Source organism: Acinetobacter sp. CIP 53.82, assembly GCF_000369465.1.
Classification (GTDB): domain Bacteria; phylum Pseudomonadota; class Gammaproteobacteria; order Pseudomonadales; family Moraxellaceae; genus Acinetobacter; species Acinetobacter indicus.
Map to the genome: position 1 here is coordinate 737,012 of NZ_KB850045.1, position 115,343 is coordinate 852,354.

A 115,343-nucleotide genomic window follows, 5' to 3' on the forward strand; every position below is an offset into this window, starting at 1 on the left:
CCGCCTGGCTGGGTGAAAAACTGGCCCAGGCTTTGGGCGATGGTAGCCAGTTTGGTGTCAATATTCTCTGGTCACATGAAGGCGAAGGTCTGGAAACCGCAGGCGGGATTATTAACGCGCTGCCGCTACTCGGTAATGAGCCCTTTATTCTGGTCAATGGCGATGTCTGGACCACCATGGATTTTGCGCCATTATTGTCGGTACAGCTAGAGAATCAGCTGGCGCATCTGGTGCTGGTAGAGAATCCGGCACAGCATCCGCAAGGCGATTTCACCTTATCGGAACAAAAAGCCTATACCTTTGATCAGGAAAAATCCGGTGAAAATCTGACCTATAGCGGTATTGCCGTGATTGATCCGCAGATGTTCCAGGGCCTGGAAGGTGGCAAGCGTCCACTGGCACCGTTATTGAAACAGGCCATGCAGGATGAAAAAATTGCCGCCAGCAAATTGCAGGGTGTCTGGGTAGATGTTGGCACTCCTGAGCGATTAAATGCACTGGATCAACAAATTCAGCAAGGTGTGTACGCTTAAGTGCATATTCACTAAGCACTCGCTGCTGTGACTTGGCAGATAAATCGGTATACTTTCAGCTAACTTTTTCGAGACGTTCATTGTTTATGCATACGTTTTTTCAGGAACTCAAGCAGGGTAGTCAGGCCTTGGGTTTAGAGCTCAGCGATGAGACTTTAAATTTATTACTCCAATATCAAGATGCTTTGGTGCTATGGAACAAAGCGTATAACTTGACCGCAATTCGTGATCCGAAAGAAATGCTGGTCAAGCATTTGCTCGACAGCCTGAGTATTCTCAACGATTTACCTGCCGGCCGTTTGCTGGACATTGGTACCGGTGGCGGTATGCCGGGCATGATCATTGCCTTATGTCAGCCGGAACGTCAGTGCGTGTTGCTGGACTCGAATGGCAAAAAAATCCGTTTCTTGAAGCAGTTTATTGCCGATCTGAAACTGCAAAACGTGGTGGCGGTCCAAACCCGGGTCGAAAATGAAGACAGTATCCGCGAATTAGGCCAGTTTGATGTCATCACCAGTCGTGCCTTTGCTTCACTGACCGATTTTGTGGCGGCATCGAAACCGTTTATGCATGGACAGAGTATTATTGCTTCCATGAAAGGTCTGATTCCGGCCGCTGAAGTTGAAGCATTGAAAGATGAGTTCAGCTGTGAAATTATCGAGCTAAAAGTTCCACGTCTGGACGAACAGCGTCATCTACTTTTATTAAAACATATTTAATTCATTCTAAGGATTGGGGTTACCATGGCACAAATTATTGCGATTGCGAACCAGAAAGGTGGTGTCGGTAAAACTACAACCGCAGTAAATTTGGCAGCATCGTTAGCTGTTTTGAAAAAGCGCGTTTTACTTGTGGACATGGATTCACAGGGAAATGCCACGATGGGTTCTGGTATCCAAAAAAATGACCTTTTATATTCTATTACCGATGTGTTGCTGGGCGAAGTGCCAATTGAAACGGCTATTACCAAATCGGAAGTGGGTTATAAGGTTTTAGGTGCAAACCGTGATTTGTCTGGTGTGGAACTGGCTATTGCCGAGCAGGAAGGGCGCGAGTTTATTCTGCGTGATGCACTGGGCGAAATTGAAAAAAGTTTTGACTACATTATTGTCGATTGTGCGCCAAGCTTAAGCTTAATTACCGTGAATGCGCTGGCTGCGGTACAGGGCGTGATGATTCCAATGCAATGTGAATACTATGCGCTGGAAGGTCTGGCCGATTTAACCCAGACCATCGACCGGATTCAGCAGGCCTTAAACCCAGAGCTGGAAATTATTGGCGTGCTGCGAACCATGTACGATGCGCGTAATGCATTAACCCGTGATGTGTCTGAAGAGCTGCAGCAGTATTTTGGCAAAAAACTGTATGACACCGTGATTCCACGTAATGTGCGTCTGGCCGAAGCACCGGCGCATGGTTTGCCTGTAATTTATTTTGAGAAAAGTTCAAAGGGTGCAGTTGCTTACCTGAATCTGGCAGCTGAAATGTTAAAGAAAAGCAAAGTGAAAAAAGGAAGTAAAGCATGACCATAAAAAAACGCGGACTCGCCAAAGGTCGTGGTTTGGATGCCTTACTTGGGTCGATCCAGAAAGAAAAATTACAACTTGAAGCCCAGTCTTTGGATCATGGTCAGCTAAAACAGATTGATGTGCATTTATTAAAACGGGGTGAATATCAGCCACGCCGTTTTATCCATGAACAGGACTTACAGGAACTTGCCGCCTCGATTGAAAAACACGGGGTCATGCAACCGATTGTGATTCGTCCGATTGATGACGAACAGCATCCGTATGAAATTATTGCTGGTGAACGTCGCTGGCGTGCCGCACAGCTGGCGGGACTCACCGAAGTTCCGGCAATTGTCCGTGACCTGACCGATCAGGTGGCGATTGCACTGGCTTTAATTGAAAATATTCAGCGTCAGGATCTGAATCCGATTGATCAGGCCATGGCCTTGCAGCGCTTCCATGACGAGTTTGGTCTGAGCCATCAGGAAATTGCCGACACCGTCGGTAAGGCACGAACTACGGTCAGTAACCTGTTGCGTTTGTTGACTTTAACTGAAGAAGTTAAAGACCTGATGCAGCAAGGGCTGCTGGATATGGGCCATGCGCGCGCCATTTTGACCTTAAAAGCTAAAGATCAGCTGAAAGTGGCTGAACTGGTGATTGAAAAGAGTTTGTCGGTCCGTCAGACCGAACAGCTGGTGCGTGACTGGAGCGCACCAAAAACAGAAAAACCAAAAGCAGAACCGGCACCGGATATTCAGCAACTGACACAACGTCTGTCAGAGCGTTTCAGTGCTAATGTCAAAATTGATCATAACAAGCAGGGTAAGGGGAAGCTGGTGATCAGCTATCACTCCTTAGAAGAACTAGATGGTATTTTAAATATCTGCTTGGCTGATTAATTTTTATTGTAGATTTATTGGGGAAAATCGAATGTGGGAATTGGTAAAAGCAGGCGGCTGGCTGATGCTGCCGTTACTGCTGTGCTCTGTGTTTACGCTGGCCATCAGTATTGAGCGTTTTTTACGTCTTAAGCGTGCCGGTGTGGTGCCGAAAGCCTTGCAATTACAAACCGGACAGCCGGTGCAAGGCGTGTTACAGCAGTTGCAGCAATCGGAAAATTTACAGCACAGTACTTTGGGCCGAATCTTTATGGCTGGTGCGCAAAATAAACACCAGTCTGAACAGTTTGCGCGTGCGCAGATGGAAGCGACAGCCTCTCAGGAAATTGGCTATCTGGAAAAAAATATTAATTTCCTCGGGACTTTAAGTGCTGTGGCGCCGTTGCTGGGCTTATTGGGGACCGTTCTGGGGATTATTGAATCTTTCCTGATGATTGATATCAGTTCAAGCAATCCGACTTTAATGATTCCGGGGATTTCCAAAGCACTGATTACCACCGCAGCGGGTATGCTGATTGCAGTGCCGGCTTTATTTGCTTACCGTTATTTCCAGCGTCTGGTACAGGAATATGTGGCCGAGCTGGAACAGCAGGCGACATTGTTTCATGCTGCGCTGTTTCATCAAACCCAGATTGTTGATGAAGACATTAAAAAAGCAGGCTAAGGTGACTTATGAAATTCAAACGCTCGCAAGTGGAAGATATTCATATTAACCTGACACCAATGATTGACTGTTTGCTGTTTATTCTGGTGTTCCTGTTACTGTCCACCAGTTTTAACCAGTTTAGCCGGATGAACCTGACCTTGCCGGAAGCGCAAGGGGTGCCACCGAAAGCCTATGACCAGAAAGTCGAGGTGGTGGTCGATGCTTCCGGGCATTATTCGGTCAACGGGCAGGCGCTTTCCAGCAAGGAAGTTGCTGATTTAAATACAGCAATTAAACAAATTTCCAATGATCGACGTGATTTAATGTTTATCATTGCGGCAGACGCGAAAGCTTCTCATCAGGATGTGATTCGTGTCATGGATGTTGCGGGACAACTGGGTTTCGTCAACATTAACATCAGTACGAAAGTACCAACTCGAGGCTATTAGTGAATCCGGATTATAAAGTCTACCTGCGTCTACTCGGTTATTTAAAACCTTTCTGGGGAATCGCGATTCTGGTTGTGGTGGGTTTTGCCATCAATGCGGCGACTGAGGTATCAGTGGCCAAGTTGCTGGAAAAAATTATTACGGCAATTCAGGAAAAAGACTACACCTTCACCCACCTGTTTCCTTTTCTGGTGGTGTTGCTGATGTTTTTCCGTGGTGTCGGCCTGTTTCTGGGCGGCTACTATACCGCGGTCATTTCACGTAATCTGGTGTTTAATGTGCGCCAGGAAGTATTTGCCAAATTGCTGCGCTTACCGTCGCAGTATTATCTGGACAATACCAGTGGCCACATTACTGCCAAAATCATGTATAACGTGGAGCAGCTGACAGCGGCTTCCACCGAATCTTTGCGTACCTTGCTGCAACAGGGTTTAATTACCATCGCCTTGCTTGGTTACCTGTTTTATAGCAACTGGCGTTTGACCATCTGTATCCTGATTTTTGCCCCGCTGATTGGCCTGTTAATCCGGAAAGCCGCCAAGCGTATGCGTAAGCTGTCAATTCAGGTGCAGGATACCATGGGTGATGTGAACCACGTGGTGCAGGAAACTGTAAACGGCAATCTGGTGGTGAAAGGTTTTGCCGGTCATCAATACGAGCAGGAACGCTTTAAACAGAACTCACTGGAAAACTTGCGCCGTGGCCTGAAAATGGTAGCTGTGCAGCAGCTAAACAGCCCGGTGGTACAGTTGATCATGTCGATTGCACTCTCCATCGTGATCTGGATTGCGCTGCGCCCGGAAATTTTACGTGACACCTCAGCTGGTGAATTTGTGGCCTATATTACTGCCGCTGGTATGCTGAGCAAGCCAATTAAAGCGCTAACCGATATCAACGAAAAACTGCAACGCGGTATGGCGGCGGCGCATTCAGTATTTGAACTGCTGGATATGCCGGAAGAAAAAAATACTGGTACCTTAACTCCAGCCTTAAAAGGCAATATTGAATTTGATCAGGCCAATCTGGTCTATGCCGATGGCCATCATGCCATTCATGACTTTAGCCTGAATGTTAAAGCCGGTGAAACCGTGGCACTGGTCGGACGTTCAGGGGCGGGCAAAAGCTCACTGGTTAATTTGCTGGTGCGTTTTCAGGAATTATCTTCAGGCCAGATCAAGCTGGATGGGCTGGATATTCATCAGATTGAACTGAATAGCCTGCGTACCCAAATTGCCATGGTCAATCAGCAGGTGGTGCTGTTTAACCGTACCGTGCGTGAAAATATTGCGTATGGTCAGCTGGAAGGTGCGTCGGATGAAGAGATCATCGCGGCGGCCAAAGCGGCGTATGCGCATGATTTTATTATGGCCTTACCACAAGGTTATGACACACCACTCGGTGCGCAGGGTTTAAACCTGTCCGGTGGTCAGCGTCAGCGTATCGCGATTGCCCGTGCCATTTTGAAAAATGCGCCGATCCTGATTTTGGATGAGGCGACCAGTGCATTAGACAATGAATCTGAATACTTTATTCAACGTGCTTTTGATGCAGCGATGCAGAATCGTACCACCATTGTCATTGCACACCGTTTATCTACAATTGAAAATGCCGACCGTATTGTGGTGATGGATCAGGGGCGTATTATTGAGCAGGGTACCCATCAGGAATTGTTAAACAAGCAGGGTGCTTATTATCAATTGCATCAGCGCAATTTCGAGGAATAATCAGCCATGTCATTTGCACAATTCATTCAGGACGCTTGGAATAAGCAAGCCAAATGGTTGGTTGTGCTACGGCCATTGGCGCTATTATATCGTGGTGGCAGTGTGCTGAATCAGAAGCTGTATGCTTCGGGGATGAAAGCAGCCTATACCGCACCAGTGCCGGTGATGGTGATTGGCAACATTACCGTAGGCGGTAGCGGTAAAACACCGCTGCTGATTCATCTGGTCAATTATCTGCATAGCCTGAATGTGCGTGTTGGGGTAATTAGCCGTGGTTATGGCGGCAAAGGGCCATTCCCGGCCTATGTTGATTTTGAATCGACGCCAGATATGGTCGGCGATGAACCCTGTCTGATTGTACAATCTACCGGTGCGCCAATGGCGGTCGGTGCCAATCGTCAGCAGAGTATTGAATTACTGCTGTCCAGACATGAACTGGACCTGATTATCAGTGATGATGGTTTGCAACATCTGGCGCTCAATCGCCAATTGGAATGGATTGTGCTGGACAATAACCGCGGTCTGGGCAATGAAAAAATTCTGCCTGAAGGTTATTTGCGAGAGCCGAAAAGCCGCCTGAATACGGCAACCGTGATTGAACATGCGGCACAGCCAAGTTCAGCGCTGAATATGCATCTGGAAGTGGCTGAGCCTTATTTACTTAATGCCATAGAGAGCAAGGTGTTTAATCCGCAAGAGGCTTTTTATGCTGTGGTCGGGATTGGTTTCCCGCAGCGCTTTTACCGCACTTTAGAGTCGATGGGCATCCAGCAATTCCAGTGCCACGAATTTCCAGATCATCATGATTATGAAATTGATGACTTGCAGTTTGAAGATCATCAACCGATTATTACCACCGAAAAAGATGCGGTGAAAATTTTGCCCTTGCTGAAACAGTATCCTGATTTTAACCGGGAAATCTGGGTGGTGCCGGTTGAAGCGGTATTGTCACCTGCTTGTTATCAGGTTTTGCATCAACAGTTAGCGCAGCTGGGTTTGACCCTGAATGAAGGACAGTTATGAAACACATCGTTATTCCTGCACGTTTTGCCAGTTCACGCTTACCGGGTAAGCCCTTACTTGAAATTCATGGCCGTCCCATGATTTTACGGGTGGTGGATCAGGCCAAAAAAGTTGAAGGTTTTGATGACTTATGTGTGGCGACAGATGATGTGCGTATTGCCGATGTCTGCCGCATTGAAGGGGTGGATGTGGTCTTGACTTCAGCAGATCATCCTTCCGGGACTGACCGTTTAAGTGAAGTAACGCGGATTAAAGGCTGGGCCAGTGATGACATTATTGTTAATGTACAAGGCGATGAACCTTTGTTGCCTGCGCAGCTGGTGAAACAGGTGGCGCAGCTCTTGGTTGATCAGCCAGGCTGTTCGATGTCGACACTGTGCGAACCAATTCATGCACTGGACGAGTTCCAGCGTGACAGCATTGTCAAAGTGGTGATGTCCAAGCACAATCAGGCTTTGTATTTTAGCCGTGCGACCATTCCTTATGATCGTGACGGGGCGAAAGATGCCGTGCCGCAATTGCATGATCAGGCTTATCGTCATTTGGGCCTGTATGCCTACCGGGTAAAACTGCTACAGGAATATGTGACCTGGGAGATGGGTCTGCTGGAGCGTCTGGAAAGTCTGGAGCAGCTGCGGGTGCTGGAAAATGATCATCGGATTGCGATTGCCGTGGCTGAAGCCAATTTACCACCGGGTGTCGATACCCAAGAAGATCTGGATCGCCTGAATGCGCTTGATCTTGCATATTTTGAATCGTAGAGCTGGCCATGCAGAATGAAGTGACTGCGCAGATTTATCCCTGGCAGCAAACGGTTTGGGATACATTAACAGGCAGATTTCCCCAGTTGGGCCATGGACTGCTGTTCTATGGCAAAAAAGGCTGTGGCAAAGAAGCTTTTGCGCAGCAGTTTCTGGCCTGGATTTTGTGCCAGCATCGTCATGAGCGCAATCTGCCGTGTGGTGAGTGCGGCAGTTGTCAATGGTTAAAATCAGATACGCATCCGAATTATGTTTATGTCACGATCGATGAAGAGAATAAAAAACAAAACGCGAAAATTAAGATCGAGAAGATCCGTGATTTATTACCATTTGTGCAACAAACCGTAGATGGCTGGCGGGTCATTGTGATTGAGCCGGCAGAAGCCTTGAATATTGCTTCTGCCAATGCCTTGCTAAAAACACTGGAAGAACCGGGCGAGCGGGTGGTGATTATCCTGCTGGCTGATCATTATTTGAAGTTGCCTGCAACCATTCGCAGCCGTTTACAGCATTTTGCCCTCGACCGGATTGCTCCGGAACTGGCCCATGATTTTTTAAGCCAACACTTGCCCGAAAGCAGCGAGCAGCAAAAACAGCTGCTGATGAACCTGTCCAATCAGATGCCACTGCAAGCTATTCAGGTGGCTGAACAGGACTGGTTCTTTAAGCGCGCTGACTTTGTGCAGGACTGGCAAAAATTGGTCAGTCAGAAAAATATGCCGATGGCAATTGCGACCAAGTGGAATAAAGAGCTGAGTTTTAGTGAATTTGGTCAGATGTTTGAATACTTGTTGTCAGATTTGATTTGTGTCAAGCTAAATCAACCAGTGAAAAACATCGACCTGACACTGAGTGCGCTGGCCGAGCAGTATTCGCTGGAAGCATTATTCGATATTTATAGTGATATACAACAATCAAAACAGATGACAGAGCAGAATGTTCAAAGCAATCTGATTCTTGATCAGCTGTGTATAAAATTGATGAATCTTTAAGGGGAAACAGTATGCAGCCACGTATGGGCGGAATTATCCAGGCCAATATTCCAGATCTAGAAACGCTTTATTTAAGTTATATGCCCTATGTAGTCGATGGGGGACTGTTTATTCCTTCCAAGCAACCGGTGCAGATGGGCGAAGAAATCTTTGTACTGGCCACTTTGCCGGAACAATCACAAAAAATTCCACTGACCGGTAAAGTAATCTGGATTTCACAAAAACAGAATGGGGTGAAATTACAGGGCTTTGGTATTCAGCTTAGTGGTGAAAAGGGTCTGTATTACAAAGCAGAAGCAGAAAGACTACTGGCAGGACTTAAGTCTTCAAATCGAAACAGTTACACTATGTAGTCTATTCTAAGCTGTTGTAGGAAACGCCTGTGTTTGTAGATACGCATTGTCATTTAACCATGCTCGATTTAACTCCGTATGATGGAAATCTGGATCTGGCATTGGCGCAGGCGCGAGAAGCCGGCGTATCTAAATTTATGAGTATTTCGGTCGATCTGGACGACCATATCGAACTGGCAAAAATTGCCGCACGCCATGCAGATGTCGGTTATACCGTGGGTGTGCATCCTTGTGAAGATGCGGCCACTATGGCGCGTGCCACCACTGACTATCTGGTCGAGCTGGCACAACCGGAAAAAGTCTGGGCGCTGGGGGAAACCGGGCTGGATTATTATCACAGTACCGATTTTATTGCCGAGCAGAAAGACTGTTTTGCCCGCCATATTCATGCCTCGCAAATCGTAAAAAAACCGGTGGTGGTACATACCCGTTCAGCCAAGCATGATACGGTTGATATTATCCGCGCGGAAAAATCAACCCATGGGATTTTGCACTGTTTTACTGAAGATTGGGAAACCGCCAAAGCGGTACTGGACTGCGGTTACTATGTCTCTTTCTCGGGTATTGTGTCTTTTAAAAATGCCCAGGATTTACGGGATGTGGCCAAGCAGGTGCCACTAGATCGTGTCCTGATTGAAACCGATTCACCGTATCTGGCACCAATGCCATATCGTGGTAAATCAAATGAACCAAAATATGTCCCATATGTAGCCAAAGCCCTGAGTGATGTATATGATAAATCACTGGAAGAGATGGCTTTCATAACCATGCAGAATTTTGAAAACCTCTTGAACCAAAAGTAAAAATCTAGGATTTTTAAAACTGACCGATAAGTGCATAAGAGAGAGTTCATAGGGTGAAGATGGATCGTCAGGCTCAATTTCGAGCAAGAGAAACCTTAATTTTTCAAGTGGCAGAGCAATTGCTATTAGAAAATGGTGAAGCAGGGATGACGCTTGATGCCTTGGCCGCAGAATTGGATCTGGCCAAAGGTACGCTTTATAAACATTTCCAGAGTAAAGACGAGCTGTACATGTTGCTGATTATTCGTAATGAGAACATGCTGCTTGAAATGATCAAGGATGCTGAGAAAAAGTTTCCTGAACATTTGGCCTTCTTTATGCTGCATCACCTGCATCATCCGGAGCGTACGGTACTGTTCCATCAAATTGAAGAGCGCCTGTCGACTACAGGTATGGGCATCAACCATCTGTTTAACGAGCTGTATCAGGTGCGTAAACAGCGCCTGCGTCTGATTATTCGCATGACCGAGCATTATTTGGAATCAATTCAGAGCAAAATGTCGGTGCGTGATTATCTGGCTTCTATCTGGTCCTTGACGCACGGTGCGGCGGCAATTTTAAACTCCAGTTTCTACCAGCGTTACCTGGGTTCACGCGATACCTTACGCGTGGCCTATATTGATCAAGCGCTGGCCTTGCCGAAACAAGTTCAACATCTCGAACAGATCACCTAAACCTCATGACTAGATCGCATCATTTCTCATCTGTTCGTGGTTTTACACTCATTGAATTGATGGTGGTGATTGTGATCATGGCCATTGCTGCCTCACTGGTGCTGATGAATATCGGCGGGGTGGATCAGCGCAGTGCTATGCAGGCACGTGAAATGTTTTTAATGGATGTGAAAAAGCTGCAACGCGAAGCAGATGATCAGTCGCGTGTGCTGGCCCTAAATGTGCAAAATGCCAGCGATGTGTCACCATTTCGTTATGAAGTTCTGGAATATTTGCCAGCAACCACCGCTACCGACAGTTCAAGTGTCATGCTCAGTCAAACCGCGACCCGCTGGCAAAAATATGCCGAATTTGAGATGCAAAGTTTGCCCGATGGGGTGAGCTTTCAGATTCAGCCTTTACAACACGGATTTGAGAATGCGCAGAATGCCGCCTTGCTGCAAGGCGATGCCCCGAAACTGATCTGGCTGGGTAATGGTGAAGTCAAGCCGGTTCGAATTCAGTTTTATTTCGAGCAGCGTCCGGTTGGGGCTGAAATAGAAATTGATCATCTGGGTAAGATCGTGAATGAAGAATAAATTATTTTCAGCGTTCTCGCCTGATCTGCAAAAACTAGACCGGCTTTCCAGCTGTTCAACATCCGCGTACCGATTACGAGCACATCCGCATCAGACCCGATTCAAACGTATTGCCGGTTTTACCTTATTAGAAGTGATGGTGGCACTGGCGATTTTCGCTACAGCTGCCATGGCACTGACCCAAGTGGCCATGCAATATACCCAGTCAACCTCTCATGCCATTTTAAGAACCAAAGCGCAGTTTGTGGCCTTAAACGAACAGGCTCTAATGGAAATCCAGCAGGACTGGCTGACGGGTACGCAATCAAAACAGGTCACCCAGCAAGGTGAAAACTGGCAAATTGATAAAAGTGCACAGCCCACCATTAGCCCGAATGTGCAGCGGGTAGAAGTGCAGGTCAGCTTATTTAACCCCGATACCGGCCAGGCGGAAGCTGGCATCACCCATTTGGTGTTTTTTAATCATGGGGTGGCGCAATGATTAAGGCTAAACGCGGATTTACCCTGGTCGAACTGCTGGTGGCCATTGCCATCTTTGCGGTGCTGTCTGCCTTGGGTTGGAAAGTATTTGATTATCTGGTCAAGGTCAAAGACCGTAACCAGTGGCATGAACAGCAGTTAGAAGGATTGCAGGGTGCCTATCATCAAATTTTACGTGACAGCATTCAGATTGTGCCGCTGACCGCCAACATCAATAATGATATTCAGCCAGCTTTGGTATTACAAAACGGCCGTTTTAATTTTAGCAAGACCGGTGTGACCGATCCTTTGCAGCAGGGCATTGCGCCCACTGAACGGATTGAATATCAGTACCGGGCCGACGAACAAAAACTGTATCGTCTGAAATATGCCAATTTGCATCAGTCCGGGCAGGATCAGCCGGTTTCCAGCGTGTTATTGGGCGATGTTAGCCAATTTCAGGTCAGTGTGCTGAATCCGCAGGAACTGAGTAACTGGCCAGACAGCAGTATTGACTTAAATGATGATCAACAAAAACGTAAACTGCCAAAAGGCATTAAAATAAATTTAACCGTACAAGATGTACAATATGAATGGATTTTTAGCCTGTTAAATACCGACTTCCTGAAATCAGACAATAAAACCACATCATAAGACAGGCAGTGAATGGGGCAATGGGACAGAACATGAAGCAGCAACAGGGTATTGCGCTAATCACCATTTTAATGATGGTGGCATTGGCTACCATTTTGGCGGCGACCATTGCCAAACGTCAGGCCTATACCGCAGAAAGTACCGCTTATTTAATGCGGCAGAACCAGTCCTTGCTCTATGCCAAAAGTGCCGAAGCCTTCTTTGCCGAATTACTCAAAGATGATGCTGAAAATGCTGCCGAGGTCGATCATTTGCAAGAAAACTGGGCCCAGCCAATGCCAGCTTTTCCTGTCGAAGATGGTTTTGTGTCGGGTGTGTTGAGTGATGAATCGGGGAAATTCAATTTAAATGCCTTGCTGAATGACAATGGTGGTGTCAATGAAAATGCCAAACTGTATTTTGAACGGCTGCTGGTGCGTGTTGGCTTGCCTGCCCAAATCAGTGAAGCGGTAATTGACTGGCAAGATGCCGATGATTTACCCATCGGGCCGATGGGTGCCGAGAGTAGCTATTATCAGGGCCTACCTAATGGTTATTTACCTTCAAATTCCCTGTTTTATAGTGTCGAAGAACTGAAACAGGTACGCGGCTTTGAAGAAGGTCAATATCAGCTGTTACTGCCTTATGTCAGTGCTTTGCCGAACCGCAGTACCAGTATCAACATCAATACGGCACCGGCTTTGGTGCTGGCCAGTATTGATGACAAGCTGGATGTGAACCAGATTCAGCAGGTGCTGGAACAGCGCCAGGCCAATCTGGAGCATTTTGCCAATACGCAGGAACTGTGGGAGCTGGATGCCTTTAAACAGGTGGATGCCGCCCTGAAAGCTCAGGTCGGTGCTTTACTGGGGGTACAGTCCAATTACTTTAAGGCAAAAATTGAAGTGATGCTGAGTGAACGCAAACGCCAGTTTAGCAGTGATCTGGTGCGCGATAAAAAAACGGTTTATGTGGCCTATCGCAGCATGGCACCATTTTAAAACACAGCCTTTCAGCGCAATTTTCACTGTGCATAAAGCGAGATAGGTTTTAGCTATCAAGTTAAACAGCAAATTTAATGCTTATTCCTTTAATTTTGCTTTATAATTAATAGTCGATTCACAAATAATCTGGCCTGATCGGGACACATGTTAATTCGTAAGTTATTTAAGTTTGAAAATGCTCATATTGTGCGTAACTGCACTTCAGACCGCTGTAAACGTTCAATACACGGCCATAGCTATAAAGTTGAGCTGTTACTTAAGGCAACGAAATTAGATCATGGTCAAATGGTCTATGATTTTGGCTTGCTAAAAGGTGTGATTAAAGAAATTTTTGATTCTTTCGATCATGCGATCTGTTTCTGGCAACAGGACAATCCGGATTATATTCAGGCCTGCCAAAACTTCAGTGCACGCTGGGTCTCTTTACCAGTATCGCCATCTGCCGAGCAGTTTTCCCGTATTTTCTTCTTTCTGGCGCAGCAGGTGCTGGCCTCAACCATCACCCAGAATGGTGAAGGTGATGTTGAAGTCTATTCGGTAATTGTGCATGAAACCGATACCGGTTATGCGCAAAGCTTTTTAGAAGATATTGAAAACGAACAAATGGGACGGCTTGCCCTGGATCAGATCGAGTTTTCAGCGCAGGTGCGCGCGGAATGGTCAGATCCCGAGATGTATGAAAAATTGAAACAGGGTATTAAATTCCAAAACCCAAGCGTAGATTTACAGGTTAAACTCTAATACACACATCCTGACATGGATATAAAGGATTTAATACAGGTATGTCTTTAACTGAACAGCAACACGCGAAACTGGAGAAGGTTCAGTTAGATGCGAGCTGGAAATATGCCCTGAGCGATTTTTTGCTGGGTGAGAAAATGGATGCCTTAAAAGCATTCCTACTCGAAGAAAAACAAGCCAATAAAGTGATTTATCCACCAAGTGGCTTAATTTTTAATGCACTAAATACCACGCCGCTAGAGCAGGTCAAAGTCGTTATTCTGGGCCAAGATCCTTATCATGGTCCGAATCAGGCACATGGCCTGAGCTTTTCTGTGCAGAGAGGGGTTGCATTACCGCCATCTTTACGTAATATTTTCCATGAGTTACATACCGACTTGGGGCTAGATATTCCCAAGCATGGCGATTTAACCCGTTGGGCGGAACAGGGTGTGCTGCTGTTAAACAGTGTCCTGACTGTTGAGGCTGCACAGCCAACATCGCATCAGAAGCGGGGCTGGGAAGAATTTACAGATCATGTGATTGATGTCTTAAATGAACAGCGTGAGCATATTGTGTTCATTTTATGGGGTGCCTATGCACAGCGTAAGGGACAACGCATTGATCCGAATAAACACTTAATCTTGAAAGCCGCACATCCGTCGCCGCTGGCGGCAAACCGTGGTGGTTTTTTTGGATGTAAAGTGTTTTCAAAAACAAATAATTACCTGAAACAACATGGCATTGAGCCTATAGACTGGCAGCTGGACGCATGACACAAACTCCCGTATTGAAACAGTATCATCCCGATTTAATTGTTGAAGAAGCACAAAATGGCTGGCGTATTGTTCGTTTGAACCGCCCAAAGTCATTACATGCACTGGATGAATCTATCGTGACTGCTTTACTGGAAGTCTTTCAGGACTTTCATACGGATGAGCAGGTGAAAGCCATTTGGCTTGACTCTACTACACCAAAAGCCTTCTGTGCCGGCGGAGATGTGCGCAAACTGCGTCAACTGGTGATTAATGACGAAGTTGAGGCCGCCAATAAATTCTTTGAACAGGAATATGCGCTGGATTTGTTGCTGCATAACTATGCCAAGCCGGTGCTGGTCTGGGGTGAAGGTTATGTGATGGGTGGTGGTCTTGGTCTGTTTATGGCAGCACCATTCCGTCTGGTAACCCCACATTCACGTCTGGCAATGCCGGAAATTAATATTGGTCTTTATCCGGATGTAGGTGCATCGCGCTTTCTGGCAGATCGGGGTGCTATTGGTCTGTTCACTGGTTTAACCGGTTCGATTATGACTGCCGCCGGCGCTTACGGAATTGGCTGGGCCACACATATCTGCGATGTCGCACGTGATGTGGTGTTGGACCGGATGATTAATATTGACTGGGATCATTATCCGGCCGGTGATTTCCGTGCTATTGATGACACTTTGAACAGTATGCATCGTCCGGTTGGACCAGGACCATTACAGAATTCATTGGATGTAATTCATAGCGTGTGTCGTGGTGTCAACTTTGAACATGACTATGAAGCAATTGTCGGTTTAAGTGATGCGCGTAGCGACTGGCTGCGTCAGGCCAGTGAAAACCTGCAAAAAGGTTCACTGACAACTGCAGCCCTAAGCTGGTTATTATGGCAATGGGGCAAACAGGTGCATTCATGGAATGAAGTGTTTGAACTGGAAACCCAGATTTCGGCCTGGAAAATCAATCACCCTGACTTTGTTGAGGGTGTGCGTGCCCGTCTGGTCGATAAGGATTTATCTCCAGAGTGGAAGCAGGGCGCTGATCGCAGCCTGAAAGGTATTCTGGCCGATGATCCACCGGTGACTTCAATTCAAAGCTGGAATGACCTCCTGAAACGTCATGGTGTTATCAGCTGATTTATGTCTGATGTAGAAGTTTATTCTGATGAATACTGGATGCAGCATGCTTTTGAGCAGGCTGCATTAGCGGCCTCGCAGGGAGAAATTCCTGTCGGGGCAATTTTAGTCAGTCAGAACCAGATTATTGGGTCGGGCTATAATGCGCCCATTTCCCTGAATGATCCTACCGCGCATGCTGAAATTCTGGCCATTCGTCAAGCCTGTATTCACATTGAAAATTATCGCTTGCCGGAAGATACCACGCTTTATGTTACGCTTGAGCCGTGTACTATGTGTGTGGGTGCGCTGATTCATGCCCGAGTAAAACGGGTAGTCTTTGGCACCACCGAGCCGAAAGCCGGTTCTCTGGTCAGTGCACGCCAATTGCTGGACAGTGGCTATTATAATCATCTGTTTGAGTTTGAAGCGGGTTGTTTACAAGCCCAATGTGCAGCCCAGCTGAGTGATTTTTTCAAGCTGCGTCGTGAGCAGAAAAGACAGCAAAAATTACAACAAAAGTCCTTAAATGATCAGAATCTTTAAAGCATTTTCCTCTACACTAAGCCGTGTATGTGATTGAATCCCTTTAGGAACAATAAAATGAACGCTATTCAAATTAAAAAAGAATTTAATGCGCCTGTAGCACAGGTATTTGAATTAATGTCGAAACATGCCACCTATAACACCGCTTTTGCACCTTTACAGGTTAAGCGTGTCAAGGATTCCGCTGATCCTGAACGCCCGGATGGTGTGGGTTCAGTGCGCCGGATGGGTTTTGGCCCGGTTAAGCCTTTGCAGGAGCAGATTACGGTGCTCGAGCCAAATCAAAGGATTGAATATAAAATTATTAAAAATCCGTTGGTGAAACATCATTTGGGCATGATTGAATTTGAGCCTGTGGCGGAAGATAAAACCCTGGTGACCTACCGGATTGAGCTACAGGCACGCGCGCCTTTTGTTAGTAAACTCATTCTTGCCCAGTTGAAAACTGCAATTAAAATCGGTTTAAGTAAACTGGCGAAATCTGTATAAAAATCTGTAAATATGTCTGGAAACGCAATGACAGTTCAAATTATTACCATTGATGGGCCAAGTGGCTCAGGTAAAGGTACGCTTGCCGCCAAACTGGCTGCACATTATCAATTTCACTTGCTGGACTCAGGCGCGTTGTATCGTCTGCTTGGGCTGTCATTGCATAAGGCAGATTTGCTGGAAAGTCTGAGTAGCGAACTGAGCAAATGCATCGAAATTGCAACAAATTTAGACATCAAATTTCAGAGCACGGCAACCGGCACTCAGGTTATGCTGGATGGTGAAGATGTCAGTCAGACCATTCGTACCGAACGTGTCGGAGAATATGCTTCAAAAGTCGCAGCAATTCCGGAACTTAGAACGGCATTGTTGGCCCGTCAGCGTGCTTTTGCCCAGGTGCCGGGGCTGGTAGCCGATGGTCGTGACATGGCCACCTCCATTTTTCCTGAAGCACAAGCCAAAATTTATCTGACTGCATCGGCAGAGTCGCGCGCGCAAAGACGTGTAAAACAGTTGCAGGGTATGGGGCTGGATGCTAAAATAAACGACATTTTAGCTAATATCGAAGCTCGCGACAAACGAGATATGGAGCGCGAAGTTGCTCCACTCAAGCCAGCGGTTGATGCTTACATCATTGACAGTTCAGATTTGAACATCGATGAAGTCTTTCAACTGATGACACGTTATGTCGACCAGCAATTAGCAAACTAAATTTATTCAGCGAATGCATAGCTTGATCAGTTTTATACGGACTATGTAAACGCTTAACTAAACCGGCCTTGTCTGATCCAAGACCGCTGACTTTATCGGAAATATCATGACCGAATCTTTTGCAGCCCTCTTTGAAGAAAGCGAATTAAACCTCAACGTTGAAAAGGGTGCTGTCATCCAAGGCGTTGTAGTAAGCATCGACTCTGATTGGGTAACAGTTGACACTGGCCTTAAATCTGAAGGTATTGTTGACCGTGCTGAATTCTTAAATGAACAACGTGAACTTGAAGTTCAAGTTGGTGATACTGTTGATGTTGTTGTTGAAGCTCTCGACAACGGTATGGGTCAAACAGTTTTATCACGTGAAAAAGCGAAACGTGCTGAAACTTGGACTAAACTTGAAAAAATCTTTGAAGACGGCGAAATCGTTACTGGTGTTATCTCTGGTAAAGTTAAAGGCGGTTTCACTGTTGACATCGGTCCAGTTCGTGCGTTCTTACCAGGTTCTTTGGTAGACACTCGTCCTATCCGTGACACAACTCACCTTGAAGGTAAAGAGTTAGAATTCAAAGTTATCAAGCTTGACGCTAAACGTAACAACGTTGTTGTTTCTCGTCGTGCTGTTATGGAAGCTGAATCTTCAGCTGACCGTGAAGCGCTTCTTGCTCAGCTTGAAGAAGGTCAAACAGTTACAGGTACGATCAAGAACCTTACTGATTACGGCGCGTTCGTTGACCTTGGCGGTATCGATGGTCTTCTTCACATCACTGACATGGCTTGGAAACGTATCAAGCACCCATCAGAAGTTGTTGAAGTTGGTCAAGAAGTTACTGTTAAAGTACTTAAGTTTGACAAAGAACGTAACCGCGTATCTTTAGGCCTGAAACAATTAGGCGAAGATCCATGGTTAGCGATCATGAGCCGTTATCCTAAAGGTTCTATCGTTAAAGCTCGCGTAACTAACTTAACTGACTACGGTTGCTTCGCTGAAATCGCTGAAGGCGTTGAAGGCTTAGTACACGTTTCAGAAATGGACCACACCAACAAAAACATCCACCCATCTAAAGTTGTTCAGATCGGTGACGAAGTTGACGTTATGGTTCTTGAAGTTGATGAAGAGCGTCGTCGTATTTCTCTTGGTATCAAACAAACTCGTGCTAACCCATGGGAAGAGTTTGCTAAGAACCACGACAAAGGTGAAAAAGTTTCAGGTACAATCAAGTCAATCACTGACTTCGGTATCTTCATTGGTTTACCAGGCGGTATCGATGGTCTAGTTCACTTGTCTGACATCTCTTGGAACGAACAAGGCGAAGAAGCGATTCGTCGTTACAAGAAAGGTGACACTGTTGAAGCGGTTATCCTGTCTGTAGATGCTGAAGGCAACCGTATCAGCCTTGGTATCAAGCAATTGAACAGCGATCCATTCAACGATTTCTTAGCTGCTAACGAACGCGGTGCGCTGGTTAAAGGTACTGTAACTGCTGTTGACGCGAAAGGCGCGACTGTTAAGTTGGCTGACGAAGTTGAAGCAACTCTGAAAGCATCTGAAATCAACCGCGACCGCGTTGAAGATGCAACTAAGTTCTTAGAAGTTGGTCAAGAAGTTGAAGCGAAAATCATCAACGTTGACCGTAAGTCTCGCTCTATCAACTTGTCTATCAAAGCGAAAGACGAAGCTGAAGAGAAAGAAGCAGTAGCTAACTTACGTCAAGCAACAGCTTCTCAAGACAATGGTCCTAAGACTATTGGTGATCTGATCAAAGCTCAGATGAACCACTAAGTAGCCGTGGAAAAGTATGATTAATGTAATTTAACTCTTACTTTTTACACAAATACTGTAAACGGTAGCGTAGTATTAACTTATTGCGCTACCGTTTTGTATTTAAACAGGTTATTATCGGTTTTAAGTTAAAGTAGCTTGATAATTAAAGAGGTCGCAGATGACTACTGAAGCACTTAATAAGTCTGACTTAATAGAGCGAATTTCCCTAAAAAATCCACATTTAGCGGAACCTTTAGTTGAAGAAGCTGTTAAGATTATGATTGATCAAATGATTGAATCACTGTCTGCAGATAACCGAATTGAAATTCGTGGATTTGGTAGCTTTGCATTACATCATCGTGAGCCACGTGTAGGTCGTAACCCGAAAACGGGCAAGTCAGTTAAAGTGGCGGCAAAAGCGGTACCTCATTTCAAACCAGGTAAAGCATTGCGCGATGCAGTGAACGCATCTGCAGAGAAATAATTAATTTATATCCTGAGGTGTGTTTATGCGTTACGTCTTAGTCGCATTATTGATTGTACTGTTTGGCTATTCATTGGCTCTGGTTTTACAAAATGGGACCGAGCTGTCGGTTGACCTTTTGTTCACTCAAGTTCCAGCCATGCGTTTGGGGTTATTGTTATTACTGACCCTGGCACTGGGTGTTGTTGTTGGACTTTTACTGGGTGTGCAGATTTTCCGCGTATTCCAGACCAGCTGGGAAATCAAGCGACTGCGTAAAGATATTGACCATCTGCGCAAAGAGCAAATTCATACGGCACAGTTGGCAGCGGCTGAGGCGGCTGCAAATACACGCCATGAAAAAACAGTGGTAGATATTCATCCGAATGATCGTTCATCTACACCTTTATAGCGGGCGCTTGAATAAAGTTGAATGGCTTTATTCAGGGTCTGCAACTTGAAATATTTAACGCTTAAGAGCTGATCTCTTAAGCGTTTTTTTATACAGCCATGTTTTGAAATGCTTAGTTTGATCTATAAGGTTTTATAAATAAGCAGCTTAATTTAACTGCTTTGCTTATATTCAATAAAATTCACTTGGTTGCCAGATTTGAAATTCGTATAATGCTTTAATTTTGTCAGTTTTAAGGGTCTTCTCATGAGTATTATCGTTGCTTTAGATGCAAAAAGTCATTACGACGCAATGACAATTGCCGAGCAGCTAGACCCAGCCTTATGTCGGGTCAAGGTCGGTAAAGAGCTGTTTACCCATGAAGGGCCAGCAGTGGTCAAAGCACTGCAAGATAAAGGCTTTGAAGTTTTTCTGGATTTGAAATTCCACGATATTCCTAATACCACGGCTCAGGCTGTATGTGCGGCAGCAGACTTAGGGGTGTGGATGGTGAATGTGCATGCCTCTGGCGGCCGAAAAATGATGGAAACCTGTGTAGAGCGCTTAAAAGCAGGGAATTACAACACCCAGCTTATTGCGGTGACTGTTCTGACCTCAATGGGTCGTGAAGATTTACGTGATATCGGTTTAGATATTGAGCCATTTGAACAGGTGAAGCGTTTAGCCGCCTTAACCAAAGACAGCGGTTTAGATGGCGTAGTTTGTTCAGCGCAAGAAGCCAAGATGCTACGTGAAAGCTTGGGTCAAGAATTTGCTCTGGTAACGCCGGGGATTCGCCCTGAAGGTTCAGCTGCAGATGACCAGAAGCGTATCGTCACGCCTAAACAGGCGATGATGGATGGTTCAACACATCTGGTGATTGGTCGCCCAATTACCAAGGCGGAACATCCTCGTCAAATGCTTAAAGATATTCTAGCGACGTTGTAATCTCCCTAACCCCCCCTTTTCCAAAGGGGGACTCCTCCCTTTGTAAAGGGAGGTTGGAAGAGGTTAAATCTAAATCACTGCCAGAATACTGACCACGATAGGTGCCAATACTGACAACACAAAACCACTGACCATGGCATGAGGAATAAAGTCATTGCCACAGGCCTGTTTCACCATTGGTAAGGTCACATCCATCGCTGTAGCGCCGGCAGAAGAAATGGCCGCACGCGGATAACGCCAACCAATCAGATACATCAGCACAATCGCAAAGATTTCGCGGAATAAATCATTCATCAGGGCAATACTGCCCAGTTCAGCTGTACGCAGTTCACTAATTACAATCCCGCTCATGGAATAAAAGCCATAGCCTTGCGACAGCATGATCAGATCTTTTAGGGAAATGTGTGATAGCCAGAATAAGCAGAACAGCGCCCCTAAAATCGAGCCAACAATACAGCCCACTGGCACCAGCAGGATGTTCCAGTTTAACCAGGAGTGGTCAAGTGGCGTACGTGCGAGATCAAAACCAATCATTAGCATAAAGACCAGTAATAAATGCCAGGTACTAATATGTAAATTGAGCTGCCAATATTCACTGCCCAGATAAAGCAGATAACCAGCGGCTAAAGCAATGAAGGCATAACTGATATTGAGTAAGGATTGTAGTACCAGACTGAAGGATACGCGTCCTTGGCTGGGCTGAAAACCGGCCCATTTAAACAGGCCATAACAGCAGGCGAAAGCGCCGAGACTGGTGCTAAATGAAATCAGCATTGCGCTGGTTAAAATACGTTCCGGTTGAGGGATTTGGTTTAAAGTCTGGGCAAATTCAAGTGAAATGGCGATCAGTAGAATATAGCTGAAATAAGGTAACAGTTTCAGCATAAGCTGTTGCAGCCAGCGGGGAAACCGGGCTGCAAAGGCATAGCCGAGATAGAGACAAAATAGTAGCTGGAAAATAAGCCAAAAGGATTGCATCTATACTCGCCTAAAATCAATTCCTGCTTATTATGCCTGAATTAGCTGGCCAGCTGTTGTTTTGCACGTTTATTCAGTAAGCGATAATCAGCCGGATTCACTTTCTGGGTTTTTAACCAGTATTTCCAGGTATAGGTCGGCCAGAGGGCAAAGTTTTTACCGCCATCTTGCTGATACCAGCTGACACAACCGGATTGCCAGATGGTCCCGGCCAGCATCTCCTGAACATAACGGTTATAGTCATCATGAACCTGATCTTTAATGACTATGGCATCGGTCTGGGTACGTTCGACCAGCTTGATCATCTGCAAAATATAGTCAACCTGTGCCTCAATCATAAACACCACTGAATTATGTGCCAGTACGGTATTGGGACCTAGCAGCTGGAACAGGTTGGGAAAGCCTTTGGTGCAAATGCCATAATAACTTTCGGCGCCATCTTTCCAGGCCTGTTTCAGCTCCACGCCATGTTCACCGACACAATCAAACGATTTCAGATAAATGCGCGGATCGGTAATAAAACCGGTGCCATAAATCAGACAATCAATTGGGCGTTCTTTGCCATCTTTGGTGATGATGCTGTGTTCAGTCAGCTCCTGAATGGCATCAGTCACCAGTTCGACATTGGTGCGATTAAAGGTCGGATAATATTTATTGGAGACCAGAATACGTTTACAACCCATAATATAGTCAGGAATCAGCTTGGCGGCGATGCGTTTGTCCTTGACCTGATATTTTAAAAAGGCTTCGGCCAGTTTCTGGGTATATTTCATTACCCCTGGTTTTACAATCGGCACCACGCGGGATTCATTGGACCAGTACAGGCGGGCGCGGTGCAGTTTTCTAAACCAGTCAAACTTTTTAAACAGCTTTTTTTCAAGCTGGCTATAGAGTCGTTCATCGCGTGGAATCACCCAGGCGGCGGTACGCTGAAACACATACAGCTGTCTGGTTTGCGGGGCAATTTCCGGAATATATTGAATGGCACTGCCGCCGGTACCAATTGAGGCGACATTTTTACCGTTTAAGTCGTATTGATGATCCCACTGCGATGAATGAAAGACCTTGCCTTTAAATTTTTCGATCCCTGGAATATGTGGAATTTGCGGCACATGCAAGGGTCCGGAGGCAAATACCACGTATTGGGCAATTAGCTTGCGCTGCTGATTGAGCTCTAAATGCCATTCGCAGTCCTGTTCCTGATAATGCGCAGACAGGACTTCAGTCTGAAACTGGCAATAATCTCTGAGCTGGAACTGATCGGTCAGGCCCTGAATATAGGCAAAAATCTCTGGCGCTTCGGCATAGCGTTTTGACCAGTCGGTTTTGGGCGCAAATGACAGGGAATACATATGCGATTGCACATCACAGGCCGCACCCGGATACTGGTTTTCCCGCCAGGTACCACCAACCTCATTGGCTTTTTCCAGAATAATAAAATCGGTCATCTGTTGCTGCAGCAGGCGAATGGCCATCGCCAAGCCACCAAAACCGGCACCAATAATGGCAATTTTAGTTTTTTGAACGGCATGATTTGTAGAAAAATCATGATTTGACAATGCATCATGCATAGTTGTATATCCTTTTCTTTTTATTTCTATGATTAGCATATAAGCGGGTCAGTGCAGATGCCATGATAGCACTGACAAAAAAATTGATATTTTCGGCAATTTAAAAATAGTGAATGATATAGTAAAACAGATACACAGACGTGACTCAAGCGCCCCTATGAAACGATCCATTCTCGGTCTCATGTACTTAATTCAAGGTATGCGAAATGCCGGAATTGATGTGGACGAGCGTTTGCAAAGTATCGGGCTGCATGCAGATGCACTGGATGCCAGTTCGGTGATTCATCCGCGACTGGAACTGGATATTCTGAAGATTATTGGCGCCGGGGTGCGACCTGAGCAGGGTATTTTTATTGGTCAGCATTATGCACTGGCCGGTTATGGTCCCTTGCTGATGTTACTGGTGACTTCTGACACCATTGCAACCGCGATTGAAAAAGGCATTCAGTATCAGGGGTTGACTCATCTGACTGGGCAGCTAAAGCTGAAACATGAGGCAGATCGGGTGGCGCTGCAATATCTGCCGAATGATCTGGATAGTGATTTGGGCATGCTGCGGGCACAATGTGAAATTTCCGGAACTTTCAAGTTTATTCAGGATCTTTACAAGATGATGAGCCTGAATGTGCCGCAAATCCGTATTGAACTGCCGTTTGCACGGCCAGATCAGGCGCAGGCCCTGGCGGCTTATCATGGCTATTATGGTCATGACTTGTGTTTTGGTCATGACCATGCAGCGTTCTGGTTCGAGCAGTCGGTGCTGGAAGTGAAAATTCCATCCGCCGATTCAATTACCTTTAAGACCTTTGAAGAAAAGTGTATTGAAGAGCTGCGGCGCTTAAAACTGGAAGATCAGGCACCGACCTTGGTGCAGCGAGTCAAAGATTATCTGGAATTGCAGCAGGGCGTGATGCCGACCATGGCAGAAACCGCGCAGGCCTTACAGATTCCAGAGCGTACCTTGCGTCATCAGTTGCAGCAGCTGAACACCAGTTATAAACAGATTCGTGAAGATTTAATCAAAGACAAGGCATTGAGATTAATTGAATATCAAGCTTATTCAATTGAAATGATTGCAGAGTTACTGGGTTATTCAGAACCTGCCGCTTTTAATCATGCCTTTAAACGCTGGTTTGGACAAAGTCCGCGCCAGTATGGGAAATAGCCTAAGCATTTTAAACCCAAAGTGGTATATTGTGCGGCGGTTATCTTCGTTATCATTTATTAACCCCAAAAGTACTGAATAATATGTCTGACTTCAACTCATCCCACAACACAGCATATACTCCATTGTCTCCGGCAGAACGCTATGCACAGGCGTTGGCGTCGGGGCAGTTCATGCCAGATGAAGCACAGGCCGAAGCGGTACACGAGCTGGATCGGGTGTGGCAAGAGTTAATTCAGCGTTATAAAGCCTCGAAAAAGGCCTTTCGCCGTTTTCGTCGTCAGACATCTCCGCGCGGTGTGTATATGTGGGGCGGGGTTGGACGCGGTAAAACCTGGCTGATGGACCAGTTCTATGAATCAATTCCGTTTCGCCGCAAAATCCGTATGCACTTCCATCACTTTATGCAGCATGTGCATCGTGAACTGAACAAACTGTCAGGGCAGCGTAATCCGCTCGATACAGTGGCTGACCAGATTTATAAAGATGCGGTGATCATCTGTTTTGATGAATTCTTTGTATCTAACGTGACTGATGCCATGATTCTCAGCGACCTGTTCCAGAAGCTGTTTAATCGCGGTATTACTTTAGTGGCCACCTCAAACATCGCGCCAGATGGCCTGTATAAAAACGGTATTCACCGTGACCGCTTTATTCCCACCATTGAAATGGTGAAAAAGAACTGTGCCATTTTAAATGTTGATGCCGGAGTAGATTACCGTTTACGCGTGTTAAAGCAGGCACAACTGTTTAAATCCCCATTGACACATGATCATAATGTCTGGATGGCGCAACGTTTTGATGCACTGACTCATACCCAAACCCATTCGGATGAGCCCATTACCATCAACAACCGTTTAATTGAAACGGTGGCGCATACTGAAGATGTGCTGTGGTGTGAATTCTCGGAAATGTGCCTGAAACCGCGTAGCCCGGCTGACTATATTGAAATTGCTAACCTGTACAATACCGTGCTGGTCAGCAATGTGCCGCATTTAACCGATTATCTGGCCGATGGTACACGCCGTTTTATTTATCTGGTCGATGAGTTTTATGATCGTGGTGTAAAACTGCTATTAACCTCTGAAGATTCGATTATTGAACTGTATCAAGGTGAAAAACTGGCCTTTGAAATTGAACGGACGCGTTCACGTTTGCTGGAAATGCAGTCAGATGATTATTTACATGCAGCGCATCGTCAGATTTCAGCTGCGGGTGCATCGACTGAAGCATCTTAATACTGAATTCGACATATTTAAAAAGCGTCCAACCGGGCGCTTTTTTTGTAGCAAAAAATCTTTGCTGCTTTTATCGACATTTTGTTCAATTCATGGCTTAATCTTGGCTAATAATAAAACCCGGAAGGGCTGAAGTGCCGAATTTTCTTTACAATTCTGAACTTAAGTCTAATTCCGACATTTCAAAAACTTTATACACTGTAGGTTATATATTTCGCTTAATGATAATGTCACATCCTAAGATTATTTTATTTTTAAATAGCAACATTTATTTAATAAAAAATGATCACTATTTAGCAATGTGATAATACTATTCAGCCAAATATAAATCGGTATACTAGAATCTCTTGTATAAAAAGTAGCAATATCAGGAAAGACAATGACTGCACGTATTCAAAAAGGCAAGTTAGCGATTGCTAAAGAACTTTACGATTTCATCGAAAATGAAGCATTACCAGGTTCTGGTTTAGACAGTGACACCTACTGGAAAAACTTTGAGCAAGTCGTTGTCGACCTTACGCCTAAGAACAAGGCATTGCTTGCCAAACGTGATGATCTGCAAGCGAAGATTGACGAATGGCATCGCAATAACACATTTGAACTAGAAGCTTACAAAGCCTTCTTGTCTGAAATTGGCTACTTATTACCAGAAGTAGAAGATTTTCAAATTACGACTGAAAATGTAGATGAAGAAATTGCATTACTGGCAGGCCCACAGTTAGTTGTCCCTGTACGTAATGCGCGTTACTGCCTGAACGCAGCCAATGCACGTTGGGGTTCTCTATATGACGCACTATACGGCTTTGACGTAATCTCTGAAGAAGATGGCGCAGAAAAAGGCAAAGGCTATAACCCGAAACGTGGTGAGAAAGTTATCGCATTCGCGAAAAACTTCCTGGATGAAACTTTCCCGTTGGCGCAAGGTTCACACGCAGATGCAACAAAATATGCGGTTGAAGGTAATGCACTGGTTGTTAGCCTGAAAGATGGCTCAACTACGACTGTTGCAGATGCTGCTAAATTTGTCGGTTATAATGGCGAAGCGGCTGCACCAACTGAAGTTGTGCTGAAAAATAACGGCCTGCATGTCATCATCCAGATTGATGCCAACAGCCCAATTGGCCAAACTGATGCTGCTGGTGTTAAAGACGTAGTTCTTGAAGCTGCAGTAACAACAATCCAAGACTTGGAAGACTCTGTTGCAGCGGTTGATGCTGAAGAAAAAGTAGAAGGCTACCGTAACTGGTTAGGCCTGATGAAAGGTACACTGGAAGAGTCGATTGAGAAAAATGGTAAAACCATTACCCGTAAACTCAATGCTGACCGTACCTTCAAAAATGTTGAAGGCGGTGAAACCAAGGTTCATGGCCGTTCATTGATGCTACTTCGTAACGTAGGTCACTTGATGACTAACCCGGCGATTCTGGTCGATGGCGAAGAAATTTATGAAGGCATCATGGATGCATTGGTAACACCTCTGCTTACTGTGGCTGACATCCGTGGTGAAAACACGATCAAGAACTCGCGTAAAGGTTCAATGTACATCGTGAAGCCAAAAATGCATGGTCCAGAAGAAGTGGCATTTGCAGTTGAACTATTCGAGCGTGCTGAACAGGCGCTGGGCTTACCTGCGAAGACTTTAAAAATTGGTATCATGGATGAAGAACGTCGTACTTCTGTGAACCTGAAGAACTGTATTGCACAGGCGAAAGACCGTACCATCTTCATTAACACAGGTTTCATGGACCGTACTGGTGACGAAATCCATACCTTCATGGAAGCGGGTCCATTCGTTCGTAAAGGCGAAATCAAAGGCCAAAAATGGTTCCCAGCGTACGAAAACCGTAACGTGATGGTCGGTCTGCAAACCGGTTTACGTGGTAAAGCACAGATTGGTAAAGGCATGTGGCCTAAACCAGACATGCTGCTAGACATGTACAAAACCAAGACTGAACATCCAGAAGCGGGCGCAAGCTGTGCATGGGTTCCATCACCAACAGGTGCAGTGGTTCACGCGATTCACTACCATCAAATTAATGTCGCGAACCGTCAGCAAGAACTGCTTGCGACTGAAGCGCTGCCATTAGATGACCTGTTAACGCCACCACTGGCAACAGACACCAACTGGTCTGACGAAGAGAAACTGAAAGAGCTTGAAAATAACTGTCAGGGTATCCTAGGTTATGTGGTTCGTTGGGTTGACCTGGGTGTGGGCTGTTCGAAAGTTCCAGACATCAACGATGTTGGCCTTATGGAAGACCGCGCAACTTTACGTATTTCTTCTCAGCACGTTGCTAACTGGTTACGTCACGGTATCGTCACGCGTGCACAGGTTGAAGAAGTGATGCAACGTATGGCGAAAATTGTGGATGAGCAAAATGCCAACGATCCACTGTACACGCCAATGGCAGCAGACTTTGCCAACAACGTTGCATTCCAGGCAGCGTCTGACCTGATCTTCAAAGGTGGCGAGCAGCCAGCAGGTTATACCGAGCCGCTATTGCACGCAGCACGTTTAAAATTAAAAGGCTATACAGGTGACTAATCCTGAATTTGCCTGATCTAAAAAAGCCTTCTTCGGAAGGCTTTTTTTATGGCAATAATTACACACCGAACAGCACTAGAACTTTCTGTGCAGACCTTTTAGAGTGAAGGAAATCATTAAAATCTGGAAGATGTTATGGGCGCGTATCAATTTCTTGATCAACAGTTTATTGCCGGTGAATGGATCAAGGGCACTTCAACCCGAATCCTGGACAATCTGAATCCTTATACCCAAGAAAGCATTTTGAAATTACAAGGTGCCAGTATTGTCGATGTCGACAGTGCCTATGCGGCGGCTTTGGCGTATGCCGCAAAGTGGGCAGACAGTTCAGCCGAAGCACGAAAAAACCTGCTGCTGCGCGTAATTGAGATTATTCAGGCGCGTCGGGAGGAAATTATTGACTGGCTGATTCAGGAATCGGGCAGTACCCGTTTAAAAGCCAATATTGAAGTCGATGCAGCAATAGGCATTTTAAAAGAAAGCTCGACTTTCCCGGAGCGCATGTTAACTCAGGAACTACAATCTCCCGATCCGACCCGTCAAAGCTATGCGGTACGTAAACCGCTGGGTGTGGTGGCGGTAATTAGCCCATGGAATTTTCCTTTTCATTTAAGTATGCGTTCGGTGGCTGCAGCACTGGCGCTGGGCAACACTGTGGTACTGAAACCGGCCAGTGATACGCCAATTACCGGTGGCCTGCTACTGGCGAAACTGTTTGAAGAAGGCGGTGCACCAGTGGGCAGCCTCAGTGTGCTGGCGGGTGCAGGTAGTGAAATTGGTGATTATTTTGTTGAACATGAAGTGCCGAAACTGATTTCCTTTACTGGTTCTACCGAAGTGGGCAAGCGCGTAGGGCAATTGGCAGTGGGTAGCCCGAATTTAAAACGGCTGGCGCTGGAGCTGGGCGGAAACGCACCTTTGGTGGTGCTGGATGATGCCGATCTGGACTTGGCGGTAGAACTGGCGGTGATGGGGCGCTTTTTGCATCAGGGTCAGATTTGTATGAGTACCAATCGCATTATTGTCGATGCAAAAGTGCATGACAGTTTTGTCGGTAAACTGGTTGAACGCAGTAAAAGCATTCCTTTTGGTGATCCAAATGAAGATACTACAGTGATTGGCCCAATTATTAACCGCGATCAGGTGCAGAAGATTCAGCATATTATCCAGCAAGGACAAGAGGCTGGCGCGACGCTGGTACTGCAAGGTGCCACGCGCGGTCATGTGATTCCACCGCATATTTTTATTGATGTTGACCCGGCGTCGAGTCTGGCGCAAGAAGAAAGTTTTGGGCCGGTACTGCCGGTGATTAAAGCGCAAAATGAAGCTGAAGCACTGATGCTGGCCAATGCCACACGTTTTGGCTTATCCAGTGCAGTCTGTAGCGCCAATATTGAACGTGCCAAAGCCTTTGCCTTAAAAATTGACGCTGGGATGACGCATATCAATGCCATTACCGTGGCGGATTATCCGAATGCGCCTTTTGGTGGCGAGAAAAATTCCGGTCTGGGGCGTTTTAATGGTCAATGGGTCTTAGAAGAGTTTTGTCGCACCCACTGGTTAACGCTACCTAGTTAAAGCGTAGGCGCAACTTAACCGCCTGAAGGCGTATAATAGAGCTGTCTAAACTGAGCAGCCATATTTCCATGTGTGCCAACTTTAAACCGCTTACGCCACAACAGCGACAGGATTTAAATCTCCCGGATATTCCTTTTGAATATGAAGATGAGGTCTATCCGGGTTATCACTTGCCTTTACTGTTCAAATCTGAACAGGGACTGGAATGGCGTAAGGTGATGTTTGGTCTGGTGCCGAAGTGGGCGGAAGATAAGAGTATTGCCCATAAAACCTATAATGCCCGTAATGAAACCCTGTTACAGAAACCCAGCTTTCAGGAAGCGGTGCTGAAACGCAAGTTTGGGGTCATTCCGGTAACGGAGTTTTATGAATCCAAATATATTGACAATAAACCGCAGCGCTGGGGCGTGCGCCGTAAAGATGGGCAGGCGTTTTATATTGCGGCTTTATATGAAATTTGCAAAATTCAGGATGAGATTATTCGTTCCTGCACCATGATTACCATGGACGCGATCGACCACCCAATGATGAAAGACTTTCATGAACCGGGCAATGTAAAACGTTCGGTGATTGTGATTCCACATGCACGTTTGCAGGAATGGCTTGGTCAAACTCAGCCGGATATTCAGCGTTTTGTCGAAGGTTTTCCGGTTGAAGAATTTGAATGCTCGCATGTGCCAAAAATAAAAATCGAAAAAGTTAGTCCCCAACTGAACTTTTTCGATTCTTTGTCATAAGCAGTGTGTAGAATGCTGGATGATTAACGCGATAAGTTATTAAAAATATGACGCAAACTGTCCATCATTTTTTCAATCTGTAGCGGGGTTAAACCTTCAAAGGACTGTTCCAGTACTACACCGGTCAGATCATTGATTTTTTCGGTCATGGCATGGCCCTGATCGGTCAGAATAACCCGGGTGATGCGCGCATCATCTTCACAGGAGTAGGTCTCCACCAGGCCTTCTTCTTTCAGGCGATAGACAATTTTGGTGGTGGTCGACATCTTTGATACCACCATGTCTGACAGGTCGGAAACGCTGGCATTCGGTTTGGCTTTTAGCGCAATCAGAATGCGGCGGCGTGAGTTATCCAGCCCATATTTCTTGAGTGCATGATCGACATTTAACACATATTGAGCATGGACTTGGGTTACCCAGTAATAAGGAAACTGCTCAATATTGAAGTCTTCAGTAGAAGGCAGAAATTTGGAATATTTCTTGGTCATTTAGTTATTCCTTGCATTTTTAATTGTATTTGTGTGAAATCCCATCACATTTTATTTGAAATGTCATATGCTTAGCAAGTTGTTTTAATCGTATTCGTCAATAAAAGGCTGAGGCAAAGCGTTTTTATCAGGAGATCAGTCGGCTTGGGCCGGGATAGTTAGGGAGAGATCATCCCTATTTTAGTCCTGATAAATGGTCATAATCTTCTGTGTAAACTTCAGTATTTCATCTTAAAGATGCGTATTTTTAAAGTGGTTTAGATGAGTAATGAGGATGAAGGTTTTATCCAGCAATCATTCTGCCCAAAACACCCCAAGGTCTTGTCTCCTAAAAAACAACCAATTTCACTTGATCTTAATTGGCTGTTTTTTTCTGCTTGAAATAGCAACTGATAGAGCGTGACACCTCTCTCGCGCAGTACTTTGATAAACGTATATTTGTTGTATTGTCATATATTTTTATTCGTTATTTTTTGCATGAAAATGATCATGATGATGATGTTAAGAGTGAAGCATTGAGGTTAGGGACTTGCATATCTTTCTTCAGGATTTACTTTCAAACCGTTTAAGTAAAAGTAACAAATTGAAAACTGGGCTACATTTATCTCAATACTAGAAATTTGAGTCTTTTAGATAGAAAAATAATATCTTGGAATTTATTTTTTAATAAAATAATAAAAATCAAATATTTATATTTAAGTTGTGAAATCTAGCCCCGATTTTTGCTCTGATTGCAGTCATTTATCTCTCTTTGGAAGTTTTAATAAAACCTGAAATTTAATTACAAACTTGTACTTTTTTTAAGCAGAAAACTTGGCTTAATTTAACCAATACAGGAATTTACCAAAAAAATTCCGAAAAAATGATTACAAAAATAGAAGATTATGCATAATATTTTTATCTACAGTTGAAAAGGTTAAATTTATGGATCCGTCGCCGGGCCCAGGTCTACATTTCGAATTACACGCTAACCCTATCGGAGAGATGAACTAATGGAGTTTTTATTAGATCCGGGAATTTGGGTTGGTTTAATAACACTTATTATTTTAGAAATTGTTCTAGGTATTGATAACCTAGTCTTTATTGCCATTCTGGCAGAAAAATTACCTCCTGAGCAGCGTGATAAAGCCCGTGTGATTGGCTTGTCTTTGGCTTTGCTCATGCGTTTGGGGTTATTATTCGCAATCTCTTGGTTAGTCACCTTGACTCAACCGCTTATTTCGATATTTGATTTAACATTCTCAGGGCGGGATTTGATTCTCCTGTTCGGTGGTTTGTTCTTGGTCTATAAGGCCGTGACCGAATTGCACGAGAAGATGGAAGGCAAGCCGGAAGTTAAAGTGACCACCAATGTGGTTTATGCCAGCTTCACCGCAGTGGTTGCCCAGATCGTAATCCTGGATGCCGTATTCTCTTTAGACTCTGTTATTACCGCAATTGGTATGGTCGACAACATCTATGTGATGATGGCCGCCATGATTGTAGCAATGGCGGTCATGTTACTGGCGTCTAAACCGCTAACAGCCTTTGTTAACCGTCATCCAACCGTGGTAATCCTGTGTTTAAGCTTCCTGCTGTTGATTGGTATCAGTCTGATTGCAGAAGGTTTTGGTTTCCACATTCCGAAAGGTTATATCTATTCAGGTATTGGTGTAGCCATTGCCATTGAAGCCTTTAACCAGTTTGGTCAGCGTAATGCGGCAAAACATGAAGCGAAAATTCCACTGCGTCACCGTACTGCAGATTCGATTCTGAAGTTAATGGGCGGTCGTATTGAAACTACGGACATGCATTCAAGTGAAGCACAAGAAACCTTTGCGCATGAAGAGCGTTATATGATTGGCGGCGTATTAACGCTGGCAGAACGTTCGGTTGCGTCGATTATGACGCCGCGTAACCAGATTTCCTGGGTGAACATTGAAGATACACCAGAACAGATTCGTGAGCAGGTATTGTCGGTACCGCACAGTTTATTCCCGGTGTGTCGTGGTAGCCTCGACAAAGTTATCAGTATTGTTCGTGCCAAAGAGCTACTGGATGTGCTGGATGATGAAGAAGCCTTTAAGGCGCTGGTGAAACGTCACCGTCCAATTTACATTTTTGAAAAAATGAAAGTCATTGATGCGATCAATACTTTGCGTACTTCAAAAGGTTCATTGGTATTGGTGAGTGACGAGTTTGGTAATGTGCAAGGTCTGATTTCGCCGCTGGATGTGTTTGAAGCGATTGCCGGTGAGTTCCCGGATGCCGATGAACAGCCAGATTTAATCCGTGTTAACGAGACCACCTGGAAAGCGACCGGTATGCTGGACGTTTATCAGCTTGAGCTGGAACTGGGTATGCTGGATCTGGTGGAAGAAGATGCAGGCTATATTAGTGTTGCCGGCTTAATCTTGGATAAAACCCAGGGCGATGTACAAGTCGGTACGCATCTGGACTATCAGGGCGTACACTTTGAAGTCACCGAGCTGGAAGGTAACCGCATTAAAACCGTGATGATTACCTACGCTTAATTGCCAAAAGTTGGTAAATCAAAAAAGCCTCACTGATGTGGGGCTTTTTCTGTTCTGGTGTTTATTTAAAGCTCATCTTTTTTCAAGAGAGTTGCAGTTTTAGATACGCAGTTCAGCTGCAATCACCGGCCACAGGTTCTGGTGAGAGCGTTTAAACATCAGCATATGACCAATTGCTTTATGGCCATACTGCTGCGGTTTTAGCTCAATCATTCGGGTAGCAGCATTAGGATAGAGGCGCAGTAAATCTTTGACGTTGGCTTCGGTGGCAATTTCATCATCGGAACTCCAGAGCACGCTCATCGGGCTGCGGATGTCAGCATGAAAATCTTCAAATACGCTTTTGCCAATGGCATTGATTACATAACCGGGTTTGCCACAAAACTCTGCCCATTGCCGGGCCACATTTTTCGGTAAATTTTCGCCCATACCAATGGCCTGGGTTGGGCCATATCCATGGGTAATGCGGGCGATCGGGAAAATGACCTGAAACATCAGTGGCGCCAGTAATTTGGTGCGACCCTTAAGACCTTTGACATGACCAGTCGAACCCGATACCGCCACAACTTTAGCCACCTTGGCATGATTGGGACAAATTCCCAGCAGCTGGCCGCCAGCACTATGTCCCAATAAAATCACCTGTTCGGCCTGGCTGAGTTGCAATACATGCTCGATACCGGCTGCAATATCCAGTTGACCCCAATCGACAATACTGGCTTGCGAGTGCTTTAATTTCCCTTGTAAAGAGCCGCCAATACCGCGAAAATCAAAGCTGAGCACGTCATAACCTTGCTGGCTTAACCACTCGGCAAAAGGATGATAAAACCCTTGAGTAATACCGGTGGCGGGACAAATTAGGACAGGGTAAGGCTGCTTTTCAGCCTGATGGGTGTAGAAGCGCCCACTCAGCTGATAGCCATCTGCGCAGGTAATATGGACGGGGTCAAACGAAGTCATAGGATGAACATTAAAAAAAGTGAATGACTCTAATGTAAAGGAGTTTGCTGTGAATGCAGTTGCAATCTCTGACTTCGGGGTCATGCGGACAGGCAATTCAAATAAGGACAAAACGAAATGAATGCAATGGATCTTGATGTCGCGGTGAAAGGGGCGATTCTGGCCAGCGGTATATTTTTATGGGTGGGGATGCTGACCGGGGTGTGGAAATACTGGCAGATTCGGCATTCACCACAGGCGCGTGCTCATTATTATGTCGATATTGCGCATCGTAGCAGTTTGCTCTATGCGCCAGCCAGTCTGATTCTGGCAGCCATGGCTTATTTTTCGGTGTGGTCCACGGAACTGAATTTGCTACTGGTGGCAATTAACCTGTTTTTCTTTGCTTTTTCGATTTTGAGCTATGCATTGCATGGTTATTTAAAGGACACCACCAATCAGTTTAAAACTCCGCATCAGTTGGGCAAATGGCATCTGCCGAAAAGCTTAATGAGTCTGGCGATGTTGCTGCTGGTGTTGGGTGAAGTGCTGGCCACCTTGCTACTGGTGGTGGGTGCGGGATTATATTTATGGGCTTAAGTGAGTGTTGCCAAGACGTGTAAAAGGCTATTTTTCTGATTCTGAGCAGATGGATGAATGCTCATCCATCTGGGTGGGTTAAAGATTATGAATTGTGCTGATCGATGGGAGCCGGCTGTCGATATTTTTCATCGACCACAGCCCAAATATAGAAGGCGATACAGACGATTAGTGCGTACATAAAGTATGCCGGTTTCAGGTTGCCCTGAATCAATCCTTGAAAGACCAGCGTCAGCAGCAGCGCAAAGGTGGTGCTGAGGAAAGTCACTAAATTGTTATTTGCCTTCAGAGCGTTAATGAAGACTTGCTTATTGAAATGTAATGATAACATCTCCATCCCTCCTGTATTTTGATCAAAAACAGACTATTTTGATCGGATTAGTTTGTTTAGTTGTACTGCGAATTGCTGTGTATTTCAAGCGCCTATCGCAATATTTTGAAAGAACATAGTGTGTATAAATAAATGCTCGAATTCAGTTCATTTATTTACGGAATATTAGGGCATCACTGTAAAGAAGTGAGTAAAGATGTAGCATTATTTATGCCAGCTTAACAATAGGGCAGCTATTAGGCTTTGGTAGAAGTCATGCAAACAGAGGGAAAAGGACAGCATTGCGCTGAATTGAAGGGTTTCAGAAGATGAGGAGAAGCGAAAGTGGATGAGCTTACTTCAATTGACCTGGAAGTTGAGCAAGATTGAGCTAAACCGGACTGAAAGAAAGTGACACAATAAGAGTCAGTTTGGGTAAAACTTGACCATTATTGAGCAATTTAAAATCGGGTTTGGGTAAAACCGGACTTTAACGACTCGGGTTAAGGCTTAGTGTTTAACCTTGTCGATCACAATACAAATCAGCAGCACAATAGCAGAGGGAATCAGCCAGGCCAGGTTTTGTGCGCTTAACGGTAAGTTCAGTAAAGCTTCTGGTAAAAAGCCATCTAGCCCTGCCACTTTTAAGCCATCAATTACGCCAAAGAATAAGGCTACTGCGGTGACCGGACGAATTACACGCGCTGGAGAATGGAAGTTTTTCCAGAAAAAGCCCAGTAAGATCACTACAATCGCAGGCGGATAAATCGCACTTAATACCGGCACTGAGAGTGCAATCAGTTTGGTCAGACCGAGGTTGGAAATCACCAGTGAGAAACCGACTAAGACAAATACCCAAGTACGATACCTAATGCGGGTAATTTGCGAGAAGTATTCTGCACAGGCACAGGTCAGGCCAATCGCGGTTACCATACAGGCAATGAAAATCATGGCACTTAAGAACAGGGAACCTAAGTCACCAAAAGCATGTTGCACATAGGCATGCAGGATCACTGCGCCATTGGCTGCATTCGGTGCTACTTCATGACTGCCCAAGCCCAGTTTGAACAGGCTTAAATACACCAGGGTTAAACCGATACCAGAGATCAGTCCGGCAATCATGGCGTATTTGGTCATCAGCTTTTTATCGCTGACCCCACGCGAACGCATGGCATTAATAATCACAATACCAAATACCAAGGCACCCAGGGTATCCATGGTTAAATAACCATTGACGAAACCTTCCGAGACTGGACTGTTGATATAGTTATTAATGGCTGGCGGAATATGACCCGCGGGAATGAACGTTGCTGCAACACCCAGAATAATTAACGATAAAATTTTCAGGGGCGACAGGAAATAACCCACCGTATCCAGAATCTTGTTGGGATACAGCGCAACAATGGTCACCACAATAAAGTAGATCAGACTGTAAATCAGCAAGCTGCTCGGGGCTGCACCAAAATAAGAGGAGAAACCAATTTCATAAGAAACGGTTGCGGTACGGGGAATGGCAAATAAAGGGCCTACCGCTAAATAACACACCACGGTCAAAATCAGGCTGGCTGCTTTGCCCAGTGGCGAACTTAAAAGCTGGATCGAACCTTCTACACGAGACAGGGCAATAATGGTCAACACCGGCAAGCCCACGGCTGTAAATAAAAAGCCGAAAGCTGCTAACCAAACGTGTTCACCTGCCTGCTGTGCAACAATAGGCGGAAAGATAATATTGCCGGCACCGATAAATAGTGCAAAGGTCATTAAACCTAAGGCAATAATATCCCGTGTACGTAAACTCGTCATAAGGGAGATAGATCGGTTAAACAAAAGAAAGCGATTCTAGAACATGGCAACTGCTTTGGCTAATTTATTTTATAAATCTTATGAATTATTTTTATATCTTGGCTTGGGAAATTGATCGGGTTGTCAAAAATTAGTGAAACTATATTGTTGATTTAATTTTTAAAAGATGAAAACTGTTAAATATCAAAAGATAAATTTGAAAAAACAGTCAATAAATATAAAGGTTTTTAATTGTTGAATATTTAAGCAGTAGTGGGTTTGTGGCAGATGGAACCGCTTGTGATCAAACAAAAGTCACTGAAAAGGACTATACTAAGCAAATGTTTCATAGGGGATTTTAAGCATGAGAGCGTCTGCCGTATCGATTAAAACCGAGCAGGATTTAGAAAAACTGCGTATTTCAGGTCGTTTGGCTGCTCAGGTTTTGGCGATGATCGGGGAGCATATCAAGCCGGGCGTGACCACTGAATATTTAGATGACCTGTGTCACGACTATATTGTCAATACCTTGCAGGTGATTCCGGCCAATGTTAGCTATTGCGGCTATACCAAAACAACCTGTATTTCACCGAATGAGGTGGTTTGTCATGGTATTCCATCTGCGTCAGTTGTGCTTCAAGATGGTGATATTATCAATATTGATGTGGCGGTGATTAAAGACGGCTACTACGGCGATACCAGCCGCATGTATTACGTTGGGACAATCAAGCCGGAAGCGAAAAGACTGGTCGAAACCACCTATGCGGCAATGGTCGCAGGGATTCATGCGGTGAAACCGGGTGCGACTTTAGGCGATGTTGGTCATGCAATTCAAACTGTCGCGCAGCAGGCCGGCTATAAAGTGGTGCGTGAATATTGCGGGCATGGTATTGGTAAAATTTATCATGAACAGCCAAGTGTACTGCACTATGGCCAGCCGGGTCAGGGGCTACAACTCAAGCCAGGTATGGTGTTCACGATTGAACCGATGGTTAATGCCGGCGGCTCCAGAGTCAAAGAGCTCAATGATGGCTGGACCGTCGTGACCACCGATAAATCACTTTCTGCACAGTGGGAACATATGATTGCCGTGACTGAAACCGGCTTTGAAGTGCTGTCGCCGTGGCCGGAAGGTACTGGAGAATACCCGGAAATCTAGCTATAAAACGGCTTATTTATACTTTAAAAGTATTAAGTGATATAAATTAGCTATTTGTTAATGCTGTCTTTTGTACATATTATGTATTTATAGATTCTTGCTGTAGTTTCTAGTTTTTATAGCTTATCCATCCCTGGATAAGCTTTTTTTTTTGCCTGAAATTTGAGTTGGCTTTAACGCTGTGACAGTTTTTCCACCAGAAAATCAATAAACACCCGTACTGCCGGTAACAGGCCGCGACGGGATGGATACACGGCATGAAAAACCCCGTGCGGCGCACGCCAGTTTGGTAGCACGCGTACCAGTTCGCCTGACTGAATATAGGGTTCCACAATATTGTCCGGGAGCAGGGCAATCCCACAGTCCTGACGGGCCAGTTGTGCCTGTAGCATCAGATCCGAACCCATTACGGTCGGGTTGACTTTAATTTTCTTCTGCCGCTGATGTTCATCATAGACCACAATATGCTGATCGACATGATCATCAGCCATACTGAGAATATGATGCTTGACCAGATCTTCCGGCTGTTTCAGGTCGCCGTGCTGGTTTAAATAGGCCTGACTGGCAAAGAGATGCTGTTCAATGGTTTCAAAGGTACGAATCACCAGATTCGGGTCATCATCCAGATTGCTACGCACCCGCAAGGCCAGATCAATCCCTTCATTAATCAGATCGACCCGGCGGTTACTGACCAGAAGCTGGACTTTAATTTCCGGATAGGTCTTTAAAAATTCCGGCAGAATTCTGGACATTTCATTCTGGGCAATGGAGACCGGCAGGCTAACTTTAATCAGGCCGCGCGGCTGAATACTCAGATGATCAACCAGATCATGCGCTGCCTGTGCTGCATTGGCCATCACCTGTGCATGTCGATACACGTTCATGCCAATATCGGTTACGGCAAAATGGCGGGAATTGCGCTGAATCAGGCGCACGCCCAAACGTTTTTCCAGATTGTGCACACGGCGGCTCAGTTTGGATTTGGGGATATCGGTTGCACGTTCTGCGGCGCTAAAACCGCCATGCTCAACCACCTGGGCAAAGCAGTAAAAATCATCGAGGTCCGAAAGCATGTGTAGTTATTCCATTTATGCAACGATAAGCAGATTAAATTATGATTGTTCTGGGCTGTCAATTTGATTTATGCGGTTTTTGCAGCGTCTCTTTTCGCCATTGTGATGTGTGGCGAGCTTAAGTTATGGCTACAAATCCTTTACACTAAGGATAAAGTCCATGAGATGATCAATACATGTCTTATCAACTGATTCAACAGCCCGATGCCGATGCCAACGTGATTTGTCCTTGCTGCCAGCAGGCGATTATTGACTGGTCACAAGAGCAGTATATTCAGCCCTGTGAGCATACGCTGTTTGTGGCGCTGGATTTGGGTTTTGAATATATTGCCGATGTATTTGAAGCAACCATGGCGCGTAGTGTCGATGAAATTCACGCACATGATGATCAGCTCAATATGTTTCAGGAACTGACCACAGCCAGCTTTCCGCATTATCTGATCATTCGCACTGATTTGGGTGTGCAGGATTTATCGCGTTATATCGGCATTGCTGTACCAGAATCCAATTAAAAAAAATAAGCTCCATAAGGAGCTTATTTTTATCATAAAGATCAGGCTGGTTTAGCCTTCAATTTCTTCCTCGACATCATCATCAGCACTGTCCATGCCCAGTTCTTTCAGCTTGCGGGTCAGGGTATTACGTCCCCAGCCCAGCAGTTCAGCGGCATGGCGTTTGCGGCCACGGGTCTGTTGCAGCGCGGCATTAATCAGGGTGCGTTCAAACATCGGTGTGGCGATGTCCAGAATTTTCATTTCGCCGTTTTTCAGTTTCTGTACGGCCCATTGACCCAGCAGCTCATCCCAGTGATGGATCGAGACGCGGTCTAAATGCAGATTGGACGGTACATCGCCTGATTTTTCAATTGGAATCTGTTTCAGTTCCGAAGGTAAATCTTCCGGATAGACTTCACGGCCGGTAATCATGACGGTTAACCAGCGGCAGGTGTTTTCCAGTTGACGCACGTTCCCTTGCCAAGGTAATTGCTGCATATATTCCTGGGTTTCCGGACGCAAGATTTTCGGACTCACGCCTAACTCTTTACCGGCACGCGCCAGGAAGTGCTGCGCCAGCATTGGAATATCTTCACTGCGATGCGCCAGTTTTGGAATATGAATCCGGATCACGTTCAGACGGTGATACAAGTCTTCACGGAAACGGCCTTCGTGTACCAGCTTTTCCAGGTCTTGGTGCGTTGCTGCAACAATACGCACATCTACCTTCACCGGAATATGGCCACCGACACGGTAGAATTCACCATCGGCTAAAACACGTAATAAACGGGTCTGGGTTTCAAACGGCATATCACCAATTTCATCCAGGAACAAGGTGCCGCCATTGGCCTGTTCAAAACGGCCCTGACGCTGGGTGTTGGCGCCGGTAAAGGCACCTTTTTCATGACCAAATAATTCGGTTTCAATCAGGTCTTTCGGAATGGCGGCCATGTTGAGCGCAATAAACGGTTTGCTGCTACGCGGTGAATGGCGATGCAGGGCATGTGCCACCAGTTCTTTACCGGTACCCGATTCACCATTAATCAGTACGGTAATATGCGATTGTGATAAACGGCCAATGGCACGGAATACTTCCTGCATTGCCGGTGATTCACCAATAATTTCGGTCGACTGAATGGGCTGTGCGGTTTTGGCTGATTCCTGTTGCTGTAATTTGGTGATATGCAAAATGGCACGATTGACCAGCGCCAGCGCTTCATCAATATCAAACGGTTTTGGCAAATATTCAAAGGCACCAGTTTGATAGCTCGACACTGCAGATTCCAGATCCGAATGTGCAGTCATGATAATCACCGGTAAATCTGGATAGCTGGCTTTGACTTTACCGAGGAAGGTCAGGCCATCAATACCCGGCATACGGATATCGGTCAGAATTACATCCGGTGCATCGACACCCAGTTGCTCCAGGGCAGATTGGGCTTCTTCAAAACTGGTAACGTCAAAGCCTTCTTCCTTGAAGGTTTTTTCCAGTACCCAGCGCATGGCACGATCATCATCAATTACCCAAATTTTATTTCGCGACATGGTTAGACTCCCAAGGTATATATAAGCTAAATATTGTTTTTCCTGGAACAGATTGGCACTCAATCATTCCGTTGTGTTGATGCATAATATTCTGTGCGATGCTCAGGCCCAGTCCGGTGCCTTTGGCGCGCGCCGTAACCAGCGGATAGAACACCGATTCAATAATTTCTTCCGGCACACCGGGGCCGTTGTCTTCAATATCAACCCGCACCACCGAGCGATGAATCACGCCATTAATGGTGACCAGGCGCTGAATACGGGTTCTTAAAATCAGTTCGGGTTGATGTTCTACAAAGAACTCCTTGTTTTCCATCATGGCCTGTACCGCATTGACGCTAATATTCAGCATGACCTGAATCAGCTGGTCACGATCCGCCATCACTTCCGGTAACGACAGGTCATAATCCCGGATGATTTTGACTTTTTTCTTGGTCTGGTTGGCAATTAGCGAGCGCACGCGTTCCAATGGTTCATGAATATTGACCAGTTCGTAACTCGGTAACTGACGTGAACCGAGCATGGTGTCGGCCAGATTTCTGAGCCGATCGACTTCATTAATAATAATGTCGGTAAACTCTGCATATTGAGAGTCATTCAGACTGCGCGCCAGTAGCTGGGTTGCACCGCGAATGCCGGCCAGCGGGTTTTTAATTTCATGCGCCACGCCGCGCACCAGCTGCCGCGCCACCTGATGCTGCTGAATCAGGTTTTCTTCTTTGGAAATTTTCAGCATCCGGTCAATCGGATTCAGTTCAATCAGCAATAAAGGATGATAGCTTTTGCCCGCATTCAGCTGCGAAGCGGTGTAATCGACATGAATGTCTTTAAAGTTGACATTAATGGTAGCTTCACGGCGGGTATAAGGCTGTCCGGTGCTTAAAGTATTTTGTAGTGCTTCGTAGGTATTAAATTCATCGGTCGGGAGATGCAGTAAATTCATTACCGGCTGTCCGGCAGCACGTAATAAACTGATATCAAACAGCGCCTCACAAGAGGAATTGAGGTAAAAAATATTCAGGTTGCTGTCAACCAGTAAAATGGCAGTGGTCAAATTGTCCACTAAAAGGCGATAGTCGATAGCCGGGCTTTGATCCATTAGCGGTGGCATCCTGTATTAAAATAGCGCAATGGCATCTTCATAAAGCAATAGGTTTCTGAATTAAGAACGTTAATGATGCAAATTAAGCAAAATGCACGCCAACTTTGTTCAAATTCCTGTAAATCAAGCCAATTTATGAGAAAAATGCGCTGAAATGGACGGGTTGATTCAGGTATAGCGGATAACGCCAGTGCTGTAAACCAAAAGTGAATCAAAATGGTGCAATATTGTGTATAAGCCCGCTTTAGTGGTTGTATTTTGGTGCATTATGCAAAGAGTGGGCTATTTCTCTATTTTTATGGCCAGAAAAGTCATACAATACGCGCATTCTAGTGGAGCGCAGATTCATGAAGTCCCCCAAAGTCGGTTTTGTTTCTTTAGGTTGTCCTAAGGCATTGGTAGATTCTGAACGAATTTTAACTCAGTTAAAGACTGAAGGTTATGATGTCGCATCGGATTATGACGGTGCTGATTTAGTCGTGGTTAACACCTGTGGTTTTATTGAATCTGCAGTACAAGAGTCTTTAGACGCCATTGGCGAAGCCATGAATGCCAATGGTCGCGTCATTGTGACTGGCTGTTTAGGTAAAGACGAAGACAAGATTCGTCAAATGCATCCGAATGTCTTAAAAGTGACTGGTGCAGCAGCCTATGAAGAAGTTATGGATGCCGTGCATCAGTATGTGCCGGAGCCACCAAAGCACAATCCGTTTATTGATCTGGTGCCAGAACAGGGGATCCGTTTAACCCCGAAACATTATGCTTACCTGAAAATATCAGAAGGCTGTAACCACCGTTGTACTTTTTGTATCATCCCGAGCATGCGTGGTGATTTGGTCTCCCGTCCGGTCGGTTCTGTTCTGGAAGAAGCCGCAGCGCTGAAACGTGCTGGTGTAAAAGAAGTCCTGGTCATTTCTCAAGATACCTCAGCTTATGGTGTGGATACCAAATACAAACTGGATTTCTGGAACGGCCAGCCGGTTAAAACCAAATTCTATGACATGTGTGAAGCCCTGGGCCAGTTGGGTATCTGGGTCCGTTTGCATTATGTCTATCCTTATCCGCACGTCGATGCTGTGATTGACCTGATGGCGCAAGGTAAAATCTTGCCGTATCTGGATATTCCATTCCAGCATGCCAGTCCGAAAATCCTGAAACTGATGAAACGTCCGGCGCACAGTGAAAATACACTAGAGCGCTTAAATGTATGGCGTGAAAAATGTCCGGATCTGGTGATTCGTTCCACCTTCGTGGTTGGCTTCCCGGGTGAAACCGAAGAAGACTTCCAGATGTTACTGGACTGGTTGAAAGAAGCGCAGCTGGATCGTGTCGGTTGCTTCACCTATTCACCAGTAGAAGGTGCAACTGCGAATGATCTACCAGATCATGTGCCGGAAGAAATCAAGCAGGAACGTTATGAACGTTTCATGCAGGTGCAGCAGGAAATTTCAGCTGCAAAACTGCAAAAACGCATTGGTCAGACCATGACTGTGCTGGTGGATGATCTGGAAGAAGAATTCCCGGTTGCCGTTGCGCGTTCTTATGCAGATGCACCTGAAATTGATGGTAACGTGTTTGTTGAAGATATCGACAAGTCAAAAATTAAAGCAGGCGATTTGCTTGAAGTCGAAATTACCGATGCAGATGAATACGATTTATTTGCCAAGCTGATTGCGATCAAATCTGCTTAAGTACTGATATACAGAAAAAATTTAAATAAAATACTTTGGAGTTTGATGATGTTGGATTCTAAAAAGCCACGTTATGAACGTATTTTGCTGAAGCTTTCAGGCGAGGCACTGGCGGGTAATAAGGATATGGGGATTGATGCCCAAATCCTTGATCAGATGTCTTTGGCAATTGCGCACCTAGTCGGTCTGGGTGTGCAAGTGGGTATCGTGGTTGGTGGCGGTAACCTGTACCGTGGCAGCCAGTTACAAAAAGACGGTCTGGTCGGTCGTGTGACTGGTGACCAGATGGGTATGCTGGCGACTGTGATGAACGGTCTGGCCATGCGTGATGCTTTAGTACGCCGTAACATTAAAACACGTCTGCTTTCAGCACTACCAATTGGTACCGTTGTAGAATCTTATTCAAGCCGTGATGCAATTCGCCACCTAACTCAAGGTGAAGTGTGCGTATTCGTTGCCGGTACAGGTAACCCGTTCTTTACCACAGATACGGCAGCCTGCTTGCGTGGTATTGAAATTGAAGCCAATCTGATTCTGAAAGCCACCAAGGTAGATGGCGTTTATAACAAAGATCCAAGCAAATACGAAGATGCGGTGAAATATGACACCCTGACGTTCGATCAGGTGTTAGATGAAAAGCTCGGCGTGATGGATTTAACCGCAATCTGCTTATGTCGTGACCACAATGTACCGTTACAGGTATTTGATATGAATAAAGCCGGTGCTTTACTTTCAGTGGTTATGGGTGAAAAAGAAGGAACTCACGTTACGAACTAATGTACGTGGGCCTGAAAGCTCTTTATACTACACGCTATTTTAGTAATTACATCTTTAAGAATTAAGTAAGGAAGATCATATGATTAACGATCTTAAAAAAGACAGCGAACAGCGTATGCAAAAGACTCTGGAGTCTTTGGAGCAAGGTTTTGCCAAAGTTCGTACCGGCCGTGCCCATCCATCAATCTTAAACGGTGTGATGGTTCCTTACTATGGCTCAGATGTGCCGTTAAACCAGGTGGCGAACGTGGGTGTTGAAGATTCACGTACTCTAATCGTACAGCCATTTGAACGTACCATGGTGTCTGCAATTGACAAGGCGATTCGTGAGTCTGACCTCGGTCTGAACCCGATTACCGCTGATTCGATTCGTGTGCCGCTACCAGCTTTAACCGAAGAAACCCGTAAAGACATGCAGAAAGTTGCGCGTTCTGAAGCGGAAAATGCCAAAGTGGCGATTCGTAACATCCGTCGTGACGTCTTGGGCGATATCAAAGCATTGTTGAAAGAAAAAGAAATTTCTGAAGATGATGAACGTCGTGCAGGTGATGATATCCAGAAAATCACCGACAAATATGTTGCTGAAGTCGACAAGCGTTTGGCTGCTAAAGAAGCTGAGTTGATGAAGGTCTAATTGTCGATGACCACATCTGAAGACTGTCAGACGCTTCCAAAACATGTTGCCATCATCATGGATGGCAACAACCGTTTTGCCAAGAAAAATCAATTGCAAAAAGGCGACGGTCACCGTGAAGGTAAAAATATTCTAGATCCGATTGTTGACTATTGTCGCAGCAAACACATTCAGGCACTCACCGTTTTTGCATTTTCAAGTGAAAACTGGAATCGTCCGCAATATGAAGTTGATTTACTCATGCAATTGCTGGAAGACACGATTCATGAGCAAATGCCGCGCATGGAAAAATACCAGATTGCCTTGCGTTTTATTGGTGATCGCAGCCGTTTATCCCCACATCTACGTGACTTGATGTTGCATGCTGAACAAAGGACTGCTAAGTTCAGTAGCATGACTTTAACCATTGCCATCAGTTATGGTGGCATGTGGGATATGGCAGAAGCAGCCAAACAGATTGCGGCTGATGTGCTGGCCAATAAAGTCGCGCTGGAACAGATTGATAGCACGCTGTTCGGTCAATATGTGTGCCTGGGCGATTTACCGCCTGTGGACCTGTTGATTCGTACGGGTGGTGATTATCGGCTGTCCAATTTCTTGCTTTGGCAGGCCGCGTATGCCGAACTGTACTTTACTCCGACCTTGTGGCCAGAGTTTAGTGTGGAAGAGCTGGATGATGCGTTTCATGTGTTTGCAGGACGCGAACGTCGCTTTGGAAAAACTTCAGAGCAAATCCAACAAGAGAAACTTGAGAATTAATACATGTTAGAGCGGATAATTACCGCATTGGTATTGGTCGCTGTGGTGCTGAGCTGTATGTTTGCAACTCAGTCCCATTATCCAATGTTTGTGCTGATGATTTTTGCAGCAGGGGTTGCGGGCTATGAGTGGTTCAAACTCATGCCAAGAACAACAAAATATGTCAGCAAGCCCATGGCTTGGGGTTATGGTCTGGTGACCGCCGCTCTTTCCGCGCTTGCTTTATATTTTAGTGATATTGCGTTATTGCTGTGGTCAGCCTCGATTTTAACCTGGCTGCTCAGCCTGTATTGGGTGAAATCCTATCCTGAATATGATGGCTGGTACAATCCAAGCCTGAACTTTATTGGCTTTGTGCTCATTTCTGCCGCCGTGACTGCCATTTATGTGGTCTGGACCCATTCACCGTGGTGGCTGATGTATCTGTTCCTGCTGGTTTGGGGTGCAGATTCTGGCGCTTATTTTGTCGGACGCAAGTTTGGTAAAAAGAAACTGGCACCACATGTCAGTCCAAACAAATCGGTGGAAGGTTTATATGGTGGCGTGTTTACCGCCATCCTGATTGTGCTGTTTGTAGAAATTGTCTATCTGGACTTAAGCCTGACCCAACATATTTTATTCCTGATTCTGTCCATGATAACCGTGTTTAGTTCGGTACTGGGCGATCTGTTTGAATCCATGATCAAACGCCGTGCCGGAATTAAAGACTCTGGTCGTATTCTGCCAGGACATGGTGGAGTGCTGGACCGCATTGACTCCTTGCTCGCAGCGGCTCCAATCTTTGCTGCAAGCATGTATGTACTGAAACTTATTGGCGTAGATTTATAGATGTTACAAGCTGTTTGTATATTGGGTGTTACAGGTTCAATTGGTCAAAGCACCTTAAAAATACTGCAACAACATCCTGAAAAATATTCGGTATATGCCGTAACGGCTCACAGTCGTATTGCTGAGCTGGTTGAAATATGCAAACAGTTTCATCCCAAAGTGGCCGTGGTACCTGCTGCACAGGTCGATTCCTTAAGACAGCTGTTACAGCAGGCCAATCTTGCCGATATTGAAATCCTCTGTGATGAAGCTGGTTTAATAGCTGTGGCTTCACATCCTGAAGTGGATGTGGTGATGGCGGCAATTGTTGGTGCCGCAGGTTTAATGCCAACGTTGGCCGCAGTGCAGGCCGGTAAGCGCGTGCTACTGGCCAATAAAGAAGCTCTGGTGATGTCCGGTGACCTGATGATGCAGGCAGCGCGTGATCATGGCGCTTTATTATTGCCGGTCGATTCCGAACACAATGCAATTTTCCAGTGCCTGCCGCAAAACTATTTTGAGGTCGAGCGTAATGGTCAACCAAAACTGGGTGTGCAGCAGATTCTGCTGACCGCATCGGGTGGGCCATTTTTAAATCATAGTCTGGAACAGTTACACAGTGTGACCCCGGCGCAAGCCTGTAAACATCCCAATTGGTCTATGGGTCAAAAAATTTCCGTCGATTCCGCCACCCTGATGAACAAGGGTCTGGAGCTGATTGAAGCCTGCCATTTGTTCGCAGTAAAAGAACAATTTGTTACAGTGGTGGTGCATCCACAGAGTATTATTCACTCCATGGTTCAATATGTCGATGGAACAACTTTGGCGCAAATGGGTAATCCGGATATGTGTACGCCAATTGCGCATGCGTTGGCTTGGCCGGAACGTCTGCAGACGCATGTTCCGCCGCTGGATTTATTTATCCATTCACAGCTGAATTTTCAGGCACCGGACACCACGCGTTTCCCGGCCTTAAAGCTGGCACGTCAAGCCATGCAGGCAGGTGGTATTGCACCGACCTTGCTAAATGCGGCCAATGAAATTGCAGTGGCATCTTTCTTGCAAAACCAGCTTGGGTTTACCCAGATTCCAGAAATTGTTGAACAGACCCTGAATCATCTGGCCAATCGCGCCGCAGATTCAATTGAAACCATTCTTCAGGCAGACCAGAATGCCCGTGCTTTTGCACAGCAGTGTGTGATTCAGACAGGAAGCTAAGACATGAGTGCCTTATTTATTATTGTTGCGGCCATTCTTTTGTTGGGGCCGTTAATTGCAATTCATGAATTTGGGCACTACTTTGTTGCACGCAAACTGGGGGTCAAAGTCCTGGTTTATTCTATTGGTTTTGGCCCGACAGTGCTGAAATGGACCTCGAAGAAATCCGGTATTCAATATCAGCTCTCGGCTTTGCCTTTGGGCGGCTATGTCAAAATGCTGGATGAACGTGAGGGCAATGTGGCAGAAGAAGATCTGCCTTTTGCTTTTAACCGTCAGCATCCGTGGAAACGGATCGCGATTGTCGCGGCAGGTCCTTTAATTAATCTGGTTTTTGCGATTGTACTGTTCTGGATTCTGTTTTTACCGTCTCAGGAACAGCTGAATACCCGTGTTGGGAAAGTCTTGCCACAAACGCCTGCGGCTGAAGTGAATATGCAGCCGGGTGACCGGATTACCGCAGTCGATGGTACCCAGGTTAGCACCTGGGAAAAACTGAATTTTGCGCTGGTGGATCGTGCCGGTGAAACAGGTACCATTCATATTCAGGCCAACCGCGATGGTCAGCCACAAAACTTTCAATTACCGATTCAAGATTTCTTGAAAGATCAATCTCAGTCACCACTTGAGGTGCTGGGCTTTACGCCATATCGTCCGAATATTCCAGCAGTGGTCAGCAAACTGAGTGAAGATGGCGCTGCCATTCGTCAAGGGATGAAAGAAGGTGACCAGATTTTAGCGATTGACGGTGTTGTCATGAAAGACTGGTATGATGTGGTACAAGTGGTACAGGCATCGCCAGAGAAACTGTTAAAGATTGACGTATTGCGTCAAGATCAGCGGATACAGCTGGAAATTATGCCGCAGGCCAAACGCGACAATATGGGCAACACCACCGGTATGTTAGGTGTACAAAGTGACCCTGGAAAAATAACAATTCCTGAAGAATATAAACAAACCATTCAATATAGTCCTACAGAAGCCTTAATGATGGCGGTCGATAAAACCGGTCAAATCTCCTCGATGATTTTGAACTCCATCGTCAAAATGGTGCGTGGTCTGATTGGTTTAGATAATCTGTCTGGCCCGATTACTATTGCCAAGGTGGCAGGACAAAGCGCTGAAATGGGCTGGCAAACTTTTATTTCGTTTATGGCCCTAATGAGTGTAAGCTTGGGTATTCTAAATTTACTGCCAATTCCAATGCTGGATGGTGGACATTTGGTTTATTATTTTATAGAACTAATTCGTGGTAAACCTGTTTCTGAACAAATACAATTGGTTGGTTTTAAAATTGGTATGGTATTGCTCGGTAGCATGATGCTTCTGGCATTATTTAATGATTTTATGCGTTTATAACAACGTGGATAGGCAATAAATTTAACATTGGAAAAGACTGGCATGCAGCACACACATTTATTTATGCCTCTGGCACTGGTTAGTGCTATGGCAGCAGTACAACAAGTATATGCAGCAGATGAATTTATCGTAAGAGATATACAAATTGACGGACTTGTTCGTTTAACGCCAGCCAATGTTTATGGAATGATTCCTGTAAATAGTGGTGATCGTGTCAACGATGCCACCATTGCAAATGCAATTCGCAGCCTGTATGCCACAGGTTTATTCGATGATATTAAAGCTGCCCAGCAAGGTGATACCTTGGTGTTTCAGGTGGTGGAACGTCCGATCATTTCGAAAGTCGAATTTAAAGGCAATAAATTAATTCCAAAAGAAGCCCTTGAAGAAGGCTTAAAGAAAATGGGCGTGGCTGAAGGTGAAGTGCTGAAAAAGTCTGCTTTGCAAACACTAGAATCGGAACTTGAACAGCAATACATGCAGCAAGGCCGTTATGATGCCGATGTCAAAGTCATTACCACAGCACGTCCGAATAACCGTGTCGACCTGACCATCGAGTTTATTGAAGGTAAAGCGGCCAAAGTTTTTGATATTAATATCATTGGCAATACTGTCTTTAAAGACAGTGAAATTAAACAGGCCTTTGCAGTCAAAGAAAGTGGCTGGGCGTCTGTGATTTCACGTAATGACCGTTATGCGCGTGAGAAAATGGCAGCAAGCTTGGAAGCTTTACGTGCGCTGTATTTAAACCGTGGTTATATCAACTTTAATATCAATAACTCCAGCCTGAACTTAAGTGAAGACAAGCAGCACATCTTCATTGAAGTGTCGATTGATGAAGGTGAGCAGTTCAAATTTGGTCAAACCAAATTCCTGGGTGATGCTTTATATGCACCAGAAGAATTAAAAGCGCTGCAAATCTATAAAGATGGTGAAACCTATTCGCAAGAAAAGGTTAATGCGGTTAAACAGCTGCTGCTTCGCAAGTATGGTAATGCCGGTTATTACTATGCAGAAGTGAATGTGGTACCGCAAATTAATGAAGAAACCAAACAGGTTGATCTGAACTATTACATCAATCCGGGCCAGCAAGTCACCGTACGCCGGATTAACTTCAGTGGTAACACCAAAACTGCCGATGAAGTGCTACGTCGTGAAATGCGCCAGATGGAAGGTGCATTGGCCAGTAACGAAAAAATTGATCTGTCTAAAGTCCGTTTAGAGCGTACCGGCTTCTTTAAAACTGTGGATATTAAACCGGTACGTGTTCCAAATGTACCGGATCAGGTCGACCTTAACATTGCGGTAGAAGAACAGCATTCAGGTACCAGTACCTTGGCGGTGGGTTTCTCGCAAAGTGGCGGTGTAACTTTCCAGGCCGGTTTAAGCCAGACCAACTTCCTGGGTACCGGTAATGCCGTGTCGATTGACTTGTCGCGTTCTGAAACACAGGACTACTATAACCTAAGCGTAACCGATCCGTACTTTACCATTGATGGTGTGCGTCGCGGTTATAATATGTACTACCGTAAAACCAAACTGGATGATGACTATAACGTTAACAACTATGTGACCGACAGTTTTGGTGGCGGAATTAACTTTGGTTATCCAATTGATGAAAACCAGAGTATTAGTGCGGGCTTAAATATTGATCAGACAGAAGTGACAACCGGTCCTTATGTGTCGACTTATGTTCGTGATTATCTACTTGCAAATGGTGGAAGAACAACCCAAAGTGAACCATATTGCTTAGATGCTAATATTGAGGTTGGAGAAGAGTGTCAAAATTGGTCTGATCCTAAAGGGACTGAATTTAAGGGAGATTTCTTAACTTATAATTTAAGTTTGGGTTGGTCATATAATACCCTTAACCGTCCAATTTTCCCAACAACGGGGATGTCGCATCGGGTGAATGCAGAAATTGCCTTGCCGGGCAGTGATGTGGAATATCAAAAAGTCACTTATGATGCACAGGCCTATTATCCGCTGGGTAAAGATTTTGTATTACGCGGCTATGGTAAATTGGGCTATGGTAATGATTTACCATTCTATAAAAACTATTATGCCGGTGGTTATGGCTCGGTACGTGGTTATGATAACAGTACACTCGGTCCAAAATACGATGGTGTATATTTCAGCGATAGAGGACAAAAAGATCCATCCCCAGAAGAAGTGGGTGGTAATGCTTTAGTACAGTTCGGTACTGAACTGGCTTTGCCGGTACCATTTAAAGGGGACTGGGCACGTCAGGTTCGTCCGGTGATTTTTGCTGAAGGTGCACAAGTCTTTGATACTCAGTGTGATGTTCAAGCCACGGATGCAGGCCGTCAATACTGTAAAGATAATTACGGCTTTGACTTCGGTGAAATGCGTTATAGCGTCGGTGTCGGCTTTACCTGGATTACCATGATTGGCCCATTGTCCTTAAGTTATGCATATCCGCTGAATGAAAAACCAGGTGATGAAACCAAGAATATCCAGTTTGAAATTGGTCGTACGTTCTAAGTACGGTCTGTTCATGGATGCTTGAAATAGGGATAGATCAAGATGAAGAAGATACAACTGGCGGTTTTAGGTTTCACACTGTCCTGTGCCGCAGCGGCACAGGCGGCAGGTTATGGTGTGGTCAGCTTAGAGCGTGTGGTTGAAAGCAGCAGCTATTTAAAACAGCAAAATAGTGCATTGCAACAATCGCTTAAACCTCAAACCACTAAACTTGAACAGCTGGGTAAAGAGCTGGAAAATTTGCAGCAACGTGCCCAGCAGTCAGCGAACTTATCTGAAGCCGATAAGCAAAAATTATCGGTGCAGTATCAGGCCAAGTTAAAAGAATTTAATACTTTACAGCAAGGTTTGCAGACCAAAGTGCAGGCTGATCTGCAAAAAATGAATGACAATTTTGAGCAGCGCATCAAGCAGGCAGCAGAACAATTGCGTAAAGAAAATAATTTAGATGTGGTTTTGAACAAAAACTCAGCACTTGCCTATGACCCTAAGTATGATTTAACTGATAAAATGATTCAAAAGGTTAATGCAATCAAGTAATCAATGAGTTATCAACATTATCGCTTAGAAGAACTTGCTCGTCTGGTCCAGGGCGAGCTGGTCGGTCAGGCCGATTTAGGTTTCCAGGGTTTAGCGAGCCTGGAGCTTGCTGAACCGCAGCACATTGCTTTTGTCAATGCTGACAAGTATGTGGAGCAGGCAAAAGTGTCTAAAGCGGGTGCTTTAATTGTCACGCCCGAGTTACAGCAGCAGCTTGATACGCATCAGAACTTTATTGTGGTGGCAAATCCGTATCTGGCGTTTGCGATTTTAACCCATGTCTTTGAGCGTAAGCACACCCAAACGGGTATTGAAAGTACCGCACAAATTCATCCCTCAGCGATCATTTCTGAAAGTGCTTATATTGGCCATTATGTGGTGGTGGGTGAGAATTGTGTGGTGGGTGATAAAACCATTATCCAGTCGCACAGCAAAATTGATGATTTTGTTGAAATTGGTAAAGAATGTTTTATTGATTCGCATGTCACCATTACCGGCGAAGCCAAAATTGCTGATCGGGTCCGCATTCATGCCAATACCGTGATTGGGAGTGAAGGCTTTGGTTTTGCTCCGTATCAGGGCAAATGGCACCGTATTGCACAGTTAGGTTCAGTACAGATTGGTAATGATGTACGAATTGGTTCGAATTGTAGTATTGACCGCGGTGCGCTGGATGACACAATTTTGGAACATGGTGTCATAATTGATAACCTTGTGCAAATCGCCCATAACGTGAAAGTAGGGGCCAATACTGCTATCGCTGCAAAATGCGGTATTGCCGGCAGTACCATCATTGGCAAAAACTGTATTCTGGCAGGCGCATGTGGGGTCTCTGGTCATCTTTCTATTGCCGACAATGTGACTTTAACCGGAATGTCAATGGTCACAAAGAGTATTTCTGAACCAGGAACCTATTCTTCGGGCACCGGTGCATTACCAAATGCGCAATGGAAACGCGCGGTGATTCGCTTCAGACAATTAGCAGATGTGCCATTGACCCAATTGCAGAAAAGACTCGATCATATGCAGACTCAAATTGAGTCCCTTGAATCAACTTTAAAATTGCGTAAATAATTATGATGACTGAGTCGAATACCCCAACATTTACGAAACCTGAATTGCCAATGCATATTCAAACCATCCGTGAATATTTGCCACATCGTTATCCATTCTTATTGGTAGATCGAATCGTTGATGTAACTGACAACGGGATTGTGGGTTATAAGAACGTTTCGATTAATGAAGAGTTTTTACAAGGACATTTCCCTGAATATCCAATTATGCCAGGGGTGTTGATTGTAGAAGCGCTGGCACAGGTTTCAGGCGTGCTTGGCTTTATTATGAATAATCAGAAACCGACTGCGGGTGCATTATTCCTATTTGCCGGTGCCGAAAAAGTTAGATTTAAAAAACAAGTGGTTGCAGGCGACCAACTTGTATTAAAATCTGAATTAGTAATGCAGAAACGTGGTATTTACAAATATAATTGTATCGCCACGGTCGATGGCATTGTTGCAGCAACCGCGGAAATTATGATTTCGCATCAGAAAACAGAGCAAGCATGAGCAATAACCCCCTCATTCACCCCACCGCTATAATTGACTCATCTGCAGTCATTGCGCCTGATGTGCAAATTGGACCTTATAGTATTATTGGTCCGAATGTCAGCATTGGTGCGGGTACAAAGCTGCATTCACACGTGGTGGTGGGTGGCTATACCCGTATTGGTGAGCATAATGAGATTTTCCAGTTCGCAAGTATCGGCGAAGTCTGTCAGGACCTGAAGTACCAAGGTGAGGAAACCTGGCTGGAAATTGGTGACTATAACCTGATTCGTGAACATTCCAGCTTGCATCGCGGGACGGTTCAGGACAAAGGTATCACCAAAATTGGTAGCCACAACCTGTTGATGGTCAATACACATATTGCACACGACTGTATCGTGGGTGATCATAATATTTTTGCCAATAATGTTGGTGTCGCAGGGCACGTGCATGTCGGTGATTATGTGGTGGTGGGTGGAAACTCGGGTATTCATCAATTCTGTAAAATTGACTCTTACAGCATGATTGGTGGCGCATCTTTAATTCTGAAAGATGTTCCGGCCTATGTAATGGTTTCGGGTAATCCTGCGCATGCTTTTGCTATGAATATTGAAGGTATGCGTCGTAAAGGCTGGTCGAAAAATGTGATTCAAGGATTACGGGACGCCTTTAAACTGATTTACAAATCAGGATTAACCACTGAAGAAGCCATTCAGAAAATCCGTGCAGAGATTCTGCCAGAAGTGCCGGAAGCACAGCGTTTAATTGATTCACTAGAACAGTCTAAACGCGGGATTGTACGCTAACACGCTGTTTGAAGCTGATTCAAAAAACTGCTCCAATTGGGGCAGTTTTTTTATATCCAGATTTTGAGGTTTCTTGAACATCAGATACAAATTTCTACTCGTGCTTGGCCCGGATTTTGCTCATATTCAAGCTATACAATAAAAATTATTGCGGGAGAGCGGCACTTGGTGCTCGCCGAAGGAGCAACGACCCCGGAAACTCTCAGGCAAAAGGACCGTAATAATTCAAAAATCTGGAGAGAAGCACGCGCAGTGCTCACCGAAGGGGATGGTTGGGCTGAACATCAGTTCAATCGAAGCTCTCAGGTACCCTGACAGATGGGGCATCACGTCTGGAACAGCTGTTCCAAGGAGCGTTTTATGCCGCATGTTGTTGTCATTGGTGCAGGAATTACCGGGGTCACTTCAGCCTATGAGCTGATGCGTTTGGGCTATCAAGTCACGGTGATTGACCGGCATTTATACCCGGCGATGGAAACATCGTATGCCAATGGTGGCCAGTTATCAGCCAGTAATGCAGAAGTCTGGAATCAGAAAGCCACTGTACTGAAAGGCCTAAAATGGATGTCGCAAAAGTCGGCGCCGCTCTTATTAAATCCTGCATTTGATCTGCATAAGTATGGCTGGCTGATCGAGTTCTTAAGCAATATTCGCCATTATGAACACAATACCCAGGAAACAGTGCGCCTGGCACTTCTGGCACGCAAACGTTTATTTGAAATTGCAGAACAGGAACAGATTGATTTCAATTTGGAAAAACGTGGAATTTTGCATTTTTATCATAATAAAGCGGATTTTGACTTTGCAATTCGGGTCAATGATTTGCTCTGTCAGGGCGGGCTGGAGCGTTATCAGGTCAGTCTGGATGAAATCCGACAGATTGAACCAAGTCTAACTGGGCAATATTATGCAGGTTTTTACTGCCCGGGAGATGCCACCGGCGACATTCATAAATTCACGGTGGGGCTGGCTCAAGTCACCATGCAGCAGGGTGTACGTTATATTTTCGGCCGGGATGTTCAGGATATTCAGCTAGACGCCCAGCAGGTACAGCTGAGTTATCGGCCAGCCATTGAAGATCCGCTGGCAGATCAGCCGATGGTGGAAACCTTACATGCCGATGCCGTGCTGATTTGCGGCGGTGTGGGGAGCTATCAATTGGCGCGACAGGTAGGTGATCGGGTCAATGTTTATCCGGTCAAAGGCTATTCCATTACCGTCAATTTACAGGATGAACAGAGCCAAAAGCAGGCACCTTGGGTCAGTCTGCTAGATGAAAGTGCCAAAATTGTGACCTCACGTTTAGGCACAGATCGGCTGCGGATTGCCGGAACGGCCGAATTTAATGGTTATAATCGCGATATTCGCCATGACCGGATTCAGCCACTGGTGCGCTGGGTGCAGCGGAATTTTGATATTTCAACCGAAAGCGTGGTGCCGTGGGCAGGTTTACGTCCGATGATGCCAAATATGATGCCGGTGATTCGGCAGGGCCAGCATCCACGGGTATTTTATAATACTGGCCATGGGCATCTGGGCTGGACCTTATCTGCGGCGACAGCATTGATGATTAGTCAGGAAATTGCGCAGCATTATCCGGTGACCGGGTAATGAGAACATTCAGTTAAGCTCTGTTTTAAAGTAACAGGGCTTTAGGAGAGATGCTGATCATCTGCCGGGTTCTGGCAAAATAAATCCATCAAAATAACGCAAATCGCTGTCAATTCAACGGGCTATTTGGCTTATACTCAGGCTTTAAATAAAATATCTTTTTGCTTTAAGATTTTGAACTGCCATTAAAAAAATGGATTGAGATGCTGCCGTCCTGGGCAGACCGCGATATGTATGGATAAACGATGGCAAATATAATTCTGGTTGCGCTATTTCCTTTAATCTTTCTGATTGCGTTGGGCTATGTACTCAAGCGCTTTAGGTTTTTAGAAGATAAATTCTGGCACGGTGCAGAAAAGCTCAACTACTATCTGCTGTTCCCGGTGATGCTGTTTTTGGGCCTGGCGCATGCTGAAATTCAGGCCAGCGAAATTCGCCACATGATGCTGGGAGCGGGTCTGACCCTGCTGATTGCGGTTTGTCTGTTATATATCCTCAAGGCGCTGTATGGCACTGCAGCGGCACGTTTTGGCGTGTATATGCAGGGCATGGTGCGTTTTAATACCTATATCGGTCTGGCGCTGTCGGCGTCTTTGTTTTATCAGCAAGGTATGGCGCTGTTTGCTATTCTGCTGGTGTTTTGCATTCCTCTGGTCAATATTCTCTCGGTTTTGGCTCTGACCAATTCAGAAGGGATGCGCTTGCAATCCATCCTGTTATCATTGTTGAAAAATCCCTTGATTTTAGGCTGTATTGCAGGCGGGGTGTTTAATCTGCTGAATTTACGCTTATGGATTGGCTTTGAAAATTATTTAAAACAGATTGCCATTTCCAGTTTGCCATTGGGCTTGATGTGTATTGGTGCAGCATTACAGTTTCAGGGGCTGCGTAAAGATCTGCGGACCTTGTTATTAAACACTTTTGGACGGCTGTTGTTGATGCCAATGATTGCGTTGGCGACCTGTCTGGCACTGAATCTGCCGGCACTGCATACCCAGATTCTGGTGATGTTTTTTGCCTTACCGACGGCCTCATCGGCCTATATTCTGACCAAAGTTTTAGGTGGAGATAGCCAGCTGATGGCCAGCGTGATTAGTCTGCAGACTGTGTGTGCTGCATTTAGTTTGCCGTTGATTTTGTGGTGGGTGATGTAAAGCGCTGTCAGGTTTTAATCATACAGACGATAAATACCGCTAAAACGCTCGCAGCCTTTTTGTTCAGTACGCACCGCTAAATAAGCCTTCTGAAAGTCGAGCTGGTAATTGCAGTCATGTTCATTGTCAATAATATGCTGCTTTTGCTGCGGTGAGGTATAAGCCAGTAAGGAAATGGTTTGGGTGTCTAGCTTGTTGTTTGGACTGCGATAGGCCACACCTTCAATTTTAATACTGTCTTTATTCAGTTGATGAATCTGCAAATGTACCGGCTGCTTGGCCAGTTGTCCCTGTTCAAATTTCAGATAATGCTGGGTCATGCTCTGGTTCATCGAGCTAAAGAAATTTAACTGATCCAGACGCGCTTCAAACTGCTGTTTAAAACACTCGGTCGTTTTACACTGCTGCGCACGTTTAAACCAGAGCTGATGGGTATCTTGCAGAATACGCAGCGGTGCATCAGTCACCAGAAAAGCTGTTAGAAACTGATCATTGAGCTGCTCACGAATCTCCTGTAAATCAGCATGGCAGATTTTATTGAAAGCAGGCGTATTGGCCTGCTCGCAATTGATTTTCTGTGCATGCGACAGCGGGGTGCCCGCGGCGCCCAAAAACAACAGGGTTCCAATGATTTTTATAAGATTCATCTCGGTTTTCAACAGCATGATCGCTTATACTTTCATTAGCTTGCGTAAGCTAACTATAGCGAAAGAGAAACTGTGAATACAAGATTTCAATCGTTTATTTCTGAAGGAGTTGAATATGGTTGCACAAATACGAATTGGGCAGGGAATAGACGTACATGCCTTTGAAGAAGGCGATTTTGTGACATTGGCCGGGGTTAAAATTCCACATACCCATGCTCTGAAAGCCCACTCAGATGGGGATGTGATTTTGCATGCGCTATGCGATGCCTTATTGGGTGCATTGGCGCTGGGCGATATTGGACAGCATTTTCCCGACACCGATCCTGAATTTAAAGGCGCTGACAGTCGGGTATTGCTGAAGCATGTCTATCAGCTAATTTTAGATCGCGGTTATCTGCTGAATAATGCCGACATTACCGTGGCCTGTGAACGCCCGAAACTGGCCAAGCACAATCTGGAAATGCGCCAGAGCATAGCCGATGTGCTGGATGTGGATGTGACTCAAATCAGCATTAAAGCCACCACCACGGAAAAATTAGGCTTTACCGGCCGTCAGGAAGGAATTCTGGCTACAGCTACGGTGTTAATTTGTCACGCAAAGTGATCGGTTTTCATTAAGGAAATTTGCAGTTCCTGGGTTGCTTTACGGCCCTGAAGTTGTAAGGCAACAGCGTGAATCAGACCGGTCCAGGTTTCATTCGGCTCCCAGATCAGGTGCAACATTTCCTGCGCGGTAGGCATGTCCATATTCATATAATACTGACGATACAAATACATCAGGCTGCTGACATGCTGATTGGTACCGCAATGCAACCACACCATCTGATCCTGCACCAGATGATCAATCAGGTCTAAAACCAGCAGACATTGGGCGTCAGATGGAGTTTCCCAAGAAATCGGTAATTGTACATAGTTCAGGCCCAGTTCTAGACAGATTTTATCTTCATTGGCTAGATGCTGCTCGGCATCACTCAGTGCGACATTAACCACAGTGGTAATGCCATATTCTTTAATCTGACGTAACTGTTCCGCATTCGGCTGGCCGGATGTGTACAGGTGTTCATGCACAAACTGAAAGTGATCAATTTGGCTTAAAGCGGTTTCAATTTCATTCATCAGATAAAATTTCCTGCAACTGAAATGGAAACGCCATCTTGACGATGGCGTTTTTGAGTCAGTTTTAGCGGCTGGCTAAAACCTCTTTCAATGCTTCATGCATCTCAAGCAGGGATTTTTCAGTGGTTTCCCAGTCGATGCATCCATCGGTAACAGACTTACCATACTCCAAATCGCAAAGATTTGCAGGAATATCTTGACGACCGCCTTTCAAATGACTTTCGACCATAATCCCGACAATTGATTTATTGCCATCTAAAATCTGTTCGGTGATGTTTTTTAAGACCAGTGGTTGCAGGTACGGGTCTTTGTTGGAGTTGGCATGACTGGTGTCAATCATGATTTTGGTGCTGACTTTGGCTTTAATTAGCGCTGCTTCTGCATCGGCGACTGAACCGGCATCATAGTTTGGCTTGCCATTACCACCACGCAATACCACGTGCGCATAGTTGTTACCGCTGGTACGAATTACCGACACCTGACCATGTTCGTTCAGCCCCAGGAAGCTGTGACCATGTTTTACAGACTGCATTGCGTTGGTCGCAACAGTTAAGCCGCCATCGGTACCATTTTTAAAGCCAACCGGTGAAGACAGGCCAGAAGACATTTCACGGTGAGTCTGACTTTCTGTGGTACGCGCACCAATCGCTGACCAGGAAATCAGATCCTGATAATACTGTGGAGAGTTCGGGTCCAGTGCTTCAGTGGCACAAGGCAGACCTTTTTCATTCAGTTCCAGCAGCAGTTTACGGCCAATACGCAGACCTTTTTCAATATTGAAAGAGTCATTCATGTCCGGGTCGTTAATCAGACCTTTCCAGCCCACGGTCGTACGCGGTTTTTCAAAGTACACCCGCATTACGATGTATAAGGTATCTTTTACTTTTTCGCTCAGCACTTTCAGGCGGTCTGCATAATCATGTGCTGCCACAGGATCATGAATCGAGCAAGGCCCAATGACCACAAACAGACGTTTGTCTTTACCATCAAGAATATTGCGGATGGTTTCACGACCTTTCAGTACGGTGTGATAAGCAGAGTCAGTCAGTGGAAGTTCTGCTTTGAGTTCAGCAGGGGTCACAAGTGGCTGGATGCTTTTAATATTCACATCATCGATATCTGAAGGTGTAATAGGGTTAGACTGTAAAGTGTTCATTGCCGTCACTGGTTTAATCGTATACAAGATTGTTTAATAGCCTGAATATAACACGAATATAGCAGCCTATTGTTATAAAAAAGATCAATAGATTACTGAAAAAAAAGTGATGAATCGCAGAGATAAATTAAACTGGCGATGTTTTTTCAGCGCTCACCACCATCGCCGCTTCAACTGGTTGTGCCGGTTTGGATTTGACCGGGTTCAGCATAAAGTTCACCCCAAGCGCGAACAGGGTAATGCCCAGCACTTTACGGATAATTTTTTCAGGCAGGCGTGAGCTGACTAAAGTACCGACCACAATTGCCGGAATAGAACCGACCAGTAACCACATCAGCAGTTCAAAATCGACATTGCCCGAGGTCATGTGACCCATACCGGCGACAAAGGTCAATAAGACTGCGTGGACCACATCGGAGCCGATAATGCGGATCATTGGCAAGTTCGGGAACATTAGCACCAGCGCCATAATGCCGAAGGCACCTGCACCCACCGAAGATAGGGTGACGAACACACCCAGGACAATTCCCATCACCACAATCATCGCGCGCTTGTTGGTGGCCTTCAGGTCGACCTTTTCCAGGTCTTGAGTCATATCTGGCAATTCATGTTTGCGATATTTGTTGAAAAATTTTTCAATCTGGCTGCGGAAAATAATAGATATGCCGGTTAGGGTCAGCATAAAGCCCAAGACCATGGTCAGCACAGCTTTATAATGCGTGGACTGGCTTAAATAGTTGTCGAGTACCCAATGCGTTGCAAAAGACGCCGGGATACTGCCGACAGACAGCCAGATCACAATTGGCCAGACGATATTCATTTTTTTGGCATGGACCACTGAACCACAGAATTTGGAAATTGCGGCATAGAGCAGATCGGTACCAATGGCAATGTGCGGTTCAATCTTAAACAGGCTGATTAAAATCGGGGTCATTAACGAACCACCGCCTACACCGGTCACACCTACACAGAAGCCAACCAAAACACCTGCCAAAATAAACTCAACTGCACCAAACATGAGGATATGCCATACATCAAAAAACGTGCTTATCTTATGACTTTTGGATATAAGTCGTTGGCATGATTAATGATTTGCTTATTCTAAAAAATGCTAAAGATGAGAAAAAGATCAACATTTATAGTGAAACAGCGTGGAGTAGATCTATCTGAAATCTGCTGGATTTAAAGCTGAAAAAAAGGGGATTTTTTAGTAAAAAGATCAGGATGTGCAGGGCCGAATAGACGGATTTTGTGATGATAGCGCAGCAAAATGGAAAGATAAAAAGATTAAAAATAGCAGGAAATTTCACTTTAAAATTATTATTTGTGTATTCAGTGTCATTACATAGGGATGACATGTGTTGGGGTTTTGGATTTTATTTGATCAATCTTTCAGCATGATAAAAAGCAGTTAATGGTCATGAAACTGCAAGTCAGGTGGAATAGAGTGAGATAAAGCGGTGAAAGCGTGATAAATGAATGGGCCCAGCACAGCATCATCAATCAAACCTGATAGTCATGCTGTATAAAAAAAAAGCAGTTAAAATATAGAAAAACCTGAATTTTTTCTCAGCTCAAGACAAACAGTCGTTACAGTCACTTCAAGCAGAATATGTTAAAATTCCACGCAGCAATTGAAGGAGCAAGGTCTTGCAAAAACGAAAACTGAAAATAGGCATTGTGGTGGGAGAAGTTTCTGGGGATACCTTGGGTGCCAGACTGATCCGCCGTTTTCGTGAGCAAGGCATTGAGGCTGAATTTGAAGGTATTGGCGGCCCGCAAATGATTGCTGAAGGCTTTAAAAGCTATTATCCGATGGATATTTTGTCGGTCATGGGCATTGTTGAAGTCTTAAAAGACATTAAAAAGCTGTTTGCCGTGCGTGATGGACTGGTTGAACAGTGGAGCAAGGAGCCGGTCGATGTTTTTATTGGGATTGATGCGCCGGATTTTAACCTGCGTTTATCGAAAAGCCTGAAGCAGAAAAGTCCAAGCATTAAAACCGTGCAGTATGTCAGTCCTTCGGTCTGGGCATGGCGTCAGGGCCGTGTCCACGGCATTAAAGCCAATATTGATCTGGTGCTGTGTTTATTTCCATTTGAAAAAGCCTTTTATCAAAAATGGCAGGTTCCGGCTGCCTTTGTCGGGCATCCATTAGCGAGTCAGTTGCCTGTCGATAATAATCTGGCCGATGCCAAACTGGAACTGGGGCTGGAAGCTTCGCAAAAGCATATTGCCTTATTGCCCGGTAGTCGTCGTGGTGAAATTGAGCGTTTAGGGCCATTGGTTCTGGCAGCCGCTGAAATTCTGGCTGCCAAATATCAAAACTATCACTTCTTAATTCCCGCCATTAACGATGCGCGTAAACAGCAGATTGAAAGTTTATTACAGCATTGTGCTGCTGATCTGAGATCACGGGTTAGTCTGCTGGAAAATACCGATACAGAATCAAAAATTGGCCGTCAGGTCATGAATGCAGCGGATATTGTTGCGCTGGCTTCAGGTACTGCAACGTTGGAAGCGATGTTATTGCATCGTCCAATGGTGACTTTTTATAAGCTCAACCGGATTACCTACTGGATTGCCAAACTGCTGGTTAAAATTCCGTATTACTCGCTACCGAATATTATTGCCGGCAAAAAAGTCATTGAAGAGCTGATTCAAGAAGAGGCTACACCAGAGCGTCTGGCGCATGAAATTGAAAAGCTGATGCATATTGAAGCTGCACAAATTCAGGTGATGCAGCATCGTACCATGCATAAACAGCTGCTATCCGGCAATTGTGAAGACCCGGTAGAGGCGATTCTGGCTATTTTATAAGAGCCTGCTGAAACTGCTGCCGGTACTGGCTTGGGGTCAGGGCAAACTGTTTTTTAAAAGTCTGGCTAAAGGCGGTTTCAGAAGAATAGCCAACTTTATAGGCAATTTGCTGGATTGAGAGCTGGCCATGACGTAAATATTGAGCCGCCAGTCTTAAGCGATGTTGCTGTAAATAGGCCAGTGGCGATTCACCAACAATCTGGGCAAACAGATTGGCAAATTTTGAGCGCGACATGCAGCATTGTTCGGCCAGGGTTTCGACGGTCCAGCTTTTTTCCGGTTGTCCATGAATGGCGGTTAAAGCATTGGACAGTTCCGGATGGGTCAGGGCACTGAGCCAGTTATTAGAATCATTCAGCTGGGCAATATAATCACGCACACATTCAATAAATAAAATACTGATCAGATGATCAAGAATTTTATCGCGGCCGGGCCGGATCTGATGGCTTTCTACTGCCAGAAACTGTAAGCCAATTTGCAACCATTCCGGCGCAGTGCTGCTCATAATATGATGAATATGCATATAGTCCGGCAAGGCATTTAACAGCGGCTTGGCCATAATGCTGTCCATTGTGCCGTGCATGGCTAAAATAAATGATTTTTCACCGGATGCTTCACCAAATTCGATGGTCTGCTGGCGTTTCTGCTGAAACAGGTCACTAATATCCAGGGCATCTAGCCAGTCCAGTTGTGCGCTGCTTTTACCCACATGACTAGAGCCGGAAGGAATTAGCACAATATCACCGGCCTGCGCATAGACCTGACGCTGGGTCGATAATTCCAGATGTAATTCACCACTTAGTACCACATAGGCAATAATGGCGCTGTGATCCTGATATTGAAATGCCCAGTTTCCCTGTGGATTCAAATAGATAAATTCAGATTTGTTGAGATGAATATCATCAAAAATTTTACTTAAAGCATCCATACCGGGTTGATATCTTCTTATTTCGAGCTTAGCTATTTGGTCATTAAGCCTGAATTTATCGTGTGATGAAAGGCCAATTTCAGGCAATGTGGGCCAAAGACGTTTACATAGCTTTTTTGGACGTTTGCAACTGTTCTCTGTGGCTTGTTTGCTGAAATATATAGATAAGTTAAGCAGGATGGAAGTGCAGGCAATGAATGCTCCGCTACAGCTCACAGAACAACAACAGCAATTTTTACTTGGAAAATCCGGTCTGGCTTTAGATAAAAAACGTTATTTATGGCTGATTAGCCCATTTTTACCGGTTTTGGGTATTGGGATTCTGGCCGGTTACCAGTTTGCACCGAAACCATTTAAAACTGTATTTGCCCTAGGTGGACCACTGTTAATTCATGTGATTATTCCCAGCATTGATACTCTGGTTGGTAAAGATGAGCACAATCCAAGCCCGGAAGAGGTCAAGCTCTTGGAGCAGGACCCGTATTATTCCCGTCTGGTAAAAAGTTTTATTCCTTTGCAGTATATCGCCAATATTTATGCGGCCTATCTGGTCTCACGTAAAGAGACTTCGCTGCTGGATAAAATTTTTCTGGGTGCGTCGATGGGACTGGTTAATGGGGTGGCGATTAATACTGCACATGAACTGAGCCATAAATCCTCCAAACTGGAGCATTATCTGTCGCATCTGGCGCTGGTGCCGTCGGGTTATAACCATTTCCGGATTGAACATCCGTATGGGCATCATAAACGCGCTGCAACCCCAGAAGATCCGGCGTCTTCCCGTATGGGCGAAACCTTTTATGAGTTCTGGCCACGTACGGTGAAAGGCTCGTTTAAATCGGCAATTGAAATTGAAACCCAGCGTTTAAAACGCAAAGGCAAGAATTTCTGGTCCAAAGACAATGAATTGCTACAAGGTTGGGGCATGAGTGCGCTGTTTCATGCCGGAATGCTAGCCAGCTTTGGGAAAGGCATTGTGCCGTATTTAAGCACGCAGGCCTTTTATGCCATCAGCCTGTTTGAACTGGTCAATTATATTGAGCATTATGGCTTGCTTCGACAAAAAGATGCGCAGGGCAAATATGAGCGTACCCAGCCGGAACATAGCTGGAACAACAATAATATTGTCACCAATCTGTTTTTATATCAGTTACAGCGTCATTCTGATCATCATGCCTATCCGACCCGTCCATTTCAGGCCTTGCGACATTTTGATGAAGCGCCTGAATTGCCAAACGGTTATGCCAGTATGTTGCTGCCGGCGCTGATTCCACCGCTATGGTTTAAAATGATGGATAAACGCGTGTTCAAGCATTATAAAGGTGATTTAAACAAAGCCAATATCCAGCCGAAACGCCGTTTAAGCCTGTTTAAAAAGTTTGGCCTGAAAGCCGATTAATTGCATAAAAATCCATTCGACTGTTTTAGTCAGCCCTATGGTGAGTAGGGCTTTTTTGTACGCAGGCGGTTGATGTTACCCAGATTCATGTTCATTTAACGCTCTTTTCCATCCAGATTTCACAGGCATGACTATGACCGGTCTGGCCTTGTGGGGCAGACAAATGTACAAAACCGAGCTTTTCATAGAGTTTCACTGCCTGCCACAGTGATGCTGTGGTTTCCAGATAGCAGGACTGAAAACCGGCCTGCTGGGCAAAGTCAAAAGCGTGTTCCAGAATCTGTTTGGCAAATCCGTAGCCACGTACTGCTGGCCGAAAATACATTTTCTGGATTTCCAGGCGGCTTGGATCACCCTGCAAAGGCGCAGCACCGCCACCACCAAAAATGTCGCCTTGATTATTGGTAACGACCCAATACTGTGCGTGTGGCTGTGAATACACCGCATATAAATCATCGACCGCATCATCGGCCACGGCAAAACCGGATTCCGGCGCCAGTCCAAATTCTTTGGAAACCTCACGAATAATACGGGCCAGTGCAGGATTATCTTGGGCTTGAATCGGGCGTAAAAAATACATAAGCGCAGTGCTAAAAGATAAAGAGATGAATTTTATCACTAAATATTCATCTCTTGAGCAGATTTGAGGCACATCTATTGGACTTTAAATGTCGCTTGATGCTGTACTCGGTATCTTATTTAAGTTCACTGGAACTTTTGCCCAGTTCACGTCGGGCAATAATCAGTTGCTGAATTTGCTGGGTGCCTTCAAAAATATCCAGGATTTTGGAATCGCGCGCCCATTTTTCCAGCAGTTCATCTTCGTTATAGCCCACAGCGGCGGCCAGTTCTACACACTTCAGGGTAATTTCATTCCCGACACGGCCAGCTTTGGCTTTGGCAATTGAGGCTTCTTTGGAATTAGGCTGCTTGTTATCGGCCATCCAGGCAGCTTTAAGCATTAATAAACGCGCTGCTTCCCATTCGGCTTCCATGCGATAAATCTGCGCGGCTATCTGGGAGCTGTGTAAATAGGTGGTCTGATAATGCTCATCCAGCTCGTGTTTAAAAATCTGCTTGATCCGTTCCAGGGATGCTTTTGCACAGCCAATGGCCATGGCCGCGACCAAAGGACGGGTGTTGTCAAAGGTTTCCATCACCCCGGCAAAGCCTTTGGAGACATCAATCTCGGCATTGCCAAGCAGGTTGCTGGCTGGCACCCGGCAATCGACAAAGCTGATGGCTGCAGTATCGGAGGCTTTAATCCCGAGTTTATGCTCCAATCGCTCTACGGTCATGCCGGGCGTGCCTTTCGGCACCACAAAAGACTTGATGGCAGCACGGCCGAGCTTTTTATCCAGTGTGGCCCAGACCACCACGGCATCGGCGCGTTCACCCGAGGTCACAAAGATTTTCTCGCCATTCAGGATATAATCATCGCCATCTGCGACCGCTGTGGTGCGAATTGCCGCTGAATCGGAGCCGCAGCCGGGTTCGGTAATGGCCATGGCGGCCCAGGTGCCGTGAAAACGCTGTAACTGCTCGTCATTGGCCACCGCAGCAATGGCGGAGTTCCCCAGACCCTGACGCGGCATACTCAGCAGCAGGCCGGTATCGCCATAACACATTTCGACAATACTTAAAGCGGTGGACATATTGACGCCATTTTTATTGCCACTGGCGGTATCGCCACGTTTATTCACCGCAGCGCCGGCGTTCATGCCATCGCCACCTGCATTCATGCCATCGACCACTGAGGCCAGCATATCCAGTTCTTTCGGGTAGGCATGTTCCGCCTTATCATATTTACGTGAAATTGGACGCAGGACATTCAGGGCAACCTCATGTGCCTGATCAATCAGCAGTTTAAATTTTTTCGGGTTCTGTAAATTCATGGGCTGTTCCTTATTTTTATGGTTATTTAGGCATGCAGGCCAGACTGGACAATCGCGGTCGCGCGCAGATCACGATACCAGCGCTCGACCGGATGTTCTTTGGTAAAGCCGTGACCGCCCAGAATCTGCACGCCATTTGTGCCAATTTGCATGGATTTTTCTGCACATAACAAGCGTGCCAGATAGGCTTCCCGATGAAAGTCCTGTCCAGCTTCGGCCAGACTGGCAGCATTCAGCACTAGCATGCGCATCGCATCAATTTCAATCGCCATATCGGCAATCATAAAAGCCACACTTTGACGATGTGAGATGGGCTCGCCAAAGGCCGTGCGCTGGTTGGCATAGTCAATACAATAGGCTTTCACGGCTTCGCAGCACCCAACCGCCATGGCACACCAGACTAAATTACCCAAATCAATAAAAGCACTATAGTCAAAATCATCATCGCCCAGACGTTCGGCTGGGGTATGCTGAAAACTGAGGGTGACTGTTTCTGTGGCCTTCAGCCCCATTGCCGGGCTTTTTTGTGCACGAATGCTGCTGTCGCGTTTCACCACAAATACTTCTGGCTGGCCATTGAATTCAGCACTTACCAGATACAAGTCCGCCGTTTCACCCAGCATTACCAGAGTTTTTTCACCCTGAATCCAGTACTGGCCCTGGCTAAAAGTGGCTTGTGTATTTAAACGCAGCGGATCAAAAGCCGGTGTAGCTTCCTGCACGGCAAAGCTGGCGCGCAGTTCCGAATCTTCTGCAAAACTGGTCAGATAACGTGACTGGATGCTTTCAGAACCCCAGCGGGTCAGGGCATTGATTACCCCAAAGGTCGACAATAAACCTGCGGTCAGGCTGAAATCACCCCGGGCCAAATGCTCGGCCATCAGAATATTAGTGACAATATTCTGCTCGCTGGCCACGCCACCCAAAGCCTCCGGCAGTGCATAATCATTCAGGCCCAAATCCTGACTGTGTCGCCATAACACTTCGGGAAACTGTTCCAGATGATCCGCCTGATGCGCCAGTGGATAAAGCACCTCTGTGGCAAACTGCTGCATGGTATCTACCGTCATTTGCTGTTCTTCGCTCAGGCTTAAATCAAACAGGGATTTTTGCTGATGGGGTAAACGCTGTCTGGGTACATCATCGTGCTTTTGAAAAGCTTTCTGGGTCACGCTTAAGGTTTTAAAGCCGGCTTTGGCCCCCTGATATAAAGATTTTTCTACAAATTTACGCAGTTTGAGCTGGTCTAAAACCTCGCTGCTGGCAAGCCGAGTGAGCAGCGACAGTCCAAATCCTTGGGCCTTGTTTACCATATTGGTCATTGTTGTTGTTCCATCATGCGGGTGATTATTTTTATGCTGACACGCGGCTGTTTAAAAAACCATGTCAGAACTGACATACTCAATTGTCAAAGATAAACGGTTGTTGCAAGATGAAACAGGAATCTAAATAGTTGCTTCTGTTTATATTTTTAATTTTCGGAAAGAGCGGGGAAGGGAGAGGATTGACCCGAATGACATTAGCTGCATTCGGGTCGGGTGTGGCTTTACTGGAATTTTTTGATCATGTCGCGCACATTGGTTTTGGCATCAATCACGGTCATAAAGGTATAAGCCCCAATAAATTTACGGCTAATAAACATAAACTCTTTCGGCGGAACACTGAAATAACGTGAAGCCATGGATTTAGAGGCCTGTTGCATCACCCGGCTATGCAGCTGGCTTTTTTTCCAGTCATAACGATGCTGATCATCCATCACACCGGCTGGTAAATCCGGGTTGTTTTCAGGACTGCTAAAGGCTTCGGTGGCCAGTAAAAAGACTTTGGCCATATCCGGCTTAATGCTTTGCGGAATGGAGTCAAAAAACTCATAACCGGTCATGGCTTTCACCATCATCTCCGCGTCATGCTGATAGCCGGCCTGAATCAGGTTACGTGCGACCGAGAGCAGGTTGTCATCAAACTGGCGAATGGCACCGAAATCCAGCAGCACAATTTTATCCTGTACATCTGCGCCATTGCCCAGACGTACTAAATAGTTACCGAAGTTTGGGTCGGTCTGCATTTCGCCCCATTCAAAAATTTCCCGCACTGCCACTTCTAAAGAGGCTTCACCAAGCAGGTTACGACGTTCTTGTGGTAAAGACAGCATCACCGGACTGTTGATTGGTACGCCACGTTCAAAGGTCATGCACAGCACCTGATCGGTACAGTAATCTTCAATAATGGTTGGAACGATATAGCGCGGGTCCTGCTTTAAACGCTCGGCAAAACGGCGTGTGGTGGCTGCCTCAATCCGATAATTGACCTCGCGGTGCATCATTTCGCGGACTTCATCAAACCACTGATCAAATTCGCGGGTTTGCGGCACCATGCGGGTCAGTTTCAGCATGTTTTTAAACAGACTCATATCCGAATCAATGGCATCGGCCACACCCGGATACTGGATTTTTAATACCAGTTCCATACCATCAGATTTACGGGTGGCGCGGTGTACCTGAGCCAAAGAGGCGGTACCTAAAGGCTCATGGTCAATGGTGAGATCATTAAGTTTGGAACCTAACTGGTCCTGTAACTGGGTTTTAATCGCAGGCCAGGCCAGGGCAACAGTCTGGTTATTCAGGGTATTCAGGGCTTGGGTGATTTCTTCAGGCAGGAAATGTTCGCCGTAAAGCGCCATCATCTGGCCAATTTTAACGATAGAGCCTTTCAGTTTGCCAATTTCTGCGACCAGATAATCGGCCTGTTCTTTCATGGCTTTTTTGCGTTTCTTTTCTTTTTCTTCTTCACTGGAAAAGATTGAACCGGCGCTGGAGGCGGCCCAACGTGTCCCGGCCAGCAACGATGCCTTCGCGATCGATAAGCGTCGATCCATAGAGGAAGTTTTCAATTGTTTAAGCTTATCGTTCTGATCTGACATGTAAATTTAATCCTTCAATCAGCAATTCGCAGAAAGGTCATAGTTTAACGAATATTAACGGGTCTTAACGTATTAAAAAAGTTCAAGTTGCTGAATGTCGAGTTAAGTTTTGCATTCTCTATGAAATAGCCTAAGCAAAATCTATAAAGATGCAATTTCGCTCACTCACATCCGGAATTTAATCTTGAGGGTACTTTTTTGTTGCAGCATCTGCTTGTTTTCATCAATGTATTTTAAAATCAGGCTTTGTACCGATTCATGCAGAAAACCATGCGCATAGCCTTTGACAATAATAATGCTGGGCAGGTTAAAGAACAGATATTTGGCATCATCCAAAGTCGCATCCTGAAAAATGCCGCGTTCCACCAGCATCTGCTGTAAAAACTGTTTTTCCTGCAAGACACGCGGTGAATCGTTGTCATTCCAGTAGTTTTGACGCATGGCCAGCAGGTTATTGTGTTTGTAACTCATATCAACAGGTTCACGGGAGTCTCATAGTCAATATAAGGTCTATTTTTGCAGATTCAATCGCAAAATGGCAGGAAATTGTGAAGATCTGGAAATTCTATCCTGTTCATCGCTATAGGTTTTTTGCTTGAAGTTCAGTAATATGCTTTACATAAATTAAAACAAAGATGATCGCTGTGTTTGGCAGCAAGGGGAATATGATGCGTTTAGCATTCATCGGGGGAATGGCCTGGGCGCTGCTGGCGGGTTCGGCCTATGCGCAGGAAAGTTATTCAAAACAGTATATTCAATGTAGCAATCATGCTTATGGGCAAACATCGGTCTTGCAAAAATGTGTCAATAAAGAACTGAAACAGCAGCAAAAACGCTTAAAGAAAAGCTATAAGTCTTACTATCGGGCCAGTGGGGCACATCAGGCCAATATTGCCCAGCAACATGCGCTGTGGGAGCAGCGTTTAAAGCAGCAATGCTATCGGGGCATGAACGGTGATGTTGCCAAATTGCAGCAATCGCGTTGTACGCTGGCACAGGTGATTGATCAGGCCAATTATTATCAGAGCAAATTTATTGCCCGTTAATCCTGTACTTACCATTTCAGGGCTTTATTCCAAATCTGGCTAAGGCCGTGAAAGTTGAGATCAATTTATCAGATTGAAATCCGGCTTTTACGCACAGAGACATTATAAAAGCGCACAAAACAAGGTATCATAAGGCGTTTTAAAAAATTGACTCTGGAGAGACCTTAGGTGGATCGACCGACTATTAGCCCTGAACATTTGCAGGAAGCCGCTGAAACATTAGTCACCATTCGTGATTTTATCCGTTTTGGTGTAACAGCATTACGTCAATATGATGCACATCTAGGTCAAGGTACAGAAGATTATTTTGCTGAAAGTTCCGCGTTGGTATTACAAACCCTGTCGCTGGACTGGAATGCCGATGCAGAAATTCTGGATGCCAAATTACTGCCGAGCGAAAAGCAGGAATTTTTAAGTCTGCTGGAGCGTCGTATTAATGAACGCACGCCAACCTCTTATCTGCTCAATCTGGCCTATTTCTATGGCAAGCCGTTTTATGTCGATGAGCGTGTACTGATTCCACGTTCGCCAATTGCTGAACTTATCGAAAACCGTTTTGCGCCATATTGTCTGGATGAAAATGGCCAGATGGGTGAAGCCAATAATAACTTGCCAGCCAACCCAAATCCGCAAATGCCACGTCGTATTCTGGATATGTGTACCGGTTCAGGCTGTATCGCAATTGCATTGGCTTATGCTTTCCCGGATGCAGAAGTGGATGCGACCGATATTTCTAAAGATGCTTTAGAAGTTGCGGCCATTAACACCGAACATCACAACATGCAGTATCAGGTGGCGCTGCTTGAGTCGGATTTGTTCTCTAAAATTCCAGCAGAAAATCAGTATGATCTGATTGTATCGAATCCACCATATGTCGATGCCGAAGACATGGCCGACCTGCCAGATGAATTCCGTCATGAGCCAGAGCTGGCGTTGGCTGCCGGTCAGGATGGTCTGGACTTGGTGCGTAAAATACTGGCCCAAGCCGCAGACTATTTAACCGAAGATGGTCTGATTGTGATTGAAGTCGGTAACTCTGAATGGGCCATGAAACAGAACTTTAATACCGTCGATTTCCACTGGCTACAATTCCAGAAAGGTGGTTCAGGCATTTTTGCCCTAACCGCAGCACAGTGCCGTCAATACCGCGATTTATTCATTCAATCTGTTAATTCATAAAGGAGTCGTTGCACATGGCAGGTAATAGTATTGGACAACTCTTCCGTGTCACGACTTGTGGTGAATCGCATGGTGTAGGCCTGATGGCCATTGTTGATGGTGTACCGCCGGGCCTGGAACTGACTGAAGCCGATTTACAGCACGATTTGGACCGCCGTAAGCCGGGGACTTCCAAATTTGCAACCCAGCGTAAAGAGCCGGATCAGGTTGAAATTATTTCTGGGGTATTTGAGGGTAAAACCACAGGTACCCCAATTGGCTTGCTGATTCGCAATACCGACCAGAAATCCAAGGATTATGGCAACATTGCCCAGACTTTCCGTCCGGGTCATGCCGACTACACCTATACCCAAAAATACGGTTTCCGTGATTATCGTGGTGGTGGTCGTTCCAGTGCCCGTGAAACCGCGATGCGTGTTGCTGCCGGTGCGATTGCTAAAAAATATCTGGCAGAAAAATTCGGGATTCTGATTCGCGGTCATGTGACCCAGATTGGCACCGAAAAAGCGGAAAAGCTGGACTGGAATGAAGTGCCGAATAACCCGTTTTTCTGTGGCGATGCCGATGCTGTGCCACGTTTTGAAGCGCTGGTCACTTCACTGCGTGAACAAGGCACCAGCTGTGGCGCCAAACTGGAAATTCTGGCCGAAAAAGTGCCTGTGGGCTGGGGCGAGCCGGTATTTGACCGTTTAGATGCCGATATTGCCCATGCCATGATGTCGATTAACGCGGTTAAAGGCGTAGAAATTGGTGATGGTTTTGCCGTGGCGGAACAGTTCGGTCATGAAACCCGTGATGAACTGACCACACAAGGCTTCCTGGCCAATCATGCTGGCGGTATTTTGGGTGGTATTTCCAGTGGTCAAACCATTCGTGTGGCGATTGCGCTTAAACCAACGGCGTCTATTACCACACCGGGTAAAACCATTACCATTGACCGTGAAGATACCGATGTACTGACCAAAGGCCGTCACGATCCATGTGTGGGTGTGCGTGCTGCACCAATTGCGGAAGCGATGCTGGCGATTGTGCTGATGGATCATTTCTTACGTCACCGTGCACAAAATGCCGATGTGGTGGCGCCATTTGCACCGATTGAGCTTTAATTATCCCAGATTAAAGAAGCCGGACTGAATGTCCGGCTTTTTTTATGGCGATAGGTTGTATCCGTTTGAAATTTCCTAAGAAAATACCACGATCAATGAGATAAATACAGAAGTTGATTGAGCTTGAATCTAAATATTGGTTGGTTTATCACCACCTTAAATTAAGCATCCATATAGACATCAATTCAGATATAAATAAAAAGCGGGGTTGGATAAAAATAGATTTTAATTTTTAAAAGAGATCGGGCTGATCTTTTTTAAAGGATGTGGGAAATCATCTTGTGATGAAATTGTGCTGATCCCATTTTGTATCAGAATGGATCTCCCAGAAATTAAAAAGCTCCCCGAAGGGAGCTTGTTTCATCAAGAAAAGAACCAGGTGTAATAGCCCCAGATCATTAATGGCCAGGCCACAAATGGACTAAACAGCCATTTCCACAGCCAGAAACGTGGGACAAAACCAACACCATGGATAAATCCGCCGGAAATGCCAATCATTATATACATCATGGCACTGTGGCTGTAATTGCCATCGGCATCCAACATGGCAGCTGGATGAAGTAATAACACGGCTGCCAATGGAAAGGCCAATAAGCAAGAAATGACCATCGCAAGTTTATTCGGTTTTTTTTCGATTACTGGAGTTTCCATTACAACCTCTGTCATGACTTATTCCTCATCCAGGTCTTGATGATGCTCGATATAGAGCGCACTCAGTACACCTGCAAAACAGGCCATCAAAATACCGAGAATCCAAGCAAAATACCACATAATCTTTACTCCTTTAGCGCATAGCCTTAGTACAGGCTATGCGAATTCTCTTTGATGTGTTTGTTGGTAATCACGCCCCACATCTTGTAGTAACACCAAGTGGTGTACAGCAAAATGATTGGCACAAAGATACAGGCTGCAACGGTCATTACCGTTAAGGTATTTTGACTAGATACCGCATCCCACATGGTTAAGCTAGATACAGGATCTATGCTCGATGGCATCAGGAATGGGAACAGGGCAAAACCTGCAGTCAGAATCGCACCTGTTACTGCCAGTGCAGAACCAGTGAAGCTTAAACCTGCTTTACCTTTAGAGGCTGCCAGAATCACAATGATACCGCCTAGAATACCCATAATTGGCGCAATCATGGTGATCGGGTAAGCCGAGTAGTTGTTCATCCAGCCCGGGTTGGCATTGGTCATCACTTCTTTGGCTAACGGGTTTGCAGCGCTACCGGTGTCATATGGTGTAACCAGGGTATAACCTTGGATGCCACCGAAGTATAACCATGCACCTGCCAGCAGGAAGCAGACCAGGAACACGATACCGCTGATTTTGGTGGCTTTGGCAGAACGCTCGCGTAAAGCACCATCGGTACGTAACATTAACCATGCACCACCATGCGCACATAGCATGGCCAGACTCACGATACCGCAGACCAAAGCAAACGGGTTAAGCAGGGCAAAGAAGCTGCCGGTGTAGTTGGATCGTACAGTCTCATCCAGTTCAAAAGGTACACCCAAGAACATGTTACCGAACGCTACGCCAAATACCAGCGCAGGTACTGCACCACCGATACATAGACCCCAGTCCCAGGCAGTACGCCATTTAGTGTTTTCCAGCTTGGAGCGGTAGTCAAAGCCGACCGGACGCAGGAATAGCGCAAACAGGACTAAAAGCAGCGCCCAGTACATGCCCGAGAAGGCAGTTGCATACACCATTGGCCATGCAGCAAATAGTGCACCACCAGCAGTAATGAACCAGACCTGGTTACCGTCCCAGTGTGGGGCAATCGTATTGATTGCCGCACGACGTTCTTCATCATTTTTTCCAACGAATGGCATGATCGCCATAGAGCCCATATCGAAACCATCGGTGAGGGCGAAACCGATGAGCAGTACGCCCACCAGTACCCACCAGATGATTTTGAGTAATTCATATTCGATCATGCTTGAGTCTCCTCAGATGCTTTTTTGGCAGCTTCCAATTTTTCGAAATGGTATTTGCCGGTATGTAACGAGCTTGGACCAAGACGAGAGAATTTAATCATCAGGTACATTTCAATGATCAGCAGTACGGTATAGAAAGATGCTAATGCAATGATTGAACCCCATACATCGCCAGTACTTAAGCTAGATGCAGAGAGATATGTTGGTAGAACTTCACCAATAGTCCAAGGTTGACGACCTACTTCAGCCACATACCAGCCAGTTTGCGCAGCAATCCATGGTAGTGGTAGGGCAATCAGGGCGAATTTTAATAACCAAGGTTTGTTTTCTGCATTACGTTTTGCTACAGCCAGTGTTGCCAGAACGAACAGGAGTAGCATTAAGAAGCCAGAAGCCACCATGGCACGGAAGGCCCAGAACAAGCTTGGAACGTGCGGAATAGTGTCTGCTGCAGCAAGTTTGATTTGCTCATCAGTCGCATCTACCACGTTTGGAGTATATTTTTTCAGTAACAGGCCATAACCCAGGTCTTTTTGAGATTCATCAAAGGCCGCTTTGAGTTCTGGTGAGGTGTCACCTGCACGCAGTTGTTCAAGTTGCTGATAAGCCACCATACCGTTACGGATACGTACTTCATGCTGGGCAATCAGGTCTTTGATCCCGGTCACTTCTTCAGTGGTTGAACGTGTGGCAATCAGACCCATCACATACGGAATTTTAATCGCGTAATCGGTAGTCTGAGTTTCCTGATTTGGAATACCAAACAGGGTAAATGCAGCCGGTGCCGGGTGAGTTTCCCATTCCGCTTCAATCGCAGCCAGTTTGGTTTTTTGGACATCGCCCAGTTCATAACCAGATTCATCACCCAGTAAAATTACAGACAGGGTAGATGCCAGACCGAAGATAGCCGCAATCGCGAAAGAACGACGCGCAAATGGCAAGTCACGTTTTTTCAGCAGGTAGTAGCTCGAAATCGCCAGAACGAAAATCGCACCTGTAACATAACCGGCAGAAACGGTATGGACGAATTTAACCTGTGCCACCGGGTTGAAAATTAGCGCACCGAAATCAATCATTTCCATACGCATGGTTTCATAGTTAAACGCAGAACCGACCGGGTTTTGCATCCAGCCGTTAGCCACCAGAATCCACAGCGCCGACATGTTTGAGCCCAAGGCCACTAGCCAGGTTACACACAAGTGCTGTACCTTGGACAGACGATCCCAGCCGAAGAAGAACAGACCAATAAAGGTCGATTCAAGGAAGAAAGCCATCAAGCCTTCAATGGCCAGCGGAGCACCAAAAATATCACCCACGTAGTGCGAATAATACGCCCAGTTTGTACCGAACTGGAACTCCATGGTCAGGCCGGTAGTTACCCCTAAAGCAAAGTTAATACCGAACAGTTTTCCCCAGAATTTGGTCATGTCCTTATAAATTTCTTTGCCGGAAATCACATAGGTGGTTTCCATAATGGCCAGAATAAAAGCAAGACCAAGTGTCAGTGGAACAAAAATAAAATGATACATCGCGGTCATTGCGAACTGGAACCGCGAGAGATCGACCACGCTTTCAGAAATCATCAACGTGTCTCCTTGATTTGGGAAGGATTGCTGGCAATACGCTCAGCAACTTGAGAGTCAAAATTTTCAGGAATGGTAGGGGCATCGAACCAGATATTTTTAATCGCCATTAAAATAACAACCTTAATTATTAAAATGGCTGCTATTTCTCGGGTTACGCGACGGTTCAAATCTTTCGGGACTAAGCTCATAGAAACAAGCCTGTTTTTTAAACTGTGTCTTATATTATTAAACAAAATAATACAAAAAATAAATAGTCTGCACAGTTAAAATAAAAATATATTGTTTATGTATTAAAATACAGTAGCTTATAAAAAGTTTTTTTAATTTTTAATCAAAAATATTCCGGTTAAAAACCTGACTAAAACGCTTGTATTTATAATAATGATTATTCTTACTAAAATGGTGTGAATTAAAATTTAATTCTGACTAAAATAGTTATATTTAAAAATTTTGACGATTTTATTAAAAATTCCAGCTTTTAATTTTTAGCTTTTATTCAATAATCGGGTGTTAAAAAATGGCTGTAAGGCTTGAGGTGTAAGCATTTGCACAGAAAACAGTCAAGCACCAAAATGAAGCAATTTGTAGCAAATATGCACAATGAAGTACGATAAAAGTGCAGTAAGCAGCAACACGGAAAATTTTTTAGTCTTCAACGTGGAGGGCAGAGTGAACAACTACAACGAACAACCATAGAGATAGTCACAATGCACAGAACAGCTGATCTTGAGGCCAAGAGAAAGTGAATCGAGCAGCTTAAACGGAAAGAACGAATGTACACGGCAAGGAAGAAGGGAAAGCTGCGAGATACACGGCGTTGTAGCTTTATCTTGGACAAAGTAAGGATGGAATTGCTGCTGAAAGAGGAGCGAGCTTAAATCAGCTGCTACTTTCGCCATAGAACAGATTGTTCGAGGCGGAAATTTTCTTGGCAATGTAATAGGATTTTTTTTGCCGGATTAAAATCACTTGCGCCTGAAATTCTAGTTCACCAAATTCCGGCTCGACCTGCACGTAATGCAGCTGGCCGTATTCATCACGAACCCGGGCCTGAGCCGAAAAACCGGGACGGGCATTGCCACTGGAAATGGTGGCCAGTCGGCCCAGCAAATTGACATGCTGAATGGTTTTTTGTGGTTTAATCACCTGATCCAGACAGTGAATCATAAACACGGTAAAAAACAGGGCAATGATAAGCGCTGGTAAAATCAGATAATACGATGGAACAAAACTTTGCTGCTGTGAATAGAGCGCAAGCTGCAGGAAATAGCCTGCAACACTAAAATTCAGGAGCAGAAACACGAAAATTAGCAGTTTGGAGAATTTAACATTGAGTAAGGGCGAGTCTAGCAGCCGCTGCGGAAACAGCTGCTTGAATATCGCGCTGGGCTTGAGATTAAAATAATGCCCCACAATTTCCGCCAGGCTGAGCAAGACAAGTGCAATCAGACTTAAATGAAAAGGAATTAAGTCGATGTCTAATACAAACTCAAGCATGGCGTAACCTGCAGATGGGGCTTAAAATTATTCTGTTAAGTAAATTCCGCCATCAGAATGCACGGTAATCTCTACTTTTTCAAGTGCTTGACCTTGGCATGGGCCAGAAATACATTCCCCGGTTTCAACCACAAACAGCGCACCGTGGGTCGAACATTCAATAAATTCCTGATCCCGGTCTAAAAACTGGTTTTCCAGAAATTCAAGCTCAACCTGCAAATGCGGGCACAGGTTCTGATAGGCATAGAACATGCCATCGCGCTGGGTAATAAAAATGGTATCGCCATCTGGAAGCTCGAACGAGCGTGCTTCGCGTTCAGGGATATCTTCGGTCATGCAGATTTTATGCATTAGGCACATTCCTTGCTATAGCTCTGAAGAAGGGTTGCGTACTGTTCAACCTCTAGACGTGGGCCAAATTGTGATACCACTTCACTGGAAATTAAAATGGCCAGCTCGGCAGCGGCTTTAAAGCCAAGGTTGGCATTCAAGGCATACAGGAATGCACCGGCAAAGGCATCACCCGCACCATTGGCATCAATGGCATGCACCTGACGGCCTGCAACGCTAAAGGTATGTTGACCATCAAAAATCATTGCGCCTTGTGCACTCATTGTAATGACAACGTATTTGCTTTTTTGCTTCAGTTGTTCCAAAGCGGCCTCAGCTGTGTCGGTGCCGGTATACATCATGGCTTCCTGTTGGTTACAGAACAGCAGATCCACGCCGTCGTCCAGTAACTCATCTAAACCTTGACGCGCATATTGCACCATCGCCGGGTCAGATAAGGTTAAGGCAATTTGGGTCTGGTGAGCTTTGGCAATTTCACGTGCCTGTTTTACCGCCTGACGGGCGCTGTCCGAAGTCGATAAATAACCTTCGATATACAGCCATTTCGCGGTTTTTAAGGGTTCAAAATCAATTTGCGCGTCGGTGAGTTCTGCGGTAATACCCAAATAGGTATGCATGGTGCGCTCAGAATCCGGGCTGACTAATACCATACAGGTTCCGGTTACGCCTTCACTGACCGATTTTGCGGTGGTGCGAATGCCCGCATCATTCAGGCCATTCAGGTAAATTTCACCCAAGTCATCATTACCTACGCGGCAGGCATAAAAGGCAGAACCGCCCAATGCGCTAAAGGCAACTGTTGTATTTGCAGCCGAACCGCCTGAAGCTTGACCTTTATAGCTTTGCGTTTGCTGTAAGTTGTTGTATAAATTTGCTTGGGTTTCGCCATCGGTCAGCTGCATGGTGCCTTTTTGCAAATTTTGTTGAGTAAGGAAGTCATCAGAGACTTGAAATTCCTGGTCAATGAGTGCATTACCAATTGCAAAGAGGTCAACAGTTGCCATGTCGTTCAATCACATCAAAAAATAAATGCTAAGTTTACACCAATGCTCAGGATTGCTGTAGATTTGTGAATAAAATTCATTTTTTAGACGGTTTTATTCATTGAGGAAAGTTAGTAAAGCAGATCAGGATAGTGAAATGAATATCGAGATAAAAGAAGCGCAAGGATTACCAGAGCAAATTGTAGAGCTTGAAAAACAGGCATCGAAAGAGGGTTTTGCTTTTGTACAGCGTTTAATTGATGAGTATCAGAGTGCCAAGAATCGTTTCGATCAGCCTGGGGAGTTTTTACTTTTTGCTTATGATCAGGACAAGCTGATTGCCTGTGGCGGCCTGAACCAGCAGTGGAATGATCAGGAAGTGGAACAGGGAATTGGCCGGGTGCGCCGTTTCTATGTATTGCCTGAATATCGTAAACATGGCGTGGGCAAGCTGTTATTGCAATACTTAGAGAAAAAGGCACGTCCTCATTTTTCGGCCCTATGTCTGGATACCGAAACCAAATCTGCGGCGCATTTTTACCAGAAGCAGAATTATGTCTATGTCGAAAACCATCCCAATTATAATTATTTTAAATATTTGGTTTAAACGGCAGCATGAGCTTCGGACTGGGGTTTGAAAATTGCCTGGGTTGCAAATTTCTATAATTTTAGTCGGGATTTAAGCGTGAATTATATCAAGAACTAAAGCTATAATGGCTTTAGTTTTTTTATTTTGATGATTAGGAGATCGCATGACTGTAGATGTCACTGAAACCATTTCTCAAACCGTTCATCCTGCGTTTCAGTTGGTACGTCAACACCATGTTGAAGCCTTAGACATTTTAGTGTCTGAATATAAGCATCGGGTTACCGGTGCGGTGCATTATCATTTGGCCACCAATCATGATGAAAATGTATTTCTGGTGGCATTTCGTACCCAGCCTATGGATTCCAAGGGCGAAGCGCATATTCTGGAACATACTGCACTGTGTGGCTCTGAAAAATTCCCGGTACGTGACCCGTTTTTCCTGATGATTCGCCGTTCATTAAACACCTTTATGAATGCCTTTACTGCAGCTGACTGGACAGCGTATCCATTTGCCACCCAAAACCAGAAAGATTTCCAGAACCTGCTGGAGGTGTATCTGGATGCAGCCTTTGCAGCCAACCTGAATCCACTGGATTTTGCCCAGGAAGGGATTCGTATCGAGCTGGAAAATGGTGAGCCTGTATATAAAGGCGTGGTCTTTAATGAAATGAAAGGCGCGATGAGTTCGCCTTCAGATCAGTTGTATCACCAATTGGCGCATCATTTGTTCCCGGAAACCACCTACCATTACAATTCCGGTGGTGACCCTAAAGATATTCCGGACTTAACTTACCAAGAGTTAGTGGATTTCTATAAATCCCATTATCACCCAAGTAATGCGGTATTTATGACTTTTGGTAATCAGTCAGCGTATGACTTGCAAGAACAGTTCCAGAGCTTGGCTTTAGCCAAGTTTGAACAGGGCGAAACCCTGTATTCAAAACCTGAGCGCCGTTTGGCTGCGCCAGTGACCGTAACTGAAAGCTATGCGGTCGATGCTGAAGATTTAAAAGACAAAACTTACCATGTTCTAAGCTGGTTATTGCCAGAAGCCAGTGATATTAAACTGCGTTTGGGCATGCGTCTGGTCGAAGGTGTGTTACTGGAAAACTCGGCTTCACCACTGCGTCATTATTTAGAAACCTGTGGTTATGCGCAATCAACCGGGCCATTTATGGGCGTGGATGATTCCAACTTTGAAATGACTTTCTTCTGTGCCATTCAAGGTTCTAATCCTGAGCATGCAGCAACCTTTAAAGAGGGCGTCTTCAAGGTACTGCAAGAAGTGGCGTCTAAACCGGTCGACAGCGATACCGTCAATGCCATTTTACACCAGATCGAGCTGCATCAGCGTGAAATTAACGGCGATGGTATGCCATACGGTTTAAGCCTGATTCTAAACGGCTTGAGCAGCGCGATTCACCATAGTGATCCGGTGCATGTCTGGGATGTTGACAGTGCCATTGAACAGGTTAAAGAAGAACTGAAAGATCCAATGTGGCTGTCTCAGTTGATTCAGCAGCACTTGATTGATAATCCGCATCGCGTCCAAATGACCCTGGTCCCAGATGCCAGCAAATCAGCCAAAGATGCCGAAGCTGAAAAAGCCCGTCTGGCTGAAATTGGTGCGCAGCTGACCGAAGCACAAAAAGCAGAAATTATCGCCCAGACCGAAGCGCTAAAAGTGCGTCAGGATACCCCGGATGATTTAAACCTGCTGCCAAAAGTCGGCCTCGAAGATGTGCCGGCAGAATTGCAAATTGTACAGGGGCAGCTACGTGAGATTATCTGCAACCGCATTGATACACCATTAAACCTGTATCATGCCGGTACCAACGGTATTTATTACCAGCAGGTCTTGGTGCGTATTCCCGATGAGATCGTGAAATCGCCTTATTTTAATCTGCTGTCGATTTTAATGGGTGAAGTCGGTGCCGGTGAATATGATTATCTGGAACTGCAACAGCTGCAAACTGCAGTGAGTGGCGGTCTGGGTATGGGGGCATCCTTACGCTCTAAGGTCGATGACAAAAACCGGATTAGTGCCTGGCTGACCTTAACCACCAAATCACTGGTGAATAATTTTGATGCCATCCGCCTGCTAAAAATTGCCTTTGAGCAACTGCGTTTTGATGAAAAAGACCGGATTATCGAGCTATTACAGCAACGTAAAACGCGCTGGCAGTCCCGGGTATCGGGTGCAGGACATAGCTATGCCATGCAGGCCGCTTCACGTAACCACAGTGCTTTAGCGCTGCGTGACTATCACAATACTGGTCTGGGTGCATTGAACTGGTTAAGCGAGCTGGTCAGCAAAATTGAACAGGATGATGCTGCTTTTGATGCGCTGATGGATGAGCTTAAGCTGATTCACAGTATGTTGCTGCAAGCGCCAAAACAGTTCCTGCTGGTCTGTGAAGAGCCACAATCAGACCGTTTGATTGAAGAAATCCAGACCGTGTGGGACAAGCTGGCAATTGAACCGCACGAGGCAGCTTTAACTCAAGTGCCTGTTGAAAATAACAATGCAGATGAAGCCTGGCTGATTCAGGCCAATGTACAGTTCTGTGCGGCAGCGTATCCTGCGGTGGAAGTATCGCATCCAGATGCAGCACCATTGATGGTTTTGGCGGCGTATTTGCGCAATGGCTTCCTGCACAGTGCCATCCGTGAAAAAGGCGGCGCCTATGGTGGCGGTGCCAGCTATGATGGCAATGCCTGCTCGTTCCGTTTCTATAGCTACCGTGACCCGCGTCTGGCTGAAACCTTTAAGGATTTTGAGGCCAGTGTGGACTGGTTGCTGAATGCCGAGCAGTTACCGCATCAGCTGGAAGAAGCTATTTTGGGGCTGATTGCCAGTATGGATAAACCAGGCTCTCCAGCCGGTGAAGCAATTACCGCATGTTATGCCTTATTGCATGCGCGCACCCCGGCCTTTAGAACCAAACTGCGTGAGCGTTTACTGGCGGTTACTTTAGATGATCTGAAACGTGTGGCCGACGTTTATTTACGTCAGCAAACCCCGGTGAAATCGGTGGTGGCACCGGTGGCGAAACGTGAAGCGCTGCAGGAGCTGGGTTTCCAGATCAAACAAGTCAATTAAAAAAACAATAGAGGAAGTTCTATGGCGTTCAATCCTGTTGAGCGCACAAGCTGGTCGCTGAGTGTTACTGCACTCAGCGCTTTGTTTGTGACACATGTACAGGCGCTGGAAGCAACGGTGGTCACCATTCCGCCGACACCGGAGGCCTGTGTGGCGCTGGAGTCCAATGCCGAGCGTTTAGCCTGTTATGATGCTTTATTCAAGTTGCCGGAAGCAGAAAAGGCCGATCTGGTTTCCGAGCGTCAGGCGGCGCAGCAATTGGCCCCTCCACCAGAAACCGTTAAAGAAAAAATTGTGGCCGGGGTGAACAACCTGTTTTCGCTGGAAGGCTCACATATTGATCCGAATGTGTCGTTACTGGATAAACGCTGGGAACTGGCACCCGAAAGCAAGCTGGGCACCTGGAATATCCGGGCTTATCAACCGGTGTATCTGATGCCGGGCTTCTGGACCTCCGATAAAAACGAACGTCCATCCAGTCCGAATGAAAACAATACCGTTACTGAAGCGCAGCAGCAGAACCTGACATCAACCGAAGCCAAATTCCAGTTGTCACTAAAAACCAAAGCGGTTGAAAACCTGCTGGGCGATAATGGCGATCTCTGGCTCGGCTATACCCAGTCCTCACGCTGGCAGGTTTATAATGGTGAAGAATCACGCCCATTTCGTGAAACCAATTATGAACCTGAAGCCAGTTTAATGTTCAGAACCAATTATGAGATTCTGGGCTTGAATGGGCGCTTGTTAGGCCTGACCTTGAACCATCAGTCCAATGGCCGTTCCGATCCGCTGTCACGGAGCTGGAACCGGGTCATTTTGAATCTGGGCTTTGAAAAGAATAATTTTGCGCTGATGCTGCGTCCGTGGTATCGCATTGAAGAAGACCGCAGTGATGACAACAACCCGGATATTAAAAACTATATTGGCCGTGGCGATATGCTGGCATTCTACCGCTGGAAAGATCATGATTTCTCGCTGATGTTACGGCATAGCCTAAAAGGTGGAGATGATGCGCATGGCGCTGCCCAGTTTGACTGGGTATTCCCGATTAGCGGCAAATTAAGAGGGCATTTCCAGCTGTTTGATGGCTATGGAGAAAGCCTGATTGATTATAACCACCGCGCGACCTATGTCGGCCTAGGTGTATCGTTAATGAACTGGTTCTAAATTCATGCACCCGCAAAAAGCCACTGTAGACAGTGGCTTTTTTAATTTCAGTTGATAACGGAACTCGCGCATCAACCAATCTGAATATCGGTGGTGGGATGTTGCAGACGGCTGCGTTTAGGCGTGGCAATTAAATAGGCTAAGGTCAGTGGGCCTAAACGGCCGGCAAACATCAGCAGCATTAAGGCCACCAGACTTATGGGTTGTAATTCTCCGGTAATCCCGCGAGACAAACCTACGGTACAGGCCGCAGAAACAGCTTCAAACAGCAAGTCCATAAACTCATGTTCAGGTTCCAGCAGCAACAGGCTGAAAATCCCGGCAAAGACTAAAAATGCAGTAATTGACACCACAGCCAAGGCTTTAAAGGTGGTTTTTTCCGGTACCGAATAATTAAACACCCGCACTTCATCGGCGCGTCGTAAAAAGCTGATCACGCTTAATACCACAATAATAAAGGTGCCGACTTTAATGCCACCGGCGGTACTTAAAGAGCCTCCGCCAATAAACATCAGAAACATGGTCAGCAAATTGGAAGCATCACTCATGCTGGCAATATCCAGACTGTTAAAGCCCGAAGAACGGGGCACGGTGGCATGGAACCAGGCATTCCAGGCCTGATCGGTCAGGCTCATGGCGGCCAGCGTCGCAGGATTGCTGGCTTCGAGTAACCAGATGGTGATAAAGGCAAACAGGTTTAAACCCAGAATGGTGGAGAGAATCAGTTTGCTGTTGGCGCTGAGTTTATGCCAGCGCCGGGTTTTTTTAATGTCCATTAGCACCACGAAGCCCACACCGCCAATAATGTAAAGCATGCTGATGGTAAAGGTAATCAGATATTGATCGGCAAAGCTCATTAAACTGTTGGGAAATAATGAAAATCCGCCATTATTAAAAGCCGAAACACTATAAAAGGCGGCATAGAAAAAGGCTTCCAGAAAATCGTAATCCTGCAGCCAGGCCAGGGTCAGAATAAAGGTGCCGATGCCTTCAAAAAACAGTGAATAGAGTAATACGCCTTTAATGGTAAAGCCCACCGTCGCCAGACTGGTCTGACCAATGGTTTCCTGGGCCATCATCTGCTGTTTTAAGCCAATTTTCGGTGACAGGCTCATGGCGGCCAGAATTGCGAAAGTCATAAAGCCCAGCCCGCCACATTGCAGCAACAGCATAATCACAATCTGGCCAAATACGGTATAGGCCTCGCCGACATTGACCACCGACAAGCCGGTAATGGTCACCGCAGAGGTGGCAGTAAATAAAGCCTGTAACCAGCTCAGGTCCCCCTCATGGGCAAAGGGCAGTTTAAGTAGCAAGGTCCCAATCACAATAAAGCTTAAAAATCCCAGTGCGAGCAGACTCGGCGGGCTTAAATTGACCGTGGTTGCTGTGCTGGGCTTCGCCGTATTTTTATAGGCAGTCTTATTCTTCGTCATGTGGTTCATGGCTATTTAAAATGCTTGGATAAGCGTTTCAGCTGTTCAACCTGGCCTTCAAGCACCAGAATATCGCCTTGCTGCATAATTAACTGCGGATCGAGGCTGAACTGAATCTCGCTGCCGCGTTTATGCAGCAGGGTTTTCACTTCTGGCGCATGACCGATAAACTCATGATAGCGCGTACCGTTTAAGGCTTCAGTGACTTCCACTTTGACAATAAAGTGGTCATCTTCCAGCGCCATATAGCGGCTGACCATCGGATAACTCAGTGACTGGGCAATGCGGACACCCATATCTTCTTCCGGATGAATAATTTTGCTGACCTGCAGATGGGTCAGAATCATGTGGTGGGCTTTGGACTTGGCTTTGACATAAATTTTTTCCAGCCCCATATTTTTCAGATGCAGCACACATAAAATACTGGCTTCAATATCTTCACCAATGGCCACCACCACCGCATCACAGTTCTGAATATTCAGCTCCTGTAGCACGTGTTCGTCGGTAGCATCGGCAATCACGGCGTGGGTAATTTCCTCGGCAATATTTTCCACATACTTTTTATTAATATCGATGCCAATCACATCATGTTTCAGGCTGACCAGTTGCGTGGCAACGGTGGCACCAAAACTGCCTAAGCCAATGACTGCAAATTGCGCCATAGTGTGTTCCTAATTACATTTTTATGGTTAGCGTGAATATAAATTTATTTTAAAGATCAGGTGGATATTTACATCATTTTTCTTAGGGTGTTTGTGTAAACCAATAAAAAACCGCCAGCAAATGGCGGTTTTTTAAACTGGATTTTATTTCAGGAAGCGCTGATAACCTAAGTTATTGCTAATTTCCGCATATGGATAGCTAATGCTTTCCAGGGTTTCAATCAGCCCGTCCGGGTTCTGTTTGGCATCGCTGGCTTCCAGACCCACCAGCACACGGCCTTCGGCGGCGCCGTGGTTACGGTAATGGAACAGGGTGATGTTATGGGTCGGGCCTAAACGCTCCAGGAAGGTCAGCAGGGCGCCTGGACGCTCCGGAAATTCCACCCGGAACAGACGTTCATTTTCAATATCGGCATGACCGCCAATTAAATAGCGGATGTGCAGTTTGGCCACTTCATCATCGGACAGATCATCAACATCATATTGCACTTTCAAGGCCTCAAAGATGTCATGACGTTCTTTTTCACCGCCTTTTAAGCTAATGCCGACAAAGACCTGTGCGGCCGATGCATCACTGGCACGATAGTTAAACTCGGTAATATTACGGCCTTGCAGGGCGCGGCAGAAGTTCAGGAAGGAACCTTTCTGCTCTGGAATGGTGACTGCAAAAATCGCTTCTTTGCGTTCGCCCAGTTCAGTACGCTCGGCGATATAACGTAGGCGGTCAAAGTTCATGTTCGCGCCGCAAACAATCGACACGATATTTTTACCAATCAGCTCATGCTGCTCGACATATTTTTTGATGCCGGCCAAGGCCATAGCACCTGATGGTTCCACAATGCTGCGGTTTTCATCAAAAGTATCTTTAATTGCAGCGCAGATTTCATCGGTATTCACCAGCACCACATCCGGTTCGACAATCGGGCCAGAGTTGTCTGATTTTTGCAGGCGAATCACATCAAATGGTTTTTCACCAATCTGTGCCACGGCAGTTCCATCGGCAAACAGACCAACCGAAGGCAGAACAATACGCTCACCGGCTTCTAAGGCTGCTTTCAGACAGGCTGATTCATCATATTCCACTGGAATGACTTTGACATGCGGAGCGACATCACCCAAGTACGCTGCTACACCGGCAATCAGGCCACCGCCACCTACGGCAACAAAGACATAATCGACATCGCGCCATTGACGTAAAATTTCATTGGCGATGGTGCCTTGGCCGGCCATGACCAGTTCATCATCATAAGGTGGAATGAAGGTCATGCCATCATCCTGGGCACGCTGAATGGCATATTTGTTGGCCACATCAAACGAATCGCCGTGTAGTACTACTTCGCCACCTAAACGTTTTACCGCCTGTACTTTAATATCTGGCGTGGTTTTAGGCATCACGATAATGGCACGAATCCCCAGTTTTTTTCCTGAAAGAGCCACGCCTTGAGCATGGTTGCCGGCTGAAGCTGTGATCACGCCACGTTCTAACTGCGCTTTAGGTAGTTGGCTAATACGGTTATAGGCACCGCGTAGTTTGAAAGAAAAGACCGGTTGTAAATCTTCCCGCTTGAAGCGGATGTTGTTATTCAGTCGTTCACTAATTCGTGGCGCTGCTTCGAGTGGGGTTTCGATTGCAACATCGTAGACTGTTGCTTGTAAAATTTGTCGAACCAAACGAGACAGCATGTTAATCTTCCATCTAACAGTTTAAAATAGGGGTTTATTGTAACAAACCCCTGTACATTTGGGCTGTAAAATCAGCATCAAATGTCAAAAAATAGTTGAGCGAAGTCATGAGTCTGTATGCAACCCAAGATGAGAAGAAACAAGCTGCGGCAAAAGCAGCCTTAAAACATTTGCCTAAAGGCGGGATTCTGGGTGTAGGCACAGGCAGTACCGTCAATTTCCTCATCGATTTATTGCCAGAATTGCAACTGGAAGCGGCTGTGGCCAGTTCTGAAGCAACGGCAGAGCGCCTGAAAAAGCTGGGCATTGAGGTCGTGGATATGAACAGCGTGGGCGGTTTAGATGCCTATGTCGATGGTGCAGATGAAATTGACCGTCATATGCACATGATTAAAGGTGGCGGTGCGGCGTTAACCCGTGAAAAAATTGTCGCGTCGATTGCGAAAAAATTTGTTTGTATCGTTGATGATTCAAAATGGGTTGAACAGTTGGGCCGTGAATTCCCGCTACCGGTTGAAGTAATTCCAATGGCACGTTCTGCCGTGGCACGCAAGCTGGTCGCACTTGGGGGTGATCCGGCGTACCGTGAAGGTGTGGTAACCGATAACGGCAATGTGATTTTAGATGTTTATAACCTGAACATCCTGAACGCACTGGAACTGGAAAAAACCATCAATGACATTCCGGGTGTGGTGTGTAACGGTATTTTTGCTTTAAACAAAGCTGATATTGCTATTGTTGCAACCAATAACGGTATCGAAGAGCGTACTGCAATTTAAACTTAACAGCTTTAAGAGTTAATCTCCCCAAACCCCTCTTTAAAAAAGAGGGGCTTTTCTCCCTCCTTTATTAAAGGAGGGTCGGGGAGGACTCTCTAAAAAGAACAATAATGACATTATCCGACCTTCCTGAAATTCAAATCACCCGTAATGTTCGTGCGACGCGACTGCGTTTACGTGTCGATGGTCAGCAGATAAAAGTCACGGCGCCTGTTTTTTGTAGCAATCGTCAAATCCAGAAATTTATTGCCGATGCCGAAGGCTGGCTGTTAAAAACCTGGCAAGCACAGCAGGCCCAGTTGCAGCAGATTGATCAGAGCCTGCCTGCTGAATTACAACTGTTTAATCTCAATACACCCATTCAGATTGGTTATCAGAGCCAGAAACAGAATTTTATCTGGGATGAATCTGCTTTACAGTTGTGGATTAGTGATCGGCATCCTGAAGCTTATTTAAAAACCTTTATGATTGCTTATGCCAAGCAGCATTTGCCGCTGTATTTAAAACAGTTGAGTCTGGATACCAGACTGAACTTTAACGGCTGTAATATCCGCCAGCCGAAAACCCGTTGGGGCAGTTGCTCGGCCCGCCACGATATTATGCTGAATAGTGCGCTGGTATTAATGCCAGAAGCGATTTGTCGTTATGTCTGTGTGCATGAGTTGGCGCATACCCGCCATTTTGATCATAGCCCGCGCTTTTGGGCAGAGGTGGCGCGGCATGATCCTGAGTTTCAGCAGCATCGACAATTTTTAAAACGCTTTCAGTTGCCGTATTGGTGGTTGGGGTGAGGGTGCCGGGTCATCCTTGTTGAACTCACCCACTCCTCGTTCATTTTCTTGAAAAATCAGTACTCTGATCGATCCAATAGATACATAAGACAAAAAACCATCAATACCGAGTAAAAAGGTTTAGAAAGCACAAACTTCCTGTCATACTACTGCTTTATTGAACATAGCACACTTGATTGAGGTATGAACGTGATTTCAGTAGGTATTGTCGGCGGTACAGGTTATACAGGCGTTGAACTTTTACGTCTTTTACTACGACATCCAGAGGTACAGGTCACTGTATTAACCTCACGTACTGAAGCTGGTCGCCGTGTCGATGATATGTTCCCAAGTCTACGTGGTCATACCGATTTATGCTATTCAGATTTAAATATTGAAGATTTAAAACAGTGTGATGTGGTGTTCTTTGCTACGCCGCACGGTGTTGCCATGAAACACGCGGCCGATCTGGTTGCGGCCAATACCAAAGTCATTGATCTGGCGGCAGATTTCCGTTTACAGGATTTGGCCCAATTCGAAAAATGGTACGGCATGGAACATGCGTGTCCGGACATTCTTAAAGATTCAGTTTATGGTTTATCTGAACTGAACCGTGAGCAGATTAAAACAGCACAGGTGATTGGCAACCCGGGCTGTTATCCAACTACCGTGCAATTAGGTTTGGCGCCATTATTAAAATCTGCTGAAACCTTGATTAAACCTAAAAGCATTATTATTGATGCCAAATCAGGCGTATCTGGTGCCGGCCGTAAAGCCAGCCTGGGCATGATTTACTCTGAAAATGCCGATAACTTCAAGGCTTATGGGGTGGCAGGTCACCGTCATCATCCGGAAATTGTGGAAGCATTGGAAAATATTTCTGGTCAAAAAGATGTGTTTAACCACATTGTGTTTGTACCGCATTTAGTGCCGATGATTCGTGGCATGCTCAGCACCATGTATATTGACCTGACCGATGCAGGGGATGCGACAGATGTACAGGCGCTATATGAACAGTTTTATGCGCAAGAGCAGTTTGTAGATGTAATGCCAGCAGGCAGCTCACCTGAAACGCGTTCAGTACGCGGCGCGAACCAGTTACGTATTGCGCTGTACAAGCCGCAACCGAAGAAACTGGTGGTGCTGGTGGCACAGGACAATCTGGTGAAAGGGGCAGCCGGTCAGGCGGTACAAAACATGAACCTGATGTTTGGCTTTACAGAGCAGGCTGGCCTCGAGGTGATTGGTCTATTACCATAAGAAACGCTTTTCGACTTCACACACATTTAGATTTCGATTTAAATGTGTGGTTTGAATGCAATCAAAACAAGAGATGACGATGCAGAATACGGATACCAATACCACGTCACAACCGACGCCACCGAAAAAACCTTTTATGCAAAGCAATTTACCTCTCGTACTCGGTGCAGCTGTATTAATGTTAGGCAGCGGCTTTTTGGGCTATTCGGTGGGGCATCGTCAGGGTTTGACTGTGGTCGGTTATGATGCCGATGCAGAGCAGCTGGTTGAAGTCGTACAGGAACAGAAAGTTCGTCTGGAAAGCCTGAATAAAACCCTGAATGCAGCGGTTCAGGAGCGTGATGTAGCGGTCAGCAATGCCAATGACCTGTATGCGGCCCTGAATCAGGCACGTAATGATAAAATCCAGGCCGATGGCATGGGCAATTTATACCGTGAAGTGCTGCGTAATCGGGGTGGTTTAAGTCTGACCATCCAGAATATTGGGATTAAACCTTTACCCGATAATGCCTATGAATATCAGCTCGATCTGGTGCAAATCAGCCCGAATAAGCGCCGTGCTTCAGGCAATGTTGAACTGCGTCTGATTCAGGGCACCGAGGTGCTGGTGGTGCCCATGGAAGACAATAATTTCAATTTTGATAATTATGAGCGCCTGACCGGCCGCTGGACCATGCCAAAAGGCTTTAGTCCGCAATTTATTGAAGTGCGTTTAACTGGTAGTACCCCTGTGACCAAACGATTCAGCTGGGCACGTGGAAAAGCCACGGAAGCGCCTTCTGCCTTTATCTCTGAAATACCGCAAGCAGAAGCCACTGCGCAATAACTGTGAAATAAATCTCTTATGCGAAGTAACAAACGACCAATTTGTTTAAACGAAATCAAACAGTCTTTTCAGCAGTCCGGCATAGTGGACTGGCATTTTAATCCGCGTTTAAGTACGGATGAGCCGAATGAGCATGAGGACGGAGACATTGCCGTACAAACGGCGCCGCCTGAATTAAAGCGTCCACCACTATACGCTGTCGTTTTATTGAACGATGACTACACCCCAATGGACTTTGTAATTGAAATTTTACAACAATACTTTGCAATGAATCTTGACCAAGCGACTCAAGTAATGCTAACTGTACATTACGAAGGAAAAGGTATTGCAGGGGTTTATCCGCGAGACATCGCAGAGACCAAAGCAAACCAAGTCAATAATTACGCTCGATCTCAAGGTCATCCATTACTTTGTCAGATTGAGCCTAAAAACTAAGGGGGTTACATGCTCAGTCGTCAATTAGAAGTATCATTACGTTTGGCTGTTAGCATGGCTCGTCAAAAGAGACATGAGTTTCTGACGGTAGAACATTTATTATTGGCTTTGCTCGACAATGATTCTGCAGTAAATGCGCTAAAAGCATGCGGGGCAGATATTATTGTGCTGCGCAAAGAACTTGAAGAATATGTAGAACAACATACCCCTAAACTCGGTGAAAACAGCGATCAGGCACCGCATCCAACGGAAAGCTTTGACCGTATTTTGCAGCGAGCAATTTTCCATGTGCAATCCAGTGGTGGTGATCGCACAGTCGAAGGCGCAGATATTCTGGTTGCGATGTATTCGGAACGGGATTCTTTTGCCGTATATCTATTAAAACGCCATCAAATTAACCGTTTAACCTTAACTCAGTATCTTTCTCATGGTACGCGTAAAGAAGAATCGCAAGCCGAAGAAGAAATTGAAGAACTCGATGGGGAAAGCTCAACTTCGGCCAATAGCGGTCCGCTGGAGCTGTATACCACCAACCTCAACAATGAAGCGGTGAAGGGCAAAACTGACCCACTGATTGGCCGTGAAAAAGAAATTGAACGCGCCGCGCAAATCTTATGTCGCCGTCGCAAAAACAACCCGCTGCTGGTCGGTGATCCGGGGGTGGGTAAAACCTCAATTGCCGAAGGTCTGGCCTGGTTAATTGTGAATGGTAAAGCGCCAAAACCACTGCTCAATTCAGAAATTTACAGTCTGGATATTGGTGCCTTGGTGGCCGGAACCAAATACCGCGGTGATTTTGAAAAACGCCTGAAACAGCTGTTAAATGCGTTAAAGAAAAAGCCGGAAGCAATTTTATTTATTGATGAAATCCACATGATTATTGGTGCCGGTTCCAGCATGGGCAGCACCATGGATGCCTCGAACCTGATTAAACCAGCGCTAGCCAATGGCACTTTGCGTTGTATCGGTTCGACCACGTTCCAGGAATATCGTCAGGTCTTTGAGAAAGATCATGCCTTGTCGCGTCGTTTCCAGAAAATTGATGTCAATGAGCCATCAATTCCTGAAACCATTGATATTTTACGTGGCCTGAAATCAAAATTTGAAGATTTCCACCATGTGCAATATGATGATAAAGCACTGGTTTCTGCGGTTGAGTTGTCATCTAAATACATTAATGACCGTTTCTTGCCAGACAAGGCCATTGACGTGATTGATGAAGCCGGTGCACAGCGCCGTCTGAAAGATGAGCAGGAAGATCGTCTGATTACCGTGGAAAATATCGAAGATATTGTGGCGAAAATTGCCCGTATTCCACCGAAAACGGTGTCTAAAGATGACAAGACTGTGCTTGAGCATCTGGAACGTGATTTGAAACGTGTGGTGTTCGGTCAGGATGAAGCGATTGAAGCGTTAGCATCCGCCATCAAACTGTCACGCGCCGGTTTGAAATCGCCTGATAAACCAGTGGGTAGTTTTGTATTTGCCGGCCCGACCGGGGTGGGTAAAACTGAAGTCACCAAGCAGCTGGCCAAATTGCTGGGTGTCGAGCTGGTCCGCTTCGATATGTCGGAGTACATGGAACGCCACGCGGTGTCCCGTTTAATTGGTGCGCCGCCGGGCTATGTCGGTTTTGATCAGGGTGGTTTGCTCACCGATGCGATTCATAAAAATCCGCATTGTGTGCTGCTACTCGATGAAATTGAAAAAGCCCATCCGGATGTGTTTAACCTGTTGCTGCAAATTATGGATCATGGCTCATTGACCGATAATAACGGGCGTAAGTCAGACTTCCGTAATGTGGTGCTGGTACTGACCACCAATATTGGTGCAGAAAGTATTTCTCGTGTCAGCATTGGCTTTATGGAACAGGACAACAGCAATGACAACCAGGAAGCAATGAAAAAAGCCTTCTCGCCTGAATTCCGTAACCGTCTGGACAGCGTGATTCAGTTTAAAGCCTTGCCGACCAGCGTGATTGAAAGCGTGGTCGACAAGTTCCTGACTGAACTGCAAGCTCAGCTGGATGAGAAAAAAGTCATTCTTGAAGTAGATCAGGATGCACGTGAGTGGATGGCTGAACATGGCTATGACCGTTTAATGGGTGCACGCCCAATGCAGCGTTTAATTCAGGAACACCTGAAGAAACCACTGGCAGAGATGATCCTATTTGGTGAGCTGGCTGAACACGGCGGCAATGTAGCCGTATCTGTCAAGAAAGAAAACGGTAAAGCCACCGGTTTGAAACTTGAAGTATTTGAAGATCAAACCGCTGAACCGGCTTAATCCTGTACTTGAATATGAAAGCCCGTGTATGCACGGGCTTTTGTTTGTTTAAGGTTTATCTTTTTACCTTTCTATTGGAAAGCTGCGCGTCACTTGTATTGTGAGTTTTTATGGATTTTTCTATCACTAAAATTCTGACCACGGTTTGTCTGTTCTTGGTGACGGCGGTGGCGGAAATTTTGGGCTGTTACTTTCCTTATTTAATTTTGAATCAGGGGAAATCACATTGGCTCTGGTTGCCTACGGTATTGGCTCTAGCGGTATTTGTCTGGCTGTTAACCTTGCATCCGGCAGCATCAGGGCGAATTTACGCCGCTTATGGTGGGATTTATATTTTCACTGCTTTAATGTGGCTGAAATTTGTTGATCAAGTCAGTTTAAGTCGTTGGGATCTGCTGGGTGGTCTGGTGGTGATGTGCGGCGCGCTGATTATTATTTTGCAGCCACAAGGACTGGTGCGTTAATTTTTCTATTGTCATTGTGGGCTGAAAATGGGAATTTACTGCGGCAGGATTTACTACCGCAGTTAGTGATTAATCGGGTTGGTTTAGAATTGACATTCCGAATTTTTTAGCTGTAACTGATACTGCTGCTGCGCCGAGCTTAACTGCAGCTCAATCCGGTAGGGATTGACGCGTTGGAACTGATGCTCAAAAATCATCTCACAATTCTGCAGTAAATTCTTTTTCATGATTTTTTTCACTTCGCTATGGCCAACATCCTGAGCAAACTGCTCGAAATCCGGGCTGCTAATCAAACCTTTCACTTCAACTCGGTCTGCAAATAGCTGCATCTGTTCAATAATCGTATTCTGATCGACCTGATACGGCAGGGTGCGTGAATCTTCCACACTAATAATATTCAGAATTTCATTAAGTCCGGTCGTATTCTTGATTTTGTACTCGGCATCAATGATCTGTTTTTGTTGCAGATACTGGTCCAGTTCACTGGCATGGCTGGTGAATGAAAAGACACTGAGTCCGAGGGCTAAAACTGTCGACAAATAGATTTTATTGTTCATTCGAGTCACACATTATGATCTGTATTTTAGGTATTTATATCAACATGAATAGGGCGGATAAGCAACCACCCGATCTGGCTTCATCTTTATAAATATAAGAAATATATAATCTATTTATCTGTAAATTATTGTTTTTAAAGACTTTTTAACTAAAAAATTGATTAAAAATTACATTTTGTTTTTGTGTGAAGTTTCCACTAAAAGTGGCTTTGTTGCACAAAGCTGTTCTTAAGGACTCCTTCGGCAATATAATTTCCAAATGAAGAAGCCTACACACAAAATCTACCGCACAACCAATTGGCCCGCATATAACCGAGCTCTCATTAATCGTGGGAATATTGCCATTTGGTTCGATCCAAAAACACAATGGTATGCAGAACCTCAAGGCAAACAAGGTCGAAGTCAAACCTACTCCGACATAGCGATTCAATGCTGTTTGATGATCAAATCTCTATTTAGACTCACTTTACGCATGGTCACTGGCTTTGTTCAGAGCCTCATTAAACTTTGTAGATTAGATTGGACAGCACCAGATTATTCGACTATTTGTAGAAGACAAAAGCATATTGATATTGCGATAAGCTATCAGAAAAGTCGTGATGGTCTCCACCTACTCGTCGACTCTACTGGCTTGAAGTTTTTAGGTGAAGGTGAATGGAAACGTAAGAAACATCAGCCTGAATATCGTCGCCAATGGCGTAAACTTCACATTGGTATAGATGCTGAAACGCTGCAAATACGGGCCGTTCAGCTCACGACAAACAATGTCAGTGATTCACAAGTACTCGAAGATTTACTTGATCAAATTCCACTTGATGAGCAGATTGATTCTGTCTATACAGATGGTGCTTATGACACGAAACACTGCAGAAAAGTCATTTCAGATCGACAGGCACATGCGGTGATTCCGCCAAGAAAAAATGCGAAGCCCTGGAAAGACAAAAAGCTGAGATCTTTAGAAAGAAATGAATTGTTGAAAACGGTTAAATGCCTAGGAAGAGCAATTTGGAAAAAGTGGTCTGGGTATCATCGCCGAAGCTTGGTAGAAACCAAGATGCATTGCATCAAATTATTGGGAGATAAACTCAGTGCACGGAGTTTTCAAAGCCAGGTGAATGAGATTCATGCACGTGTGGCAGTATTAAATAAATTTATGGAATTAGGCCGAGCTCATACCCAAGTTGTCACTTAAATTTAAACAACTTAGGAAAGCTCTATCTTTAAAATCTTTATGCAACAAAGCCACTAAAAGTTATATTAGCAACGCGCTTATGCTGTATCTAAGCAAAAATATCTCCTTATGTGGCAAGAGCTTATCGCCTCTATATGAGAAATTTCAATAAATTAAAAATGAGGAAGATAAACCTTGAGCCAAGCTTATACCAAACAGCAAAAAGCCAGTCGAATTAAGGGAATTATCGGGGCGGCCTCGGGCAACCTCGTCGAATGGTTCGATTTCTATATCTATGCTGTATTTGCGGTTTACTTTACCCAAGCGCTGACTGCACCGAACATGGATAGTTCTACCTAGGCCATTTATGTCTGGGGGGTATTTGCGGCAAGCTTCTTTATGCGTCCGATTGGCAGCTGGCTGTTTGGACGTATTGCCGATAAACATGGCCGTAAAAAGTCCATGGTGATTTCCATCTGCCTAATGGCCTTCAGTTCCTTTCTGTTTGCTGCATTGCCGACTTATGAGCAAGTCGGGATGGCGGCACCGTTCCTGCTGTTGCTGGTGCGTTTGTTACAAGGCTTGTCGGTTGGCGGGGAATATGGTGCGGTTGCCACCTATATGAGTGAGCTGGGTTTAAAAGGTCAGCGCGGCTTTTTTGCCTCGTTCTAATATGTGACTTTAACCGGCGGACAGTTACTGGCCAGCTTGCTGGGTGTAATTTTCCTGAGTTTTATGACCGAGCAGTAGTTACAGGATGGCGGCTGGCGTATTCCGTTTGTGATTGGTGGTCTGGCTGCCATTGCCTCACTGCTGGCACGAAGCCGTCTGGAAGAAACGTTGTCACATGAAGACAGCGATAAAGAAGAGTCAGGCAGCTTAAAAGAGCTGTTTAAAAATCACTGGAAAACTTTCTTGCTGGTGGTGGGCTATACCTCGGCGGGTTCACTTAGTTTCTATGTGATTACGGTTTATTCCAAAACCTATCTGACCAATATCGGCATTGATTCGCAGACGGTCGGGCTAATCATGACGGGCTGTATTTTTATTCTGATGGTGGCGCAGCCATTCTTCGGGATTTTATCAGACAGGATTGGTCGCAGAAATTCGATGCTGCTGTTTAGTGGTCTGATGGCGATTGCCATTTATCCTGTTATGGCAATCGGGATGCGTGCCTTTAGTGATTCACCCATGATGGTGGCCTTACTGCTGATTTTTCTGATGATGCTGTTAAGTCTGTATACCTCGATCAGTGGAATTGTAAAAGCGGAAATGTTCCCGCCGCATGTGCGTGCACTCGGTGTTGGTTTCTCTTATGCGGTTGGTAATGCAGTATTTGGCGGCTCAGCCCCTTCAGTGGCTTTACAGTTTAAATCAGCCGGTATTGAAAACAGTTTCTTTATCTATGTGATTGTGATGCGGGTGATCTGTTTCTTCTATAGTCTGCAAATTCCACGTGAAGCGCGCTATTTAAAAGATGATCATTAATCCGGATTTCATGACTTGATCAAAACGAAAAAAGCACCGGGAATGAACGGTGCTTTTTTATCTTGATGCGGTTAGCAATTATTTTAAATGCTCGTTGATCAGGAATTCCATTAGGGCTTTTTGTGCGTGTAGACGGTTTTCCGCTTCATCCCAAACCACAGAATTTTTATGATCCAGCATATTTTCTGAAATTTCTTCACCGCGGTGTGCAGGCAGGCAGTGCATGAACAGACAATCTGGATGCGCTAGATCCATGAGGCGTTCATTAACCTGATAGTTGGCAAATGCCTGTTCACGGATTTTCTGTTCTTCTTCTTGACCCATGCTGGCCCACACGTCGGTCACGATTAAATCGGCATTGACTGCGGCATCTTCAGCAGAATCGACCAGTTCAACACAGTGAGCAAATTCAGACAGGAATTTTTCTTGTGGCTCATAACCTTTAGGTGCGGCCACTTTCAGCTTGAAGCCCCACATGTGTGCCGCTTCAATATACGAGTTACACATGTTGTTGCCATCACCAATCCAGGCCACGGTTTTGCCTTCGATTGGACCGCGATGCTCAAGGAAGGTTTGCATATCGGCCAGTAATTGACATGGATGATGATCGTCAGTTAAGGCATTAATCACCGGCACTTTGGAATAAGAAGCAAAACGCTCCACAATGTCATGTCCAAAGGTGCGAATCATGACAATATCCAGCATGCTTGAAATCACGCGTGCTGAATCTTCAATAGGCTCACCACGACCTAACTGGGTGTCGCGTGGAGATAAGAAAATTGCGCTACCACCAAACTGATTCATACCAGCTTCAAACGATACACGGGTACGGGTACTCGACTTCTCAAAAATCATGCCCAAAACTTTACCAATAAAAGGTTGGAAAACTTCATGCTGATGCTGCTTGCGTTTAAGTTCAATTGCGCGTTGCAAAATCTGGTTAAGTTCTAAAGTCGACAGGTCGCGTAAAGTGAGAAAGTGACGTAGAGCCATTCGTTACTCCACAATAATTGCTGAAATTGAAATCAAAACAACAATTAGTTGTTGGTTGGTTAAATAAAACAGGGAATCGGCTAATATACTATATTGAATCGAAATTGCAAAAAACTAGACGATTTGGTGACCTTGCAGAAAGTGATCGACACAGTAATGAATATAGTCATCTGTGGTTTGCGGGTCATCCTGAACAGGCAAGCCCATTAAAATCCGCCATTCCAGATTACGCAGAATGCCAAAGAACAGCTGCGCTGAATAAAGTGTATTCTCACAGCGAATCAGACCCTGGGCGGCGGCATGATCCAGCGCATGTGCAATGGAAGTTTGCAAATGCTTGGGGCCTTGTTCATAGATATAACGCGCCAGTTCCACATTGTGCTGGGTGCGCTCCAAAATTAACCTTAAAAAGGCAGAATTGGCCGGCACACTTAAATGGCTTTTAAAATTATCTAGTGTATGAATTAAATAAGCCCGTAAATCACCCTCAAAAGATTCAAAGGGTAAGCAAATGTCTTTAAAGAACTTTTCCGCACGATAATCACAAATGGCGGTAAACAGGCCTTCTTTATTGCCAAAATATTTATAGATAAAGGCCTTGGAACCACCGGCATGATGCACGATATCATCCAGCGAGACAGCATCGTAGCCATGTTCCAGAAACAGGTCATTGGCGCTCAATAATAAAGCCAGACAGCGTTCATGCCCACGCTTGGTCGGAGGGACATCTTTGCTAAAGGGTTCTAACTGAGCCAAATCATGCATAATCAGGGAGCAGGCCGCCAATTGGTAAGGAATAAATATAATTGTAGCAAATATATGACCGCTTGGCATGGAATAGCGTAGACGGAAATGTATTGACTTTTTTCTTACAGATTTACTTGAATATTTGACTAAAGTTTTAGGGACTTTATTCTAATTGGTCATGGTTTAGGCAAAGATTCTGAGTATACTCAAGCCTCAATAATTAGAAACTACTGTGGAAAGGACGATGACAGAACAAACATCTGCAGGCTTAAGATTCAGACAGGCGCTGGACACGGAAAAGCCCTTACAAATTATCGGTACAGTCAATGCCTATGCAGCCATGATGGCAAAACAGGTCGGCTATAAAGCCATTTATGTATCGGGTGCAGGTGTCGCCAATTATTCCTACGGTTTGCCGGATTTGGGCATGACCAGCCTCGATAATGTCCTGGAAGATGTACGCCGTATTACAGAACGTGTCGATACACCTGTGCTGGTGGATATTGATACCGGCTGGGGCGGTGCATTTAATATTGGCCGTACCATCAAGCAAATGATTGCAGCAGGTGCTGCTGCGGTGCATATTGAAGATCAGGTGGCGCAAAAACGCTGTGGCCATCGCCCGAACAAGGAAATTGTGACCCAGCAGGAAATGGTGGATCGTATTAAAGCGGCAGTCGATGCCAAAACTGATTCCAACTTTGTGGTGATGGCGCGTACCGATGCCTTGCAAAAAGAAGGTTTGCAGGCGGTGATTGACCGGGCCTGTGCCTGTGTTGAGGCGGGTGCAGATGCCATTTTTGCAGAAGCCATGACCGACATTACCATGTACAAAACTGTTTGTGATGCAGTCGGTGTACCGGTACTGGCCAACATTACCGAATTTGGTGATACGCCGTATTACACCACTGATGAACTAGCTGAGCAGGGCGTGCGTATGGTGTTATATCCATTGTCGGCAACACGTGCAATGCAAAAAGCAGCGCTGGAAGTGATGCAGTCGATTCGTGAGCATGGCACACAAACCCATGTGCTGGATAAAATGCAGCAACGCAAAGAATTATATGAATTTTTAGATTACCACACCTTTGAAAACACATTAGATAAACTGTTCAAGCAGGAGAATTAAAACAATGGCTGAAGGAAAAGTACTGACTGGCGCTGGATTGCGCGGACAAGTCGCAGGGAAAACCGCATTATCGACGGTTGGAAAAAGCGGTGCGGGTCTGACCTATCGTGGTTATGACGTGCAGGATCTGGCAGAAAACTGCCAGTTTGAAGAAGTCGCTTATCTGATCTTTTTTGGTGAATTACCTACCACCGAACAGCTAACCAGCTATAAAGCCAAGCTGAAATCTTTACGTCAGTTACCGGATGCATTAAAAGAAGTGCTGGAGCGTATTCCGGCCGATTCACATCCCATGGATGTAATGCGTACTGGCGTGTCGATGCTTGGCAATCTGGAAACCGAACAGACGTTTGATGTACAGCAAGATGTTGCCGACCGTATTCTGGCCGCTTTACCGGGCATTATCTGTTACTGGTACCGTTTTAGCCATGACGGCGTACGTGTTGATGAAAACACCGATGATGATTCAATCGGCGCGCAATTCCTGCATCTGTTACGTGGAGAAAAACCAAATGAGCTGCATGAACAGGTGATGAACGTGTCATTAATTCTGTATGCAGAGCATGAGTTTAACGCGTCCACCTTTACTGCACGCGTGTGTGCATCGACCTTGTCTGATATGCATTCATGTATTACCGGCGCGATTGGTTCACTGCGTGGTCCACTGCATGGCGGTGCCAATGAAGCGGCCATGGAAATGATTGAAAACTGGACCTCTCCAGAAGAAGCTGAGCGTGAAATGCTGGGCATGCTGGAGCGTAAAGAGAAAATCATGGGCTTTGGTCATGCTATTTATAAGGACAATGACCCGCGTAATGGCATTATTAAAGTCTGGTCAGAGCGTCTGGCCAAAGATGTGGGTGATACTGTACTTTATCCGGTATCGGTCCGCTGTGAAGAAGTGATGTGGCGCGAGAAAAAACTGTTCTGTAACGCAGATTTCTTCCATGCTTCGGCTTATCACTTTATGGGTATTCCGACCAAGCTGTTCACGCCAATCTTTGTGATGTCGCGTGTGACCGGTTGGGCGGCGCATGTGATGGAACAGCGTGCGGATAACCGTATTATTCGTCCAAGTGCAGATTATACCGGTCCAGAACTGCGCAAAGTGGTGCCAATTGCAGAGCGTACCTCGGCGGCTTAATCTGCCGTGTACTTGAATAAAGCCTCATCTGAGGCTTTATTTTTTGCTGCTATATTTTTTCGCTCCATTTTTGCTGTTATTGAGAGTTGCTGAGCAGAACCGGATCTTCAATTGGATAGCCCATTTCAAACGGAATACCTAAATATTTTACAGTCACCAGCATTTTGGACTGCTGCGGGATGTTATAGGCCTGGTGAATGTTCAAGCCTTGCTTGTAACTGGTGGCTTGCTGGACGGTACTGCGGAAGTTCCCTGCATCAACACGATAACAATACTGCCACTGTGGCACCGGTTCCGTACCATTAATCCAGTCGGCACTACGTTTGCTACTGTGCAGAACCTTAATTTGTGCCTGTTGCGTACTGACCTTGGTTAAGGGTTTTAGGCGGTTTTTAATTTTGGCCAACTCGGCATTAAAGCGGGTAGGCTGCTGGTCATAGTCAATCTTTTTGGTTTTGGGGTTAATATACAGTGAGTTGACCTGAACCAGCTGATTCGGCTGTTTAGATTTAAAGTTGTAATAATACAGCTGCGGCAAACGGCCACGGCCATCTTCATAATGGCGCAGCAAATAGACTTTTTGATCTTTCTGATCATAGCCCAGCACTTCAATTCGTTGCTGGCCGCCGACGGTGGCAAAACTGATGATGGGCAGACAGGCCAAAGCAGAAAATAAGAATGGTTGAACCAGTTTCATACTTCGACTCCACATTGCAGGATATGGTTTTACTTTAAGCTAAAATCATGGAGAAAAGATGAGAAACAGTGTATCTAAGCAGGTGAAGATAGAATAAGTGCCAATACTTCCTGTGCCACCAATTGGGTCAGCTGATCCAGCCGTTCAATCGGGCTGCCATCCAGCAGATAATGAAAATTATGCAATTGCTGCTGATAGTGAATGGCAATATAAAAAGTGCCTTCGGGTTTCTCTGCAGAGGCGCTGCCACCGGGTTTTAGCAAGCCGGTACAGGCCACCACAATATTGGCCTGTTTAAACAGAGCCTGGCCATGCAAGGCCATCTGCGCGGTAATTTCTGCAGACTCCGCCGTGTAATGCGCAATCAGTGCCGGATCAATCTGTAACAGATTGGCTTTAATGCTCGGGTCATAGCTGACCAGTGCCCCGAGTAAAATATCTGCGCCGCTATTCTTATAAATTGAAAACTGACTGCATAAATAGCCTGAGCTGGCACTTTCAATAAAAGCAATGGTCAGTTGCTGTTGTTCTAGTGCATCACAGCAGCGTTTCAGCATGATGAATCTCCATTTCTTCTTCTTTTCCAAGCGATTTTAAGCGAGATCAGCCTCAATCTTGTTGCGGATTCAGGCATTTAGCACTAAAGATCGCGCGTTCCAGTTTCAATTGTATAGCAGTTAGGCGAAACTCGAAATTATCGGTTTATTCCGTTGCAAAAGAATGGTAAAACTAAAAATAAAGTGCTTAGTGAAAGTAGGTTAATACAATGAAAACGATTGTGAAATATATGGTCTTAAAAGACCTCGACTACCAGTTAGGAACCTTACTTTTCCAGGAAGAATTACAGGCCGATGCTTTATATTTTGACCAGATTCCTGAAGTAATTTCTTATCAGAACCATCAGTTTAAAGTGATTAGTAAAGAACTGAAACGCGTCCAGAACGCAGCAGAGCCAGAAAACCTGCAACGTATTATTGTCAAAGTCGTGACTGTGGCATAACACGGAAAGTCGCCTGCGGGCGGCTTTTTTTATCTACCTTGTTTTTAAAAACTGTTGCAATAACAAAGCCTGAATTAACAAGAAAGCTGAAATATTGACCAAAGCCATACAGCGCGGCTGTCTTAAATCATGAACAATAAAAACAGTTCAACACAACAATAAAGACAGGAGTCGATGATGGCTAAACCAGAAAAAACCTCGAATGAAAAGACCCAGCAACAGCAACCTCAACCCAAGACCGATTCACAAGTGATTCCAAATAAAAAGAATCCGCATCCACAACATCCAAGAGATAAACAGGATACCGCCGTGCAGCGCTAAGTCTGGGGGATGCTTATCCATCAGCTCCTAATTTCTCATAGTTAAATCAAACGTGTTGCAGGACAGGAAGCGTCAGTATAGCGCAGAGCTCGCAGCAGTTTGATCAAGGAGATGCAAGATGAAGATCGGTTTATTATTTGGCATGTTTGCCAGTTGTACGCTGATGGCATGTCAAAGCGTACCTTCTACACCAGCACAACAGGTAGATGTGACCAAGTCCTTAGGTTTAAAGCAGTGTGAGGGGGATGATCCCAAAGTGCGTTTACAGCAGCTGAAAGAGCAACTGCAGCAGGCCGGGATAGAAGTTTATGATGAAGCACTCGGGCATGATGGTCTGGTACATATTACCGTGTGTGGTGCCAGTACCGGCCAGACTGCCATCTTTACCATTTCGGCCACACAACTGGGTGCGGCGCAAGGCCTGGGTTATCAGCTAACGCCAGCACCTTAGTCAAGAAAATGTGACAAGTAACGTTTTGAAATTACTTTGAAAAATATGACTTGTTGTTTAAAAAAAATAAAAAAATGGAAGCTTTTGCCAATGCTGGAAATCCAGGAAAATAGGACAATTTTAATCAGGAAATATGCGCTGTAAGTTCTTATTTTCTCTTGACTTTCCTCTTTATGAGTTTGGGTCCATACATCCCTCGTATGGACTCTTTTTTTTGTTCAGTTTTTAATAGAAATGTAATTTATTAAAATATTTTAAACAATGGTAAAAATCGAGCAAAGCTAAATAACTGATATTTTTTATATTATACATATATATATTATTTTTTCTATATTCTTAAAAATGAAACTTTTGCTACTTATATTTAAAACTAATGAATAAAGGTTAAAGTGAGGTTAAAGCAGATGAACGATGTCAGCTTGGAGTTTTTAAATCAGGCCATTGATAAGTGCCTAAAAGAAGGCAAGAAACCGAAAAAACTACGTTTGGGCTATAAATTGTATGCGCATTTTATGCATGATATGCGTTTTTCCAAGGAAGTCCGAGATTCTGCACTCGATCCGGACAAGCGCCGTTATCGTGGAATCAAGCTAAAAGTGACCCAGGATGAGTATGAATTAAGTTTTGTGGAAAAAGAATAATCCGTATTTTTAAATAGATAAAAAAGTAAATGTTATTTTTTGCTAATTTTAGTGATAGAAATTTAATATAAATTACCAAGTATTCTGGATTTATATACATGTAGGGGATGTATATTATAAATAGGTGAGCTTTTGTAATATAATGCAATTGGTCATATCACTATTTCTTGGTATAAGAACAGAACAATAATAAGAAAGGAGTATGGATATGAAAGTGAATACACGACGGTCTTTAGATATTACGGTTCTGGTGAGTGCTTCATGTATTATCACCTGTCTGATTTACTTATTAGGGCAAAACAGAGTCGTGCTCTTTTAAAAATAAAAACCACCTTCGGGTGGTTTTTATTTTCCAGTTGAGATTCGTTAAACCATATTAACCTTCAATCTGACAGGCTTCTGCGCAGGCACGACAGGCGCGGGCACAGTTTTGACAATGTTCATCTTCATGCTGGCCACATTCTTCGGCACACAGTTCACAGGCTTTGGCACACAGGTCCATGGCTAAATGATGTAGCTCCGAGTTGCGAATTTCAAAGGCAACACAGAGTTTGCAGGTTTCAACACAGTCCAAACAGCGCTGGATGCAGGTTCGCATCATCTGCACATGTTCTTCGTGTAAACAGGCATCTGCGCAGCGTTGACAAGCAACAATGCATTCCAGACAGGCCTGTATTGAAAGCGAAGATTGTTGAACGGATGAAAGATGCGGCAGCTGATTCATAAGCAGATCCTCGAATAAAGTCCGGTTGATATCAAAATTTATTGCGGTATTTCAATCCAGGTTTCTTGTACTTCTTGCAGGTTTTTAATCAGGATAATGCGCTGCTCACAAATATCACCCACCCAGGATAGCGGGATCAGATGTGCTTTGCCTTCGGCATCCTGACTTAATTGGATTCGATCTAAATCCAGAAACTGTTCAATTTGGCCCAGATGAACGCCGTTAGCGGTAAAGACCTCCGCATGTTGTTGCAGTTCATGATGACGAAACTTGGCCATACTGCTGCCTCAAGAACAGGATTTTTTCACTCTAATGCAAGCTATCGCACAAAAGATGAAAAGCAATAAAAGCGATACAAATCAGCGGCAGATATTCACGTCGTATTAAACGGTTACATGCTTTTAAATAGAATAAAGAGAGGTGTGGGTTTTATTTATATACAAGGGTATTTTATTTATGACAGTTTTGTCCTATTTATATCAGACAGTTTAAGTGGATAAACTACCTGATTTATTCTGATTTAAAACCGATATTTATTTATCGCTCGAAATCATACTTTTTAGAACATGATCGCGGTCAATAAAATGATGTTTTAATGCCGCCAGTACATGACCTATCAATAATAGGCCTGCTGCCCAGGATAAATAGATATGTAAGGGTTTAACGATGGCTAACAGCTCCGGATTGGCTTGTACCATTCGTGGAATTTCAAACAGATAAAGTACCGGTGCCGGATGACCGGCGCTCCAGCTAAATAAACAGCCGGTAATCGGCAAGGCCAGTAGCATAAAGTACAGAGCTAAATGACCCAGATGAGCCAGTTTTTGCATAAGTGGTGACATGGTGTCGGGGAGTTTTGGCACCGGATGGGTATAGCGCCAGAAAATCCGGATGACAATTAGGAAGATGAGCGTGGTGGCAATATTTTTATGCAATTTAATGACATCGCCTTTAAAGCTGCCATCTGCTTCATAACTCAAAAAGTTACCGCTATAAAAACCAATAATCCAGGCCGCTATAAAAATAATTGCCATAAGCCAGTGCAAGACTTGGGCGGTGCGGGTGTAGTAGAGTGATGTGTTATTCATATTCTAGAAGAGGATAAAAAGATCCGTTTTATCCTAATCTGTTCTTGTTTGCTCGGAAACCGGACAAATCCAACGTAGCGTTCCAGATTTGGGGGGATCACACATTCATTCGATGACGGGTGATATGACAAACGAAAAAATTTGTGACTTATATAAACAATCGCAAGAGCGCTCATTGATCAATTCTGAGCTTCGATAAGAAGCTTGTAATAGATTGCGCTACTAGACGATTTATTGAGTTAAATCGCCCAGATGATCAGTGATCACGAAAGATAAGGGGCTTCTGGCTGCATATTAAATGATCTGCATCTGATCTCATCTTGAGGATTTCTTTTTTCAATCTGTTGAGTTGCGTCACAAAGCAAGTGCTAAAATACTGAAATTCGGCAGAGTTTCTCAGCAGTATCCTCAACTGCAAGCAAAGGAAAATACATGCAACCCAATGCACTCATAAAGTTCCATCACAGATTTAACATGCAAGGATTGGGCGGCTAATGCGATCACTTGCAATCAGTACACGGCTCGGTGGTTTCTACTTTTTCTATTACGCCATTGTTGGCACATTTATGCCATTTTGGAGCCTGTATCTGGAAGATCAGGGCTTCAATTATCAGGAAATCGGGATTCTGTCTTCCATTGCAATTATCACCCGTTTTTTTGCCCCTTTTATTTGGGGATGGATTGCCGATAAATCCGGTAAACGCATGTTGCTGGTGCGTATTGCCACCTGGATGGAAGCCTGTATCTGGTTCATGCTGTTTATCATTCCGAATAGTTTTCAGTCAGTCGCGTTGCTGATGCTAATTTTTAGCTTTTTCCAGAATGCCATTTTGGCCCAGTTTGAAGGGGTGACTTTATTCTGGCTGGGCGATCAACGTGAACAGCTGTATGGCAAGGTGCGTAAATGGGGATCGGTCGGTTTTATTGTTGCGGTATTTGGTATCGGTGCCTTGCTGGAAATTATTCCAATCTCCATGCTGCCGGTATTGTTGCTATGTATCGCGTTTCTGGCATTTATCTGGTCTTTTAGTATTAAAGAACCCAGCGCTGCACCAAGTTCCCAAAAACAGCTGGAGCCTTTGTGGCCAGTGTTAAAACGGCCTGTAGTGGCCTGTTTTTTCCTCATTGAGTTTATTCTGCTATTTTCGCATGCGCCGTTTTACAGTTTTTATAGCAATTATCTGAGTCAGGCTGGTTTTAGTACTTCAATAATTGGTTTGTTATGGTCAGTAGGCGTGATTGCGGAAATTATCATGTTTGCTTATGCAACCTTTTTCCTGTCGCGCTGGTCATGGCGAACGCTGGTGATGGCCTGTTTGCTGCTGACCGGTTTACGCTGGATTGTTGTTGGTTTGGTACCTGACAGTTTTATCGCCCAGTTTTTTGCCCAGACCATCCATGCCTTTAGTTTTGGCTTATTCCATGTGATTGCGATGCGGGTGATTTTTCAGAATTTTAGCTTGGGGCAGCAAGGGCGAGGGCAAGCCATCTATAGCACTATGTGGGGTATGGGTGTGGCGTTGGGAAGTATTCTGGCCGGTTATTATTGGGATATTTTTTCAGGGCAAACGGTCTTTATCTGGGCTGGCTTATCTACATTGCTGGGCTTGTTACTGGTCTTTGGTTTGCCGAAACAGCTGCAAAAACAGGCGTAGAAAAAGCCGGTCATATCGACCGGCTGTTGAATCAGGATATTCAAGTCTTTAAATTTTGATGTGTTGATATTGCGGGAACCACGGTTGAGCCTGTTCCAGTTGTGCAGCCAGTTGTAGTAATACATCTTCACGGGCAAAAGGTGCAATAAACTGAGAACCTAAAGGCAAGCGCTGTTTATTCCAGTACAGCGGCACAGACATCGCCGGTAAGCCGGTAATATTGGCCAGCTGGGTAAAAGGTACCCATTTCAGGTTTTCCCGTACAATCTGATCGACCAGTTTGCCTTGGGTTAACAGATGTGCCTGACCGACTTTCAGCAAGGCTTTTAACACCGGTTTTTGCCAGGCTGGGGTTTTAACTTCGCCATTCTGGGGAGCTACCGAGGCTGTGGCTGGGGTCAGATATAAATCATACCGGTCAAAGAACTGGTTCATTTGCGTGGTATAAACGCCCCAGTTATTCAGGTTGTGAATATAATCCAGCGCAGAGGTTTTGGCGCCAAATGCGGCCAGCGCCAGTGAATCCAGTTCAAAATCATCATCACGTGAAGGATACTGCGCGCGAATCTGGCTGAGCATATAAGAGAACTGGCTAAACCAGGTGGTAATAAAATCTTTGGCTAGTTGCATGCCATCAATAGCTGGCTGATCTTCAATTACTTCATGCCCAAGGCTGGTTAAGAGTTTTACAGTGTGCTCAATCGCCTGAATAGCATCTTTAGATACAGCGGTGCCAATTGGAGAGCGGGTGCTAAACGCAATTTTCAGTTTTTTTGGTGCTTGCTGCATCAGCTGCAGATATTGACCTTCCGGGCGCTGAATCTTAAATAAAGAGCTGTGTTCTTCGCCGTGGGTTGCATCAAGCATGGCAGCGCTATCCCGGACGCTGCGCGTCAACACATGCTGAATGGCGGCGCCGTGCATAGCCTCACTCATTGAGGGTCCCCATGGTGTGCGGCCACGACTCGGTTTTAAACCGAACAAGCCGCAATAAGAGGCGGGAATACGAATCGAGCCACCGCCATCGCCGGCACCGGCCAGTGACACAATACCGGCGGCCACAGCAGCCGCAGAACCACCCGATGAGCCTCCACTATTATGTTTTAAATGCCACGGGTTTTTACAGCTGCCCCAAGCATCCGGTTCGGTAATGCCTTTGATTCCGAATTCAGGAGTGTTGGTACGGCCAAAAGTCACAATTCCGGCCTGTTCCCAACGATTGACAATTTCAGCGTTTGTTTCGGGAATATAGCCCATTCTTTTTAAGCCTTGACAGCCATAAGAAGTTGGGTAGCCCGCATATTCCTGAAACAGGTCTTTGACCAGAAAGGGTACCCCAGCAAATGGACCAGACAATGGTCCTTGTACGCGTTGCTGGGCATGTTCATGCATCGGAATAATAATTGCATTCAGGCTTTTGCTTTGTTCGGCGCGTTGTACGGCCAGTTCCAGCAGTTCCGATGCCTGAATTTCTTTTTTTGCCACTAATTCGGCCAGCCCCAGACCATCATATTTTAAATATTCTTGTAACTTCATTTTCAATCCTGAAAATATAAATTGTCAGAAACTGTTGTAAGAGATTTTACGCAAAGTTGCAAGGCGAGATTAAAATTTAAACAGTAAAAATTAGCGATTTTGGGGCTTAAAAAAATTGTTGAGTTATGTTTATGCACTAAGTTTATTGCAAAAAATATGCTAACGTTAGCGGGTACTTTATATCATTGAATCAATGTATGAAAAAACTTTATCTCACCAGTTTAATGTTAGTATGTTGCACTGCCGTGATGGCCAATGAAACAAAAACGACAACAACAAATAGTGCTGCCGCAACCGCTGCAAAAGCGCCTGTCAATGCCAATACCGTTCGTGTCATTACCCGTCCTGAAATTGTGGGATTGTGGGGCATGGAAATTCCAAATAACCGCAAATGTATTGAATATTATAATTTTCGGGGTGATAACGATGTCATTATCAAAAGCGGTCAGGAATGGTCGTCTGGCATCTATGACTATCAGCCGGCAGAAGATCCGGCCAGCAGTTTACCTGCCTTAATCATGCAAATTAAATATGACAATAATGAGGTCGATTGTTCCGGTTATCAGGAAGATCAGACCGGGGAGATTTCACAATATTTTGTGCAATGGAAAAACCCGCATACTATTCATTTCTGTAGTAATGAAAAAGCCGAACAGTGCTTTGCCACTTTGCGCCGTGTTTTGCCTTAAAGCTGAAATTCAGCCATAAAAAAACCGCTGAAATCAGCGGTTTTTTTATTTTCACAAGGAAACGCTTAGGCTTCCTTGTTGGCACCTTCAAGCTGCTTTAACAAATGCTTTTCCAGGTAGTGAATATCCATTGCCTGTTTGCAGAAGTTTTCATCTTGCAAGATCAGATCTTTATGTAATGGAATATTGGTTTTCACACCGGTCAAAATCATTTCATCCAGCGCCTGACGCATGCGCGCAATACTGGTGCTACGGTCTTTACCATGCGCAATCAGTTTAGCGATCATCGAGTCGTAATAAGGCGGAATGCTATAGCCCGGATAGATATGTGAATCTAAGCGGATACCGGCACCACCAGACGCGTAGAAGTTTTCAATCTTGCCTGGTGATGGCAGGAAGGTTGATGGATCTTCCGCATTGATACGGCATTCAATGGCATGACCTTTCACCTGAACATCTTCCTGCTGAATGTCGAGGCCTAAACCACCGGCAACGCGCAGTTGTTGTTCAATAATATCAATACCTGTGACCATTTCAGTTACCGGATGTTCTACCTGAACACGGGTGTTCATCTCGATAAAGAAGAACTCGCCATCTTCAAACAGGAACTCGAAAGTACCGGCACCGCGATACTGCATCATCTTACAGGCGTTGACACAGGCTTCTAAAATATCTGCACGTGCTTGCTCTGGCAGGTTTGGTGCTGGTGCTTCTTCCAGAACTTTTTGATGGCGACGCTGTAAAGAGCAGTCACGGTCATACAGATGGATGGCATGGCCGTTACCATCGCCCAGTACTTGCACTTCAACGTGACGAGGCTTTTGCAGGAAACGTTCCATATAGACCGTATCATCACCAAACCACATTTCCGCATCACGCTGCGCCGCTTGTACCGATTCCAGCAGGGTATCGACACGTTCAACAATACGCATACCACGACCACCACCACCGGCAGCTGCTTTAACAATCAGTGGAAAGCCGATTTCTTTGGCTTCAGCCAGGGCATTTTGTGGTGTTACTGCATGGGCAGAACCTGGTACCGTCGGTACGCCGGCTTTACGCATGGCGGTAATGGCAGAAACCTTGTTCCCCATTAAGCGGATGTGTTCTGGACGCGGACCAATAAAGATAAAGCCTGAGCTTTCTACAATTTCGGCAAATTCCGCATTTTCAGACAGGAAACCATAACCCGGGTGAATGGCATCAGCACCGGTAATTTCTGCTGCGGTAATAATCGCAGGAATATTCAGATAACTGTCGCTGCTCGCGCCCGGACCGATACACACGGCTTCATCACAGAAACGTAAATGCATCAGGTCTTTATCGGCATCGGAATAGATACCGACAGTTTTGATTCCTAAAGTTTTGCAGGCCCGGGTGATGCGAAGCGCAATCTCACCACGGTTTGCAATTAAAACTTTTTGCAACATTGTGAGTCCCCGTGGTCTTAAGCGCGGTAGCGGAAGAGTGGTTGACCAAACTGAATCACTTCACCATTTTTAACTAGAATTTCTTCAATCACGCCGCTTTGAGTTGCTTCAATCGGGTTCATGATTTTCATGGCTTCGATAATACCTAAGGTTTCACCTGCAGAAACGGTTTGACCGATTTTCACAAAAGGTGCTTCACCTGGGCTTGGTGCTGCATAGAACACGCCAACCATTGGAGAAGTTTCAACTGCGCCACGTGGAGAAGATTTCGGTGCTGATGGCAGATCTGCTGCTGGAGCAGGCATTGCCGGAACTGCTGCCGCTACTACTGGACTGCGACGAGTAAGCGCAATCGCCTGATCGCCTTCTTTAACTTCAATCGCTTGTAAGTCAGATTCAATCATCAGGTCGATGAGTTTCTTGATTTTACGGATATCCATGAGACAGTATTCCTAATTAAGATTGCGAAGTGAGTTGAATTTTTTCGATAACGTAGTCAAGTGCAGCAGCATAGCCTTTTGCACCCAATCCGCAGATCACGCCTACAGCTTTATCGGACAAATATGAATGATGTCTAAATGCTTCACGTGCATGCACGTTAGACAGATGGACTTCAATAAACGGGATGGCAACGCCAAGAAGTGCATCACGTACTGCGACTGAGGTATGGGTCAGGGCTGCAGGATTAATAATGATGAATTGAACGCCTTCTTGACCTGCCTGATGAATTCGGTCGACAATGGCACCTTCCCAGTTACTCTGGAAAGTTTCTAGCGAAAATGATGCATTTTGCGCTTGTGTCATGAGCTGCTGATTTATATCCTCAAGGGTAAGGTGTCCATAAACCTCAGGTTCTCGCTTTCCTAGCAAATTTAAATTCGGTCCATGAATAACCAAAATGGTTGAACTCATCCAGCCTGCTCCAATTAATAAGTTGCAAATAGTCTTTGCAAGATGTCTGCAAAGTTTGCTTATTATGGCATGAAATTCCACATTTTTTTTATAATTTCTTTAAATTTACGTGAAAAGCATGTCGCAAAATATGGCTATATCATGCAAACTTTGCATACAATTCGCAATGTTAAAAGATTCCAAATTTGCACGAAATTACGGTTTTTTACATTGTAATGAGAATTGACCAAAACCATTCACAGGTTTGCCGCAAAATAGTTTGATGAGTTTAAGCCCAAGTAGATGGCCTGCATGTGCATCCGGTTTTATCTCTGGATTTCCCCCGGAATGCTATCCCTGAATTTGGGGAGTTTTTATCCTCCTCCTGATTTCTATATTGAATTGGCCGCGTTTTAAAATTTATACCATTCAATATATCTGCTGAGAGGTTGCCGCTATAGATTCTGTTTTATCTGGCTTTAAACTACCGTGTTGCTATCTTTATTTATTATTGAATTACAAATATTTATCTTTATTCTGTGCTTGGGATATAGTAATTCGATCAGTCATTAGCGTGCTGTTTAGATCAGTTTAGCATGTGCTTAATAGTTGGGCTGATCTTTCAGATAGAGGGTGTATTCGAGTATTTAAAGCACCAATAGGAAAAGAGCAATCCTGATCATGGATAGTCATTGTGACGAACACGAGAGCAGGTTGAAGTCAAAAGCGTTAGATTTATTTTCAGGAAGTCATTGACCAATTCTTTCATTGAAAAAGACAGTTTCGTGTCTT

At 45.3% G+C, this 115,343-nt stretch carries 117 protein-coding genes, 1 pseudogene and 1 riboswitch (1 of these 119 cut by a window edge); of the genes and pseudogenes, 76 read left to right on the top strand and 42 right to left on the bottom strand.

The features are described from left to right. From murU to pyrF, 27 genes are all read left to right on the top strand, one after another. Positions 1–533, top strand: partial view of an N-acetylmuramate alpha-1-phosphate uridylyltransferase MurU gene (gene murU, locus F905_RS04030; RefSeq protein ID WP_005177471.1) — the 3' portion only. The gene continues 157 nt to the left of window position 1, outside the view; 533 of the gene's 690 nt are visible here — the last part of the coding sequence; the start codon falls outside the window, past its left edge; the stop codon is at positions 531–533. A gap of 86 nt (positions 534–619) precedes the next feature. Then, positions 620–1,252 carry a 16S rRNA (guanine(527)-N(7))-methyltransferase RsmG gene (gene rsmG, locus F905_RS04035; protein ID WP_005177474.1) on the top strand — a complete coding sequence of 211 codons (633 nt, stop codon included), beginning with the start codon at positions 620–622 and terminating at the stop codon, positions 1,250–1,252. Between the two features lie 24 nt (positions 1,253–1,276). After that, positions 1,277–2,059, top strand: coding sequence for a ParA family protein (locus F905_RS04040; protein ID WP_005177476.1), 783 nt, complete (start codon positions 1,277–1,279; stop codon positions 2,057–2,059). Next, positions 2,056–2,943, top strand: a complete 888-nt coding sequence (locus F905_RS04045; RefSeq protein ID WP_005177477.1) for a ParB/RepB/Spo0J family partition protein — start codon at positions 2,056–2,058, stop codon at positions 2,941–2,943. The genes F905_RS04040 and F905_RS04045 overlap by 4 nt, the downstream gene beginning before the upstream one ends. A gap of 31 nt (positions 2,944–2,974) precedes the next feature. Then, entirely contained in the window at positions 2,975–3,607 is a 633-nt protein-coding gene (locus F905_RS04050) for a MotA/TolQ/ExbB proton channel family protein (protein ID WP_005177480.1), read from the top strand. An 8-nt stretch (positions 3,608–3,615) separates the two neighbouring features. Further along, on the top strand, positions 3,616–4,038 hold the full coding sequence (locus F905_RS04055) for an ExbD/TolR family protein (protein ID WP_005177483.1): 423 nt from the start codon (positions 3,616–3,618) through the stop codon (positions 4,036–4,038). After that, positions 4,038–5,762 (top strand): lipid A export permease/ATP-binding protein MsbA, encoded by a 1,725-nt coding sequence (msbA, locus tag F905_RS04060; protein WP_005177485.1) that lies wholly within the window; start codon positions 4,038–4,040, stop codon positions 5,760–5,762. Before F905_RS04055 ends, msbA begins: the two co-directional genes overlap by 1 nt. 6 nt (positions 5,763–5,768) lie before the next feature. Further along, positions 5,769–6,785: a tetraacyldisaccharide 4'-kinase gene (lpxK, locus tag F905_RS04065; protein ID WP_005177488.1), complete on the top strand. Its 1,017-nt coding sequence runs from the start codon at positions 5,769–5,771 to the stop codon at positions 6,783–6,785. Further along, a complete protein-coding gene (gene kdsB, locus F905_RS04070; protein WP_005177490.1) occupies positions 6,782–7,546 on the top strand; it encodes a 3-deoxy-manno-octulosonate cytidylyltransferase in 765 nt (254 codons plus the stop codon). Before lpxK ends, kdsB begins: the two co-directional genes overlap by 4 nt. An 8-nt stretch (positions 7,547–7,554) precedes the next feature. After that, positions 7,555–8,538 carry a DNA polymerase III, delta' subunit gene (locus F905_RS04075; protein ID WP_005177500.1) on the top strand — a complete coding sequence of 328 codons (984 nt, stop codon included), beginning with the start codon at positions 7,555–7,557 and terminating at the stop codon, positions 8,536–8,538. Between the two features lie 11 nt (positions 8,539–8,549). Then, the gene (locus F905_RS04080) at positions 8,550–8,891 is read left to right on the top strand and encodes a PilZ domain-containing protein (protein WP_005177501.1); all 342 of its coding nucleotides are present in this window, start codon (positions 8,550–8,552) and stop codon (positions 8,889–8,891) included. A gap of 29 nt (positions 8,892–8,920) precedes the next feature. Further along, a complete protein-coding gene (locus F905_RS04085) occupies positions 8,921–9,694 on the top strand; it encodes a TatD family hydrolase (protein WP_005177502.1) in 774 nt (257 codons plus the stop codon). A 59-nt stretch (positions 9,695–9,753) separates the two neighbouring features. Continuing rightward, positions 9,754–10,368 (top strand): TetR/AcrR family transcriptional regulator, encoded by a 615-nt coding sequence (locus tag F905_RS04090; protein ID WP_005177503.1) that lies wholly within the window; start codon positions 9,754–9,756, stop codon positions 10,366–10,368. A gap of 5 nt (positions 10,369–10,373) precedes the next feature. After that, the gene (locus tag F905_RS04095) at positions 10,374–10,946 is read left to right on the top strand and encodes a prepilin-type N-terminal cleavage/methylation domain-containing protein (RefSeq protein WP_005177504.1); all 573 of its coding nucleotides are present in this window, start codon (positions 10,374–10,376) and stop codon (positions 10,944–10,946) included. 109 nt (positions 10,947–11,055) lie between these two features. After that, the gene (gspI, locus tag F905_RS04100; protein ID WP_228127893.1) at positions 11,056–11,427 is read left to right on the top strand and encodes a type II secretion system minor pseudopilin GspI; all 372 of its coding nucleotides are present in this window, start codon (positions 11,056–11,058) and stop codon (positions 11,425–11,427) included. After that, positions 11,424–12,059: a GspJ family type II secretion system protein gene (locus F905_RS04105; protein ID WP_005177508.1), complete on the top strand. Its 636-nt coding sequence runs from the start codon at positions 11,424–11,426 to the stop codon at positions 12,057–12,059. The genes gspI and F905_RS04105 overlap by 4 nt, the downstream gene beginning before the upstream one ends. A gap of 32 nt (positions 12,060–12,091) precedes the next feature. Continuing rightward, a complete protein-coding gene (gene gspK / locus F905_RS04110) occupies positions 12,092–13,039 on the top strand; it encodes a type II secretion system minor pseudopilin GspK (RefSeq protein WP_005177510.1) in 948 nt (315 codons plus the stop codon). Between the two features lie 147 nt (positions 13,040–13,186). After that, entirely contained in the window at positions 13,187–13,783 is a 597-nt protein-coding gene (locus F905_RS04115; protein WP_005177512.1) for a 6-pyruvoyl trahydropterin synthase family protein, read from the top strand. 41 nt (positions 13,784–13,824) lie between these two features. Next, positions 13,825–14,538: a uracil-DNA glycosylase gene (gene ung / locus F905_RS04120; RefSeq protein WP_005177514.1), complete on the top strand. Its 714-nt coding sequence runs from the start codon at positions 13,825–13,827 to the stop codon at positions 14,536–14,538. After that, complete coding sequence (locus F905_RS04125) at positions 14,535–15,659, top strand: enoyl-CoA hydratase/isomerase family protein (protein WP_005177517.1); 1,125 nt, start codon at positions 14,535–14,537, stop codon at positions 15,657–15,659. Before ung ends, F905_RS04125 begins: the two co-directional genes overlap by 4 nt. A 3-nt stretch (positions 15,660–15,662) precedes the next feature. Beyond that, the gene (gene tadA / locus F905_RS04130; protein WP_005177522.1) at positions 15,663–16,184 is read left to right on the top strand and encodes a tRNA adenosine(34) deaminase TadA; all 522 of its coding nucleotides are present in this window, start codon (positions 15,663–15,665) and stop codon (positions 16,182–16,184) included. A gap of 57 nt (positions 16,185–16,241) precedes the next feature. After that, a complete protein-coding gene (locus tag F905_RS04135; RefSeq protein ID WP_005177523.1) occupies positions 16,242–16,673 on the top strand; it encodes an SRPBCC family protein in 432 nt (143 codons plus the stop codon). A gap of 27 nt (positions 16,674–16,700) precedes the next feature. After that, entirely contained in the window at positions 16,701–17,384 is a 684-nt protein-coding gene (gene cmk, locus F905_RS04140) for a (d)CMP kinase (protein ID WP_005177526.1), read from the top strand. A 106-nt stretch (positions 17,385–17,490) separates the two neighbouring features. Further along, positions 17,491–19,167 carry a 30S ribosomal protein S1 gene (rpsA, locus tag F905_RS04145; protein ID WP_005177527.1) on the top strand — a complete coding sequence of 559 codons (1,677 nt, stop codon included), beginning with the start codon at positions 17,491–17,493 and terminating at the stop codon, positions 19,165–19,167. A 160-nt stretch (positions 19,168–19,327) separates the two neighbouring features. Then, positions 19,328–19,633: an integration host factor subunit beta gene (locus F905_RS04150; RefSeq protein ID WP_005177533.1), complete on the top strand. Its 306-nt coding sequence runs from the start codon at positions 19,328–19,330 to the stop codon at positions 19,631–19,633. A gap of 25 nt (positions 19,634–19,658) precedes the next feature. Then, positions 19,659–20,024 carry a lipopolysaccharide assembly protein LapA domain-containing protein gene (locus F905_RS04155; RefSeq protein ID WP_005177535.1) on the top strand — a complete coding sequence of 122 codons (366 nt, stop codon included), beginning with the start codon at positions 19,659–19,661 and terminating at the stop codon, positions 20,022–20,024. Positions 20,025–20,270: 246 nt separating this feature from the next. After that, entirely contained in the window at positions 20,271–20,951 is a 681-nt protein-coding gene (gene pyrF, locus F905_RS04160; RefSeq protein ID WP_005177537.1) for an orotidine-5'-phosphate decarboxylase, read from the top strand. Positions 20,952–21,020: 69 nt separating this feature from the next. Here pyrF and F905_RS04165 read toward each other — a convergent pair whose 3' ends face one another. Next, a complete protein-coding gene (locus tag F905_RS04165; protein ID WP_005177539.1) occupies positions 21,021–21,929 on the bottom strand; it encodes a LysO family transporter in 909 nt (302 codons plus the stop codon). A 41-nt stretch (positions 21,930–21,970) separates the two neighbouring features. Then, complete coding sequence (locus F905_RS04170) at positions 21,971–23,500, bottom strand: flavin-containing monooxygenase (protein WP_005177544.1); 1,530 nt, start codon at positions 23,498–23,500, stop codon at positions 21,971–21,973. A gap of 157 nt (positions 23,501–23,657) precedes the next feature. On the opposite strand from F905_RS04170, the gene F905_RS04175 reads away from it, so the two are divergent. The 5 genes from F905_RS04175 (at position 23,658) to F905_RS04195 (ending at position 30,763) form a co-directional block, all read left to right on the top strand. Beyond that, positions 23,658–24,665, top strand: a complete 1,008-nt coding sequence (locus tag F905_RS04175; RefSeq protein ID WP_005177547.1) for an AraC family transcriptional regulator — start codon at positions 23,658–23,660, stop codon at positions 24,663–24,665. An 83-nt stretch (positions 24,666–24,748) separates the two neighbouring features. Then, positions 24,749–25,903, top strand: coding sequence for a cell division protein ZapE (zapE, locus tag F905_RS04180; protein ID WP_005177549.1), 1,155 nt, complete (start codon positions 24,749–24,751; stop codon positions 25,901–25,903). A 379-nt stretch (positions 25,904–26,282) separates the two neighbouring features. Next, positions 26,283–28,448: a malate synthase G gene (locus F905_RS04185; protein ID WP_005177554.1), complete on the top strand. Its 2,166-nt coding sequence runs from the start codon at positions 26,283–26,285 to the stop codon at positions 28,446–28,448. Positions 28,449–28,583: 135 nt separating this feature from the next. Beyond that, complete coding sequence (locus F905_RS04190) at positions 28,584–30,026, top strand: aldehyde dehydrogenase family protein (protein WP_005177556.1); 1,443 nt, start codon at positions 28,584–28,586, stop codon at positions 30,024–30,026. Between the two features lie 68 nt (positions 30,027–30,094). After that, positions 30,095–30,763, top strand: a complete 669-nt coding sequence (locus F905_RS04195; RefSeq protein WP_005177558.1) for an SOS response-associated peptidase — start codon at positions 30,095–30,097, stop codon at positions 30,761–30,763. Between the two features lie 23 nt (positions 30,764–30,786). On the opposite strand, the gene F905_RS04200 is transcribed toward F905_RS04195, so the two are convergent. After that, a complete protein-coding gene (locus F905_RS04200; protein ID WP_005177561.1) occupies positions 30,787–31,251 on the bottom strand; it encodes a MarR family winged helix-turn-helix transcriptional regulator in 465 nt (154 codons plus the stop codon). A gap of 992 nt (positions 31,252–32,243) precedes the next feature. Here F905_RS04200 and F905_RS04205 point away from each other — a divergent pair. Further along, positions 32,244–33,764: a TerC family protein gene (locus F905_RS04205; RefSeq protein WP_005177562.1), complete on the top strand. Its 1,521-nt coding sequence runs from the start codon at positions 32,244–32,246 to the stop codon at positions 33,762–33,764. Between the two features lie 99 nt (positions 33,765–33,863). Here F905_RS04205 and F905_RS04210 read toward each other — a convergent pair whose 3' ends face one another. Next, on the bottom strand, positions 33,864–34,721 hold the full coding sequence (locus F905_RS04210) for an alpha/beta hydrolase family protein (RefSeq protein ID WP_005177565.1): 858 nt from the start codon (positions 34,719–34,721) through the stop codon (positions 33,864–33,866). A gap of 117 nt (positions 34,722–34,838) precedes the next feature. Between F905_RS04210 and F905_RS04215 the strand changes: the two genes are divergently transcribed. Beyond that, positions 34,839–35,300, top strand: a complete 462-nt coding sequence (locus tag F905_RS04215) for a hypothetical protein (RefSeq protein WP_005177567.1) — start codon at positions 34,839–34,841, stop codon at positions 35,298–35,300. A gap of 85 nt (positions 35,301–35,385) precedes the next feature. Here F905_RS04215 and F905_RS04220 read toward each other — a convergent pair whose 3' ends face one another. Together F905_RS04220 and brnQ are read right to left on the bottom strand one after the other, a co-directional pair. Beyond that, positions 35,386–35,631 (bottom strand): hypothetical protein, encoded by a 246-nt coding sequence (locus tag F905_RS04220; protein ID WP_005177570.1) that lies wholly within the window; start codon positions 35,629–35,631, stop codon positions 35,386–35,388. Between the two features lie 489 nt (positions 35,632–36,120). Further along, positions 36,121–37,413 (bottom strand): branched-chain amino acid transport system II carrier protein, encoded by a 1,293-nt coding sequence (gene brnQ / locus F905_RS04225; protein ID WP_005177572.1) that lies wholly within the window; start codon positions 37,411–37,413, stop codon positions 36,121–36,123. Between the two features lie 343 nt (positions 37,414–37,756). On the opposite strand from brnQ, the gene map reads away from it, so the two are divergent. Next, entirely contained in the window at positions 37,757–38,551 is a 795-nt protein-coding gene (map, locus tag F905_RS04230) for a type I methionyl aminopeptidase (RefSeq protein WP_005177574.1), read from the top strand. 173 nt (positions 38,552–38,724) lie between these two features. On the opposite strand, the gene F905_RS04235 is transcribed toward map, so the two are convergent. Further along, positions 38,725–39,624 (bottom strand): LysR family transcriptional regulator, encoded by a 900-nt coding sequence (locus F905_RS04235; RefSeq protein WP_005177577.1) that lies wholly within the window; start codon positions 39,622–39,624, stop codon positions 38,725–38,727. Between the two features lie 176 nt (positions 39,625–39,800). Here F905_RS04235 and F905_RS04240 point away from each other — a divergent pair, with 176 nt between their 5' ends. Continuing rightward, positions 39,801–40,136 (top strand): hypothetical protein, encoded by a 336-nt coding sequence (locus tag F905_RS04240; protein ID WP_005177579.1) that lies wholly within the window; start codon positions 39,801–39,803, stop codon positions 40,134–40,136. 51 nt (positions 40,137–40,187) lie between these two features. Here F905_RS04240 and glnG read toward each other — a convergent pair whose 3' ends face one another. Together glnG and glnL are read right to left on the bottom strand one after the other, a co-directional pair. Continuing rightward, positions 40,188–41,663, bottom strand: coding sequence for a nitrogen regulation protein NR(I) (gene glnG, locus F905_RS04245; RefSeq protein WP_005177581.1), 1,476 nt, complete (start codon positions 41,661–41,663; stop codon positions 40,188–40,190). After that, on the bottom strand, positions 41,650–42,759 hold the full coding sequence (gene glnL, locus F905_RS04250; protein WP_005177582.1) for a nitrogen regulation protein NR(II): 1,110 nt from the start codon (positions 42,757–42,759) through the stop codon (positions 41,650–41,652). Before glnL ends, glnG begins: the two co-directional genes overlap by 14 nt. Before the next feature lie 350 nt (positions 42,760–43,109). Between glnL and rimO the strand changes: the two genes are divergently transcribed. From rimO to F905_RS04320, 14 genes are all read left to right on the top strand, one after another. After that, complete coding sequence (rimO, locus tag F905_RS04255; RefSeq protein WP_005177586.1) at positions 43,110–44,453, top strand: 30S ribosomal protein S12 methylthiotransferase RimO; 1,344 nt, start codon at positions 43,110–43,112, stop codon at positions 44,451–44,453. Positions 44,454–44,501: 48 nt separating this feature from the next. Continuing rightward, a complete protein-coding gene (pyrH, locus tag F905_RS04260; protein ID WP_005177594.1) occupies positions 44,502–45,230 on the top strand; it encodes a UMP kinase in 729 nt (242 codons plus the stop codon). A gap of 79 nt (positions 45,231–45,309) precedes the next feature. Then, complete coding sequence (frr, locus tag F905_RS04265; RefSeq protein ID WP_005177597.1) at positions 45,310–45,864, top strand: ribosome recycling factor; 555 nt, start codon at positions 45,310–45,312, stop codon at positions 45,862–45,864. 6 nt (positions 45,865–45,870) lie between these two features. Beyond that, a complete protein-coding gene (uppS, locus tag F905_RS04270; RefSeq protein ID WP_005177599.1) occupies positions 45,871–46,623 on the top strand; it encodes a polyprenyl diphosphate synthase in 753 nt (250 codons plus the stop codon). 3 nt (positions 46,624–46,626) lie between these two features. Continuing rightward, complete coding sequence (locus tag F905_RS04275) at positions 46,627–47,451, top strand: phosphatidate cytidylyltransferase (protein WP_005177602.1); 825 nt, start codon at positions 46,627–46,629, stop codon at positions 47,449–47,451. Beyond that, positions 47,452–48,648, top strand: a complete 1,197-nt coding sequence (ispC, locus tag F905_RS04280) for a 1-deoxy-D-xylulose-5-phosphate reductoisomerase (protein ID WP_005177604.1) — start codon at positions 47,452–47,454, stop codon at positions 48,646–48,648. 3 nt (positions 48,649–48,651) lie between these two features. Then, entirely contained in the window at positions 48,652–50,007 is a 1,356-nt protein-coding gene (gene rseP / locus F905_RS04285) for an RIP metalloprotease RseP (protein WP_005177606.1), read from the top strand. 42 nt (positions 50,008–50,049) lie between these two features. Further along, complete coding sequence (bamA, locus tag F905_RS04290; protein WP_005177608.1) at positions 50,050–52,512, top strand: outer membrane protein assembly factor BamA; 2,463 nt, start codon at positions 50,050–50,052, stop codon at positions 52,510–52,512. A 42-nt stretch (positions 52,513–52,554) separates the two neighbouring features. Next, positions 52,555–53,052, top strand: a complete 498-nt coding sequence (locus F905_RS04295) for an OmpH/Skp family outer membrane protein (RefSeq protein WP_005177611.1) — start codon at positions 52,555–52,557, stop codon at positions 53,050–53,052. 3 nt (positions 53,053–53,055) lie between these two features. Further along, entirely contained in the window at positions 53,056–54,126 is a 1,071-nt protein-coding gene (lpxD, locus tag F905_RS04300) for a UDP-3-O-(3-hydroxymyristoyl)glucosamine N-acyltransferase (protein ID WP_005177614.1), read from the top strand. Between the two features lie 5 nt (positions 54,127–54,131). Next, positions 54,132–54,617, top strand: coding sequence for a 3-hydroxyacyl-ACP dehydratase FabZ (fabZ, locus tag F905_RS04305; RefSeq protein ID WP_087662207.1), 486 nt, complete (start codon positions 54,132–54,134; stop codon positions 54,615–54,617). Then, the gene (gene lpxA, locus F905_RS04310; RefSeq protein WP_005177623.1) at positions 54,614–55,402 is read left to right on the top strand and encodes an acyl-ACP--UDP-N-acetylglucosamine O-acyltransferase; all 789 of its coding nucleotides are present in this window, start codon (positions 54,614–54,616) and stop codon (positions 55,400–55,402) included. Before fabZ ends, lpxA begins: the two co-directional genes overlap by 4 nt. A 141-nt stretch (positions 55,403–55,543) precedes the next feature. Further along, positions 55,544–55,630: riboswitch (glycine riboswitch) on the top strand. A gap of 132 nt (positions 55,631–55,762) precedes the next feature. Continuing rightward, entirely contained in the window at positions 55,763–57,013 is a 1,251-nt protein-coding gene (locus F905_RS04315; RefSeq protein ID WP_005177624.1) for a D-amino acid dehydrogenase, read from the top strand. Positions 57,014–57,258: 245 nt separating this feature from the next. Then, on the top strand, positions 57,259–58,167 hold the full coding sequence (locus tag F905_RS04320; protein ID WP_005177626.1) for an AEC family transporter: 909 nt from the start codon (positions 57,259–57,261) through the stop codon (positions 58,165–58,167). Between the two features lie 14 nt (positions 58,168–58,181). Here F905_RS04320 and F905_RS04325 read toward each other — a convergent pair whose 3' ends face one another. Further along, a complete protein-coding gene (locus F905_RS04325) occupies positions 58,182–58,832 on the bottom strand; it encodes an A1S_1983 family putative colistin resistance protein (protein ID WP_005177627.1) in 651 nt (216 codons plus the stop codon). 97 nt (positions 58,833–58,929) lie between these two features. Between F905_RS04325 and ispF the strand changes: the two genes are divergently transcribed. Then, the gene (gene ispF, locus F905_RS04330; RefSeq protein WP_005177629.1) at positions 58,930–59,418 is read left to right on the top strand and encodes a 2-C-methyl-D-erythritol 2,4-cyclodiphosphate synthase; all 489 of its coding nucleotides are present in this window, start codon (positions 58,930–58,932) and stop codon (positions 59,416–59,418) included. On the opposite strand, the gene F905_RS04335 is transcribed toward ispF, so the two are convergent. The 3 genes from F905_RS04335 to F905_RS04345 form a co-directional block, all read right to left on the bottom strand. Beyond that, entirely contained in the window at positions 59,406–59,930 is a 525-nt protein-coding gene (locus tag F905_RS04335; protein ID WP_005177630.1) for a protein tyrosine phosphatase family protein, read from the bottom strand. The two genes, ispF and F905_RS04335, sit on opposite strands and share 13 nt — an antisense overlap. Before the next feature lie 64 nt (positions 59,931–59,994). Next, positions 59,995–61,086, bottom strand: a complete 1,092-nt coding sequence (locus tag F905_RS04340) for a 3-deoxy-7-phosphoheptulonate synthase (protein WP_005177632.1) — start codon at positions 61,084–61,086, stop codon at positions 59,995–59,997. 127 nt (positions 61,087–61,213) lie between these two features. Next, on the bottom strand, positions 61,214–62,104 hold the full coding sequence (locus F905_RS04345; RefSeq protein WP_005177633.1) for a sulfite exporter TauE/SafE family protein: 891 nt from the start codon (positions 62,102–62,104) through the stop codon (positions 61,214–61,216). Positions 62,105–62,736: 632 nt separating this feature from the next. Here F905_RS04345 and lpxB point away from each other — a divergent pair. After that, complete coding sequence (gene lpxB, locus F905_RS04350) at positions 62,737–63,906, top strand: lipid-A-disaccharide synthase (RefSeq protein ID WP_005177634.1); 1,170 nt, start codon at positions 62,737–62,739, stop codon at positions 63,904–63,906. Here the strand turns inward: lpxB and F905_RS04355 are convergent. Continuing rightward, positions 63,896–64,834 (bottom strand): AraC family transcriptional regulator, encoded by a 939-nt coding sequence (locus F905_RS04355; RefSeq protein WP_005177635.1) that lies wholly within the window; start codon positions 64,832–64,834, stop codon positions 63,896–63,898. The two genes, lpxB and F905_RS04355, sit on opposite strands and share 11 nt — an antisense overlap. A gap of 193 nt (positions 64,835–65,027) precedes the next feature. Here F905_RS04355 and F905_RS04360 point away from each other — a divergent pair, with 193 nt between their 5' ends. Then, on the top strand, positions 65,028–66,233 hold the full coding sequence (locus F905_RS04360; protein WP_005177636.1) for an alkane 1-monooxygenase: 1,206 nt from the start codon (positions 65,028–65,030) through the stop codon (positions 66,231–66,233). 91 nt (positions 66,234–66,324) lie between these two features. Here the strand turns inward: F905_RS04360 and F905_RS04365 are convergent, their stop codons facing one another. The 5 genes from F905_RS04365 to F905_RS04385 all read right to left on the bottom strand — a co-directional run bounded on the left by F905_RS04365 (position 66,325) and on the right by F905_RS04385 (position 71,519). Further along, positions 66,325–66,813, bottom strand: a complete 489-nt coding sequence (locus F905_RS04365) for a GNAT family N-acetyltransferase (RefSeq protein ID WP_005177638.1) — start codon at positions 66,811–66,813, stop codon at positions 66,325–66,327. A 115-nt stretch (positions 66,814–66,928) separates the two neighbouring features. Then, a complete protein-coding gene (locus tag F905_RS04370) occupies positions 66,929–68,128 on the bottom strand; it encodes an acyl-CoA dehydrogenase family protein (RefSeq protein ID WP_005177641.1) in 1,200 nt (399 codons plus the stop codon). 26 nt (positions 68,129–68,154) lie between these two features. Further along, a complete protein-coding gene (locus F905_RS04375) occupies positions 68,155–69,450 on the bottom strand; it encodes an acyl-CoA dehydrogenase family protein (protein WP_005177643.1) in 1,296 nt (431 codons plus the stop codon). 224 nt (positions 69,451–69,674) lie between these two features. Next, positions 69,675–71,048: an ABC1 kinase family protein gene (locus F905_RS04380; RefSeq protein ID WP_005177645.1), complete on the bottom strand. Its 1,374-nt coding sequence runs from the start codon at positions 71,046–71,048 to the stop codon at positions 69,675–69,677. A gap of 165 nt (positions 71,049–71,213) precedes the next feature. Next, positions 71,214–71,519, bottom strand: a complete 306-nt coding sequence (locus F905_RS04385; RefSeq protein ID WP_005177647.1) for a hypothetical protein — start codon at positions 71,517–71,519, stop codon at positions 71,214–71,216. Between the two features lie 197 nt (positions 71,520–71,716). On the opposite strand from F905_RS04385, the gene F905_RS04390 reads away from it, so the two are divergent. The 3 genes from F905_RS04390 to aroC all read left to right on the top strand — a co-directional run bounded on the left by F905_RS04390 (position 71,717) and on the right by aroC (position 74,379). Continuing rightward, positions 71,717–72,094, top strand: a complete 378-nt coding sequence (locus F905_RS04390; protein ID WP_034597667.1) for a lysozyme inhibitor LprI family protein — start codon at positions 71,717–71,719, stop codon at positions 72,092–72,094. Between the two features lie 168 nt (positions 72,095–72,262). Then, complete coding sequence (gene prmB, locus F905_RS04395; protein ID WP_005177652.1) at positions 72,263–73,273, top strand: 50S ribosomal protein L3 N(5)-glutamine methyltransferase; 1,011 nt, start codon at positions 72,263–72,265, stop codon at positions 73,271–73,273. A gap of 14 nt (positions 73,274–73,287) precedes the next feature. Beyond that, entirely contained in the window at positions 73,288–74,379 is a 1,092-nt protein-coding gene (aroC, locus tag F905_RS04400) for a chorismate synthase (RefSeq protein ID WP_005177654.1), read from the top strand. Between the two features lie 363 nt (positions 74,380–74,742). Here the strand turns inward: aroC and F905_RS04405 are convergent, their stop codons facing one another. The 8 genes from F905_RS04405 to F905_RS04440 all read right to left on the bottom strand — a co-directional run bounded on the left by F905_RS04405 (position 74,743) and on the right by F905_RS04440 (position 80,760). Then, entirely contained in the window at positions 74,743–75,045 is a 303-nt protein-coding gene (locus F905_RS04405) for a cyd operon YbgE family protein (protein WP_005177656.1), read from the bottom strand. A gap of 3 nt (positions 75,046–75,048) precedes the next feature. Continuing rightward, positions 75,049–75,150, bottom strand: coding sequence for a cytochrome bd-I oxidase subunit CydX (gene cydX, locus F905_RS15115; RefSeq protein ID WP_002120988.1), 102 nt, complete (start codon positions 75,148–75,150; stop codon positions 75,049–75,051). Between the two features lie 26 nt (positions 75,151–75,176). Next, a complete protein-coding gene (gene cydB, locus F905_RS04415) occupies positions 75,177–76,322 on the bottom strand; it encodes a cytochrome d ubiquinol oxidase subunit II (RefSeq protein WP_005177659.1) in 1,146 nt (381 codons plus the stop codon). Continuing rightward, positions 76,319–77,905 (bottom strand): cytochrome ubiquinol oxidase subunit I, encoded by a 1,587-nt coding sequence (locus tag F905_RS04420; RefSeq protein ID WP_005177660.1) that lies wholly within the window; start codon positions 77,903–77,905, stop codon positions 76,319–76,321. The genes cydB and F905_RS04420 overlap by 4 nt, the downstream gene beginning before the upstream one ends. Continuing rightward, a complete protein-coding gene (gene cydP, locus F905_RS04425) occupies positions 77,905–78,096 on the bottom strand; it encodes a cytochrome oxidase putative small subunit CydP (RefSeq protein WP_005177663.1) in 192 nt (63 codons plus the stop codon). Before cydP ends, F905_RS04420 begins: the two co-directional genes overlap by 1 nt. A gap of 691 nt (positions 78,097–78,787) precedes the next feature. Then, a complete protein-coding gene (locus F905_RS04430) occupies positions 78,788–79,405 on the bottom strand; it encodes an OB-fold-containig protein (protein WP_005177664.1) in 618 nt (205 codons plus the stop codon). A 27-nt stretch (positions 79,406–79,432) separates the two neighbouring features. Then, positions 79,433–79,741 carry a Rieske (2Fe-2S) protein gene (locus F905_RS04435; protein ID WP_171065079.1) on the bottom strand — a complete coding sequence of 103 codons (309 nt, stop codon included), beginning with the start codon at positions 79,739–79,741 and terminating at the stop codon, positions 79,433–79,435. A 14-nt stretch (positions 79,742–79,755) separates the two neighbouring features. Further along, positions 79,756–80,760, bottom strand: coding sequence for an adenosine kinase (locus F905_RS04440; protein ID WP_005177671.1), 1,005 nt, complete (start codon positions 80,758–80,760; stop codon positions 79,756–79,758). A 136-nt stretch (positions 80,761–80,896) separates the two neighbouring features. Here F905_RS04440 and F905_RS04445 point away from each other — a divergent pair, with 136 nt between their 5' ends. From F905_RS04445 to F905_RS04455, 3 genes are all read left to right on the top strand, one after another. After that, a complete protein-coding gene (locus tag F905_RS04445; RefSeq protein WP_005177673.1) occupies positions 80,897–81,346 on the top strand; it encodes a GNAT family N-acetyltransferase in 450 nt (149 codons plus the stop codon). Between the two features lie 145 nt (positions 81,347–81,491). After that, a complete protein-coding gene (locus F905_RS04450) occupies positions 81,492–84,431 on the top strand; it encodes an insulinase family protein (RefSeq protein ID WP_005177675.1) in 2,940 nt (979 codons plus the stop codon). 21 nt (positions 84,432–84,452) lie between these two features. Continuing rightward, complete coding sequence (locus F905_RS04455) at positions 84,453–85,598, top strand: phospholipase A (protein WP_005177679.1); 1,146 nt, start codon at positions 84,453–84,455, stop codon at positions 85,596–85,598. Between the two features lie 71 nt (positions 85,599–85,669). Here the strand turns inward: F905_RS04455 and F905_RS04460 are convergent, their stop codons facing one another. The 3 genes from F905_RS04460 to ilvA form a co-directional block, all read right to left on the bottom strand. Beyond that, the gene (locus F905_RS04460; protein WP_005177680.1) at positions 85,670–87,034 is read right to left on the bottom strand and encodes a TrkH family potassium uptake protein; all 1,365 of its coding nucleotides are present in this window, start codon (positions 87,032–87,034) and stop codon (positions 85,670–85,672) included. Between the two features lie 11 nt (positions 87,035–87,045). Beyond that, positions 87,046–87,696 carry a potassium channel family protein gene (locus tag F905_RS04465; protein WP_005177682.1) on the bottom strand — a complete coding sequence of 217 codons (651 nt, stop codon included), beginning with the start codon at positions 87,694–87,696 and terminating at the stop codon, positions 87,046–87,048. Positions 87,697–87,840: 144 nt separating this feature from the next. Then, positions 87,841–89,379, bottom strand: a complete 1,539-nt coding sequence (ilvA, locus tag F905_RS04470) for a threonine ammonia-lyase, biosynthetic (protein WP_005177685.1) — start codon at positions 89,377–89,379, stop codon at positions 87,841–87,843. Between the two features lie 107 nt (positions 89,380–89,486). On the opposite strand from ilvA, the gene rpiA reads away from it, so the two are divergent. The 7 genes from rpiA to F905_RS04505 all read left to right on the top strand — a co-directional run bounded on the left by rpiA (position 89,487) and on the right by F905_RS04505 (position 96,199). Beyond that, positions 89,487–90,158: a ribose-5-phosphate isomerase RpiA gene (gene rpiA / locus F905_RS04475; protein ID WP_005177689.1), complete on the top strand. Its 672-nt coding sequence runs from the start codon at positions 89,487–89,489 to the stop codon at positions 90,156–90,158. A 110-nt stretch (positions 90,159–90,268) separates the two neighbouring features. After that, entirely contained in the window at positions 90,269–90,949 is a 681-nt protein-coding gene (locus F905_RS04480; RefSeq protein WP_005177691.1) for a M48 family metallopeptidase, read from the top strand. Between the two features lie 183 nt (positions 90,950–91,132). Further along, entirely contained in the window at positions 91,133–92,188 is a 1,056-nt protein-coding gene (gene argC / locus F905_RS04485; protein WP_171065059.1) for an N-acetyl-gamma-glutamyl-phosphate reductase, read from the top strand. 79 nt (positions 92,189–92,267) lie between these two features. Beyond that, on the top strand, positions 92,268–93,014 hold the full coding sequence (locus F905_RS04490; RefSeq protein ID WP_005177701.1) for a DUF6776 family protein: 747 nt from the start codon (positions 92,268–92,270) through the stop codon (positions 93,012–93,014). 18 nt (positions 93,015–93,032) lie between these two features. Continuing rightward, positions 93,033–93,449 carry an ATP-dependent Clp protease adapter ClpS gene (clpS, locus tag F905_RS04495; RefSeq protein WP_034597522.1) on the top strand — a complete coding sequence of 139 codons (417 nt, stop codon included), beginning with the start codon at positions 93,033–93,035 and terminating at the stop codon, positions 93,447–93,449. A gap of 9 nt (positions 93,450–93,458) precedes the next feature. Next, a complete protein-coding gene (gene clpA, locus F905_RS04500) occupies positions 93,459–95,735 on the top strand; it encodes an ATP-dependent Clp protease ATP-binding subunit ClpA (protein ID WP_005177712.1) in 2,277 nt (758 codons plus the stop codon). A 110-nt stretch (positions 95,736–95,845) separates the two neighbouring features. Beyond that, complete coding sequence (locus F905_RS04505; RefSeq protein WP_005177718.1) at positions 95,846–96,199, top strand: YnfA family protein; 354 nt, start codon at positions 95,846–95,848, stop codon at positions 96,197–96,199. An 83-nt stretch (positions 96,200–96,282) separates the two neighbouring features. On the opposite strand, the gene F905_RS04510 is transcribed toward F905_RS04505, so the two are convergent. Further along, the gene (locus F905_RS04510; protein ID WP_005177720.1) at positions 96,283–96,756 is read right to left on the bottom strand and encodes a hypothetical protein; all 474 of its coding nucleotides are present in this window, start codon (positions 96,754–96,756) and stop codon (positions 96,283–96,285) included. 259 nt (positions 96,757–97,015) lie between these two features. On the opposite strand from F905_RS04510, the gene F905_RS04515 reads away from it, so the two are divergent. After that, positions 97,016–97,948, top strand: coding sequence for an IS5 family transposase (locus F905_RS04515; protein WP_034597525.1), 933 nt, complete (start codon positions 97,016–97,018; stop codon positions 97,946–97,948). Between the two features lie 174 nt (positions 97,949–98,122). After that, a pseudogene (locus tag F905_RS04520) lies at positions 98,123–99,415 on the top strand (MFS transporter). A 78-nt stretch (positions 99,416–99,493) separates the two neighbouring features. Here F905_RS04520 and argF read toward each other — a convergent pair. Continuing rightward, positions 99,494–100,408: an ornithine carbamoyltransferase gene (gene argF / locus F905_RS04525; RefSeq protein WP_005177730.1), complete on the bottom strand. Its 915-nt coding sequence runs from the start codon at positions 100,406–100,408 to the stop codon at positions 99,494–99,496. Between the two features lie 114 nt (positions 100,409–100,522). Beyond that, positions 100,523–101,173 carry a TetR/AcrR family transcriptional regulator gene (locus F905_RS04530; RefSeq protein ID WP_034597529.1) on the bottom strand — a complete coding sequence of 217 codons (651 nt, stop codon included), beginning with the start codon at positions 101,171–101,173 and terminating at the stop codon, positions 100,523–100,525. 226 nt (positions 101,174–101,399) lie between these two features. Here F905_RS04530 and prpB point away from each other — a divergent pair, with 226 nt between their 5' ends. Continuing rightward, entirely contained in the window at positions 101,400–102,284 is an 885-nt protein-coding gene (gene prpB, locus F905_RS04535; RefSeq protein ID WP_005177735.1) for a methylisocitrate lyase, read from the top strand. A gap of 4 nt (positions 102,285–102,288) precedes the next feature. After that, on the top strand, positions 102,289–103,428 hold the full coding sequence (prpC, locus tag F905_RS04540; protein WP_005177738.1) for a bifunctional 2-methylcitrate synthase/citrate synthase: 1,140 nt from the start codon (positions 102,289–102,291) through the stop codon (positions 103,426–103,428). Between the two features lie 76 nt (positions 103,429–103,504). Here the strand turns inward: prpC and F905_RS04545 are convergent, their stop codons facing one another. After that, on the bottom strand, positions 103,505–104,125 hold the full coding sequence (locus F905_RS04545; protein ID WP_005177741.1) for a hypothetical protein: 621 nt from the start codon (positions 104,123–104,125) through the stop codon (positions 103,505–103,507). A 74-nt stretch (positions 104,126–104,199) separates the two neighbouring features. Beyond that, complete coding sequence (locus F905_RS04550; RefSeq protein WP_005177742.1) at positions 104,200–104,682, bottom strand: CinA family protein; 483 nt, start codon at positions 104,680–104,682, stop codon at positions 104,200–104,202. A gap of 209 nt (positions 104,683–104,891) precedes the next feature. On the opposite strand from F905_RS04550, the gene F905_RS04555 reads away from it, so the two are divergent. The 4 genes from F905_RS04555 (at position 104,892) to F905_RS04565 (ending at position 106,538) form a co-directional block, all read left to right on the top strand. Then, a complete protein-coding gene (locus F905_RS04555) occupies positions 104,892–105,125 on the top strand; it encodes a hypothetical protein (RefSeq protein WP_005177745.1) in 234 nt (77 codons plus the stop codon). A gap of 177 nt (positions 105,126–105,302) precedes the next feature. Continuing rightward, the gene (locus F905_RS15480) at positions 105,303–105,446 is read left to right on the top strand and encodes a hypothetical protein (protein WP_005177747.1); all 144 of its coding nucleotides are present in this window, start codon (positions 105,303–105,305) and stop codon (positions 105,444–105,446) included. A 118-nt stretch (positions 105,447–105,564) separates the two neighbouring features. After that, a complete protein-coding gene (locus F905_RS04560) occupies positions 105,565–105,897 on the top strand; it encodes a hypothetical protein (RefSeq protein WP_005177749.1) in 333 nt (110 codons plus the stop codon). A 404-nt stretch (positions 105,898–106,301) separates the two neighbouring features. Further along, positions 106,302–106,538 carry a hypothetical protein gene (locus tag F905_RS04565; protein ID WP_005177751.1) on the top strand — a complete coding sequence of 79 codons (237 nt, stop codon included), beginning with the start codon at positions 106,302–106,304 and terminating at the stop codon, positions 106,536–106,538. A gap of 376 nt (positions 106,539–106,914) precedes the next feature. Here the strand turns inward: F905_RS04565 and F905_RS04570 are convergent, their stop codons facing one another. The 3 genes from F905_RS04570 to F905_RS04580 all read right to left on the bottom strand — a co-directional run bounded on the left by F905_RS04570 (position 106,915) and on the right by F905_RS04580 (position 108,350). Then, a complete protein-coding gene (locus F905_RS04570; protein ID WP_005177753.1) occupies positions 106,915–107,262 on the bottom strand; it encodes a four-helix bundle copper-binding protein in 348 nt (115 codons plus the stop codon). A 38-nt stretch (positions 107,263–107,300) separates the two neighbouring features. After that, on the bottom strand, positions 107,301–107,540 hold the full coding sequence (locus tag F905_RS04575; RefSeq protein ID WP_005177756.1) for a DUF2171 domain-containing protein: 240 nt from the start codon (positions 107,538–107,540) through the stop codon (positions 107,301–107,303). Positions 107,541–107,795: 255 nt separating this feature from the next. Further along, positions 107,796–108,350, bottom strand: a complete 555-nt coding sequence (locus tag F905_RS04580) for a cytochrome b (protein ID WP_005177758.1) — start codon at positions 108,348–108,350, stop codon at positions 107,796–107,798. 494 nt (positions 108,351–108,844) lie between these two features. Between F905_RS04580 and F905_RS04585 the strand changes: the two genes are divergently transcribed. Further along, complete coding sequence (locus F905_RS04585) at positions 108,845–110,005, top strand: MFS transporter (RefSeq protein ID WP_005177761.1); 1,161 nt, start codon at positions 108,845–108,847, stop codon at positions 110,003–110,005. A gap of 48 nt (positions 110,006–110,053) precedes the next feature. On the opposite strand, the gene F905_RS04590 is transcribed toward F905_RS04585, so the two are convergent. Continuing rightward, the gene (locus F905_RS04590; protein ID WP_005177763.1) at positions 110,054–111,541 is read right to left on the bottom strand and encodes an amidase; all 1,488 of its coding nucleotides are present in this window, start codon (positions 111,539–111,541) and stop codon (positions 110,054–110,056) included. Positions 111,542–111,738: 197 nt separating this feature from the next. Between F905_RS04590 and F905_RS04595 the strand changes: the two genes are divergently transcribed. Beyond that, entirely contained in the window at positions 111,739–112,230 is a 492-nt protein-coding gene (locus F905_RS04595; protein ID WP_034597534.1) for a hypothetical protein, read from the top strand. 65 nt (positions 112,231–112,295) lie between these two features. On the opposite strand, the gene accC is transcribed toward F905_RS04595, so the two are convergent. Genes accC through aroQ form a run of 3 tightly spaced genes read right to left on the bottom strand, consistent with a single transcriptional unit; the run spans position 112,296 to position 114,572 of the window. Next, positions 112,296–113,660 (bottom strand): acetyl-CoA carboxylase biotin carboxylase subunit, encoded by a 1,365-nt coding sequence (gene accC / locus F905_RS04600; protein ID WP_005177767.1) that lies wholly within the window; start codon positions 113,658–113,660, stop codon positions 112,296–112,298. A 17-nt stretch (positions 113,661–113,677) separates the two neighbouring features. After that, complete coding sequence (gene accB, locus F905_RS04605; RefSeq protein ID WP_005177770.1) at positions 113,678–114,100, bottom strand: acetyl-CoA carboxylase biotin carboxyl carrier protein; 423 nt, start codon at positions 114,098–114,100, stop codon at positions 113,678–113,680. Positions 114,101–114,116: 16 nt separating this feature from the next. Beyond that, positions 114,117–114,572 (bottom strand): type II 3-dehydroquinate dehydratase, encoded by a 456-nt coding sequence (aroQ, locus tag F905_RS04610; RefSeq protein ID WP_005177772.1) that lies wholly within the window; start codon positions 114,570–114,572, stop codon positions 114,117–114,119. Between the last annotated feature and the right edge of the window lie 771 nt (positions 114,573–115,343).

Bases quoted from the DNA above. Each gene is read 5' to 3' on its own strand.
- F905_RS04510 (WP_005177720.1), bottom strand. From the start codon at position 96,756: ATGAACAATAAAATCTATTTGTCGACAGTTTTAGCCCTCGGACTCAGT.
- glnG (WP_005177581.1), bottom strand. From the start codon at position 41,663: ATGTCGCGAAATAAAATTTGGGTAATTGATGATGATCGTGCCATGCGC.
- F905_RS04380 (WP_005177645.1), bottom strand. From the start codon at position 71,048: ATGTCAGATCAGAACGATAAGCTTAAACAATTGAAAACTTCCTCTATG.
- F905_RS04090 (WP_005177503.1), top strand. From the start codon at position 9,754: ATGGATCGTCAGGCTCAATTTCGAGCAAGAGAAACCTTAATTTTTCAA.
- F905_RS04155 (WP_005177535.1), top strand. From the start codon at position 19,659: ATGCGTTACGTCTTAGTCGCATTATTGATTGTACTGTTTGGCTATTCA.
- F905_RS04325 (WP_005177627.1), bottom strand. From the start codon at position 58,832: ATGCTGTTGAAAACCGAGATGAATCTTATAAAAATCATTGGAACCCTG.
- F905_RS04275 (WP_005177602.1), top strand. From the start codon at position 46,627: ATGTTAGAGCGGATAATTACCGCATTGGTATTGGTCGCTGTGGTGCTG.
- lpxA (WP_005177623.1), top strand. From the start codon at position 54,614: ATGAGCAATAACCCCCTCATTCACCCCACCGCTATAATTGACTCATCT.
- F905_RS04360 (WP_005177636.1), top strand. From the start codon at position 65,028: ATGAATGCTCCGCTACAGCTCACAGAACAACAACAGCAATTTTTACTT.
- F905_RS04235 (WP_005177577.1), bottom strand. From the start codon at position 39,624: ATGCTTTCGGACCTCGATGATTTTTACTGCTTTGCCCAGGTGGTTGAG.
- accB (WP_005177770.1), bottom strand. From the start codon at position 114,100: ATGGATATCCGTAAAATCAAGAAACTCATCGACCTGATGATTGAATCT.
- F905_RS04465 (WP_005177682.1), bottom strand. From the start codon at position 87,696: ATGGCGCAATTTGCAGTCATTGGCTTAGGCAGTTTTGGTGCCACCGTT.
- ispF (WP_005177629.1), top strand. From the start codon at position 58,930: ATGGTTGCACAAATACGAATTGGGCAGGGAATAGACGTACATGCCTTT.
- clpS (WP_034597522.1), top strand. From the start codon at position 93,033: ATGCGAAGTAACAAACGACCAATTTGTTTAAACGAAATCAAACAGTCT.
- rpiA (WP_005177689.1), top strand. From the start codon at position 89,487: ATGAGTCTGTATGCAACCCAAGATGAGAAGAAACAAGCTGCGGCAAAA.
- ispC (WP_005177604.1), top strand. From the start codon at position 47,452: ATGTTACAAGCTGTTTGTATATTGGGTGTTACAGGTTCAATTGGTCAA.
- uppS (WP_005177599.1), top strand. From the start codon at position 45,871: ATGACCACATCTGAAGACTGTCAGACGCTTCCAAAACATGTTGCCATC.
- F905_RS04340 (WP_005177632.1), bottom strand. From the start codon at position 61,086: ATGAACACTTTACAGTCTAACCCTATTACACCTTCAGATATCGATGAT.
- F905_RS04440 (WP_005177671.1), bottom strand. From the start codon at position 80,760: ATGGCAACTGTTGACCTCTTTGCAATTGGTAATGCACTCATTGACCAG.
- F905_RS04480 (WP_005177691.1), top strand. From the start codon at position 90,269: ATGACATTATCCGACCTTCCTGAAATTCAAATCACCCGTAATGTTCGT.
- prpC (WP_005177738.1), top strand. From the start codon at position 102,289: ATGGCTGAAGGAAAAGTACTGACTGGCGCTGGATTGCGCGGACAAGTC.
- F905_RS04375 (WP_005177643.1), bottom strand. From the start codon at position 69,450: ATGACCAATATGGTAAACAAGGCCCAAGGATTTGGACTGTCGCTGCTC.
- F905_RS04190 (WP_005177556.1), top strand. From the start codon at position 28,584: ATGGGCGCGTATCAATTTCTTGATCAACAGTTTATTGCCGGTGAATGG.
- F905_RS04055 (WP_005177483.1), top strand. From the start codon at position 3,616: ATGAAATTCAAACGCTCGCAAGTGGAAGATATTCATATTAACCTGACA.
- pyrH (WP_005177594.1), top strand. From the start codon at position 44,502: ATGTTGGATTCTAAAAAGCCACGTTATGAACGTATTTTGCTGAAGCTT.
- F905_RS04405 (WP_005177656.1), bottom strand. From the start codon at position 75,045: ATGACAGAGGTTGTAATGGAAACTCCAGTAATCGAAAAAAAACCGAAT.
- F905_RS04075 (WP_005177500.1), top strand. From the start codon at position 7,555: ATGCAGAATGAAGTGACTGCGCAGATTTATCCCTGGCAGCAAACGGTT.
- F905_RS04570 (WP_005177753.1), bottom strand. From the start codon at position 107,262: ATGAATCAGCTGCCGCATCTTTCATCCGTTCAACAATCTTCGCTTTCA.
- F905_RS04080 (WP_005177501.1), top strand. From the start codon at position 8,550: ATGCAGCCACGTATGGGCGGAATTATCCAGGCCAATATTCCAGATCTA.
- cydP (WP_005177663.1), bottom strand. From the start codon at position 78,096: ATGAGCTTAGTCCCGAAAGATTTGAACCGTCGCGTAACCCGAGAAATA.
- rpsA (WP_005177527.1), top strand. From the start codon at position 17,491: ATGACCGAATCTTTTGCAGCCCTCTTTGAAGAAAGCGAATTAAACCTC.
- F905_RS04170 (WP_005177544.1), bottom strand. From the start codon at position 23,500: ATGCATGATGCATTGTCAAATCATGATTTTTCTACAAATCATGCCGTT.
- F905_RS04205 (WP_005177562.1), top strand. From the start codon at position 32,244: ATGGAGTTTTTATTAGATCCGGGAATTTGGGTTGGTTTAATAACACTT.
- F905_RS04430 (WP_005177664.1), bottom strand. From the start codon at position 79,405: ATGCTTGAGTTTGTATTAGACATCGACTTAATTCCTTTTCATTTAAGT.
- ilvA (WP_005177685.1), bottom strand. From the start codon at position 89,379: ATGCTGTCTCGTTTGGTTCGACAAATTTTACAAGCAACAGTCTACGAT.
- prpB (WP_005177735.1), top strand. From the start codon at position 101,400: ATGACAGAACAAACATCTGCAGGCTTAAGATTCAGACAGGCGCTGGAC.
- F905_RS04550 (WP_005177742.1), bottom strand. From the start codon at position 104,682: ATGCTGAAACGCTGCTGTGATGCACTAGAACAACAGCAACTGACCATT.
- F905_RS04505 (WP_005177718.1), top strand. From the start codon at position 95,846: ATGGATTTTTCTATCACTAAAATTCTGACCACGGTTTGTCTGTTCTTG.
- rseP (WP_005177606.1), top strand. From the start codon at position 48,652: ATGAGTGCCTTATTTATTATTGTTGCGGCCATTCTTTTGTTGGGGCCG.
- kdsB (WP_005177490.1), top strand. From the start codon at position 6,782: ATGAAACACATCGTTATTCCTGCACGTTTTGCCAGTTCACGCTTACCG.
- F905_RS04105 (WP_005177508.1), top strand. From the start codon at position 11,424: ATGATTAAGGCTAAACGCGGATTTACCCTGGTCGAACTGCTGGTGGCC.
- F905_RS04355 (WP_005177635.1), bottom strand. From the start codon at position 64,834: ATGGATGCTTTAAGTAAAATTTTTGATGATATTCATCTCAACAAATCT.
- F905_RS04560 (WP_005177749.1), top strand. From the start codon at position 105,565: ATGAAGATCGGTTTATTATTTGGCATGTTTGCCAGTTGTACGCTGATG.
- argC (WP_171065059.1), top strand. From the start codon at position 91,133: ATGAACGTGATTTCAGTAGGTATTGTCGGCGGTACAGGTTATACAGGC.
- F905_RS04590 (WP_005177763.1), bottom strand. From the start codon at position 111,541: ATGAAGTTACAAGAATATTTAAAATATGATGGTCTGGGGCTGGCCGAA.
- F905_RS04345 (WP_005177633.1), bottom strand. From the start codon at position 62,104: ATGTTTGGTGCAGTTGAGTTTATTTTGGCAGGTGTTTTGGTTGGCTTC.
- F905_RS04545 (WP_005177741.1), bottom strand. From the start codon at position 104,125: ATGAAACTGGTTCAACCATTCTTATTTTCTGCTTTGGCCTGTCTGCCC.
- F905_RS04515 (WP_034597525.1), top strand. From the start codon at position 97,016: ATGAAGAAGCCTACACACAAAATCTACCGCACAACCAATTGGCCCGCA.
- argF (WP_005177730.1), bottom strand. From the start codon at position 100,408: ATGGCTCTACGTCACTTTCTCACTTTACGCGACCTGTCGACTTTAGAA.
- F905_RS04390 (WP_034597667.1), top strand. From the start codon at position 71,717: ATGCGTTTAGCATTCATCGGGGGAATGGCCTGGGCGCTGCTGGCGGGT.
- F905_RS04555 (WP_005177745.1), top strand. From the start codon at position 104,892: ATGAAAACGATTGTGAAATATATGGTCTTAAAAGACCTCGACTACCAG.
- tadA (WP_005177522.1), top strand. From the start codon at position 15,663: ATGTCTGATGTAGAAGTTTATTCTGATGAATACTGGATGCAGCATGCT.
- brnQ (WP_005177572.1), bottom strand. From the start codon at position 37,413: ATGACGAGTTTACGTACACGGGATATTATTGCCTTAGGTTTAATGACC.
- F905_RS04175 (WP_005177547.1), top strand. From the start codon at position 23,658: ATGAAACGATCCATTCTCGGTCTCATGTACTTAATTCAAGGTATGCGA.
- F905_RS04370 (WP_005177641.1), bottom strand. From the start codon at position 68,128: ATGAATTTACAGAACCCGAAAAAATTTAAACTGCTGATTGATCAGGCA.
- F905_RS04335 (WP_005177630.1), bottom strand. From the start codon at position 59,930: ATGAATGAAATTGAAACCGCTTTAAGCCAAATTGATCACTTTCAGTTT.
- ung (WP_005177514.1), top strand. From the start codon at position 13,825: ATGTCTTTAACTGAACAGCAACACGCGAAACTGGAGAAGGTTCAGTTA.
- F905_RS04460 (WP_005177680.1), bottom strand. From the start codon at position 87,034: ATGACGAAGAATAAGACTGCCTATAAAAATACGGCGAAGCCCAGCACA.
- clpA (WP_005177712.1), top strand. From the start codon at position 93,459: ATGCTCAGTCGTCAATTAGAAGTATCATTACGTTTGGCTGTTAGCATG.
- F905_RS04575 (WP_005177756.1), bottom strand. From the start codon at position 107,540: ATGGCCAAGTTTCGTCATCATGAACTGCAACAACATGCGGAGGTCTTT.
- F905_RS04295 (WP_005177611.1), top strand. From the start codon at position 52,555: ATGAAGAAGATACAACTGGCGGTTTTAGGTTTCACACTGTCCTGTGCC.
- F905_RS04210 (WP_005177565.1), bottom strand. From the start codon at position 34,721: ATGACTTCGTTTGACCCCGTCCATATTACCTGCGCAGATGGCTATCAG.
- F905_RS04435 (WP_171065079.1), bottom strand. From the start codon at position 79,741: ATGACCGAAGATATCCCTGAACGCGAAGCACGCTCGTTCGAGCTTCCA.
- F905_RS04240 (WP_005177579.1), top strand. From the start codon at position 39,801: ATGTCTTATCAACTGATTCAACAGCCCGATGCCGATGCCAACGTGATT.
- F905_RS04445 (WP_005177673.1), top strand. From the start codon at position 80,897: ATGAATATCGAGATAAAAGAAGCGCAAGGATTACCAGAGCAAATTGTA.
- glnL (WP_005177582.1), bottom strand. From the start codon at position 42,759: ATGGATCAAAGCCCGGCTATCGACTATCGCCTTTTAGTGGACAATTTG.
- bamA (WP_005177608.1), top strand. From the start codon at position 50,050: ATGCAGCACACACATTTATTTATGCCTCTGGCACTGGTTAGTGCTATG.
- lpxD (WP_005177614.1), top strand. From the start codon at position 53,056: ATGAGTTATCAACATTATCGCTTAGAAGAACTTGCTCGTCTGGTCCAG.
- F905_RS04095 (WP_005177504.1), top strand. From the start codon at position 10,374: ATGACTAGATCGCATCATTTCTCATCTGTTCGTGGTTTTACACTCATT.
- F905_RS04215 (WP_005177567.1), top strand. From the start codon at position 34,839: ATGAATGCAATGGATCTTGATGTCGCGGTGAAAGGGGCGATTCTGGCC.
- F905_RS04115 (WP_005177512.1), top strand. From the start codon at position 13,187: ATGTTAATTCGTAAGTTATTTAAGTTTGAAAATGCTCATATTGTGCGT.
- rimO (WP_005177586.1), top strand. From the start codon at position 43,110: ATGAAGTCCCCCAAAGTCGGTTTTGTTTCTTTAGGTTGTCCTAAGGCA.
- F905_RS04165 (WP_005177539.1), bottom strand. From the start codon at position 21,929: ATGCAATCCTTTTGGCTTATTTTCCAGCTACTATTTTGTCTCTATCTC.
- fabZ (WP_087662207.1), top strand. From the start codon at position 54,132: ATGACTGAGTCGAATACCCCAACATTTACGAAACCTGAATTGCCAATG.
- F905_RS04135 (WP_005177523.1), top strand. From the start codon at position 16,242: ATGAACGCTATTCAAATTAAAAAAGAATTTAATGCGCCTGTAGCACAG.
- F905_RS04200 (WP_005177561.1), bottom strand. From the start codon at position 31,251: ATGACCAAGAAATATTCCAAATTTCTGCCTTCTACTGAAGACTTCAAT.
- F905_RS04580 (WP_005177758.1), bottom strand. From the start codon at position 108,350: ATGAATAACACATCACTCTACTACACCCGCACCGCCCAAGTCTTGCAC.
- frr (WP_005177597.1), top strand. From the start codon at position 45,310: ATGATTAACGATCTTAAAAAAGACAGCGAACAGCGTATGCAAAAGACT.
- cmk (WP_005177526.1), top strand. From the start codon at position 16,701: ATGACAGTTCAAATTATTACCATTGATGGGCCAAGTGGCTCAGGTAAA.
- F905_RS04125 (WP_005177517.1), top strand. From the start codon at position 14,535: ATGACACAAACTCCCGTATTGAAACAGTATCATCCCGATTTAATTGTT.
- rsmG (WP_005177474.1), top strand. From the start codon at position 620: ATGCATACGTTTTTTCAGGAACTCAAGCAGGGTAGTCAGGCCTTGGGT.
- accC (WP_005177767.1), bottom strand. From the start codon at position 113,660: ATGTTGCAAAAAGTTTTAATTGCAAACCGTGGTGAGATTGCGCTTCGC.
- F905_RS04185 (WP_005177554.1), top strand. From the start codon at position 26,283: ATGACTGCACGTATTCAAAAAGGCAAGTTAGCGATTGCTAAAGAACTT.
- F905_RS04490 (WP_005177701.1), top strand. From the start codon at position 92,268: ATGCAGAATACGGATACCAATACCACGTCACAACCGACGCCACCGAAA.
- F905_RS04585 (WP_005177761.1), top strand. From the start codon at position 108,845: ATGCGATCACTTGCAATCAGTACACGGCTCGGTGGTTTCTACTTTTTC.
- F905_RS04595 (WP_034597534.1), top strand. From the start codon at position 111,739: ATGAAAAAACTTTATCTCACCAGTTTAATGTTAGTATGTTGCACTGCC.
- F905_RS04220 (WP_005177570.1), bottom strand. From the start codon at position 35,631: ATGTTATCATTACATTTCAATAAGCAAGTCTTCATTAACGCTCTGAAG.
- F905_RS04420 (WP_005177660.1), bottom strand. From the start codon at position 77,905: ATGATTTCTGAAAGCGTGGTCGATCTCTCGCGGTTCCAGTTCGCAATG.
- F905_RS04150 (WP_005177533.1), top strand. From the start codon at position 19,328: ATGACTACTGAAGCACTTAATAAGTCTGACTTAATAGAGCGAATTTCC.
- lpxK (WP_005177488.1), top strand. From the start codon at position 5,769: ATGTCATTTGCACAATTCATTCAGGACGCTTGGAATAAGCAAGCCAAA.
- aroC (WP_005177654.1), top strand. From the start codon at position 73,288: ATGGCAGGTAATAGTATTGGACAACTCTTCCGTGTCACGACTTGTGGT.
- pyrF (WP_005177537.1), top strand. From the start codon at position 20,271: ATGAGTATTATCGTTGCTTTAGATGCAAAAAGTCATTACGACGCAATG.
- map (WP_005177574.1), top strand. From the start codon at position 37,757: ATGAGAGCGTCTGCCGTATCGATTAAAACCGAGCAGGATTTAGAAAAA.
- F905_RS04385 (WP_005177647.1), bottom strand. From the start codon at position 71,519: ATGAGTTACAAACACAATAACCTGCTGGCCATGCGTCAAAACTACTGG.
- F905_RS04195 (WP_005177558.1), top strand. From the start codon at position 30,095: ATGTGTGCCAACTTTAAACCGCTTACGCCACAACAGCGACAGGATTTA.
- F905_RS04315 (WP_005177624.1), top strand. From the start codon at position 55,763: ATGCCGCATGTTGTTGTCATTGGTGCAGGAATTACCGGGGTCACTTCA.
- F905_RS04365 (WP_005177638.1), bottom strand. From the start codon at position 66,813: ATGTATTTTTTACGCCCGATTCAAGCCCAAGATAATCCTGCACTGGCC.
- F905_RS15480 (WP_005177747.1), top strand. From the start codon at position 105,303: ATGGCTAAACCAGAAAAAACCTCGAATGAAAAGACCCAGCAACAGCAA.
- F905_RS04045 (WP_005177477.1), top strand. From the start codon at position 2,056: ATGACCATAAAAAAACGCGGACTCGCCAAAGGTCGTGGTTTGGATGCC.
- zapE (WP_005177549.1), top strand. From the start codon at position 24,749: ATGTCTGACTTCAACTCATCCCACAACACAGCATATACTCCATTGTCT.
- F905_RS04040 (WP_005177476.1), top strand. From the start codon at position 1,277: ATGGCACAAATTATTGCGATTGCGAACCAGAAAGGTGGTGTCGGTAAA.
- gspK (WP_005177510.1), top strand. From the start codon at position 12,092: ATGAAGCAGCAACAGGGTATTGCGCTAATCACCATTTTAATGATGGTG.
- F905_RS04565 (WP_005177751.1), top strand. From the start codon at position 106,302: ATGAACGATGTCAGCTTGGAGTTTTTAAATCAGGCCATTGATAAGTGC.
- aroQ (WP_005177772.1), bottom strand. From the start codon at position 114,572: ATGAGTTCAACCATTTTGGTTATTCATGGACCGAATTTAAATTTGCTA.
- F905_RS04450 (WP_005177675.1), top strand. From the start codon at position 81,492: ATGACTGTAGATGTCACTGAAACCATTTCTCAAACCGTTCATCCTGCG.
- F905_RS04530 (WP_034597529.1), bottom strand. From the start codon at position 101,173: ATGCATGATTTGGCTCAGTTAGAACCCTTTAGCAAAGATGTCCCTCCG.
- cydX (WP_002120988.1), bottom strand. From the start codon at position 75,150: ATGTGGTATTTTGCTTGGATTCTCGGTATTTTGATGGCCTGTTTTGCA.
- F905_RS04455 (WP_005177679.1), top strand. From the start codon at position 84,453: ATGGCGTTCAATCCTGTTGAGCGCACAAGCTGGTCGCTGAGTGTTACT.
- cydB (WP_005177659.1), bottom strand. From the start codon at position 76,322: ATGATCGAATATGAATTACTCAAAATCATCTGGTGGGTACTGGTGGGC.
- F905_RS04320 (WP_005177626.1), top strand. From the start codon at position 57,259: ATGGCAAATATAATTCTGGTTGCGCTATTTCCTTTAATCTTTCTGATT.
- F905_RS04050 (WP_005177480.1), top strand. From the start codon at position 2,975: ATGTGGGAATTGGTAAAAGCAGGCGGCTGGCTGATGCTGCCGTTACTG.